This window comes from Mesorhizobium sp. M8A.F.Ca.ET.208.01.1.1, from assembly GCF_004791315.1.
In the GTDB taxonomy this organism is placed as follows: Bacteria; Pseudomonadota; Alphaproteobacteria; order Rhizobiales; family Rhizobiaceae; genus Mesorhizobium.
On sequence record NZ_SRUT01000004.1, the window covers coordinates 356,120 to 467,495 of the forward strand.

A 111,376-nucleotide genomic window follows, 5' to 3' on the forward strand; every position below is an offset into this window, starting at 1 on the left:
CGTCACAGGGGTTGGCCAACATCAGAGGACGCGCTCGATAGCCGCCGCGATCTCTCTGCCTCGCCGTTCGCCACCTTGATAAGAAGGATGTTGGGCGCCAACATAGTCGATCCCAGCTAACCGGCAGGCCTTTTGAGCCGCGCCGCCGAGCGCAACCGGCGTGCGCCCGCCCAACTCATGCCTCAAGACCCTGTCAACTGAGGTGCGATAGACCTCCGAAGCAATTGAAGAACCCATAGTTGCCGGAGGGAGGAAAACACATGCTTGCGTAACGTAGATGTCTTGCCGTGTCATTCCTACGATTTCCAAGGCTCGATCGAGCCACCGGTTAGTTGGGATATCCGGCAAATAACCAAGTTTCCTGACAAAGGTCATGCGTTCAGGGCTGAGCAACTCAAGTTCCTGCCAACCAAACCAGTTGTTCAGGAGGATGACGGGTCCGCTGAGCGATCGCGAAACACGCTGGTTCGGAACGACGTAATTGCCGTCCCAACCGGCTTGACTCAGCGTTTTCATGTGGCTGGATGCCGCTGTGGAACAATCTTCGACAGCGAGCTCTCGCCTTGCCCGAATGGCGCGACGGTACTGCTCTTCCGTCAAAGCCATCTGACTAGAGGTCCAGCACCAGCCGTTCCGGATCCTCCAGGCTTTCCTTGACGCGCACCAGGAAGGTCACCGCTTCCTTGCCGTCGACGATGCGGTGATCGTAGCTGAGCGCCAGATACATCATTGGCCGGATTACGATCTGGCCGCCGACCACGACCGGCCGGTCCTGGATCTTGTGCATGCCGAGAATGCCCGACTGCGGCGCGTTGAGGATCGGCGTCGACATCAGCGAGCCATAGACGCCGCCATTGGAGATGGTGAAGGTGCCGCCCTGCATGTCGGCGACCGACAGCTTGCCGTCGCGCGCGGCGATGCCCAGCCGGCCGATATCCTTCTCGATCTCGGCGATCGACATCTGGTCGGCATCGCGCACGACCGGAACCACGAGACCCTTTTCGGTGCCTACCGCGACGCCGATATGGGCATAGTTCTTGAAGATGATGTCGGTGCCGTCGATCTCGGCATTGACCGAGGGGATTTCCTTCAGGGCGTGCGTGACGGCCTTAGTGAAAAAGCCCATGAAGCCGAGCTTCACTCCGTGCTTCTTCTCGAACACGTCCTTGTATTTGGTCCTGAGCGCCATCACCGCCGACATGTCGACCTCGTTGAAGGTGGTCAGCATGGCGGCGGTCGACTGCGCTTCCTTCAGCCGGCGCGCGATGGTCTGGCGCAGCTTGGTCATGCGCACCCGCTCCTCGCGCGAAGCATCGTCGCCGGACGACGGCGCGCGCACGGCAACCGGTGCCGGCGCCGCCTTTGGCGTTTCGGCCGGCTGCGACGGCGCGCCCTTGGAGATGGCGTCGAGCACGTCGCCCTTCAGCACCTGGCCACGCTTGCCCGAGCCGGAAAGCTGGTCGACAGACAGATTGTTCTCGGCGATCAGTTTTGCCGCGGCCGGCGCCGGCGGCATGGTGCGTGGCTCGACCGAGCCGGCATCGCCGGCAACCTTGGCGGTCTCGGCCGCGGCCTGCTTGGTGGTCTGCGCCGCGTCGGGGCTGGACGCCTGCGCCACCGCTTGCGGCTTGGTCGCGGGAGCAGCCGCCCCACCGCCCGAAATCGACCCGAGCAGAGCGCCGACGCCGACCGTCTCACCTTCTTTTACAGTGATTTCGCCGAGCGTGCCGGCGGCGGCGGCAGGCACTTCCACCGTCACCTTGTCGGTCTCGAGCTCGACCAGCGGCTCGTCGGCGGCAATGGCATCGCCGACCTTCTTGAACCATTTGCCGACGGTCGCTTCGGTGACGGATTCGCCCAGGGTGGGGACGCGGATTTCGGTAGCCATTGTGCCTGTCCGTTCTTTCGGTTCTGTTCTATTCGCCCAGTTCTGCCTATTCGCCGAGCGCGTCTTCGAGCAAGGCGGCGAGCTGGGCAAGGTGCTTCGACATCAGGCCGGTCGCCGGCGACGCGGCCGCGGGACGGCCGGTGTAGCGCACCCGCTGATGCTTGGCGTCGATATGCGCCAGCACCCATTCCAGATACGGATCGATGAACGACCAGGCGCCCATGTTCTTGGGTTCCTCCTGGCACCACACCATCTCGGCGTTGCGGAAGCGTGACAGCTCGGTGATCAGCGCCTTGGCCGGGAACGGGTAGAGCTGTTCGACGCGCAGCAGGTAGATGTCGTTGATGCCGCGCTTCTCGCGCTCCTCGTAGAGGTCGTAATAGACCTTGCCCGAGCACAGCACGACGCGGCGGATCTTGGAATCCTTGGTCAGCTTGATCGCCTGGTTGGGCAGCAGCTGGGCATCGTCCCACAGCAGTCGGTGGAACGAGCTTTCGCCCGAGATTTCCGGCAGCGTCGACACCGCCCGCTTGTGGCGCAGCAGCGACTTCGGCGTCATCAGGATCAGCGGCTTGCGGAAGTCGCGCTTCAGCTGCCGGCGCAAGATGTGGAAGTAGTTGGCCGGCGTCGTGCAGTTGGCGACCTGCATGTTGTCTTCGGCGCAAAGCTGCAGGAAGCGTTCCAGCCGGGCCGAGGAATGCTCCGGGCCCTGGCCTTCATAGCCATGCGGCAGCAGGCAGACGAGGCCCGACATTCTGAGCCACTTGCGCTCACCCGACGAGATGAACTGGTCGAACACCACCTGGGCGCCGTTGGCGAAGTCGCCGAACTGCGCCTCCCACAAGGTCAGCGCCTTCGGCTCGGCCAGGCTGTAGCCGTATTCGAAGCCTAGCACCGCCTCTTCCGACAGCATCGAGTTGATGACTTCGTAGCCGGCCTGCGCCGCCGACAGATTGTTGAGCGGGATGTAGCGGGTCTCGTCGCGCTGGTCGTAAAGCACGGAATGGCGCTGCGAGAAGGTGCCGCGCTCGGAATCCTGGCCCGAAAGCCGGATCGGGTTGCCGTCGAGCAGGATCGCGCCAAAGGCCAGCGCCTCCGCCGTCGACCAGTCGATGCCTTCGCCGGACTCGATCGCCTGACGCCGGTTCTCGAGGAAGCGGATGATCGTCTTGTGCGCCTCGAAACCCTTCGGCACCTCGGTCAGCTTCTTGCCGATTTCCTTCAGCGTCTTGACCGGCACGGCGGTCTTGCCGCGCCGCTGTTCGTCCTGGTTGTCGGCCGTGCGCAGGCCCGACCAGGCGCCGTCGAGCCAGTCGGCCTTGTTGGGCTTGTAGGCCTGGCCGACTTCCCATTCGGCTTCCAGATGCGCGCGCCAGTCGGCCTTGAGCTGGTCGAGTTCGGCCTGGGTGATGTGGCCTTCGGCGATCAGCCGGTCGCCATAGATCTGCACCGTCGTCTTGTGGGTGCGGATGTTGCGGTACATGAGCGGCTGCGTGAAGGCCGGCTCGTCGCCCTCATTGTGGCCGAAGCGGCGGTAGCAGAACATGTCCACGACCACCGGCTTGTGGAACTTCATGCGAAACTCGATCGCCACCTTGGTGGCGTGCACCACGGCTTCCGGGTCGTCGCCATTGACGTGGAAGATCGGCGCCTCGATCATCTTGGCGACGTCGGACGGATAAGGCGACGAGCGCGAGAAACGCGGATTGGTGGTGAAGCCGATCTGGTTGTTGATGATGAAGTGCAGCGTGCCGGCGACGCGGTGGCCGCGCAGGCCCGACAGGCCGAGGATTTCGGCGATCACGCCCTGGCCGGCGAAAGCGGCGTCGCCGTGCAGAAGCAGCGGCAGCACCTTGGCGCGTTCCTCCAGCGGCACGATCTCCTCGCGGCCACGGCCGAACAGATAATCCTGCTTGGCGCGCGCCTTGCCCATCACCACCGGGTCGACGATTTCCAGATGCGAGGGGTTGGCGGTCAGCGACAGGTGCACCTTGTTGCCGTCGAACTCACGGTCGGACGAGGCGCCGAGATGGTACTTCACGTCGCCCGAGCCTTCGACCTCGTCGGGGGCGGCCGAGCCGCCCTTGAACTCGTGGAAGATGGCGCGGTGCGGCTTGGCCATGACCTGGGAAAGCACGTTCAGCCGGCCGCGATGGGCCATGCCGAGCACGATCTCCTTCATGCCGAGCTGGCCGCCGCGCTTGACGATCTGCTCGAGCGCCGGGATCAGCGATTCGCCGCCGTCCAGGCCGAAGCGCTTGGTGCCCTTGTACTTGACGTCGATGAACTGCTCGAAGCCTTCCGCCTCGACCAGCTTCTGCAGGATCGCCTTCTTGCCGGTGGCGGTGAAGGAAATCTCCTTGTCGGCGCCTTCGATCCGCGCCTGGATCCAGGCCTTCTCCTCGGGATCGGAAATATGCATGAACTCGACGCCGAGCGTCGAGCAATAGGTGCGGGTGAGTATCTCCAGCATCTGCCGGATGCTGCCGAATTCGAGCCCAAGCACATTGTCGAGGAAGATCGGCCGGTCGTAGTCGGCTTCGGTGAAGCCGTAATTCTCCGGCGACAGCTCGTTATAGTCTTCGAGCTTGGCAATGCCGAGCGGGTCGAGATTGGCGTGCAGATGGCCGCGCATGCGGAAGGCGCGGATCATCATGATGGCACGCACCGAATCGCGCGTCGCCTGGTGCACGTCGGCGTCGGACAGCACGACCCCGTTGGTGACCGCCTTGTCCTTGACCTTCTTTTCCAGGTGCTTCTCGACAATGCCCCAATTGCCGTCGAGCGCGGACACCAGTTCGCCATTGGCCTGCAGCGGCCAGGAGGGTTTTGCCCAGGAAGCGCCCTTGGCGTTCCTGCGCACATCACCGGCATCGTCCTTCAGACCCGCGAAGAACTCCTGCCACTCGGGATTGACCGAAGCGGGATCGTCCTCATAGGCGGCGTAGAGCGCGTCGATATAATCGGCATTGCCGCCATAGAGGAAAGAGGTGAGCGAAAACCGGTCGTTGGCCTGATCTTGTCGTGCCATTTTTGTCCGCGGAGCCTGGCTCCGTCTCCTTTTGAAGGGAATGGTGAGCAGTCAGCTGCTACTCACCGTTAGTCCCTATTCACTACTGCCTACTCACTTAACCCTTGATCGCCTCGACCAAGGTCGTGCCCAGCCGCGCCGGCGAGGGCGAAACCTTGATGCCTGCCGATTCCATCGCCGCGATCTTGTCTTCGGCGCCGCCCTTGCCGCCGGAGATGACCGCGCCCGCATGACCCATGGTGCGGCCGGCCGGCGCGGTGCGCCCGGCGATGAAGCCCGCCATCGGTTTCCGGCGGCCGCGCTTGGCCTCGTCCTTGAGGAACTGCGCGGCGTCTTCCTCGGCCGAGCCGCCGATCTCGCCGATCATGATGATCGACTTGGTCTCGTCGTCGGCAAGGAACATCTCGAGCATGTCGATGAACTCGGTGCCCTTGACGGGATCGCCGCCGATGCCGACGGCGGTGGTCTGGCCGAGGCCGACATTGGTGGTCTGGAACACAGCCTCATAGGTAAGCGTTCCCGAGCGCGAAACAACGCCGACCGAGCCCTTGCGGAAGATGTTGCCGGGCATGATGCCGATCTTGCATTCGTCGGGGGTGAGCACGCCCGGGCAGTTCGGCCCGATCAGCCGCGACTTGGAGCGGTCGAGCCGCGCCTTGACCTTGACCATGTCCATCACCGGAATGCCTTCGGTGATGCAGACGATGAGCGGGATTTCAGCCTCGATCGCCTCGATGATGGCTTCGCCCGCGCCAGCCGGCGGCACGTAGATGACGGAGGCGTTGGCGCCCGTCCTTTCCTTGCCTTCGGCGACAGTGGCGAAGATCGGCAGGCTCTCGCCCTTCGAGCCGTTCCAGGTCTCGCCGCCCTTCTTGGGATGGATGCCGCCGACCATCTTTGTCCCGTGATAGGCCAGCGCCTGTTCGGTATGGAACGTGCCGGTCTTGCCGGTCAGGCCCTGCACCAGCACCTTGGTGTTCTTGTCGACGAGAATGGACATCGGAGCCCTTTTCTAAAAACCGTTGATCGAGGAAGGCGAGACGCGCCGGTAGACGCCGCTCACCATGTCTTGCCAGCCATCGCTGCCGGCGGGTTTGAATTGCAATCGCATGCGGTAGGTGTCGTTATCGTCGAAAATATACGTCACGCGCGCAAAACCGCGCGGCGACGACCGTTCCAGATTGAGTTCACTGCCGTTCCATATGCCGGTGGCAGGCGACACCGGCACGAAGCCCATCGAATCGAACTGGTGCATGGTGACGACGCCATTTTGCTGGTCGAAACCAAACACGGTGTGCGAACCAAACGAAATCGTGCCGTCGCGGCGCTGGCGATAACGCTGCACCACGAACTGGCCGCCGAACTGTGCCTCAGCCAGCACTTCGCTGGTCGCCGCACCGCCATCGGCCCATTGTGTATCCGCCACCTCTTCCTCGCCGCGCCACGCACCGACCAGCGCCTGCAGGCGCTGGTGATCGGCCGAGAGCGAAGAGAAGGACGCCGCGTTCATCAGTCAGAGCCGCTTCAGATCGGTGACGGTAAGGTCGCTCTTGGCGTTGCCGGTGTTGAGCGTCGTCGCCGGCTCGAACATCAGCACCACGGGCTCGGCGGTGAGCGAACGCGGCCGGTGCTCGACGCCGCGCGGCACGACGATGAAGTCGCCCTCGCCGAGCTCGACCGGACCGTCGCGGAAATCGATGGCGATGCGCCCGCGAAGCACTAGGAACGCCTCGTCCTCATTGTCATGCGCGTGCCAGTCGAAGGTCGCGCCGAACTTGGCGACCTTCGCCTGGCTGTCATTGACGTCGCCGGCGATATGCGGATCGAAGACCTTGCTGATCTTTTGATCCGCCGCCTCGACCAGGTTTATCTTGCGCGGAGGCACCGGCTCAGCCCTGCACCGCCGCAACGATCTTCTTGGCCGCGTCGTCGAGATCGTCGGCGGACACGACGTTCAGGCCGCTGTCGTTGATGATCTTCTTGCCGAGCTCGGCATTGGTGCCTTCAAGGCGCACCACCAGCGGCACCTTCAGGCCGACTTCCTTGACCGCGGCGATCACGCCTTCGGCGATGATGTCGCACTTCATGATGCCGCCGAAGATGTTGATCAGGATGCCCTTCACCGCCGGGTCCTTGGTGATGATCTTGAACGCCGCCGTCACCTTCTCCTTCGACGCGCCGCCGCCGACGTCGAGGAAGTTGGCGGGCTCGGCGCCATAGAGCTTGATGATGTCCATGGTCGCCATGGCAAGGCCGGCGCCGTTGACCATGCAGCCGATATTGCCGTCGAGCGCGACATAGGCGAGGTCGTATTTCGACGCCTCGATCTCCTTCTCGTCCTCTTCGGTGGTGTCGCGCAGTTCCATCAGGTCGGGGTGGCGAAACAGCGCGTTGTTGTCGAACGAAACCTTGGCGTCGAGCACGCGCAGCCGGCCGTTCTTCATGACGATCAGCGGGTTGACCTCGAGCAGGCTCATATCCTTCTCGACAAAGGCCTTGTAGAGGATCGGGAACAGCGTGCCGCCATCCTTGGCCGCGTCGCCGTCGAGCTTCAGCGCGCCATTGAGCGCCTTGACATCATCCGCCGTCACGCCCTTTTCCGGATCGATGGCGACGGTGATGATCTTTTCCGGCGTGTCGTGGGCAACACCCTCGATGTCCATGCCGCCCTCGGTCGAGACGACGAAAGCGATGCGGCCGACCGAACGGTCGACCAGGATCGACAGATAAAGCTCGCGCTCGATATCGGCGCCGTCCTCGATATAGAGACGGTTGACCTGCTTGCCGGCCGGGCCGGTCTGCTTGGTCACCAGCGTGTGGCCGAGCATCTCATTGGCGTTGGCGACCACCTCGGCGACCGACTTCGCCAGCCGCACGCCGCCCTTGGCGTCGGGGCCGAGCTCCTTGAATTTGCCCTTGCCACGGCCGCCGGCATGGATCTGACTCTTCACCACATAAAGCGGGCCGGGCAGCGCTTGCGCGGCGGCTTCCGCCTCGCTTGCCTTGAACACCGGCACGCCTTCGGCCACCGGCGCGCCAAAGCTCTTCAGCAGCGCCTTGCCTTGATATTCATGGATGTTCATGGGGAACTATCTCCAGGTCGTTTGCCGGGGTGATGTTGGGGAGGTCACTTCGAGGCGAGTTGCGGCGCGATCTTGACGCAGGCCTCGGTCAGGCCCTGCACGGTCGCCACCGAGGTGTCGAACATCTTCTGCTCTGCCTTGTTCAGGTCGATCTCGATGACGCGCTCGACACCGCCGGCACCGATCACCACGGGAACGCCGACATAGGTGCCCTTGACGCCATACTGGCCGGAGAGGTGCGCCGCGCACGGCAGCACGCGCTTCTTGTCCTTGAGATAGGATTCGGCCATCTGGATCGCCGAGGCCGCCGGTGCGTAATAGGCCGAGCCGGTCTTCAAGAGGCCGACGATCTCGGCGCCACCGTCGCGGGTGCGCTGCACGATCTGGTCGAGCCTTTCCTTCGAAGTCCAGCCCATCTTGATCAGGTCTGGAAGCGGAATGCCCGACACCGTCGAATAGCGGATCATCGGCACCATGGAATCGCCGTGGCCGCCGAGCACGAAGGCGGTGACGTCCTCGACCGAGACCTTGAACTCCTCGGCCAGGAAATAGCGGAAACGCGCGCTGTCCAGCACGCCGGCCATGCCGACGACATGGGTCTTGGGCAGGCCCGAAAACTTCTGCAGCGCCCACACCATGGCGTCCAGCGGATTGGTGATGCAGATGACGAAGGCCTTCGGCGCGTACTTCTTCAGCCCGGCGCCGACCTGCTCCATGACCTTCAGGTTGATGCCCAGCAGGTCGTCGCGGCTCATGCCCGGCTTGCGCGGCACGCCGGCGGTGACGATGCAGACATCAGCGCCCTCGATGCCGGCATAGTCGTTGACGCCGGTCAGCCGGGAATCGAAACCATCGACCGGCGATGACTGCGCGATATCGAGCCCCTTGCCCTGCGGAATACCCTCGGCAATATCGAACAGGACCACGTCGCCGAGATCCTTGAGGCCGATCATATGCGCGAGCGTGCCGCCGATCATGCCAGAGCCGATAAGCGCTATCTTGTTGCGTGCCATGTGAGGATGATTTCCCTTTGTCTGTGGCGACGCCAACACGGCGTCGAGGAAGAGGCCGGAATGCTGCGGGGAACCGCTGATATCGCCGCACCCAATAGCTCCGGTGAGAAATAAATTCAAACGATTATTTCAACCCCTGCATTTTCAATCGGTTAGAGCGTTTGGGATTTACGTAAACGTCAAAATTTGTAAGCCGACTTGGGAGAATTTACACAATGACGGTCGAGATCAGAAGGCTCTATCCCGGCGATGACGCCCTTGTGATGCGGGTTGCCGACGACGTGTTCGACGAGCCGGTGAGGCCCGATCGCCTGGCCAGTTATCTCGCGCAATCGGGCCATTTCATGATCGTCGCCCTCGTCGAGGGCCTGGTCGTCGGCCAATGCGCGGCGGTCATCCACCGCCATCCGGACAAGCCGACCGAACTTAATATCGACGAGGTCGGCGTCTCGCCGGCCTTCCGGCGCCAGGGCATTGCGCGCAAAATGCTCGACGCCATGTTCGCGCTCGGCAGGGAGCATGGTTGCGAGGAGGCCTGGGTCGGCACCGAACTTGACAATCTGCCGGCCCGAGCGCTTTACGAGGCGCGCAAGGAGCCGCATGCCGAGGCGGAGACATTTGTGATGTATGTGTATCGGCTGTAGATTTTGGAGCTGGCAGGATCTCTATGGAACAAGATTGAGCTCTTATGCCTGCGCCCGTGACGCGTCAGCCGGGGCAGCCTTCGCCTTCCGCCGCACGGCCCAATCGTCCAGCCAGTCGCGGCTCTGCATCTCGATCAGACGCGAGGCCGTGCGCTCGAATTCGAACACCTCGACGCTGCGCTTAGCCACATAAAGCTCGTGCGGCGGCGCATCCGCGCTCACCACCAGGCGCACATGATGGTCGTAGAGCGTATCGATCAACAGGATGAAGCGCTTGGCCTCGTTGCGCTTGCCTTCGCCCAGCACCGGGACATGGTCGATGAAGACGGTCGAAAACCGGCCGGCGATCGCCAGGTAATCGCGCGCGCCGAGCGGCTTTTCGCACAGGTCGGCAAAGGAGAAGCGCGCCGCATCGCCGGCGGCGGCCGGCACGGCCACCTTGCGGCCCTTCAGCGTCAGCGACGTCTCGGCCGTCGGCGCCCCGTGCGTCATCGCCTGCCAGGCCTCGTCGAGCGCCTCGTCGGCAGCCGCATCCGCCGGCATGACGTAGACAGGCGTGCGGGCAAGCTTTTCCAGCCGGTAGTCCTTGTCGCTGTCCAGCGACAGCACCTCAGCATGGCGTTTCAGTATGGCGATGAACGGCAGGAAGAGCTGGCGGTTCAACCCGTCACGGTAGAGGTCTTCAGGCGCCACGTTCGAGGTGGCGACGAGCACGACCCCACTGGCGAACAGTGCCGAGAACAGCCTGGACAGGATCATGGCGTCGGCGATGTCGGTGACCGAAAATTCATCGAAGCACAGCACCCAGGCCTGCTCGGCGAGCGCCTTGGCCACCGGCGGGATCGGATCGTCTTCCCTGACCGTGCCTTCCTTGCGCGCCTGCCGGTGCTTCTGGATGCGGTCCTGCACGTCGGCCATGAAGTCGTTGAAATGGACGCGGCGCTTGCGCCTGACCGGCAAGAGTTCGAAGAACATGTCCATCAGCATGGTCTTTCCGCGCCCGACGCCGCCATGGATGTAGAGGCCCTTGACCGCCTCCTGCGTCTCGCGCTTGCGGGCAAACAGCCAGCCCAGCGCGCTGGACTTTTGCGCAAGCCGCTTGGCCGAGATCTCGTCGGTCAGCCGGTCGAGCGCGGCGGCGATCTCCTCCTGCGCGGGGTCGCGTCCGATCGCGCCTGATACCACCAGATGGTCGTAGCGCTGCCGGACGGTCGCATGGGTCTGGAGGCCGTCACGCAGATGCATCGGTCACGTCGTTGTTCGGAGCGGTATGCTCAAGAGAGAAGGTATGTTGAGATTCAGGCCAGGCCGAGCCGAAAGGGCAGGAAGCCGCGATTCGCAGGCCGGCATCACCTGAATACCGGCATACCCAGCCTATCTTGTAAGCGAAATCGGTTGCCCGTTGGAAGTCTGGCCGTCGAATTTCGAGCCGCCCGACGAATAGAGACGTGCCAGCGAACCGCCATTCTCGTCATAAAGCGTCAGCTGCTTGCCGGCGACGTTCCACGATTTGATGCCGTCGATCGGCGCCGGGCAGTGCAGCGGACCGGCGCGGAAGCCGGCGCCGAACTTGGTCTGTGGCGTCGCCACCTTGCAGCTCTGGCCGGAAACGCTGACGTTCCAGACACCGGCGACGCTTGCCGCGTTGAGATCCGCGGCACCCGCAGGCGCCGCGCCATCCGGCGGCAGCGAGGCAACCTGCGTGTTTGCCGGCGCGGTCGGGAATTGAGACGGGTCGGTGGTGCCGGGGGACGCCGGCGGCGGCAGCTGATTCGAGCTCACCTGGCCGGCAGGCGCCGGCTGCAGCGGGGCGGGCTGCTGGTCGTCCATCGACGAGAAGCGTGAGGTTGAGCAGCCGCTCGCAACGAGCGCCGCCAGGGATACGGCCACCAGGCCGCCTTTCGCAAAATTCATTACAACCTCCGTCGGAATCGGCTGGGGGTGCCGTCCGCGCAATCTCACCTCCACCAAGATGGAGAAGGTGGCGAAATTTCAACCCGATATGGTTAAAATAGGGTTTGCGGCAAGATTGTTGCAAATTTATCGCAATCATCACGCCAGGGCGGCACTTGGGACGAACACATATCCGTCCGGCCCCACGATATAGCACTCGCGCAGACCATGCGGCTTGTCGACGGCGCCGGCCAGCACGATGTGGCCATGATCCAGCGCCGCCGCCTCGATCGCGTCGGGATCGGCGCCATAGAGGCGCAATTCGATGCCAGCACCGCGTGTCTCGGCGCCCGTGATGGAGCCCGTCATCGGGTTGTCGAGATAGGAATGGTCGGCATGCAGCATGAATACCGACCCCAGAAGCTCGATCGCCGCGAAATCCTCGTCGGCATAGATGACCCGGGCGCCAAGCACGTCGCGGCAGAAGGCTTCCATCGCCGGCATGTCGGTCACCAGCAAATTGACGCCGACGCCGCGCGGCAGCGAGCGGCCAAAATCCTCGGCCTTCATCCAGAGCGTCTTCGTCCGCTTCATCGCCATGGCGTCCTCCTCCTGATCCGCGATCCTAGCCGAGGCCGCTTCGTCCCCCTTGGCCTTCGGCCGGCAAACGCTTGCGCCAGCCGCGGCAAGGCTTATGTCTAGAATAGTCCCAGGAAAAGTGTGCAGCGGTTTTCCCGGGAAAACGCGTAGCGCTTCCCCCCAGGGAATTGCGTGAAAACAAAGAGTTCACCGAAACCCGCCGGAGCGCAGACCTTGGCCGCGAGACACAAAGCCGCCAACCGCTACTACAGCGGCCCGCCCAGCGATCATTTCGACGGCACCCTGTTCTTCAACCCCGACGGCCGGATGCCTGGCCCCTTCACGGACCTGCTGAAATGGCAGTTCAGCGGCCAGCGTTCGAAATGGCCGCCTGCGAGTCCGAGCCCCTTCGCACAGGCAAGGCCGGCCGCGATGGTCGAAGGTACCGAACTGACCGTGACCATGGTTGGCCATTCCACCTTGCTGATCCAGACCGCCGGGCTCAACATCCTCACCGATCCGGTGTGGTCGGCGCGCACCTCGCCGTTCTCCTTTGCCGGACCCCGGCGCGTCAATCCGCCGGGCATCGCTTTTGACGATCTGCCGGCGATCGACGTCGTGCTGGTCAGCCACAACCACTATGACCATCTCGACCTTGCCACGCTGAGGAAGCTGAAGGAGACGCACGATCCGCTGGTAGTGACGCCGCTCGGCAACGATGCCATCATCGCCGCCGCGGTGCCCGGCATGCGGCTTTCCGCGCATGACTGGGGCGACAGGGTCGACGTCTCCGACGGCACCGCCATCCACATCGAGCCCGCGCATCATTGGTCGGCGCGGGGTGCCCGCGACCGGCGCATGGCGCTGTGGGCCGGCTTCGTCATCGAAACAGCGGGCGGGAAGACCTACTTCGCCGGCGATACCGGCTTCCACGACGGCATCAACTACCGGCTGATGGCGGAAAAACATGGCGGCTTCCGCTTCGCCATCCTGCCGATCGGCGCCTACGAGCCACGCTGGTTCATGGCCCCGCAGCACCAGAATCCCGAGGAAGCGGTGCAAGGCATGAAGCTGTGCAACGCAAGCTTTGCCGCCGGCTGCCACTGGGGCACCTTCCAGCTCACCGACGAGCCGATCGACGAACCGGTCCGAAAACTGGCCGAGGCGCTCGGGGCTGAGGGTGTACCGCAAGAGCATTTTCGCGCCTTGCGGGCCGGCGAAGTCTGGGACGTGCCGGAAACGACGGCGGCCTGAACCGACCAGGCTTCGAAACGAGCGGGAACCCAAGCACGACAGCCGCGTTTTTCCTGCGGTTTCAAATCTGTCGGCTTACGAGGCATTCCCATGCTCAAATGGATCATCATTCTTCTCATCGTCGCCGCCGCGGCGAGCCTGCTCGGCATGCCGGCGCTGGCCGGCGCCGCCGCCACCGGCGCGCGCATTCTCATCGGCGTCGTGCTCGTGATCTTCCTGTTGATCTTGCTGGGGGTCTTCGCGGTGACGTAAGTCCGGCGCCGTCGCGTGAAAGCGGCTGCGCACTGGTAATTCCTGCCCGTTTCCGCCATATAGCGCCGAACGGACATGGAATTTCGGAGCAATGGCAGGCACGGCCCCTTTCGCCAAGATGAACGGCATCGGCAACGAGATCATCGTTGCCGACATGCGTGGCCGTGCGGATCGGGTGACGGCCGCGGCCGCCATCGCGCTCAATGGCGACGTCGCGACGCGGTTCGACCAGATCATGGCGATCCACGACGCCAGGACGCCAGGCACCGCCTATTTCGTCGACATCCTGAATTCCGATGGCTCCGCAGCGCAGGCCTGCGGCAACGGCATGCGCTGCGTCGTCCAGGCCCTGGCCGCCGAGACCGGCGTGAAGACCTTCACCTTCGAGACCGTGGCCGGCATCCTCAATGCCCGCGAACACGCCGACGGCTCGATCTCTGTCGACATGGGCACGCCGCGCTTCGGCTGGCGCGACATTCCGCTGGCCGAGGAGTTCCGCGACACCCGCATGATCGAGTTGCAGGTCGGCCCGATCGACGCGCCTGTGCTGCATTCGCCTTCCGCCGTTTCGATGGGCAACCCGCACGCCATCTTCTGGGTCGATGACGACGTCTGGACTTATGAACTCGACCGTTTCGGCCCGCTTCTGGAAAACCATCCGATCTTTCCCGAACGCGCCAACATAACCATCGCGCAGGTGACCTCGCCCGACAGCATGATCATCCGCACCTGGGAGCGCGGCGCCGGCCTGACCAAGGCCTGCGGCACCGCGTCCTGCGCGGCTGTCGTCGCAGCGGCCCGCACCCGGCGCACGGGCCGCAGCGTCAACCTGCTGACGCCTGGCGGCGGCACGCTGCATGTCGAATGGCGCGATGACGACCACGTCATCCTGACCGGGGCGGCCGAATGGGAATTTTCCGGCAGCTTCGATCCGTCGACCGGACAATGGGCCCGCGACACCGAAAGCGCGGCCTGATGTCCGCTCTTGCCAAAGGCGTCGACGTGGCGAAGCAGCCCGGCCGCATCGACGTGGTGACCTTCGGCTGCCGTCTCAATACCTATGAGTCCGAGGTGATGCGGCGCGAGGCCGAAAGCGCGGGCCTCGGCGCGCTCGACGGCGGCGCCGTCATCTTCAACACCTGTGCCGTCACCGGCGAAGCGGTGCGCCAGGCCAGGCAGGCGATCCGCAAGGCGCGCCGCGACAACCCGGCCGCGCGCATCATCGTCACCGGCTGCGCCGCGCAGACCGAGCCCGAAAAATTCGCCGCCATGGACGAGGTCAATCTCGTGCTTGGCAATGAGGAAAAGCTCAAGGCGAATTCCTATCGCGCGCTGCCCGATTTCGGCGTCAACGACACCGAGAAGGCGCGCGTCAACGACATCTTCTCGGTGCGCGAAACCGCCGGCCACATGGTCGACGCCATCGAGGGCCGGGCACGTGCCTTCGTGCAGGTGCAGAACGGCTGCGACCACCGCTGCACCTTCTGCATCATCCCCTATGGCCGCGGCAATTCGCGCTCGGTGCCGATGGGCGCCGTGGTCGAGCAGGTCAAGCGCTTGGCCGGCAACGGCTATGCCGAGATCGTGCTGACCGGCGTCGACATGACGTCTTTCGGCGCCGACCTGCCTGGTGTGCCGAAGCTCGGCAAGCTTGTGAAGACCATCCTGAGGCAGGTGCCCGACGTAAAGCGGCTCAGGCTGTCCTCGATCGACTCGATCGAGGCCGACGAGGACTTGCTCGACGCCATCGCCACCGAGCCGCGGCTGATGCCGCATCTGCATCTGTCGCTGCAGTCTGGCGACGACATGATCCTGAAGCGCATGAAGCGAAGGCATCTGCGCGACCAGTCGATCCGCTTTTGCGAGGATGTGCGCAAGGTGCGTCCCGGCATTGTTTTCGGCGCCGACATCATCGCCGGCTTCCCGACCGAGACCGAAGCCATGTTCGAGAATTCCGAAAAAATCGTCGAGGAATGCGGCCTGACCCATCTCCACGTCTTCCCGTTTTCACCGCGCGAAGGCACTCCCGCCGCGCGCATGCCGCAGGTTCGCCGCGAGCTGGTCAAGCAGCGCGCCGCCCGGCTGCGCGCAGCCGGCGAAGCGGCCTACCAGCGCCATCTGTCTTCGCTCGCCGGCAGCCGCCAGTCGATCCTGATCGAGCGCGACGGCCTTGGCCGCACCGAAGGGTTCACGCTTGCCGCACTCGGCACCGGCGCGCCGGGAGAGATCGTCGAAGCTGATATAACCGGCCACGATGGCGCGCGGCTGACAGCCGCTCCCCTTGCAGCCCGCGCCGCCTGAGAACGCAAAAGCATGGCTGGTTTCTTCAAGAAGATATTCTCGTTCGGCAAGAAGGAGGTCGTCGAGGAGCGCATCGACGAGACCGCCCCCCTCCCGCCGATCAAATGGGATCAGCTCGACGCGCTGAAGCCGGCGGCCGAGCAGGCCGTGCCGGAGTTTTTGAAGCGGGAGGAGGCTGTGGCGGAAGCCGCGCCGGCGGCCGCGCCTGGACCGGAGCCCGAGGAGCCCAAGCCCGAACCTGTCCCCACCATTCCGCCCCCGCCGGAGCCTACCGTTCCGTCAGAACCGGAACGGCAGCCGGAGCCTGCGCCGGAAGAGAAGCCGGCAGCCCCGCCCCAGACGCCTGAACCACTGGCGCCCGAAGAGGTGCCGCAGCCACCCGTCGTTCCGCAGCCCACGCCCGAACCGCGGCCGCGGGAGATTCCGCCCGCGCCATCGGAGCCCGAGATCGTTCCATCACGTCCGGAGAGGCAACCGGAACCCGCCCCCGTCGAAGTGCCGACGCCTCCGGTCGAAGTGCCGCCGGCGTCGCCGGTTGAGGCCCCTCAGTCGACGGCCGCCTCCGAGCAGCCGACTTCTGAGGCCGGCGCAGCCCCTCATCCGCCTGCCGGCACCTTCTCCCCGTATAGGGACGGGGAGAAGGGGGCTGACATCGGGGCCGGCGCCCCTCCTGGCGACATCAAACAAAAAAGCTCGACGCTGACGCCCCCCTCTCCCCGTCCTTCACGCGGAGAGGGTAAGGGTGAGGGGCAGCGCCAGCCTGCGGAAATTATCCCATCCCCGATAGAGACCGCTCCACCAGCGGAAATCGCCCCGCCCATTCGCCAGCCGGCACCCGTCGAAGCCCAGCCGGTCATTGCCGAGGTCGCGCCTGAACCGCAACCCATTCCACAGCCTGCCCCCGCTCCCGGCAAGGTGACGGTTGCCAAGAAGGTCGAACAGAAAGCCGAGCAGCAGAAGGCGCCGGAGCCGGCGCCGAGGCGGTCCTGGTTCCAGCGCATGCGGGACGGGCTTGCCCGGTCTTCGCGCGAGCTGACCGGCAACATTGCCGGCGTCTTCACCAAGCGCAAGCTGGACGAGGAGACGCTGCAGGACCTGGAGGACGTGCTGATCCGCGCCGATCTTGGCGTGGAAACGGCGCTGCGCGTCACCGATTCACTGGCCTCAAGCCGCTACGGCAAGGATGTTTCCGATACCGAAGTGCGCGCCGTCATGGCGGCCGAGGTGGAGAAGGTGCTCGCCCCGGTCGCAAAATCGCTCGAGCTCGATCTCTCGCACAAGCCGCATGTCATCCTGGTGGTCGGCGTCAACGGCACCGGCAAGACCACGACCATCGGCAAGCTCGCCGCCAAGCTGACCGATGGCGGCCTGTCGGTGATGCTGGCCGCCGGCGACACGTTCCGCGCCGCCGCCATCGAACAGTTGAAGATCTGGGGCGAACGCACGAAATCGCCCGTCATTGCCTCCAAGCTCGGCGCCGATGCCGCCGGCCTTGCCTACGACGCCTTCGAGAAGGCGAAGGAGGCGGGCTCCGACGTGCTGATCATCGACACTGCCGGCCGGCTGCAGAACAAGACCGAACTGATGGCCGAGCTGGAAAAGATCGTTCGCGTGCTTGGCAAGCTCGACCCGGAAGCGCCTCACACCGTGCTGCAGACGGTCGACGCCACCACCGGCCAGAACGCGCTCAACCAGGTCGAGATCTTCCGCAATGTCGCGGGCGTCAACGGCCTGGTGATGACCAAGCTGGACGGGACCGCGCGCGGCGGTATTCTGGTGGCGATCGCGGCAAAGCATAAATTGCCGGTCTATTTCATCGGCGTCGGCGAGCAAGTCGACGACCTCGAACCGTTTTCCGCAAGCGAATTCGCCAGGGCGATCGCTGGAGTGGCTTGAACAGGCACGATGCCGGAAGTGAGGCTTCCGGATTGGATCGTGCGTAAGAAGGAAACCATGAACCCACCCATTCTCGAACGCGATCCGTCCGACCCGCAGAAAGAGAAGAAGGAAGGCATCAACCCCCTGCTCAAGCTGGCGCTGGAGCTGGGGCCGCTGCTCGTCTTTTTCTTCGCCAATGCGCGCGGCGAGTGGCTGACGCAGAAATTTCCCGTGCTGGCCGAATTCGGCGGTCCGATCTTCGTCGCCACCGGCCTGTTCATGGCCGCGACCGCGATCGCGTTGATCGCCTCATGGCTGCTGACCCGCACCTTGCCGATCATGCCGATGGTGTCGGGCGTCGTCGTTTTCATCTTCGGCGCGCTGACGCTCTATCTGCAGGACGACATCTTCATCAAGATGAAGCCGACCATCGTCAACACGCTGTTCGGCGGCGTGCTGCTCGGCGGCCTGTATTTCGGCCGCTCGCTGCTCGGCTATGTCTTCGAGTCCGCCTTCAAACTCGATGCCGAAGGCTGGCGCAAGCTCACCTTCCGCTGGGGCCTGTTCTTCCTGTTCCTGGCCATCGTCAACGAAGTGGTCTGGCGCAATTTTTCCACCGACGCCTGGGTTACCTTCAAGGTCTGGGGCATCATGCCGATCACGCTTCTGTTCACCTTCAGCCAGATGCCGCTCATCCTGCGCCATTCGCTCGACGACAAAGCCGGCGGGGAAGAGAAAGCCGGCAAATAAGGCAGGGAATAAAGGGGAGAGCCATGGAATTCGTCACCACCCAGGAAGAGCTGCGGACGATCTACAAGACGCCGCGCCCGACCGATGGTTCGATCCGCAAGGAATTGAAGGCGCTCGACGGCCATTGCCGCTCCTTCATCGGCAAGAGCCCGTTCGTGCTGATCGGCTCGTCCGATGGCGAAGGCAATGCCGACGTAACCCCGAAAGGCGACAAGCCCGGCTTCACCGCCATTCTCGACGAAAAGACCATCGCCATCCCCGACCGACCCGGCAACAACCGGCTGGATACGCTGGAGAACATCCTGCGCAATCCCCCGGTCGGGCTGCTCTTCCTCATCCCGGGCATGAACGAGACGCTGCGCGTCAATGGCGAGGCCCGCATCACTGTGGATGCCACTTTGCGCGAGCGCCTTGCGGTTGACGGCAAGGAGCCGCAAAGCGTCATCGTCGTCGCCGTCAAGGCCGCCTACATGCATTGCGCCAAGGCCTTCATGCGCTCCGATCTGTGGAAGCCCGACAGCTGGTATGACCGCGCCACGCTGCCGACGCTCGGCCAGATCCTGCGCGACCAGCTGGCATTGGCCGATTCGGCCGAGGCGACCGACCGCTGGCTGGACGACGAGTACAAGCAGACGATGTGGTAGGGTTTTCGGCCACGATTCGCCCGGACCTATCCATCTTGCTCCATCTTCTTGCCATCTCAGGCAGCCTGCGGGCGGCCTCCACCAATTCGGCCCTGGTCGCGGCACTGGCGCTGAACGCGCCCGAGGGCTGTCGTATCACCGTCTATGACGGACTTCGCGGCCTGCCGATCTTCAACCCCGACGACGAGGGCGAGCGAACACCGGGCGAAGCCTCCGACCTGATCGACGCCGTCACCCGCGCCGACGGCGTCATCGTCTCCTGCCCCGAATATGCGCATGGCGTGCCGGGCGGACTGAAGAACGCGCTCGACTGGCTAGTCTCGCGCGACGCCGCCGTCGACAAGCCGGCCATGCTGGCCCACGCCTCGCCGCGTTCGCTGTTTGCCCGAGCCGCTTTGGCCGAGATCATGCGGACCATGTCGTTCGCGCTGCATGATGGTGGGTTGGAGATCGCCCTGCTCGGGAAGAAGCCAGCGGAGATGGAGGCCATTTTGGCTGAGCCGGAAAAGGTGCTGGCAATGCGCAATGCGCTGTCCGGTTTCGCAGATTTCATACGCTCGCCTTGATCCTTTAGCGGCCAACCATGCGACTTCGTCATTCTAGGGCGGAGCAAGGAGCGCAGCGACGCGGCGCAGACCCTAGAATCCATGCCGTGACATTTGCCAAAGAATGCAGCGGTTCAGAACAGGCACCCCGACGTGGCTAGTACACTGACCGTATCACAGACGGAAACTGCACCGCCGCGACGTTCGAAAGGCCCGGCATGGATCCTAGGGTCTCCGCGACGTCGCTTCGCGACTGCTTCGCCCTAGGATGACGAAGTGGAAAGGACTTCGCCTTCCTTCGATCTACCCCTTCCGCAAGGTCTCGACATCGGTCTTGCCGACATACCAGTCGCGGGCGTTGACTTCCTCAAAGACTACCCAGACGTCGTCATTGCCGAGTCCGGTGGCGTCCATGATGGCCGCCGTGACTTTCCTGGCGATGTCAGCCTTCTTGCCTGCCGGATCGGCGGCGATCACTTCCTTGACGATGCGGATGTTGACGAATGGCATGACGTCCTCCCATTGATTTGTGCCTGATACCATCGGCGGACTGCTTCGAACTCCGCTCCGGCGGAGCAAATAATGGCGGCTGCGGAAGCCGCGGCGAAGCGGGTGCCGCGGCTATCCGCAGAAGCGCCAACAAGGGCCGCCAGAGAAAAGTTGCGAGCAGCCTCAAAAAGTCTTGGCCCCATTCACCATCAGCCGCACCGAATAGAGCGAGGTGGTGCCGGCGATGTAGAGGCAGTTCAGCTTGGTGCCGCCGAACACGCAATTGGCGGTCACCTCCGGCACCTTGACCTTGCCGATCAGCGTGCCGTCCGGATCGTAGCAGTGGATGCCGTCGGCAGCGCTGGTCCAGATGCGTCCGTCGGCGTCGAGCCGGAACCCGTCGAACAGGCCTGATGTGCAGTCGGCGAAGACCTTGCCGCCGGAAACCTTCTTGCCGTGCTTGCCGACGTTGAACACCCGCATATGCGCCGGGTTCTCAGCGCCATGCGTGCGGCCGGTGTCGACGACATAGAGCAGGCTTTCGTCGAGCGAGAAGGCAAGCCCGTTCGGCCTGACCATGTCGGTGATCACGGCCTCGACCTCGCCCGTGTCGGGATCCACCCGGTAGACGTTGCAGGCGCCGATCTCGCTCTCGGCCTTGTCGCCCTCATAGTCGGTGTCGATGCCGTAGCTGGGGTCGGTGAACCAGACCGAGCCGTCGGATTTCACCACCGCGTCGTTGGGCGAGTTCAGCCGCTTGCCCTTCCATTTGGCGGCGATGGTGGTGACCGAGCCATCATGCTCGGTGCGGCTGACGCGGCGGCCCGAATGCTCGCAGGTGACGAGCCGGCCCTGCCGGTCGACGGTGTTGCCGTTGGAATTGCCCGAGGGCTGGCGGAACACGCTGACGCTGCCGTCGGTTTCGTCATAACGCAGCATGCGGTTGTTCGGAATGTCCGACCACACGACATAGCGGCCGGCAGCGAACCAGGCCGGCCCTTCGGCCCAGTGGCAGCCGGTGAACAGTTTCTCCACTTGCGCGCTGCCATTGAACAGGCGCGCGAAACGCGGATCGAGAATTTCGTAATAGTCTGCGGCCGCCATGCATTTCCTCCCGGCATCACGTGACGCCGGATCAAGCCAGCCCGCGATCGATCTGGCAAGACGGGGTATCAGCAATTTGTAAGACAAAACGGCGGGACGTTCCTTAGGATGCCATTAACCGGCTATGCGCGCAGTGCAATGGTGCATTGCAACATCTTCTTTTTGCAATGCACCATTACTATGTCATGCTCCGTATCGATCAAGGGAGGAAGAACCCGCCGCGAGTATGCGGCACAGAAGGAACCTTGCTATGATCTTGAATGACCTGATGACCCGCGCTCGCAGCAGCATCGCCAAGCGCAAGCACTACAACCGCCTCGTCGCCGAAATCGACAGCTTCTCCAGCCGCGACCTCGCCGACATGCGCGCCGACCGCTCGGAAATGCTCTACCAGATCCACAAGCAGATCTACGGCTGAGCCCCACCGCGTTTCGTCATCCTCGGGCTTGACCCGAGGATCCATGCCGCGACTTCAAACGAAGCATGCAGCGGCTCGGAATAGCGGTTCTATCAGCGGCGAAGAGTCCCTTATCCTGATCCGCCTTGCCTTTCACTAATATCACGGCATGGATCCCTTGGGCTGCAAAGCAGCTCCTAGGGTCTGCGCCGCGTCGCTTCGCTCCTTGCTTCGCCCTAGGATGACGAAGGCGAGCTGGAGTTGTCAGTTCGGTACGGCCAGCGCTTTTTCAATCTGTGGCAGCAAGAGATCCCTCGCCGACTCCGCCGTCAGCGGGCCGACATGCTTGTAGGCTATCTTGCCATCCTTGCCGATGACGAAGGTTTCCGGCACGCCATAGACGCCCCAGTCGATCGCCGTGCGGCCGGCTTCGTCGACGCCGATCGCCTGGAACGGATTGCCGAGGTCGCCGAGGAAGCGGCGGGCGTTTTCCGGCCGGTCCTTGTAATTCAGCGCCGCCATCGTGAACCGCTTGTCCTGCGCCAGCGCCAACAGAACCGGGTGCTCTTCCCGGCACGGCGCGCACCACGACGCAAAGACGTTGACCAGAGTGACCTTGCCGGCGAAGGCTTTCGAATCGAGCCCCGGCAGGTTTGACCCCTCCAGCGCCGGCAGACTGGTCTGCGGCGCCGGCAGGCCGATGAGCGCCGATGGCACTTCCGAGACATCGCGTCCCGACAGAAGCTGCGACAGGAACAGGCCGGCCAGGCCGAGGAAAACCAGCAGCGGCAAGAACACGAACAGGCGGCGACGCGTCGGCGTTTCGATTTCGCTGCTCACGGCTTTCCCGCCCCGGTCTTGTCGGAGCGCCGCCGCACCCCGGCCGCCTCGAGTTCGGCGAGTTCGCGCTTGCGTGCCCGCTGGTCAAGCAGGATCCAGCCGATCAGCCCGGCCAGCACGATCGCGGTGATGGCATAGGCGGCGGTGACGTAGAGTGCGTGCGGGCTCATGCCGGCCGCCTCCCTGGCATGCCGCTCGCCAACCCGGTCCGTTCGCTGCGCTCGCTCATGCCTTCCCTTAACCTCGCGCCACGGGCCGCGCAATCTGCCGCCGCGCCGCAGCCTCTGCCGCTCGCGGCCGCCTCAATCCGTGCCATGGCGCAGCGCCAGCGCCGCGGCCACGGGGCCCAGCACCGCAAGAAACAACGTCAGCGCGGCAAGAATGAGGAAAGGCTGCAGGAACGGATCGGGATTCGCCGTCGCCCCGTAGCTTGCCGAAACACCGAAGATCAACACCGGAATGGTCAGCGGCAGCACCAGCACCGAGATCAACAGCCCGCCGCGCGGCAGCGCCACCGCCACCGCGGCGCCGACGGCGCCGATGAAGGTGATGGCCGGCGTGCCGACCAGAAGCGTCAGTGCCGTGGCGCCGATGGCGACCGGTTCCATGTTCATGAACAGGCCGAGCAGGGGCGCGGCGACCACCAGCGGCAAGACGCTTCCCGCCCAATGCGCGACGCATTTCACCAGCACCGTCAGCGCCAGCATGTGCCGGTCGTGGCCGAGCACCAGCAGATCGAGCGCGCCGTCCTCGCGGTCGGCCTGGAACAGCCGGTCGAGGCCGAGCAGGCAGGCAAGCAAGGCGCCGATCCACAGGATCGCAGGGCCGATGCGGGCCAAGAGCTTGAGGTCCGGCCCGACGCCGAAGGGGATGGTGGCGATGACGGCAAGGAAGAAGATGACGCCGGTCAGCGCGCCACCGCCGGCACGGATATTGAGGCGGATGTCGCGGGCTAAGAGCGACCACATTACGATGTGGTCCCCGGTTGAAGAAGGCGTTCCGTCACGCCCCCCTCTGTCCTGCCGGACATCTCCCCCACGAGGGGGGAGATCAGCCGTCGGTTCGGCTTTCGCCAATCACTAGCGTCGCCAAGATGAGCGAGGCGCCGAAGCCACCAATCTCCCCCCTCGTGGGGGAGATGGCCGGCAGGCCAGAGGGGGGCGCCGTAGAGCACGGAAATCAATGGCCTACCCTCATTTGCAGCTCGCGCGCCCCTTCCAATCCCAGCGGCAGATGCGTCGCCGCGACAATCATCCCGCCTTCCGCGCAATGCCCGCTCATCAACCGCGCGAACCTTCCCTCCGAAGCCTTGTCCAGGCCCGCCGTCGGCTCGTCCAGCAGCCACAGCGGCCTATGGCTGACCAAAAGCTTGGCGATCGCCGCGCGGCGCCTTTGCCCGGTCGAGAGATAGCCGAACGGCAAATGACCGATGCCGCCCAGCCCGACCGTTTCCAGCGCCTCCTCGACACCGAGCCGGCCTTCGCCATGGAACTCCCGCCAGAAGCGCAAATTCTCCGCCACGCTCAGCGCCGTCTTCATTGCATTCTGATGGCCGAGATAGTGGCAGGCCGACGCGATCGACGGGAATTCGTCGCCGCCGCCTTCGAGCAGCAGGCGGCCTGCGGCTTTCGGCAGCAGCCCGGCGACCACCCTGAGCAAGGTCGATTTGCCCGAGCCGTTCGGCCCGGTGACGACCAGCGCCTGCCCCGTCTCCAGGGCAAACCCGATGCCGGAAAACACCGCCTCGCCGCCGCGCTCGCCGCCCAGATTTTCGGCGATCAGCCGCATCCCTTGCCTGTCCCTCGAACGAAGCGGCACGGCCGCTGCCGCATCGCACAAATTTGCTTTGCAACTGTCTAGAACTATTCCAGAAAATTCTCTATATGCGGGTCATCCGTGCCAGCGGTCGGCACGGGAACAGAATTAGCGCCGAACCAGCGCACGCGCCGCCTTGAACGGCTCGGGTTGCTTGGGAGCGGACAGCGGAAATGGCCGTACCCGCACCTTTGCGCGTGATTGCATGCCATCGGCGTCCGTTCCCTTTCAGGCTGAACAGACAAGGATCGCACGTGTCAAAATCCCTCGACAGTTTCAATTGCCGCCGCACGCTGAAAGCGGGCGACGCCGAGTATGTCTATTTCGACCTCGTCGAGGCCGAGAAGAACGGCCTCACCGGCATTGCCCAGCTGCCCTATTCGATGAAGGTGCTGCTGGAAAACCTGCTGCGCAACGAGGACGGCCGCTCCGTCACCAAGCAGTCTATCCAGGCGGTGGCCGGCTGGCTGACCGACAAGGGCACCGCCGGCGTCGAGATCGCCTATCGCCCGGCCCGCGTCCTGATGCAGGATTTCACCGGCGTCCCGGCCGTGGTCGATCTCGCCGCCATGCGTGACGCCATGGCTTCGCTCGGCGGCGATCCGCAGAAGATCAATCCGCTGGTCCCGGTCGACCTCGTCATCGACCATTCTGTCATCGTTGACGAGTTCGGCACGCCGATGGCCTTCGCCCGCAATGTCGAGCTCGAATATGAGCGCAACGAAGAGCGCTACAAGTTCCTGAAATGGGGCCAGCAGGCGTTCCGCAACTTCCGCGTCGTGCCGCCCGGCACCGGCATCTGTCACCAGGTCAACCTCGAATATCTCGGCCAGGTCGTGTGGACCAGCACCGAGGACGGCGAAACCACAGCCTATCCCGACACCTGCGTCGGCACCGATTCGCACACCACCATGATCAACGGCCTTGGCGTGCTCGGCTGGGGCGTCGGCGGCATCGAGGCCGAGGCGGCCATGCTCGGCCAGCCGGTTTCCATGCTGTTGCCCGAAGTCATCGGCTTCCGCCTCACCGGCAAGCTCAAGGAGGGCGTCACCGCCACCGACCTCGTGCTCACCGTCACCCAGATGCTGCGCAAGAAGGGCGTCGTCGGCAAGTTCGTCGAGTTCTTCGGGCCGGGCCTTTCCAACATGACGCTGGCCGACCGCGCCACCATCGGCAACATGGCGCCCGAATACGGCGCCACCTGCGGTTTCTTCCCGGTCGATTCGGAAACCATCCGCTACCTCACAATGTCGGGCCGCAGCGAGGACCGCATCGCTTTGGTCGAGGCCTATTCCAAGGCGCAAGGCATGTGGCGCGAGGCCGGTTCCGCCGATCCGGTGTTCACCGACCTGCTCGAACTGGAACTCGACAGCGTCGTGCCGTCCATGGCCGGCCCCAAGCGTCCGGAAGGCCGTGTCGCGCTCGAAGGCATTCCGGCCGGCTTCGCCAAGGCGATGGACACCGAGTACAAGAAGGCTGCGGAAATCTCCAAGCGCTACGCGGTTGAAGGCACCGACCATGACCTCGGCCATGGCGACGTCGTCATCGCCGCCATCACGTCGTGCACCAACACCTCGAATCCGAGCGTGCTGATCGGCGCCGGCTTGCTTGCCCGCAACGCCAACCGCCTCGGTTTGAAGCAGAAGCCGTGGGTAAAAACCTCGCTGGCCCCCGGCAGTCAGGTGGTGGCCGAATATCTGGAAAAGTCGGGCCTGCAGAAGGAGCTCGACCAGATCGGCTTCAACCTGGTGGGCTTCGGCTGCACCACCTGTATCGGCAATTCCGGCCCACTGCCGGCGCCGATCTCCAAGACCATCAACGACAAAGGCCTGATCGCCGCCGCCGTGCTCTCCGGCAACCGCAACTTCGAAGGCCGCGTCTCTCCCGACGTGCAGGCGAACTACCTCGCCTCGCCACCGCTGGTCGTGGCCCACGCGCTCGCCGGCACCGTCACCAAGGACCTGACATCAGAGCCGCTCGGCGACGACAAGAATGGCAATCCGGTTTATCTCAAGGATATCTGGCCAAGCTCGGCCGAGATCCAGGAGTTCATCGAGAAGAACGTCACCCGCGAGCTGTTCGCCCGCAAATATGCCGACGTCTTCAAGGGCGACGAGTACTGGCAGAACGTCAAGGCGCCGGAAGGCCAGACCTATGCCTGGGACAACAATTCGACCTATGTGCAGAACCCGCCCTACTTCGCCGGCATGACATCAGGTTTTGGCAAGATCAGCGACATCAAGGGAGCCCGCGTGCTCGGCCTGTTCGGCGACAAGATCACCACCGATCACATCTCGCCCGCCGGGTCGATCAAGGCCGCCTCGCCGGCCGGCAAATACCTCACCGACCATGGCGTCGGCGTCGCCGACTTCAACCAGTACGGCACGCGGCGCGGCAACCATGAGGTGATGATGCGCGGCACCTTCGCCAACATCCGCATCCGCAACCACATGCTGGGCGAGAATGGCCGCGAGGGCGGTTACACCATCCACTATCCCACGAAGGAAGAGGAATCGATCTACGACGCGGCGATGGAATACAAGAAGGAAGGCGTGCCGCTGGTCATCTTCGCCGGCGTCGAATACGGCAACGGCTCGTCGCGCGACTGGGCGGCCAAGGGCACGAACCTGCTTGGTGTCCGCGCCGTCATCGCCCAGTCCTTCGAGCGCATCCACCGCTCGAACCTGGTCGGCATGGGCGTCATCCCCTTCGTCTTCGAGGAAGGCACCTCCTGGGCCTCGCTCAACCTCAAGGGCGACGAGCTGGTCGAGATCGATGGCTTGAGCGCCATCAAGCCGCGCCAGACGATGACCGCCAAGATCACCTATGGCGACGGCACGGTGAAGAACGTGCCGATCATCTGCCGCATCGATACGCTGGATGAGCTCGACTACTTCAAGAACGGCGGCATCCTGCAATACGTGCTGCGCGATCTGGCAGCGTAGAAAGTAGGGGAGTAGGGAACTAGCTGGGGATGGGTAACCTACTCCCCTACTCCCCTACTCCCCTACTCCCCTACTCCCCTACTCCCCTACTCCCCTACTCCCCTACTCCCCTACTCCCCTACTCCCCTACTCCCCTACTCCCCCGTCCTGCGGCGATGAAGGCAAGGTTCGTCAAAGCATTGACCGGCTCGGACCAAAGTCCACGGCCGGTTCGCTCGCAATAGAGATCGACGGGGGTGAGGAGAACCTGCCACATGGGATGATGCCGCCGCCGAATCGAACCACGCCCTGAAATGCAGTGGCTTCCCCTATTGCGGCCTTACCCCACGGTTGCAGCGGTAAAATTTCACCGCAACGTGACTTCCCGTTGACTTCCCGTTCTGCCACATATTTCGGCAAAGCAGAACAAAGCCGGCATCACCGGCGGGAATTGGAATGGTCATGGCCTCGCGACGATCATTGTGGCTGGCAGCCTTCGCGCTGGCCTTCCCGGCTTTTGCCGGCGCTGGCCATGCCGGCGAGACCGAGAGGGCCCAGGCAGACAAGCCCCAGCTGGAGAAGCCGCTCGGCGTGGTTGAGCTTTTCACCAGCCAGGGCTGCAGTTCCTGTCCGCCGGCCGATGCCTTCTTCGCCGAACTTGCTGTCCAGGAAGACCTCGTCGCGCTCTCCTATCACGTCGACTATTGGGACTATCTCGGCTGGCGGGACACGCTGAGCCACAAAGAGAATACCGAGCGCCAGAACGACTATATGCGCGCCTTCGGCAGCCGCTCCGTGTACACGCCGCAAGCGGTCATCAATGGCCGTGTCCACGTCAACGGCGCCAACCGCGGCGAAGTCGACGGCGCGCTTGCACGCATGGCGCGGGGTGGCGAAGGCATGCGCGTCGCCATCAAGGTCAGCCGGACCAGCGACCGCGTGATCATAGACGCCGGCGATGCCGGGGCGGGCCCCAGCGACGCCCATGTCGTCATCGTCTATTTCGAGCCTCCGCAGACGGTCAAGATCGCCGAGGGTGAGAACTCCGGCCGCAAGATGACCTACTGGAACGCGGTGACCGGGATCCAGACCGCCGGCATGTGGCACGGCAAGGCGCAGCGCTACGAATTGCCGCTGAGCGAGATCACCAAGAAGGGCGGCTGCGCCGTGCTTCTGCAGTCGGTCGGCAAGGATGGCCTGCCAGGTCCCATCCTGGGTGCGGCTTTCATCCACAAGCCCGGATCCGAGACCTCTCTCGATCGAAAACTGTAACGTCACGCGGTTCGGCGCGGTTCCAGACGGAAACCGCTGCACATCGTCAGTGCCCGGTCAGGCGATCGGCAAAGGCCGCAAGGCGTGAGGTCCGGCCCAGGCCGTTTGCTTCACGCCGGTCGGCGATGCGATAGAGCTGGTACATGGTGTGCACACCGAGCCAGCGCAGCGGTTCCGGCTCCCATTTCTTGACCGTACGGTTGACCCAGGGCAGCCGGGTCAACTCGGTGTCGTGGCCGAGCACCAGGTCGCACAAGGTGCGGCCCGACAGGTTGGAGCTCGACACACCGAGCCCGACATAGCCGCCGGCCCAGCCGATGCCGCTTTCCCTATCGAAACCCGAAGTCGTGCACCAGTCGCGCGGCACGCCGAGCGTGCCGCACCAGGCATGGTCGAGACGCGCGCCCTTGGTCTGCGGCAACAGCCTGGTCAGCACCTCCTGCAGCTGGTCTATGGTCGCCTGCTGGGTCCGGCCCCGCACATCGGTGCGTGAACCGAAGCGGTAGGGCACGCCGCGGCCACCCATGGCGATGCGGCCTTCGCGCGTGCGCTGCGCGTAGCAATAGGTGTGGGCGGCATCGCCCAGCACCTCGTAGCCGTTCCAGCCGATCGCGTCCCAGAGCTTCTGCGGCAGCTTCTCCGTCACCACGATGGCGCTGTTGAGCGGCAGCCAGAGACGCTCATAGCCGGGAATGCCCGCCGTGAAGCCTTCGGTGGCGCGGACGATCTTCTGCGCCCGCACGATGCCCCTGGCGGTGGTGACCTTGCCCTTCTCGATCGCCAGCACCTGTGTCTGCTCGTAGATCGGCACGCCGAGCCGCACGACCGCCGCCGCCAGACCCTGGACCAGCTTGGCCGGCTGCACGCGCGCGACGTTGCGCACGACGAAAGCACCCAGCACCTTGTCGATGGCGATGCGCTGGCGCGCCTCCCGCGCGTCGAGGAAGGCCAGCCGCTCCGGCGGCATCTCCCAGCTCAGCAGCTCCTCGTATTCGGCCCTGGCGCGCTGCAATTGCGCGGCGTTGGTGGCGACGGTGATGTTGTCGACACGGCGGATATCGGCGTCGATGCCCTCGGCTTCCGTCACCGCGATCACCTCGTCGACCGTGCCGAACATGGCCCGCTGCATGTCGATCACCGCGCCGCGCGACGAGGTTTTTGCGTATTTCTCGCGCGACCAGCTGAAGCCGCCCGACAGCCAGCCGCCATTGCGGCCCGAAGCGCCGAAGCCGGCGAACTCCTTCTCGACGATGGCGATGCGCAGCGCGGGCTGCGCCTTCTTCAGATAGTAGGCGGTCCACAGGCCGGTGTAGCCGGCGCCGACGATACAGACATCGGCCTCGATGTCGCCGGGCAGGGACGGGCGATAGGCCGGCACGCCGCCGATATCGGCATACCAGAACGACACGTCGCCATTGTGCTTGGCTTGCATTTTTTGAAATCCGTTCCGAAATCAGGTGAGCGTAAGGTCGGCCTTGTCGTCATCGGCGAGCAGCTTCACGTCGGCGCCGGCGAACAGCACATCGACCTCGTCGCCGATGGCAAAACTGTCTGCTTCCAGCGTCGAGCGCACGATCGCTTTCGACCCGTCGGCCAGATCGACCTCGTATTTGGAGCCCGAACCGAGGTAGATCGCTTCGCCGATGCGCCCCGTGAGCCGGTTGCGGCCGTCACCGGCAACGCCGCGACGGGCGCGCGCCAGTTTTTCCATTGCAGAACTCGCTTTTGATTTCATTCACCCGGATGCGAGCGGTTTCCGGGCCTGTATTGATCGAGTTCGAACGCGCCGGCGGTCGGCGGGGCGATGATCCACAGCACCTCCGCCGGCGTGTCGCCGACATTGACCGTGCGATGCGGCACCGAGGTCGCGTATTCGACGCTGTCGCCTTCGTGCATGACGTGGCGCTCATCGGCGAGTGTCAGTTCAACGGTGCCCTTGAGCACCATGAACATTTCGTGCTCGCCGCTATGGGCATAGGTCTCGTCGCCGGTCGAGCCGCCCACCTCGAAATGGCCGGCATAGGCCTCGAATTGGTGGATCGGCCGCCGCGACAGGAGCATCTTGCGGCCGTACCTGCCGACCGGGACGACCGGCCGTTCCTCACGCCGCAGCACCTTGTGCAAGGGGCGGGCATTGTCCTCGAACAGATCGTTGATGCCAAGGTCTAGAGCGCCGGCGATCTTGAGCAGCGTGCCGGTGTTGGCGCCGCACAGATTGCGCTCGAGCTGGCTGATGAAGCTCGCCGTCGTGCCGGTCATGTCGGCGAGCTGCCGCAGCGAGACGCGCCGTGCCGTGCGCAACGCCTTGATGCGAGGGCCGACGCCGCCGGCCTCCGGCGCGGCCGCTACACCATCCAACTGTTTTGCCGTGGAATCCGATGCGCGTGGCATTGCTGTCTCCGTTCCACTTAACACCCTATTAAGTGAGACGGCAGATGGCAAGCAGGGTCGGCGGAATTGAGTCGCGATGTGAGGGCTGGCCGCTTCGAGCCTGCGCCGGCTTCCCACGCTCGCCACGGTCCGGAGTGAAAAAAGGTCCAAAAACGAAAAAACCGACGTCAGCTTGCTTCTGACGCCGGTCATTTAGGTTTTGGGATCGTCGCACCTGGTTTTTCCGAGGAAAAGACCGAGGTTGGTTCGATCCGACGCAGACCCGTGGGCGGGGGGCTTGGGGTTTACGAGCCGGTGCCGGACCGAACCGTCTCAGGCAACGCCGGTAAATTCGTCGGACATTGGGGCATGAGCGCGGATAAAAAAAGGCAGAAATGTGGCGAAGCATCACCAATTCCAACATGCGTTTCACAAACGTGACTGGACGCAACGGAAACGGCGCACCGCCGCCTCCGCTTCGCCGGCTCTTGCAATTGCGGTGCGAAGGGGCCAACTTTGGTTGGCAAAGATTCATTTCGAGGGATCGAGGCATGACTGATGACGGCGGCGGGATGGGGGATGGAGACGCATCCGCAATATTGATCCCGCTACACGAGGCGCGACGAGAACGCCTCGACCAGCCGGTCCGCTTCGATCGGCGTGAACTGGATCTGATCCTGAGGCTCTACGGACGCATGGTCGCCGCCAATGAATGGCGCGACTACGCCATCGATCATCTCACCGACCGCGCCGTCTTTTCCGTCTTTCGCCGCGCCAGCGAAGTGCCGCTGTTCCAGATCGTCAAGGATCCGAAACTGGCACGCAAACAGGGCGCCTTCGCCGTCATCGCGGCGGGCGGCCGTATCCTCAAACGCGGCCAGGAGCTTGGCCGCGTGCTTGGCGTCTTCGATCCGAAGCTGAAGGTGGTCGAGGCGTGAAGGGGAACTGAGGAATTGAAGAAATGAGGAATTGGAGAAAGAGCGCTAAGCGCCTGACATTTCTCCAGTTCTTCAATTCCTCAATTCTTCAATTCCCATTCTTCTCATTTCCCTCCGAGCCTGAACCTCCGCTCCGGCAGCGAATCCGGATCGGGCGCGACCAATGCCCCGCCGTTCAGCGATAGCTGCATGAACACCGTGTCCAGCCAGCGCCCATGCTTATAGCCGGAGCCTTCGAGGCGGCCGGAATGGCGAAAGCCGAGCTTCTCGTGCAACCTGACCGAGGCGCTGTCGGCGCGGCCGTCGCCGATCACCGCGACGATCTGGCGAAAGCCCGCCCCCTCGACCGCGGCGACCAGGCTTTGCATCAGCTTGAGACCGACGCCCTGGCCCTTGGCGTCAGGCGCGACATAGACCGAATCCTCGACGATGAAGCGATAGGCCGGGCGCGGCCGGAAGGGGCCGGCATAGGCATAGCCGAGAACGGCGCCGTCCTTCTCCGCCACCAGATAGGGAAAGCCGCCGGCCGCGAGCGTGGCGAATCGCGTCCCCATCTCGGCACGGCTGGGCGGCTCCAGTTCATAGCTCGCCGTGCCGTTGGCGACGGCGTCGGCATAGATTTCGGTGATGGTGTCGAGGTCGGCCGGGGTCGCCGGCCTGATCACGATGTTGCTCATTCTTTATGCAAACCTCTTTTGTGCCTCCAACAACAGCAGAGGCCCGCACAAAAGAAAAGGGCGGCCATTGGGCCGCCCTTGCGAAAGTTGATGGTCCAATACCCTTAGCGGCGGTCGCCCATGAACTGGAGCAGGAACATGAACAGGTTGATGAAGTCGAGGTAGAGCGACAGCGCGCCCATGATCGCCTTGCGGCCGGCGACATCGGAAGCGTCGCCTTCGAAATACATCTCCTTGATCTTCTGCGTGTCGTAGGCGGTGAGGCCGGCGAACACCAGCACGCCGATCGCCGATACGGCGAAGGTGAGCGCCGACGACTGCAGGAAGATGTTGATCACCGAGGCGATGATGATGCCGAACACGCCCATGATCAGGAACGAGCCCATCGCCGACAGGTCGCGCTTGGTGGTGTAGCCGAACAGCGACAGCGCCCCGAAAGCGGCGGCGGTGGCGAAGAAGGTCTGCGAGATGCTTGCCGTGGTGTATACCAGGAAGATCGAAGACAGCGACAGGCCGACCAGGCCGGCATAGACCCAGAAGGTCGTCTGCGCGGCGGCGACGCTCATCGACCGGATCCTGAACGACAGGAAGAACACGGCGGCCAGCGGGGCCAGCATGACAACCCAGCGCAGCGGCGAACCGAAGATCGCGTAGCCGAACGAGGTCAGCATCTCGCCGCTCGGCAGCGTCGCGACGGCCGAGGCCGGGTCGGTGGTGGTGGCCAGCATGATCGTGCCGATGGCGGCGAGGCCGGTGATGAGCAGACCGAGCCCCATCAGATTGTAGACCTTGATCATATACGCGCGCAGACCCTGGTCGATGTCGGCACGGACGCCGGGCACCGCCGACGTCTGATAATTGCGAATGGGATCAGCCATTGGAAATCCTCTGTTGCTTCTGCCCCGTCCGGTGTCGGGCCTCTTGCGGACCCAGGCGCCGCTGGCGGGGCTCCAGCATGCCTGCGCGGAATATGATGGTTCTTGGCGTCAAGAACAAGTCCGTAACCTGTTGTAACGGTTCGTGACAGGCTAAAATGCCGCTTCGCCGGCCGTTTCGGACGGTATTCTTACCAAGATTTAACCCGGGGCAGGCGCGCCGGACCGGCGAATCAGAGGTTGCGCAGCACGGGCGCCGCCTTGTGGCCGAGCACCCGCCAGGTGCCGGCAAGGCCGATGCCGACCGTGATCACCAGCGAAAAGGCGATCGTGGCGACCGCGACCTCCGGCATGAAATGCGACGGCAAGGCCATGATGCGCGCGACGATGTACCAGGCGGCTGCACCGCCGGCGGCGAGCGCGAAGATGGCGGTGGCGAGCCCGATCAGCATGTATTCCAGCGAGAAGGCCGATATCAGCGTCGTGCGCGTCGCGCCGAGCGTTTTCAGCACCACTGCGTCGTGGATGCGCGCCCGGTTGCCGGCGGCAAGCGCGCCGGCAAGCACCAGAACCGAGGCGATCAGCGCCACGCCGGCCGCCGCCCGGATCGCCGTGCCGAGCTGGCCGACCAGCCGGTTGACGATGTCGAGCGCGTCCTTGACCCGCACCGTCGTCACGGCCGGAAAAGCGCGGGTGACGGCGTTGAGGACGCGCGCGTCATCGGCCGTCGACGCGCTCTTTTCTGTGAGCGTCGCTATCCAGCCATGTGGGGCGCCCGCGAATGTGTTGGGCGAAAACACCATGACGAAGTTGATGCCCATCGTCTCCCATTCGACCTGGCGGAAATTGGCGATCCGGGCCGTGACGTTGCGGCCAAGCACATTGACGGTGACGGTGTCGCCGAGCTTCAGCCCGATTTCCTTGCCTTCCTTGTCGGAAAACGAAACCAGCGGCTCGCCGGCATAATTGTCCGGCCACCATTTGCCCTCGGTCAGCGTCGTGTTTTCCGGCTGCCTGGCGTCATAGGTCAAGCCGCGATCGCCCTTCAGCACCCAGGCGCCCTCGGCCGGCACCTTGACCTTGTCGACATCGACGCCGTTGAGCGCCATCACCCGGCCACGCAGCATCGGCACCCTGGCCAGCGCTCCCCGCGGCGCCTCCTTTGCGATCAGCGCGGAGAAGGCATCGACCTCGCTGCCCTGGATGTCGACGAAGAAGAAGTTGGGCGCCCGCGCCGGCAGGTTGCCGGAGATCTGGCGCCTGAGATTCCCGTCGATCAGCGCCAGCGTCACCAGGAGTGTCAGCCCAAGCCCCAGCGACAGCACCACGGACGGCGTCAGCGCACCGGGCCGGTGGATGTTGCCGATGGCGAGCCTGAGCGCGACAAAGCGCACGCGCGGACTTTTCCTGGCCGCCCATTGCACCAGCGCGCCGACGAGACGCAGCACCAGGAAAGCAAAAATCGTGGCGCCGACGAAGATCGAGGCGATGCGCTGGTCGCCCGAAAACAGGATCGCCAGCGCCGCCAGGAAAAGCGCGATGCCGAGCGCGCAGACGACATAGACGGCGCGCGGCAGGCCACGGCCTTCCAGCCCCATCTCCCGGAACAGCGCGGTCGCCGGCACATCACGGGCGCGGCCGAGCGGCAGCAGCGCGAAAGCGAGCGTCACCAGCAGGCCGAACAGAGCCGCCATGGCGAGCGCGCCGGGATAGAAGCCGCCTTGCGCCGGCACCGGAATGACGGACTGCAGGGCCGCACTTGCGGCAAAGGGCATCAGCGCGCCCAGCACCAGGCCGGCGCCGATGCCGATCAGGGCGATGATCAGGATCTGCACGAGGTAGACGGCAAAGACGAAGCCGCCGGATGCCCCCAGGCTCTTGAAAGTGGCGATGACGCCGCGCTTGCCGTCGAGATAGGCACGCACCGCGTTGGCGACGCCGACGCCGCCGACCACCAGCGCGGTGAGCCCGACCAGCGTCAGGAACTGCGAGAAGCGTTCGATGTTGGAAGACAACGCCGGGGCGGCATTGCCGCGCGTGCGGATCGACCAGCCGGCCTCCGGAAAATCCCTGGCCGCCTGGTCCTGGATGGCCTTGAGCCGCGCCTCGTCGGCATCGGCGGGCAGCCGGACCTTGTAGGCATTCTCGACCAGGCTGCCCGGCTGGATCAGCCCTGTGGCGGTCAGGCCCTCTGTCGAGATCATCAGCCTTGGCGCGAAGCCGAAGCCGTCGGAGACCGCGTCGGGCTCGGTCACCAGCCTGGCGCGCAGTTCGAAGATGGCGGTGCCGAGCTTCAGCCGGTCGCCGATCTTGAGATGCAGCCGTTCGAACAGAAGGTCGGGTGCCGCAGCGCCGAAAACGCCGAACTGCCCGCCGAACAGTTCCTGCTTCGTCAGCGCCGGTTCGGTTTCCAGCGCGCCATAGAGCGGATAGGCATCGTCGACCGCCTTGGCCTCGACCAGCGCCTGGTCGGATCCGTCGGCCAGCCGCGCCATCGAGCGCATGCCGGCGGTGTGCGAAACGACGCCCAGCCCGTCGAGAAAGCCAAGTTCGGCCTGGCTGGCGTCGCGCTGGTTGATCTGGAAGCGAAGGTCGCCGCCAAGCAGCGTCTGGCCCTGATCGGCGACACCGGCGGTGATGGAGCGGGCCACCGAATTGACGCCGCCGATGGCCGCGACGCCGAGTGCTATGCAGGCGAGGAAGATGAGAAACCCGGACAGGCCGCCGCGCATCTCGCGCAGCGAGAAACGGATGGCGAGCTTCAATGTCCGCGCCAGCGGCATCAGGCAATGACCTTGATCGGCGCCGGCGCTTCGATCCTGCCGGAGCGCATCGACACCTGGCGCGAACAGCGCGCCGCGAGCGCCGGATCATGGGTGACCAGCACCAGCGTCATGCCGCGCTCGGCCGCCTTGGCAAACAGCAGGTCGGCGACCTGCCGCCCCGTCGCCTGGTCGAGATTGCCGGTCGGCTCGTCGGCGATCAGGATGCGCGGCGACGGCGCCAGCGCCCGCGCGATCGCCACGCGCTGCTGCTCGCCACCGGAGAGCTCGCCGGGGTAGTGGGTGACGCGGTCGCTGAGGCCCACGGCCGCCAGTTCCCGCTCCGCCACCGAAAACGGATCCGCGTGGCCGGCCAATTCCAGCGGCACCGCGACATTTTCGAGCGCCGTCATGTTGGGGATAAGGTGGAAGGACTGAAACACGATGCCAATGTTTCGGCCACGAAACGAAGCGATTTGATCCTCGGTCTTGCCGTTGAGCAGTTCGCGGGCGATTCGTACCGTACCCGAATCGACCCGCTCCAGCCCTGCCAGAACCATCAGCAATGTGGACTTGCCGGACCCCGACGGGCCGACGATACCAGTCGCCTCGCCGCGCGCCACCTCGAGGCTGACGCCCTTCAGCACATGGACGGACGAAGCGCCTTCGCCGAGTGTCAGGGATACATCTTTCAGCGCGATGACGGCTTCTGTCAAAATGAAAGCGTCCTATATGGGGAGGGAGGCTCTGCCTGTCGCAAGCCATCGCCGGAAGAATTCTCTGTCATATGGGGCTTGCCGCATGTCTTTCAAACGCCGCTTTGCCGCAGGCCTGATCGTTTTCCTCGCCATTTGCGGCGCCATTTCGTCGGCGCGCGCCGAGCCATTCAAGATCGTCGGCTTCGGTGACAGCCTGATGGCGGGGTTCGGTCTTGGCCCGGGCCAGGGTTTTACAGACAAATTGCAGGCCGCCCTTCGCGCCAGGGGCCACGACGTCACCGTCGCCGATGCCGGCGTCTCCGGCGACACCTCCAGCGGCGGCCTGGCGCGGCTCGACTGGTCGGTGCCCGACGGCACGCAACTGGTGATCCTCGAACTCGGTGCCAACGACATGCTGCGCGGCGTTTCGCCCGACATCACCCGGAAGAACCTTGACGCCATGCTGGGCAAGCTCAAGGAGCGCAAGATCGCCGTGCTCCTGGCCGGCATGCGCGCCGCGCCCAATCTCGGCGCCGACTACCAGAACGCCTTCGACGCCATCTTTCCGGACCTGGCCGGCAAATACGCTGTGCCGCTCTACCCGTTCTTCCTCGAGGGCGTCGCCGGCCAGCCCACCCTGCAGCTCGAGGATGGGCTGCATCCGAACGCCGGGGGTGTCGACCTGATGGTCGAGCGCATCCTGCCGACGGTCGAGAAGGCCATCGCCGCGGCCCCGGGAGGGTCGTGAGGCCGCCAGGAATCGCTTTCCGTTAGGGAAGTTTTTAGCAATGACTGTGACCAATAAACCTCTTGCTCGATCAGGCTATCGATGATTCGCTACAGGTGACAGTTCGATTCGAGGAAGGGAGGCTCTTCATGCCGCGTCTTTTCACCGCCCTCGAAATTCCGCGTGATGCTGCCCTTTCGCTGTCCCTGCTCCGGGGCGGCCTGCCCGGGGCCCGCTGGATCGACGTTGAAAACTACCATCTGACGCTGCGCTTCATCGGCGATGTCGAGGGTCATGTCGCCGACGAGATCGCCAACGCGCTGGACCGGGTGCACCGCCCGTCCTTCTCGCTGACGCTGTCGGGTGTCGGCGCTTTCGGCCAGAAGAAGCCGCACGCCGTGTGGGCCGGCGTCGCCCCATCACCGGATCTGAGCGCCCTGCAGGGCGAGATCGACCGCATCTGCCAGCGGCTCGGCTTGGCCGCCGATCCGCGCAAGTTCACTCCGCACATCACCCTGGCGAGGCTGCGCAATTCGAGCCCGCTCGACGTCGCCCAATATCTGTCGGCGCGCGGCAATTTCTCGACGCTGCCCTTCCGCATCGGCCGCTTCGTGCTGATGTCGTCGCGCGATTCGGTCGGCGGCGGCCCCTATATCGTCGAGGAAGCCTGGCCGCTGTCAGGCGTCGATACCCGCGCCGCCAGCCGTGTCGCCAGCGCCTCGGACGCCTCGCGGATCATGCGGTAGACCGAAGCAAACGCTTCCTGGTCCTCATAATAGGGATCCGGCACATCGCGCGGCTCTCCCTCGGCGAATTCCAGAAACAGGTGGACGCGGTCGCGCACCGCCGCCGGCGCCAGCGCCTTCAGATCGGCGACGTTGGACCGGTCCATGCCGAGGATCAGGTCGAAGCGGTGAAAATCCGCCGGTGTGATCCTGCGCGCCCGCTGCCGCGAGATGTCGATACCCTGGCGCACCGCGACCGCGATCGATCGCGGATCCGGGGCGGAGCCGACCTCCCAGCCGCTGGTGGCGGCCGAGTCGAGCACCATATCCCCGCCGTATCCGCGCTCCGCCAGCACGGCGCGAAGGACGCCTTCGGCCAGAGGCGACCGGCAGATGTTGCCGAGGCAGACGAAAAGAATGGAATTTATGGGCTTTGCGATCATGGATCCGGCGCTATGGTGGCGACTTCAGCGCATGCGCAATAGCACGGGAAGCGGACATGACGAGAGAGAAACTGGGTAGGGAAGCCGCCGAAGCAGCGCTGACTGGACTTGACGGCTGGGCGCTGGCACAGGACGGCGCCTCGATCGGCCGCACCTTTACCTTCAATAATTTCTCCGAGGCCTTCGCCTTCATGACCCGCGTCGCGCTCGCCGCCGAGAAGATGGACCATCATCCCGACTGGTCGAATGTCTACAAGACGGTCGACGTGACCTTGAACACGCATGACGCCGGCGGCGTGACGGCGCTCGATATCGAGCTGGCCAAGAAGATGAACCGCTATTTCGGCGGCTGAACACCGGCTGTCCATGCTCTGGGCCGGGCGCGGACCCGCCAAATCGGCGCCCGCATCTTGCAGCCGGGTTCGGCTTTCACCACATTTTGATCCGCGAGCATGCGCCAGTCCGCGCATGGGACCCGCAAGGAGAGATTGATGGCGCAACAACCCGGTTTTGACTTTTTCGGCTTTGGCGACAGGCTGGGCGGCGAGGGCGAAGTGCGCGAAAAGTTCTGGCGCACGGCCAAGAAGGCCGCGCGGCAGATACCGTTCATGGAAGACGTCGTCGCCGCCTATTACTGCGCCATGGACAAGAACACGCCGCTGCGCGCCAAGGGCATATTGGTGGCCGCGCTCGGCTATTTCGTCCTGCCGGTCGACCTCATCCCCGACTTCATCTTCGGTCTCGGCTTCACCGATGACATCGCCGTGCTGACCGCCGCGATCACCGCCGTCAGCGCCCATATCACGCCCGCGCACCGGCAGGCCGCCAAGGACGCCATCGCCGACAAGGGCTGAAGTCCCGCCGCGTCGGCCCGGCTTCTGGATCGGGCGTTCAGCGGCGCGTCAAAAGTCAAACTCTTGCCGTTTTCGTGGCCTCCAAGTCACCAAAGGGACGCCGTGCCGGCCGCTGACAAGGCGGCGGCGCGGAAATGGCGGCGGTTTCCTGGGGTGAGGGTCCTTTTCTCTTGGGAACTTCACCGTTTGGTAACCCAGATTAAATCAAAATGAACCGACGGCAGGACGCCATGCGTCCCGCCTCCGCACCATTTGGAATACGGGAAAAACGATGCGCGGATTGATTGCACTAGTTTCGAGCCTGGTCCTGGCCGCCTCGGCAGCGCCGGCGCTGGCGCAGCAGGCGACCAAGATCGGCCAGCACAATGCCTGGGGCACCTACAGTTACCAGGCGTCGGGCGGCAAGGTCTGCTACGTGCTGACCGTGCCGACCGACAAGCAGCCGCCGACGCTCGACCATGGCGACATGTTCTTCTTCGTCAGCCAGCGGCCCGGCCAGCAGGTATCCTATGAGCCGCAGTTCATCGCCGGCTACAATTTCCAGGAAGGCTCCAAGGCCACCGTCACCATCGACAAGAAGACCTTCTCGATGTTCACGCGCGGAAAATCGGCCTGGGTCGAGAACGCCGCCGAGGAGCCGGTGCTGATCGCGGCGATGAAGACCGGCACCGACATGAAGGTGTCGGCGAAATCGGGCCGCGGCAATCCCACGAACTATGTCTTCTCGCTGAAGGGTATTTCGGCGGCGCTGTCCTCGATCGCCAAGTGCAAATAGGCTATCTTCGTTTTTGAACCAAGGCCGGGCCGCAACGCCCGGCTTTTTGCTTTTTCAGCCCAGGCCTGATTCCGATGCGGCCTCCGCCCGCCGCCGCCGGATTGCCTCGGCGATGAAGACCCGCGACAGCGCGTGATAGAGCGGCTCGTGCGAAATCAGGCGCGCCGTGCCGTAGCCCAGCATCGAGGCCAGCATCAGGCCGATGACATTGTCGTGATTGCCGGTCATTTCGAGGATGATGACGAAGGCCGTCATCGGCGCCTGCACGACCCCGGCGAAATAGCCGGCCATGCCGAGCAGCGCCGCGACGCCGGCGCTGCCGCCGAACACCAGGCCGAGCGAACTGCCGATGCCGGCGCCGACCGCCAGCGAGGGCGCGAAGATACCGCCAGGAATTCCTGAAATCATCGATAGCAGGCCGGCTGCGAATTTCTCGGCAAAGAAGAACCAGGGCAGGGGCGTGCCTTCGACGGCGCTGCGCGCCTGCACGTAGCCGGTGCCGAAGGTCAGCCCGCCCGAGACGATGCCGATCACCGCCACGGCCAGCCCGCAGACGGCCGCCACCAGCAGCGCGCGCCACAGCGGCTGCAGCGCGTTCCAGCGCCGGATGCGCCGCGTCGCCTTCAGCGCCAGCAACGAGAACAGGGCGCCAAAGCCGCCGCCGATGACGCCGCAGACGATCACCAGCGGCCAGTCGGCGGCAAACGAGATCGTGTCCTTGGACACGCCGAAATAGGTGTAGTTGCCGAGCACGCCAAGCGAGGCGAGGCCGGCCAGGATGACCGCCGTCAGCACCAGCCCGTTGGTGCGCGCCTCATAGGTGCGGCCCATCTCCTCGATGGCGAAGACGATGCCGGCGAGCGGCGTGTTGAACGCTGCGGCGATGCCGGCGGCCGATCCGGCCAGGATCAGGCCGCGCGCCTGCGCCATGCCGCCCCAGCGTGCCGCCTGCAGCATCAGCGAGGCGCCGACCTGCACGGTCGGCCCCTCGCGGCCGATGGAAGCGCCGCAGAACAGGCCGACCAGCGTGAGGGCTATCTTGCCCACCACCAGCCGCAGCGACAGGATATGGCTGCGGTCGTCATCGTCGCGCAGGTGCCGGGCGGCGATCGCTTGCGGAATGCCGCTGCCTTGCGAGCCCGGAAAGAAGGCGTGCGCGAGCCATGCGCATAAGACAAAGCCGAGCGGCGTGATCGCCAGCGGCAGATACGAACGCCAGCCACCATCATTGCCGATCACCACATGGAACAGCGCCTGTGCCTTGTCGGCCAGCACGGCAAACAACACGCTGATCAGGCCGATCGAGATCGCACCCGCCCAGAACACCAGGCGCGGCTGCCAGACACGCCGCGATGCCCACATGGCGCGCGAACGCCGCAGCATGGGATGTCTTCGCGATTGGCCGGCCATGTCTGTCCTCGTGGGGAAACCCCAGCCGTAACACAGGCACGATGCCAATCAAGCAATAGTCTGATGATCGGACCGGGACCAAAGGGCCGCGATGTTGGGCGTCCGCTCGCGGGCATGGTTCACAAAGCGCATAAGCCCCCGTTCCATCGAAGTGAGAACTGCCCGTCCCGCCGGCCTCCAAGCCGGCGGGCAAGCGCTCGCGAGATCGTCACATGGCCATTTTTTCACATTCGGCCTGGGCCTTCTTGGTCGACGTATCGATCATGTAGGCCTTGCCCTTGGCGTCGGTCATCATCATCATGCAATGCTTGATGGGCTTGGCCATTTTCATCATGTCGGCGCTCATCTTCGCGTCCGGCATCATGGTGCCCATGTGCCCGTCCGGCATGATCGCCGTCACCTGGCCACCTTTCATCATGGTCATGGTGCCCATCGTATCTTCAGCAAACGCCTGCGAGGCGCAAAGAGCGGCGACGCCGGCAATGACGGCGAGTTTGATCGATTTCATTCTGCATACTCCCATTGTGCGGGGGCACAGTTGCCCCATTTCAGGGTTCGCCGATGGCTCGCCAGCCGTTACGCCAACACGAATATGTGATCGATCGCGCGCCGGCAAACAGCACCAGCCAGGCGCGGCTTGTCCACCGCGACCCGGCGGCGGGACAGGCCGCCCGATCGCCCGCGGCATGACTCTGCCGCCAAGCTGTGCTATGCGCCGCGCTTGACATCGGGCCGATGGATGAAATCGGCCGTAAACCGCTTATATCAGTGGAACCATGACCCTTTCACTCGACCTTACCGCCGAAGGCGCCCGCGACGCCTTGCGCGCTCGCCCCGTGCAGACAGAAAAGCCCTCGCTGATTGGCCTGACACGAGCCGAACTCGGCGAGGCTCTCGTCGCTTCAGGCATCGTGCCGGAGCGTCAGGCAAAAATGCGCGCCCAGCAGCTCTGGCACTGGATGTATGTGCGCGGCGTTTCAGACTTTGCCGGCATGTTCAACATCTCCAAGGACCTGCGCGCCGAGCTCGACAGGCATTTCACCGTCGCCCGGCCAGAAATCGTCGAGGAGCAGATTTCCGCCGACGGCACCAGAAAGTGGCTGCTCCGCTTCCCGCCGCGCGGCGCCGGGCGACCGGTCGAGATCGAAACCGTCTATATCCCCGAGGAAGGCCGAGGCACGCTCTGCATCTCCTCGCAGGTCGGCTGTACCTTGACCTGCTCGTTCTGCCACACCGGCACGCAGAAGCTGGTGCGCAACCTGACGGCGGAAGAAATCCTGGCGCAGTTGCTCACCGCGCGCGACCGGCTCGGCGACTTCCCCGACCGCGACACGCCCGACGGCGCCATCGTGCCGGCCGAAGGGCGCAAAGTCTCCAACATCGTCATGATGGGCATGGGCGAGCCGCTCTACAATTTCGAGGCGGTGAAGAAGGCGCTGCTGATCGCCTCCGACGGCGACGGCCTGTCCCTGTCGAAGCGCCGCATCACGCTGTCGACCTCCGGCGTCGTGCCCGAGATTTTCCGCACCGGCGAGGAGATCGGCGTCATGCTGGCGATCTCGCTGCATGCCACCAATGACGATCTGCGCGACTTGCTGGTGCCGATCAACAAGAAGTATCCGCTGAAGGAGCTGATCGCCGCCTGCCGCGCCTATCCCGGCCTGTCGAACGCCAGGCGCATCACTTTCGAATATGTGATGCTGAAGGACGTCAACGATTCCATCGAGGACGCCAAGGGCCTGATCAAGCTGCTCAAGGGCATTCCGGCCAAGATCAACCTGATCCCCTTCAACCCGTGGCCGGGCACCAACTACCAGTGCTCGGACTGGGAGACGATCGAGAAATTCGCCGACTACATCAACAATGCCGGCTATGCCTCGCCGATCCGCACGCCGCGCGGCCGCGACATCCTGGCCGCCTGCGGCCAGCTGAAGTCGGAATCGGAGCGCATGCGCAAGGTCGACCGGCTGGCGCTGGAGGCCATGATGATCGCGGGGCACGGCGAGGTGTGAGCCGTCTCGTCGCCGGCCTCACGCGCCTCGCCATAATAGCAGTCGGCTACGTCGCCGCCGTGCTGACCTCTATCCTGGTGCCCGTGCTGCTGATCGTTCTTCTGGCCGGGATCGAGGACGGCAACTGGTCGATCATTTTCACATTCGACTGGCTGGCCTCCTTCCCGCTCGCCGTGCTGACCGTGGCGATCTGCGCGCTGCTGATCGTCGGTCCCGCGATCTTCCTCGCCGAACGGCTGGCGCTGCGAGGATGGTTCTACTTCGCCGTCACGGGTGCGGTCACGTCGATCGCCTTCGGTGTTTTTGTCCCTGGCTCGGCAGGAGGCTTCGTTTTCAACCCGGGCTTCCTCGGTTTTCTGGCCGCGGCCGGTGTTGCCGCCGGCTGGGTCTACTGGCTTCTGGCTGGACACAAGTCCGGGCATCTCACGGGACGCGACCCCCCATGACCCGTCTCGTCGCCTATATCGTGCGCTTCGCCGTCATCCTGTTCGGCTACGCCGTCGCCGCGCTGGCGGCGAGCGCCTTCCTCAACGTCCTGTTCCTGGCCTCGCTCGGCTACGCGCCGGCGCAAGCCCATCCGGCGGCGACGGCATCGCTCTATTTTTCCATTCCTTTCGTCGCCCTGTTCGTTGCTTATTTTGGCTTCATGCCGGCCGCCGTCGTCATCCTGATTGCCGAAATCCTGGGCCGGCGCGACTGGCTGTTCTACGCGCTGGCGGGCGCGCTGGTGGCGGGGGTTTTCCTCGGCCTCGTCGACAATGTCCGCGAATCGGCTTTCGCGGTCACCGAGACCAGCGCCATCTTGGCCGTCATTGGCGGCGGCATGGTCGGCGGCATCTTCTACTGGCTCAGCGCCGGGCGCTGGGCGGGAAGCTGGTGGGAGGTCGAGAAAGCCCCTACTTCGCCTGGGCAGTCAGGATCTTGAGCGCGAAGGCCGAGAACACGCCGGCGAAGAGATAGTCGACCACCCGCGTCACGCGCGGGCTGGCCTTCATCGCCGCCGAGAATTTTTCCGCCGCCAGCACCATCGGCACCGTCACCGGGATCGACAGGACGATGAACATGGCGCCGAGGAAGAACAGCTTCCCGGGCGCGTTCGGATCGTGCGCGGAGACGAATTGCGGCAGGAAGGTCATGAAGAACAGAATGACCTTCGGGTTGAGCAGGTTGACGCCGATCCCCGCCGCCCAACTGCGCAGCAGCGAAATCCGCGGGCCTGTCTTCTTCTCCGGCGAGAAGGCCGAGCCCTTGGCGATCGCCTGCCAGGCCAGGAAGACGAGATAGCCGGCGCCAAAGATCTTCAGCACGAAGAAAGCCATCGGCGAGGCGACGATCAGCGCCGAGACGCCGACCACCACCAGCGTGGTGTGGATCAGCGTGCCGCACAACGCGCCGGCCATCGAGGCAAAGCCGGTGGCGCGGCCCTGGCTCAGCGTGCGCGAGACGAACAGCGTCATGTCGGGGCCCGGCGTGATCGCCAGGATCACGGTGGCGATCGCGAACTGGATCAGCGTGGTCGTATCGGGAATGAAGGACATGCAAGGCCTCGGGAAGGTCCCGAGCCTATACAAGATACGCCGCGCCGACGCCAGATGCGCAGGCGGGAGTATCCTCCCGCGGCGGGGTTTTCTAAGCCGCCGACAGATCGATCTCGGCCAGCGAATGGGCGGCCGCTCCGGTCAGCAAAATCTGGTCGATCGGCTTGGGGCGGCCGAGGAAGTAGCCTTGCGCCTCGTTGCAGCCTTCCACTTGCAGGATGGTGAGCTGGACATGCGTCTCGACACCTTCGGCAAGCACCGGAATGTCAAGGCTGCGCCCCAGTGTCAGCACCGCGCGGATGATCGCCTTGGCCTGCGGGCTGCGCTCGACATCGGCCATGAAGGAACGGTCGAGCTTGATCTTGTCGAACGGAAACGAGCGCAGCGTGTCGAGCGACGAATAGCCGGTGCCGAAATCGTCGATCGCGATCGTCACGCCCAGCGCCTTGATCTGGCGCAGCACGTGCAGCGTGCGGACCTTGTCGGCGACGATCGTCGATTCGGTCAGCTCCAGTTCGAGGCGCCTCGGCGACAGGCCGGTTTCGACCAGGATCTGGTGGACGAGCTTGGCGAGATCGGCATGGGCGAGCTGCACCGGCGACAGGTTGACCGCGATCTTGTGACCCTTGTCCCAGGACGCTGCCTGGCGGCACGCGGTGCGCAGCACCCATTCGCCGATCGCCAGGATCGAGCCGTTCTCCTCGGCGATCGGAATGAATTCGGCGGGCGGGATCATGCCATGCACCGGATGGGTCCAGCGCAGCAGCGCCTCGTAGCCGCAGGTGGCGCGGGTCGAAACCGAAGTCTGCACTTGGTAGTGGAGCGTGAGTTCGCCACGTTCGATGGCCTGGCGAAGGTCGGTGGCCAGGGCGCGCCGTGCCCGCGCCGTCTCGTCCATGGCCGATTCGTAGAAACAGACGGCCCGCGCCACGTCGTTCTTGGCCCGGTACATGGCCAGATCCGCATTGCTGACCAGCCTCTCCCGGTCGGCCCCGTCACGCGGATAGACGGCGACGCCGATGCTGGCGCCGGTAACGGTCTCGAAATCGTCGAGCAGCAGCGGCTCGAACAGGGACTTCTCCAGGCGTGAAACCAGGCCGAGCAGCTCGTTCTGGTCCTTGAATTGCTTGATGGCGGCGAATTCGTCGCCGCCGAGCCTGGCGACGAACTCGCCGTCGCCGGTCAGTTTCGCCAGCCTGCGGGCGATGATCTTGAGTGCCTGGTCGCCGGCCGCATGGCCCCTGAGATCGTTGATCTCCTTGAAGCGGTCGAGATCGATGACGATGACGGCCGTCATCGCGCCTCCCTCGCGTGCCCGCTCGATCTCATGGTCGAGGCGGTCGTTGAAGGAGACCCGGTTGGCGAGACCTGTCAGCGCATCGTTGAGGGCAAGGTGCTGCAGTCGCTCGAAGCTCTCGAGCCGGCCGCGTTCGTCGATCAGGTAGCTGGCAAAGCCTGTGGCCGCGACGATCAGGCCGACCACGGCGACGGCGACGGCCATCGCTTCGAGGATATCGGGATTGGTGCCCGTGGTGATGAAGGAGAGCGGCGTCACCGCCACCGCGGCCATGGCCGTGAAATGCAGGCCGACGATCGCCAGCACCAGCAATCCAATGCCGAGATAGTGCGACCAGCGATATGGCCGGCGCTCCGCCTGGCCGATCGCCACGGCGGAGAACGCCATCGCGATCAGCAGCGAAGCGACCACATAGCGGGCGTCCCATTCGACGATGCCGGCCACGTGATAGGCGATCATTCCGGTATAATGCATGGCACAGATTGCCAGCCCAACAAGGCATCCGCCCCATTCCGGCGCCAGGCCGCGGCTTTTGTCGAGGGCAAGACCGAAACCCGCCCCGGTTCCAACCATGGCGATGACCAGGGATATCATGGTGAGCGCCGGATCGAAGGTGATCGGCGCGCCGGGCTGATAGGCCAGCATGGCGATGAAATGCGTACACCAGATCGAAGAGCCGGCCGCGACCGCGGTCAGGAACAGCCAGCCCCGCATCTGCATGCCGACGGTCTTCCTGGCGCGATCCAGGAGACCGATCGTCACCCAGCAGCCGGTGACGCACATCAGCGCGGCCAGCAGGACAAGCCACAGATTATGCTCCGTGACGATGCAGGATATAACGCGCATCGAGGATGACCCAAGCCCGAGGATACCCGCGACGAACGGGCAAAAGCCGCTTCGGCGCCAACATGCGGCCAGGCGGCTCTGTCTTGGTTGTTTAGCGGCTGGGGGTGAAAACTTGATTAAATACGGCATATAAATGCAGCCACTGATTGTAGCAGGTTGTTTCCCCAACCCGTTCGGCTGCCCCGCCATTGGCTGGATCAGAAGGCTGGCGCCGCCTGCGCTTGCTCGCTTTGCGGTTCCTGCTAAAAGGCGCTCCGACAATCCGTGACGCCATTGCCTCAAGCGTCCGCTTTTCGACGGAGCAGAAATGTCCAAGACCAAAGACGTCAAGAAGGTCGTGCTCGCCTATTCCGGCGGCCTCGACACATCCATCATCCTGAAATGGCTGCAGACCGAACTCGGCGCCGAAGTCGTCACCTTCACCGCCGATCTCGGCCAGGGCGGCGAATTGGAGCCGGCGCGCAAGAAGGCCGAGATGATGGGCATCAAGGACATCCGCATCGTCGACGTGCGCGAGGAATTCGTCGCCGACTTCGTCTTCCCGATGTTCCGCGCCAACACCGTCTACGAAGGCACCTATCTCTTGGGAACCTCGATCGCGCGGCCGCTGATCTCCAAGCACCTGGTCGACATCGCCAGGGAGACCGGCGCCGACGCCATCGCGCATGGCGCCACCGGCAAGGGCAACGACCAGGTCCGCTTCGAGCTTTCGGCCTATGCGCTCAACCCCGACATCAAGGTGATCGCGCCATGGCGCGACTGGTCGTTCAAGTCGCGCACCGACCTGATCAACTTCGCCGAACAGCATCAGATTCCCGTGGCCAAGGACAAGCGCGGCGACGCGCCGTTCTCGGTCGACGCCAATCTTCTGCACTCCTCTTCCGAGGGCAAGGTGCTGGAAGATCCATGGAGCGAGCCGCCGGAATTCGTCCACCAGCGCACCGTGTCGCCGATGGACGCCCCGGATGCCGTCACCGAGATCGAAATCGAGTTCCTCAAGGGCGATCCGGTCGCGCTCAACGGCAAGAAGCTGTCGCCGGCCACCATGCTGGCCGCCCTCAACGATCTCGGCCGCGACAATGGCATCGGCCGACTCGACCTGGTCGAGAACCGTTTCGTCGGCATGAAATCGCGGGGCGTGTATGAAACGCCCGGCGGCGCCATCCTGATCGTGGCCCATCGCGCCATCGAATCGATTACGCTCGACCGGGGTGCGGCGCACCTCAAGGACGAGTTCATGCCGCGCTACGCGGAACTCATCTACAACGGCTTCTGGTTCTCGCCCGAGCGTCTGATGCTGCAGGCGATGATCGACAAGAGCCAGGAAGACGTCGAAGGCACGGTGCGGCTGAAGCTCTACAAGGGCAACGTCATGGTCACCGGCCGCAAGTCGAAGAAGACGCTCTATTCCGACGCGCTGGTCACCTTCGAGGACGACCGTGGCGCCTACGACCAGAAGGACGCCGCCGGCTTCATCCGCCTCAACGCGCTGAGGCTGCGGACTTTGGCCGCGCGCAACCGCAACAGCTAGACGGAATGCGCTGTCCCGGCCGATGCCTGGTGCCGCTGGTCCTTCTGGCGGCCCCAGCCATGGCCGGGGATTTCGACCCTGGCCCGCTCGACCTTGCCGCGCTGATCGAGTGCCGGGTCGACGTGCCCAGCTACAACGGCTTTGCCCTCTGGCTGGCAGGCGAGCCCAGCGTGGCGGACACGCTCGGCTGGAAAGAAGTTCCGTCAGGCAATCCGTTCCTGCGCCAATACAGCTTGCCCGCCCCGGTCCACGTCTTCGGGCGCGAGACCGGAGCGATCGTCTTTACCGCGACGGGCCCGATGGCGGTGCTTGACGGCATCGCCGCACCGGACCTCGCCCGCCAGCTCGACGTCCCGGCGACGGTCTCGACGCCTGGCAAATTCCTCGGCGAGAAGGTCGTGGCCGAAAACACCGAGGAAGCCGGCGGCGTGAGCCTTGTCACGCGCATCACGCTCAACGTCTCGACGGTCGAGTCCCATCCCGGCAAGGCGCTGGCCGGCTGCTCCTATGCGCTCGACGTGAAATGAAAAACCCAGCGCGGAGGCCGGGTTCTTCGTTCAATACCGCATGTTCGATCAGTTGGCGTCGATCGCGTCGGCGATGCGGGCGATGGCTTGCTGATAGACGTTTGCCGAATTCCAGCCGGCAATCGCGCCCATATTGGCGCTCGCGCTCGCGCCGGCCCGCCAGCCATGACCCTTGAGGTAGTTGGCGGTGGAAGCCAGCGCGGTGGCCTTGTCGCGCAGGTTTCCGTTGCCGACCGCATATTTCAAGACATTTCCGGGCAGGAACTGCGTGTGGCCGACCTCGCCATGCATGGCGCCGACCGACGAGGAGGTCAACGCGCCGCGGTCAACCAGCTTCAGGGCCGCGATGGCATGCGGGTGGAAATAGTCCGGACGGCGGCAATCATAGGCAAGCGTCAAAATCGCTGAGACCGTGTTCTGGTTGCCCATCGAGGCACCGAAGCCGGTTTCCATGCCCCAGATGGCGAGCAACACGCCCGGCGACACGCCGTAATTGGCTTCGATCTGGTTGAACAGCGCCGCGTTCGACTTCTTCAGCGAACGGCCCTTGGAAATGATCGCCGACCCGCCACGGCGTTTCATGAAATCGTCCACCGAGCCGCTGAAAGCCTTGTGGATGGCGCGGTCCGCGGAGATCGTCCTCGTTGCGTAGGTCGCGCCCGCCAGAGCGGCCAGGCCCCTCGACCCGACACCCTCGGACTTGGCCTCGGCGGCGAAATCCTGCTTCCAGGCGTCGAAGCCGGCGCCGGTCTTGCCGCAACTGGCCGCCGCCTGCGCGCCCGTTGCCAGCCCAAGCACCGCCACCATTGCGGCCGCTAAAATCCTACCCTTGGCAAGAAATGCCATGTTGTTCTCCTGATTGCCTGATTCACGTCCCGATTGCGAATTTGCCAGCGAAACGCGCATTTGTCACCGTCTGTGGCGCGATGCTGGCGAATGCCGGGGAATTTGCCTACGATCAAGTGATTATTATGGCGAGGCCAGGCATGAGAGACGTTGATGCCGGCCGTGGACAGCATCGGCGGGGCGGCCGGACCGGCGAAGCGAAATAGTCTCGATGGAGTGCGGAACGCCGGCCGGTGGTTCGCGTTTGGGCACGGGCCGCCATGCATCCTATGCCTTCCTGATGAATTGAGATCGACATGAAACTTTTCGACTGCCCGCATTGCGGCCACCGTCTCTATTTCGAGAACGCCCAATGCCTGAACTGCCGCAGTCTCGTGCTCTACGATCCCGAGGGCGCGCACTTTGTCTTGTCCGGCGTCGATGGCGCCATCCAGTGCACCAACGCCGACGAATGCGCCTGCAACTGGATGGCCGAGCCGGGGCAGGTCTTCTGCCGTGCCTGCGTGCTGAACCAGCTGATCCCCGACCTCTCCGTCGACGGCAACCGCCGCCGCTGGATCCGTGTCGAGGCGGCGAAGAAGCGCGCCATCTATTCGCTGCTCGCCTTCGGCCTGCCGGTCGCGCCCAAGCAGAGCCCGACGGACGAAATCGGGCTGGCCTTCGACTTCCTCGCCGATCCGATCGGTGGCGGCCCGGGCGGCGAACGGATTCTCACCGGTCACGACAACGGCCTGATCACGCTGAACGTCGCGGAGGCCGATTCAGCCGAGCGTGAAAGACGTCGCATCGAGATGGGCGAGAACTACCGCACCTTGCTCGGCCATTTCCGCCACGAGCTCGGCCATTATTACTGGGACCGGCTGATCCGCGACGATCCGCAAAGGCTGGAGGCCTTCCGCGCTCTGTTCGGCGACGAACGCGCCGACTACGAACAGGCGCTGAAGGTTTACTACGCCAACGGCGCCGCGCCCGACTGGCAGCAAAACCACATCTCGGCCTACGCCACCTCGCACCCATGGGAGGACTGGGCCGAGACCTGGGCCCACCACCTGCATATCACCGACACGCTGGAGATGGTCCATGCCCTGAACTTCCCGCTCGGCCGGCTGGAAACGGTGGAGGCGAACGAACTGCCACGGGGCGACACCGGCGGTGAACTGCAGGCAGCGCCTTCGGAGCCTGCAAACACGCCCGAGCCTTTCGACAGGATCCTTGTCCGCTGGCTGGTGCTGTCGGAAGCCTCCAATTCGATCAACCGCTGCATGGGCCTGCCCGATCTCTACCCCTTCGTCATTTCGGACGTGACGGCGCAAAAACTCGCCTTTGTTCACGACCTTGTGACCGATTTGCCGAAAGGCGCGGGAACAAATCGTGAGTTGGCTCGCGCACTTTAGCCGGAACGCATGCGCCGCTGCCCCGTTTTCACAGCCGAGGGGTCACGAAAACGGAGAGTACCCATGAAATCCTTATTGTTTCCCGCAATAGCCGGGATGCTGACCGCAATGTCTGGCGCCGCATTGGCCGATACCGCTGTCTCGGCGGTCACCGATCTCAATGTGCGCGCCGGTCCGGGTCCGCAATATCCGGTGATCGGCGTGCTCGCCGCGGGCCAGTCGGCGACGCTCAACGGCTGCATCGAAAACAGCAAATGGTGCACCATCGCCGAAGCCGGCGGCCAGGGCTGGGTTTATTCCGACTACGTCACCGCCGATTTCGGCGGCAGCCGTGTGGTGCTAACGCAGCGCCGCTCCGCTGTCGCCGTCGTCTCGCCGCCGGAGGACATCGGCAACTACTCCACCGACTATACCGGCGCGATCATTTCCAGTGATCCTGTCGTAGGCGAGTTCCCCGCGCCGCCGGCCGCGGTGCGGACCTATGTCGACACCCACCGGCTGGACCCCGTCTATCTCGACGGCGAGGTGGTCACCGGCGCGACCCTGCCAGACACGGTCGAGCTGCGCGAAATTCCTGACTACAACTACCGTTATGTCTATGTGAACGGCCAGCGCGCGCTGATCGATCCGCAGACACGGCGCATCATGTACGTGGTGCGTTGATAGACGCCGGCGGTCGCCGTCGCGGCCGCTGGCGACACCTGGGTTGGCGATCGGGGCAAGCCGGCCAGCGCCGGGTGTCGCGGCCGCCAGTTTGCGCCTGTCCCTGCTGATATCGATTCCGATTCCCGAGGCCATCGGCTAGATCAAGCAGCTATGGATTGGGATCGAGGACAAGCGTGACAATCGACGACACTGCCTTCGAGCGGTATCGCAACAGCCCGAACGCCAGGACGACCTTGCCGCGCCTGTTGCTGGGAACGCTGATCGTCGTCCTGTTCTGGGGCGCCACCACCGCGGCGGTGCTGTTCGGCGGCAGCCATGTTTACTTCGCCTGGCAGGCGGCGGCTTCGCCATACGGCATGGAGGGCTTCCTTGCCTCGCCGATCGGCATCCTCAGCGCGCTCACCTCTTTCGGCGGGATCTGGATCGGCCTGTGGATCGCCATGCGCTGGGTGCATGGCGAGCCGCTGTCGGCCCTCCTCGGCACTGGCCGCCGCGTATCGCGACCGGACTTCCTCAAGGGGCTGATCGCGGTGCTGATCACCTCGGCTTTGTCCGAAATCCTGCTCTATCTGCTGGAGCCGGGGATCGCTCGCGGCACGATCAGCCTGTCGTCCTGGCTGTTGTTCGCGATCCCGATCGTCGCGCTCGTCTTGCTGCAGACCTCGTCGGAAGAGGTGCTGTTTCGTGGCTACCTGCTGCGCGGCCTGGCCAACCGGTTCCGCAACCCTTTCATCTGGGGGCTGCTGCCCGGCCTGCTGTTCACCTCGCTGCACTGGAGCGGCGGCTCCTCGGCCGCCATCAACGCCTGCGTCCTGGTCTCGATCGCCGCTTTCGCGCTGCTTCTGACGCTCGTGGTCTATGCCACCGGCAATCTCGGCGCGGCACTTGGCGCTCATCTCGGCAACAACCTGACCGGCTTCCTGCTGATCTCGCATCAGGAGAGCTACAATTCCTTCGCCTTGTTCACCGCCAAGCCGCTCGAAGGGCCGGGCTGGATGATGTCGGATGCCATTCTCATTGCCCTCATCGGCATCGCCTGCAGCCTGCTGACGATTGTCTTGCTGCTGCATCCGCGCTCGCCGCTGAGGGTTACGGCCGAGGTTACGGACGGCGCGGGTGCGGCCTGATCGCGGCCCGGGAACGGCGTGACGCGGGCCTTGCCTTGACTCTCGCGCCGATTTCCTGTCTACAGCCCCCGAATTCCGCGACGAGTATCCCTCCGAGCAAGCCGACCAGGACGCCGAAGCCTCTTTGAGGCCAAGTGCTGTAAACAGATCCTGGAGGCCAACACCCGGCAGCGCTGTGCGCCCCCGGGTGCTTTTTGGTTTTGGGCTTTTGCTTGGACTGGCTTTTGCTTGGAGACTGGGCGCGAACGCATTACCTCTCGGGTCGAATGAACCGGGATCGAAGGAAGCAAGATGTTTGAATCGCTGCAGGAGCGCCTTGGCTCCATCCTGAACGGCCTGACTGGCCGCGGCGCGCTGTCGGAGGCTGATGTCTCGGCGGCGTTGCGCGAGGTGCGCCGTGCGCTGCTCGAGGCCGACGTGGCGCTGGAAGTGGTCCGCTCCTTCACCGACAAGGTGCGCGAGAAGGCCGTCGGCGCGGCGGTGCTCAAGTCGATCAAGCCGGGACAGATGGTCGTCAAGATCGTCCATGACGAGCTGGTCGACATGCTCGGCGCCGAGGGCGTCGCCGTCGATCTCAACGCGCCGGCGCCGGTCGTCGTCATGATGGTCGGCCTGCAGGGCTCCGGCAAGACGACGACTTCGGCCAAGATCGCCAAGCGCCTGACCGAGCGGCAGAACAAGAAGGTCCTGATGGCCTCGCTCGACACGCGGCGCCCCGCCGCGCAGGAGCAGCTGCGCCAGCTCGGCGAGCAGGTCAAGGTCGCGACGCTGCCTGTGATATCAGGCCAGAACCCGGTCGATATCGCAAAGCGCGCCGTGCAGGCGGCCAAGCTCGGCGGCCATGACGTCGTCATCCTCGACACCGCCGGCCGCACCCATATCGACGAGCCGCTGATGGTCGAGATGGCCGACATCAAGAAGGTGTCGAGCCCGCACGAAATCCTGCTGGTCGCCGACTCCCTGACCGGCCAGGACGCCGTCAACCTGGCGAAAAGCTTCGACGAGCGCGTCGGCATCACCGGCCTGGTGCTGACCCGTATGGACGGCGACGGCCGTGGCGGCGCCGCGCTTTCGATGCGCGCCGTCACCGGCAAGCCGATCAAGCTGATCGGCACCGGCGAGAAGATGGACGGGCTGGAGGAATTCCACCCCAAGCGCATCGCCGACCGCATCCTGGGCATGGGCGACATCGTCTCGCTCGTCGAGAAGGCGGCGGAAAACATCGACGCCGAGCAGGCGGCGGCGATGGCCAAGAAAATGCAGTCGGGCAAGTTCGACCTGAACGATCTAGCCCAGCAGCTTCAGCAGATGTCGAAAATGGGCGGCATGGGCGGCATCATGGGCATGATGCCCGGCATGGGCAAGATGAAGGACCAGATGGCCGCGGCCGGCCTCGACGACAAGATGTTCGGCCGCCAGCTCGCCATCATCTCCTCGATGACCAAGGCCGAGCGCGCCAATCCCGACATGCTGAAACACTCGCGCAAGAAGCGCATCGCCGCCGGCTCCGGCACCGATGCCGCCGAGATCAACAAGCTGCTCAAGATGCATCGCGGCATGGCCGACATGATGAAGGCGATGGGCGGCAAGGGCAAAGGCGGCGGCTTGATGCGCGGCATGATGGGCGGTCTTGCCTCCAAGATGGGCCTCGGCGGCATGATGCCTGGTGGCATGGGCGGCATGATGGGCGGCGGCATGCCCGATCTGTCGAAGATGGACCCCAAGCAGCTCGAAGCCTTGCAGAAGCAGGCGCAGGCCGCCGGCCTCGGCGGCATGAAGGGCTTGCCCGCCCCGGGCGGCGCTGGCCTGCCGGGCTTGCCCGGCGGCATGAAACTTCCGGGGCTGCCCGGCCTTGGCGGCGGTGGCGGTCTGCCGGGTCTGGGCAAGAAGAAGTGAGGACAAGGATGAACGAAGAAAAGGACATGGCCGACGCCCGCATCATCCTGGCCGGCTACCGCGCCTCGATCGACAACATCGATGCAGCCCTCATCCATATGCTGGCCGAGCGCTTCCGCTGCACCAAGGCGGTCGGCGTGCTCAAGGCCGAGCATGGCCTGCCGCCAGCCGACCCGGCGCGCGAGCAGCAGCAGATCGCGCGTCTCCGCCAGCTGGCGCATGACGCGCATCTCGACCCCGATTTCGCGGAGAAATTCCTCAACTTCGTCGTCCGCGAAGTGATCCGCCACCACGAACAGATCGCCGCTTCGAGCAGCGGCGGGTCAAAAAACTCGCTGCCAACGGCGTGACGAAAACCGGCTGATGACCAGCCTCGATTAATCAACGAAATCAGAGCTTTTAGGAGAAAAGAAAATGGCACTGAAGATCCGACTGGCCCGTGCGGGCTCGAAGAAGCGTCCTTACTACCACGTCGTCGTCGCCGACGCCCGTTCGCCCCGCGACGGCCGGTTCATCGAGTCGCTCGGCTCGTGGAACCCGCTGCTGCCGAAGGACGGCGAGCGCATCAAGGTCGACGCCGACCGCGTCAAGCATTGGCTGTCGCACGGCGCCCAGCCGACCGACCGCGTGCTGCGCTTCCTCGACGAAGCCGGCCTTGCCAAGCGCGAAGCCCGCTCCAACCCGAAGAAGGCCGAGCCCGGCAAGAAGGCGCAGGAACGCGCCGCGCTGCTGAAGAAGGCCCAGGAAGACGCCGCTGCCGCCGTCGCCGCGGCCACTGCCGCACCGGCCGAAGCGGAAGCCGCCACGGCGGAATAATCGCTTCCTATTCCTTGTGGAAACAGAACGGCGGGCCTGTGCCCGCCGTTTTGCTGTGTTCAATCTTGGTCGCCGATCAATAGCCGCTCGGGCAACGATCGACATAGGTACGACCGTAGCGGTCGCGGTACCGGCATTGGCCGCTTTCGCTGGCATGGCCGATCAGCGCCCCGGCCACCGCGCCGACAGCGCCGCCGACGACTGCGCCCTGCACCGGGTCACCAGCCACCGCTGCGCCGACCGCGGCGCCGCCAAGACCACCGACGGCCGCGCCTTTCTCCGTTTGCGAACAGGCGCCGAGCGCCGTCGTCAGCACCAGAATGGTCAGGATTTTCTTCATTTGTCGTTCCTCTCACATGCGGGTCGCCGTCTCGCCGCCAAGGGCTTAACTCTCAGGCGGCTAATTTGATCCCGAGAGAATCAAGATCGCCATGGCAGCCAGCAGCGGGTGGCGCGGAACTGCTATCGGCTGAGCGGGATCAGAGCGCGCACCCTGGGATCGCGCAGATAGAGGCCGCCCCACAGGATGATGCCGAGATAAACGCCGAACAGCGTGTGCGAAAACAGCGGATTGCCGATACGCGCATTGGTGGCGATGGCGCCGCCCATATAGGCGGTGAGCAGGATGGCGCCGAGCACGGAGGTGCGCGGCAGTGCGTAGAGCGCGGTCGAGACCAGGCCGATAGCACCCAGCATGCGCGCGACGTTGGCGTCGGCCGGCCAGCCGAGCGGCACCATCGTCTGGGTGACGATATCGAGCGGCGGCAGCTTGATGGCGCCGTCGAAGATCATGAACAGGACGATGAGGCCGCTGAGCACGCGGCCGGTCCACAAGGCGCCGGATGAGACGGGCGCGATTTCGGAAATGCTCATTGGTTTCCCTCCGGTTGGTCAGCCCCTTTTCAGCGGGGTCGAACCAAGGACGTGCCGTGAGGCGTCGGTCCGACAAGTGTCCGGATTCTTTGACGCTGCGGCCTTACGAAAAATAGAACTTTTCGGCCGGCAGCATCTTTGGCGGCGTTTCGCCCAGGGCCTCGAACACAGAGATTTCACAGACCCGGCACAGGCCGTCGAGCGCGAGGTCGTTGGCTTCGGTGCCGAACGGATCCTCGAGTTCTTCCGAAAGCGCGTCGAGGCCGAAGAAGGTGTAGGCGATCAGCGCGGTGAACAATGGCGTCGCCCAGCCGGTGGTCGAGATCAGGCCGATCGGCAACAGCAGGCACACGATGTAGGCCGTGCGGTGCACCAGCAGCGTGTAGGCGAAGGGCAAGGGCGTGCCGGCGATCCGCTCGCAGCCGGCCTGGATGGCGGTGATTGATGCCAGCCTCTCATCCAGGATGCGGAAACCAATCGTGTCGAACTCGCCAATTTGGCGCTGCGCGTTGGCACGGCGGCCCATGCGCCTGACCATCTCGTCCGCCGGATTGGCGAAACGCGCCGCCGTCTCGGCTTCTGCCTCGATGAAGGCACGGACGTCCTTGACGCTGTCGATCCTGCGCAACTGGCCGCGCAGGAAATGACAGAAGGCCAACGCCTCCATCAGCAGGGCGCGTTGCTCGGTCCGATCGGGGATGAGGCTGGTCGTGGCGCGGGCCAGATTGCGGATTTCGAAGACCAGCGCGCCCCACAGCTTGCGCGCCTCCCACCAGCGGTCATAGGCGGCGTTGTTGCGAAACGACAGATAGATCGACAAAGTCACGCCGACCAGGCCGAAGGGTGTGATGTTGAAGACGCCGAGATCGAGCTGGAACCAGCGCGCCAGGACAAGGATGACCGCCGAATAGATCGCGAAGCCGAAAATCTGCGGCAGGATGCGTGGCACCACCGAGCCGCGCATGATGAAGAACAACTGCAGGAAGGTGGGGCGCGGGCGAACGATCATTCGGAGCCTTTCACGGGCCGGCGTCGGCCCTCAGATCCTCTATTGTGCGATGCGCCAGATGCGCAAGCGCAGCCGCCAACGACATCGCCATGTCGTCCACACGGTGTGCGGACTACCGGTGTGTGCTGGTTGCGGATATTGAGAAGCCCGCGGCCGTCCCGATACAGGCGAGAAAAATGACCGGCGAGACCGATCTGAGGACTCTGTTGGCGTCGATGACGCCGGAATTGCTTGATGGCACCTATGTCTTTGCCACGCTGAAGCCCGGCATTCCGCGGCCCGAAGGCCTGGAGCCGGTGATGGTGTTTCGCGAGCGCGAAGGCACGACCCTGATCGTGACCGAGGAAGCCGCGCAGACCATGGGGCTGGCGGCCTCGTTCCGCTGCCGGATGATCACGCTGAACATCCACTCCTCGCTGGAAGCGGTCGGCTTCCTTGCCGCCATCACCGCGCGCCTCGCCGCCGCCGGCATGGGCGTCAATCCGGTCTCGGCTTTTTATCACGACCATCTGTTCGTGCCGGCCGAGCGGGCGGAAGAGGCGATGGCATTGTTGCTCAGGCTGGCGGAGGACAGCGCGACCTGAAATCAGCGCCTGCGGACATAAAGAATGTCCGGCAGCCCTTCCTCGTTGGTCGTGCCGTCGCCGAACGCCTCCGCCTGGAACCCATGGCGCTCATAGAACCGCCGGGCGCCGGTATTGGCCTGGAAGCAATGGAGTTTGACTTGAGGCAGCGCGGCGGTCGCGTCCATCAGCAGCCGGCTGCCGATGCCTTGCCCGGTCGATGCCGGGTCGAGATAGAGCTGTTCCACCCAATCGCCGATGACGGCGATGAAGCCGACAATGTCGGCGCCGTCCTCAGCGACCGTGACCTGCTGGTTGGGCAACACGATATCGCGGATGAAGGCGAGGTCCTCGGCCGGGGTGTGAATGACCGGCATCCAATCGAAGGAGTTGAGCGCCGCCCGAAATATTCTGGCGATGGCGGCTGCATCGGAAGCGACGGCCGGGCGCAGAGCAATTTTGGCGCTATTAATCATACCAAGCCCCGCGACGAAAGCGGATTTCGCGGCCGGCGCCGCCCCTCATCCGCCTGGGCACCTTCTCCCCGTATAGTGACGGGGAGAAGGGAGCTAACGGCCGAAGGCCGAGCCCGCGACCGCGGGCAGCGGTCGTCCGGCGCCCCCGCGGAGGGCCAGCCGCGGCAGCGGCGGTGCGGCCCGTGAGCGAAAAATTATGCCGCCTTCTTCTTCGGCTGGATCAGGCCGCGCTCGACCAGCAGCTCGGCGATCTGCACCGCGTTCAGGGCCGCGCCTTTGCGCAGATTGTCGGAGACGATCCACATCGACAGGCCGTTGTCGATGGTCGAATCCTCGCGGATGCGCGAGATGAAGGTGGCGTCCTCGCCGGCCGATTCCAGCGGCGTGATGTAGCCGCCGTCCTCGCGCTTGTCCAAGACCTGGCAGCCCGGCGCCTCGCGCAGGATGTCGCGCGCCTCGTCGGCGGTGATCGGCTTTTCGAACTCGATGTTGACCGCTTCCGAATGGCCGATGAACACCGGCACGCGCACGCAGGTCGCCGTCAGCTTGATCTTGGGGTCGAGCATCTTCTTGGTCTCGGCGACCATCTTCCATTCTTCCTTGGTGGAACCGTCGTCGAGGAAGACGTCGATATGCGGAATGACGTTGAAGGCGATGCGCTTGGTGAACTTCTTGACGTCGACCTGGTCGGCGACGAACACCGCGCGTGTCTGCGTGAACAGTTCGTCCATGCCTTCCTTGCCGGCGCCCGACACCGACTGGTAGGTGGCGACGACGACGCGCTTGATGGTGGCGGCGTCATGCAGCGGCTTCAGCGCCACGACTAGCTGCGCCGTCGAGCAGTTCGGGTTGGCGATGATGTTCTTGCGCGTGAACAGCGAGATCGCGTCCGGATTCACTTCCGGCACGATCAGCGGCACGTCCTGGTCGTAGCGGAAGGCCGACGAATTATCGATGACGACGCAGCCCTGCTTGCCGATCTTCGGCGACCATTCCTTGGAGACGTTGCCGCCGGCCGACATGATACAGATGTCCGTGTCGGAAAAATCATACTGGTCGAGCGGCCTGACCTTCAGCGTGCGGTCACCGAACGACACTTCCGTGCCCATGCTTCGCCGCGAGGCCAGCGCCACGACTTCGCTGACCGGAAAGCCGCGCTCTTCCAGTATGTTGAGCATTTCCCGGCCCACATTGCCCGTGGCGCCGACGACTGCAACCTTGAAACTCATAGAAATCTCCTGTCCCTCTCCGCTTGGTTTTTGGAGAAAACCCGCCGGCCAAGTGCGGGTTCCGTCCCCCGGGCCGGACCCGGGAGAGGGTGGTTAGGCCAAGGGAATCACACCGTTTTGGTGGTGGTTTTTTTGGCCATGGTTTTGCTGGAACGAGCGGACGCGCCGACACGCCCGGCCCAATGGTTCACATTGAGGCTGGGGGCATCGAATGCAAGATGAGCCATCAAAAGGCCGCGCATCGAAAAACGATCCCGTTCGAAGCGGGCTTTTACGCGGTTTCGATAAAGAGTCAATTGGCGCGCCCTTCCTTCTCCCCGTCACTATACGGGGAGAAGGTGCCCGAAGGGAGGATGAGGGGCGGCGCTGACGTTGGCAGATAGCTCGTCCGGAGTGAGCCTCCTCGCCTTACCTATCAGCATTCGCGCCGCCCCTCACCTGCCTGCCGGCACCCTCTCCCCGTATAGTGACGGGGAGAGGGGCGCTCCCGCCAGCGGTTTCGCCAATCGCCGTGCTACGCAGCACCCTGTACAAGAAGGGCGGCAGGAAGTACGAACGGCCAAGATTGTTCGGCTGGCGCGGCGCCAGCCCCGTCATGTGCTCCATGATGAGCGCAGAACCCTGAATTCCGAAAGAACGAGATGTCCAACTTCGATGGTATTGTTCCCGCGCTGGCCCAAGCGCTGGAAAAACGCGGCTATTCCGACCTGACGCCGGTGCAGAAGGCGGTACTGGAACTCGGCCAGGCCGACGCGCTGGTGTCGGCCCAGACCGGCTCGGGCAAGACCGTGGCCTTCGGCCTTGCCATGGCGCCGACGCTGCTCGACGGCGCGGAACGGTTCGGCCCGGCCGCGGCGCCGCTGGCATTGGCGGTGGCGCCGACGCGCGAGCTGGCGCTGCAGGTGACGCGCGAGCTCGAATGGCTCTACGAGCCGACCGGCGCCACGGTGGCGTCCTGCGTCGGCGGCATGGACATGCGCACCGAACGGCGCGCGCTGGAGCGCGGCGCCCATATCGTCGTCGGTACGCCCGGCAGGCTGCGCGACCACATCACCCGCAATTCGCTCGACATGTCGACGCTCAAGGCCGTGGTTCTCGACGAGGCCGACGAGATGCTCGATCTTGGCTTTCGCGAAGACCTCGAATTCATCCTCGACGCCGCGCCGGCCGACCGTCGCACGCTGATGTTCTCGGCCACCGTGCCGCGCTCCATCGCCACGCTCGCCCAGGGCTATCAGCGCGATGCCGTACGCATCTCGGCCGCCGGCGAGGAAAAGCAGCATCTCGACATCGAGTACCGGGCGCTGAATGTCGCCCAGGCCGACCGCGAGAACGCCATCATCAACGTTCTGCGCTTCTACGAGGCCAAGAACGCGCTGGTGTTCTGCAACACCCGCGCCGCCGTCAACCATCTGACCGCGCGCTTCAACAACCGCAATTTTTCGGTCGTGGCGCTTTCGGGCGAGCTCAGCCAGAACGAACGCAGCCACGCGCTGCAGGCGATGCGCGACGGCCGCGCCAAAGTCTGCATCGCCACTGATGTCGCGGCGCGCGGCATCGACCTGCCCAACCTCGAGCTGGTGATTCACGCCGACCTGCCGACCAATCCGGAAACGCTCCTGCACCGCAGCGGCCGCACCGGGCGTGCCGGGCGCAAGGGCGTCAGCGCACTGATTGTGCCGGGCAGCGCCCGCAGGCGCACCGAGCGGCTGCTGCAAAGCGCCAAGCTGACGGCGACATGGGCGAGCCCGCCCTCGGCCGACGACGTGATGCGGCGCGACGACGAGCGCATCCTTGCCGATCCGGCTTTCGACGAACCGGTGAAGGATGACGAGCGTGCATTCATCGACGCGCTGCTCGCCAGGCACGGCGCCGAACAGGTCGCGGCCGCCTTCGTGCGCCAGTGCCGCTCCAGCCGCTCGGCGCCCGAGGACCTCATGGACGTCGCGCCGTTCACACCTTCGCGCGAAAGACTGGCGGGCGAGAAGTTCGCGCACCGCGACGAGGCGCCCAGCCGCCGGGACGATTTCGGCGCCAGCGTCTGGTTCTCGCTCTCGGTGGGGCGCCGGCAGAATGCCGAGCCGCGCTGGCTGATCCCGATGCTGTGCCGTGCGGGCAGCATCTCGAAGCGCGAGATCGGCGCCATCAAGATGCAGCCGGAAGAGACGTTCGTGCAGATCGCCGCCGACTGGGCGGACCGGTTCGTGGCGGCAATCGGCCCCGACCGCAAATTGCAGGGCACCATCCTGGTGAAGCGGCTGGACGGCACGCCGGACCTGTCGCGGGCCGGCTATCAGCCGCCGAGCCCGGACAAGAAGCCGCATCGCGGCAAGGCGCCGTTCGATCCGAACGCGCCGAAGCGCAAATTCGACAAGCGTGCTCCGGCCTCGGTCGACCAGCGCCCGGCCGCCGCGCATGAGGCAAAGCCGTGGGCGAAAAAACCCAACAAGCCGAAATTCGAAAATACCGGCGCGCCGAAGCACAAGAAGACGAAGAAGCGACCGTCGTAAGACCGACGCGATGGCGGGGCCGCTGATTTCGCGTCAGGGTGCGGCAGTCTCGGAATGCTGGCGGGCCGCGCTCTCCTTCAGGCCGGCCTTGATGGCGGCCCAGCTTGCCGATGCCGGCGTCGGCCGGTGGTTTTGGGCGATGCGCCCCGCCAGTGCGGATCGCCAGGCATGGTCTTCCGCCATTTTGCGGATCGCAGCGTACCAGCCGGCCTGGTCGTCGGGGTCGATCGCCGGCATCATTCCGCCGGTCGCCTCGATCAGTGACGGCGCGGTCGAGACGATGACCGGAACGCCGAAATCGAGACATTCCGAAGCGCCGTAGCCCCAGCCCTCTATATGCGAGGGAAAGACGCCGAAAGCGGCGCTGCGATAATAGCCGATGAGCTCCTCGTCGCTGACCAGCCCGGTGAACGTGACCGACTGGAGCAGCTCGGGATGCGCCGCGAGATAGGCGCGCAGCGGCTCGATCATCCAGCCCCAGCGCCCGGCGCAGACAAGCCGCGGCAGTTTTACGCCTTCTTCCAGCGCCTGCTGCCAGATCCGCGCCAGCAATATGTGGTTCTTGCGCACCTCGATGGTCGAACAATAGATGACGAACGGTTCGCCGGTCTCGATGCGCGAGGTCGCGCCCATGCGCGAAGCGGTTTCGTGCAGGATCGAAGGCATCGGAAAGCGGTACACCACAGGCGCGGAGACGCCGGCCTTGCGCATGTGATCGGTCAGCGTCGCGCCAACCTCGTCGGAAGCGCAGAACGCCGGCGCGCCGCTGCGCACCAGCTGTTCGAGATAAGAGCCGAAACGGGTTTCGCCGATGCCCGAACCGACCAGGTCCGGGCGCAGCGCCGGGATGAGATCATGGCAAAGCAAGGCAAGCTTGCCGGCGGCGCTTGAAACCGCGGAGCGGTCTTGCTGGGTCAGGACATGATGGCTGATCAGCACCAAGCCCGGCTCCAGCTCGGTGCTCCGGCCCGGCGCATCGGGCTCCACGCGCAGCCGGATCCGTGCCCGCTGGTACAGGCGATAGGCGCGGATCAGCAGCTGCGTCGCCTGGTAGGCAGCCCCTTTGCGGCCGCTTGTCACCGTCTTGGCAAGATGGCGGTCCGTCTCGCGCTTGTTCCATGGCTGTTGCCTCACCGCAGCCAAAGCCTGCGACAGGGCCGTGCGACTTCCCGGCCACCGTTTGGCGCGGTGCGGTGAAATCCGGCCCGTCGCGACGTGATCCAGTTCATAGGGGGCAAGCGGCCGAAACTTGCCCTCGTTCGGCCTGAACGCCACCACCTCCACGCAAGGATCGGGATCCGCCAGCGCCGCGTTGACGAGAAAGCTCTCCACGCGCGGAATGCCCGCCAGGCCCTTGCCGGCCGGCCACAACATCAGCCCGGTGGCGTCGATGGCCAATGTGGGGGAGGCCGATGTCGAAGGCGTCGCGGTCTTACCGTCCTCGATCACAGCGCCGGCATCGGAACGTTCGACTGTCATTGTCTGCTTTGGCGAAACGGTTGCACTCGATGTCTTATGCTTCATTTGCCGGGGAAGCGGTAGCCTGGGAACACGGCTTGCCCCCAGGCTCAGCCCTGTGCCACACCTTCACTGGGACGCGGCGACAAGCGGGTGGGTCATGCGCGGCGAAGTGCTTCACTACGACGAGGTCCAGGGCTTCGGTTTCATCACCGGAGCCGATGGCAACCGCTACACTTTCACCCGGGAGAACCTTCGCCGGCAAACCACGATGCCCACCGGCACGCTGGTCGAATTCCAGGCCAGCGGCGGCCAGGCGCGTGACGTTTTTTCGATCTCCGCCCGGGCGGCCAGCCCGGCCGCCGACGCCGGCGCAAGTCCCGCACCGGCTCAAACTGGTCCCGCGCCTGCGGCTGCCGCATCGCACGCGCAGCATTTCGGCCGGATGTCCGAGCCAACCGAACCCAGTGATCTCTGGAGCTATTTCTGGCGTGGTCTGACGCAGAACTACTTCAACTTCGCCGGCCGCGCCCGCCGCAAGGAATATTGGGGCTACTGCCTGTTCTGGATGGTCTGCCTGCTGATCATCTTCGCATCGGCATCTTCACCGATATCGAGATGGGCAATTTCGACACCGACGTCTCGGCGGCGGTCACCGTTGGCTTGTGCGGCACCTTCCTGCTGGCGACATTCCTGCCCGGCCTCGGCATGACCGTACGCCGGCTGCACGACATCGGCCTGTCGGGCTGGCTCTATCTGCTGATCCTCATTCCGAGCATCGGCAGCCTGATCATCCTGGTCTTCGCGCTGATCCCGACGCAGGAGCGGGAAAACCAGTGGGGTCCGGTGCCGGCTGGTGTCAGAGTCTAGCCCAGCACGCATATTGCGAAGGATTAAGTCATTCCCAGGATCCCACCGTGGGGCCAGAGGTCATCATGGCTGAAGATTTCTCTTGCATTTTAATCTGTGCACAGATAGTCTGTGCACGGATCGAAGGATCGATCACGCAAGACGGATGGAGCAAGACGATGTGGACCAATGAATACACCGCGACTTCCCCGCTTCCGGCGCAAGCCATCTGGAACGCGCTCAAGGCATTGCATGAAGGCCGCCTGACCTATGAGGGCTCCGACACCTTCGTGCTGCACGGGCCGTTCGCCAAGGGCACCCGCGTCTCGGTGACACCGGTCGGTCAGGACACATTCGAATCGGTCATCGTCGATCTCGTCGACAACGTGACCTATGCCGACGAAACCTCGTTCGGCGACACGACGCTGCTGTTCCGGCACACGCTGGTGCCGGTCGAAGGCGGCACGCAGGTGACGCACCGGCTCGATATCTCGGGCCCTTCGGCCGCCGAGGTCGGCCCGGAACTCGGGCCGCAGATCAGCGGCGATTTCGACGTCTCGATGGCCAAGCTGTTCGAGCAAGCGGAGGCGTTGGCGAAGAATGGCTGACGGTCAGGATTTGAACACCCGCTTCAGCGGACCTTCGGAGAGCCCCGGCTTGTTGCTCTGGCGAACCACCATGCGCTGGCAGCGCGTCATGACGGCGGCGCTGGCGCCGCTCGACCTGACGCATGTCCAGTTCGTGCTGCTCGCATCGGCGATGTGGCTCGGCCGCGATGGCGAGCCGCCCAACCAGGTGCAGCTCGCCGCCCAGGCCGGCACTGAGGTGAAGATGACCTCGGATGTCGTCGCCCGGCTGGAAGCCAAGGGATTGATCGCACGCGAGGCTGATCCCCGGGATTCCCGGGCCAAGGTGATCCGCGTCACATCAGCCGGGGCGGCGGCGGCGCAGCGCGCCATTGTCGCCGTCGAGGCCGCCGACGCGGCCTTCTTCGAACCGGTGGACGAGGCGAGGCTCGTCGGCCTGCTGCGTCAGCTTGCCGGCGAGATCCGCTGAGGCCGAACGAGCGTTACGCCAGGAATTTGGCGATGATCGCGTCACCCATGGCAACAGTGCCAACCTCGGTCATGCCGGGGGAGAAGATATCCTTGGTGCGCAGGCCCTGGTCGAGCACGGCGGCGATTGAAGCTTCGAGCTTGTCGGCTTCATCGACCATGCCGAAGGAATAGCGCAGGCACATGGCGAAGGAGGCGATCATGGCGATCGGGTTGGCGATGCCCTTGCCGGCAATGTCGGGCGCCGAGCCGTGCACCGGCTCGTAGAGCGCCTTGCGCTTCTTGGTCTTCACGTCGGGCGCGCCGAGCGAGGCCGACGGCAGCATGCCGATCGAGCCGGTCAGCATGGCGGCGATGTCGGACAGCATGTCGCCGAACAGATTGTCGGTGACGATGACGTCGAACTGCTTTGGCCAGCGCACCAGCTGCATGCCGCCGGCGTCCGCCAGCATATGGTCGAGCTTGACGTCGGAATAGCGCGCCTTGTGGGTCTGGGTGACGACTTCGTTCCACAGCACGCCAGACTTCATGACGTTGCGCTTTTCCATTGAGGTGACGTGGTTCTTGCGGGTCCGCGCCAGCTCGAAGGCGACGCCCGAAATGCGCTCGATCTCGAACGTGTCGTAGACCTGCGTGTCGATGCCGCGCTTCTGGCCGTTGCCGAGATCGATGATCTGCTTGGGCTCGCCGAAATAGACGCCGCCGGTCAGCTCGCGCACGATGAGGATGTCGAGGCCTTCGACCACTTCCTGCTTCAACGAGGAAGATGCCGCCAGCGCCGGATAGCAGATTGCGGGCCTGAGATTGGCGAACAGCTCCATGTCCTTGCGCAGGCGCAAGAGTCCGGCCTCGGGGCGCACCTCGTAAGGCACCGCATCCCACTTCGGCCCGCCGACGGCGCCGAACAGCACCGCGTCCGCCGCCATCGCCTTTTCCATGTCGGCATCGGAGATCGCCGCGCCATGCGCATCGTAGGCACAGCCGCCGACAAGGCCCTCTTCGGTGACGAAGCCGCTGCCGAGCTTTTCGTTCATCGCCGCGATCAGCTTCTTGACCTCGGCCATGGCCTCGGGGCCGATGCCGTCGCCGGGGAGCAGGAAAAGATGCTTCGTTGCCATGGAGAAAACCGTCCCAGAAAGATTTGAACCGCGGCCTTGCTAAACGCCAAGTGGTTGCAGCGCAAGCCGTATCGGGGAGGGAGAACGCCGCGATGCGAACAAGGGCATCGTCGGCGATCCTTCGCGCCCCCCTCTGTCCTGCCGGACATCTCCCCCACGAGGGGGGACATTGGCTATCATATCGGCCTTCGCAAATGTCAGGCGTTTACAGATAGCGCCGTTAGCAAAGCTGCCGATCTCCCCCCTCGTGGGAGATGCCCGGCAGGGCAGAGGGGGGCGCTGCCCCGCCGGGATGCCCAAGTTACTGCCCCATGGAAGATGCCATCACCGGTGCGAGAGAATGTTGACCAGCCGGCCAAGGGGATCGCGCACATAGAAGCGCCGCACGCCCCAGGGTTCGTCGGCAGGCCCATATTCGATGGCGAAACCGGCGGCCTGCATCGCTTCGAGCGCCGCATCGACATCGTCGACTTCGATCGACAGGTCCGGCACCGGCGTGCCGGACCCGCCTTGCGCCATGAAGCTGACCTGCACCTGCATCGTCTCCCCGGAGCCGTAGGTTGCGATCCAGCCCTGGTCCATGAGCAGATCGAGGCCGAGCACATCGTGGTAGAAACGGCTGGCCGCCGCCGCGTCCCGTGTCTCGATATTGGCCACGATGCGCCGGACCTTCATCGCCTTGGTCTCTCAGGCGGTACGCCGCAGCGCCGTCACCTCGATCTCGATCTTCATTTCCGGTTTGTTCAGCTGGCACACGATCATCGTCGCCGCCGGCCTGATGTCGCCGAACGTCTCGCCGAGTATCGGGAAGACGACATCCACGAAGGCCTGATCGGTGATGTAGTAATGCGCCCGCACCACATCCGCCATTTCGAAGCCGCCATCCCCGAGCGCCTTGCCGATCGTCGCCAGGCAGTTGCGCGTCTGCGCCTCGACCGTCTCCGGCATCGTCATGGTCGCATAATCATAGCCGGTCGTCCCGGACACGAAGCACCAGTCGCCCTGCACCACGGCACGCGAATAGCCGGCGGTCTTTTCGAAGGGTGAGCCGGTGGAGATGAGTTTGCGCATGAGGAGCCTCGCCATGATTGCAACCATTCTGTGGCGAAAACGCCGACCCTGCCATGGGCCAATACGAATGGATCGGCAGTGCAGAATCTGTGGCGTCGACGTGCCCGCCCTGTCCGCCTCCGCGCCCTGTTGGCCTCCGCGAGGACGGGAATCCGTGAAGTATGCCGCCATTGCAATTTCTGCTTGCATTCCGGAACAAAAACAGAACTAATATGAAACAGCCGCGAGACCCGTCGCGGCAGCTCCGGGGGGAGGATCAGAGCCATGTCAGGCGGCACCGACGCGCTTGCGCGCGCATTCGTTGGTTCTTTGCGCGTCTGGCTGTCGTTGGCTGGGATGGGAGCCATTATCGGTCTCGCCACGCCGGCGTTCGCGGCCGGCGCCGACCATGCAACCTGTTTCAGCCGTGGCAAGGTCGACCCCGACCAGCGGATCGCTGCCTGTACCCGAGCGATCGCGCTAACGCCGGGCGACGCCGGCCTCTATGTCAATCGCGCCAAGGCTTTCAGCAGGAAAGGCGAGCACGACCGCGCCATCGTCGACTGCGACGAAGCGATCGAGATCGACCCCGCCAACGCAAGGGGTTACGGCGTGCGCGGCATTGCCTGGCAGGACAAGGGCGACCACACCCGCGCCATTGCTTCGTTCGACGAGGCGATCCGGCTGGACCCGGCAAATTCCGCTTTCCGCTTTAACCGCGCCAAGAGCTGGGGCTTGAAGGGCGACTATGCCCGGACTCTCGCCGATCTGGATGAAGCGATCCGCCTCGACCCGGCCGACGCCCAGGCTTACCGGGTACGCGGCATGACGATGGCCCGGATCGGCAAGGCAAAAGAAGCATTTGCCGATCTCGACAAAGCCATCTCCTTGAAGCCGACCGATCCAGGGTCTTACTTTATCCGGGCATTGGTCTGGAAGACGATCGATCCCGACAAGGCCATCGCCGATCTGGACAAGGCCATCGCGCTCGATCCGGCCAACCCTAAATACGCCGAGGAAAGGCTGAGCCTCCAAGCCACCCGACGGCCCCCCGACCCCGCGCCCAGTCCGGCTTATGAAGCAGCCGAAGAGCCTGCCGCGCCGCGCGTATACGAGCCGCTTCAACTCTACCCCAGGAAAGAGGACCATTCCGAGCGCGTTGCCTGGGAACTGAAGCGGGGATTGGAGCAGCAGGTGCAGGGCTACGTCGCCGGCGCAATCGAAAGTTTCAGCTCTGCCATTCAGCTCGATCCCTACAATGCCGAGGCCTTTTACGATCGGTCGCTCGCCGAGGCATCGCAGGGCAACTACGCCGCTGCCGCCAATGATTGCCGACGCGCCGTTGAGCTGGACCCCGGGCGCGCGGGCTCGTGCAACGAGCATGCGCCCGGCGCACCGGACCAGTCGGCAGCCGGGAATGTGAGGGACCCGGCCGCCGCAAAAGTCCTGGTCGAACGCGCTGAGGCGCGGCTGGCGGATTATAGCGTCGGTGGCGCGCTTCTCGATCTTTCCAAGGCGATCAGCCTCGACCCTAACAATGCCGAGGCCTATCTCGTACGCGGCCGCGCTAGGGCGCTGAGTGGCGACAAGGCCGGCGCCGCGGCGGATTGCCGGCGCGCCGTCGAACTCGATCCGCGGCGGGCTGGAATCTGCGACAAGCAGGTCACGGGCGACAGCGTCGAATTGGCGCCACCGACGGACGCACCAGCGGCGGAGCCCGAGAAGCCGCCATCGGCCATTCCGGAGATGACGGCCGCGCAAGGCAAGGCGCTGACAGAGAGGGCGCTGGCCGCAAAGGATCCGCGCGCCCTGGAGGCCGTCCTTGGTGGCGACGCCTTTCTCGACATGGGCAAGTATGACCAGGCGATCGGCGCCTACGACAAGGCGATCGAGCTCGATCCCGAAAACCGCTTTGCCCATTTCGGCCGCGGCCGGGCCTGGGCCGCCAAACGCGATTACGGCAAGGCGATCGCGGACTACGACAAGGCCATACGGACCAGTCCCGACTTTGGCGCGGCGCTTTCGCACCGGGGTCTGGCCAAGGCCACCTCGGGTGATGCCGATGGTGCGCTTGCCGACTGCGGCCGCGCCGCCGACCTCGACCCGAAGGCGCGCGACGCCTTCTACTGCAAGGGCGTGGCCTGGCACGCCAAGGGCGACGCCGGGCGTGCGATCGCCGCCTATTCCGTCGCGATCGGGATCGATGCGAAGGATGACGCCAGCTATTATGCGCGCGGCATGGCGCGGGCCGACCGGAAGGACTATGCCGGCGCCGTCGTCGACTTCGACGAGGCACTGCAGCTCGACCCCGGCAATCCCGACTATGCCATCGCCCGCAAGGCGGCGGCCAACGCCGGCCGGGAGCCAGCGGCGAAAGCCAAGGCCGCGGCAACCAAGCCCGCCGGCCAGGCGCGAACCAAGATCGTCGAGGACGCTATCGAGCAGGGAACGATCTGGCGCGCCCAAAATCAGTTCGACCGGGCGATCGAGCAGTACGACATAGCGGTCGCCGCCGACCCATCCAATGCCGGCGCCCACACCTTGCGCGGCTTCACCTATGCTTTGAAAGGCGACCCCGACCGGGCCATGGCCGACTACGACAAGGCGACAAAGCTCGATCCAAAGTCGACCGACGCCTATTTCTACCGTTCCGCCATCTGGCTGCAGAGAGGCAAGATCGACCGCGCCATCGCCGATCTGAGCACCATCATTTCGTTGCAGCCGGCCAATGCCGACGCTTATGTGCTGCGCAGCCGGGCCCGCGCCGTGAAACACGATTGCGATGGCATCATCGCCGATTCGACGGAGGTGATCCGACTGCGGCCAACGGATGCCGAAGCATGGTTCAATCGCGGATTCTGCTGGAACAGGGAGCAGCGATACGACCGCGCCATCGCCGACCTGGATGAGGCTTTACGCCTTGATCCAAACCACGCCAATGCCAGCAAGGAGCGCGACGATGCGGCCATGGCGAGAGCGGCAAACAAGCAGGCGCCAACGACAGGGGGCGCGGCGGCAACGACGCGCGACATCAAGAAGAGTGGCATAGCCCTCTACAACAAGGGTCGATACGACCTTGCGATCGCCAAATTCGATCAGGCGTTGGCGCTCGATTCCAACGATGCCGAGGCTTTCTTATATCGCGGTCTCGCCTGGGGGCAGAAGGGCAATTACGATCGCGCCATAACGGACTACGGCAGCGCGATTGCGCTCGAGCCAAAGAACGGCAGCTATTATTCCGCCCGTGGCTTTGCCTGGACCGCCAAGAACGACCACAAACGTGCCATCGACGATTTCAGCAAGGCGATCGAGTTCGATCCCACCTACCCCCTGCATTTCCACGCTCGGGGGATCAGCCGGATGACCATAGGCGATTACGACGGCGCCATAGCAGACTATGACGAAGCCATCGGCCTTAGTCCGGGCGTCGCCAAAATGCGTGTCGATCGCGGTATCGTCTGGATGGCCAAGGGCGATGCGAAGCGCGCCCTGACGGATTTCGACATGGCGATCCAGATCGATCGGAACAGTCCGGGCGGCTACTTCGGCAGAGGTCTGGTGCAGGCGCGCGCGGGCGATCATGACGGCGCGATCGCCAATTTCACTCACGCCATCAAGCTCTACCCCAACTATGCCGATGCCTACACTTTCCGGCGCCGTTCCTGGGAGGCAAAAGGCAATCACAAGCGTGCCGAGGCAGACCGCAAGAGGCGCTGAGCCTGGGAGCAAATTAAAGCTTGTCCGATCGGGATTGCAAGCAGTTCCGGCTGGCCCATGGCCGGCTCCGAGCGGTACACGCCGCTATGGATTTTGACGTTGAAGACCTCGTGCGCCGGCTACCGTGAGGTGCTCTGCGGCACCGGTTCAGGGGTCTGCATTGCCCGCCATGCGTCAGCCGGGTTGGTCCTTGGCCGATTCAGCCGTTTCTCCGGTGAAGACAACCCTTGTGCCTTTGTGCACCTCAAGGGCGAGATCTTCGGCATCCCAATTGGTCAACCTGATGCAACCATGCGAAAAGGTCTTCCCGATCTTGCCTGGTTCGGGCGTGCCGTGAATCCCGTAACTTTCAATGGACAGATCGATCCAGACCGATCCGACAGGATTGTTAGGTCCGGCAGCGATGGTGAAGGGCCTTTTGGTTCTTACCCCCTTGAAGGCGAAGTGGGGATCATAATGATAGGTGGGATTGTGGACCACGCGCGTGACTTGTGCCTCGCCGCTCGGCGCCGGCTTCTCTTCGCTTCCAATCGAGGCGGGGTAGACCGCAACCACTTTGCCGGAATTGTCGAGAACGCGAACTTCGCGCGCAGCCTTGTCGACTTCGACGCTGGCAACGGCTGAGGACGGATCGCCTCGGGCGATAGCCGGCACCAGCAACTTTGCGCCCGTCGTCCTGAAGCTGATGCCCGGGTTGAGCCTTCGCAGCAATTGTTCGCTGATGTGGAAGCGCTCTGCGATCCGTTCCAGCGAACTGCGATAGCCGAGGCTGCGCAGGTGAGCCATTCTCTCCATGCTGGCCGGAATGCGCTTGGTGAACGGTCCACGCACGTCCTTGCGCGTCAGCTCGTAGTTCACAAGAACCGCGCCTTGTGAGGTTGCGACCAGCTTGTCCCAGGTCTCCCGGTTGAGCTTGCCATCGGCGGGCAGAGCGTTGGCCGCCTGAAATGCCCGCACCGCCTTGGTGAAGTTCTCCGCCTGGTGGCCGTCAATGAGGCCCGGCGAGAACCGCGCGCGATCCAAAAGGATCTGTGCCTTCAGCACGGTCGCGTCGACGCCCTTCGTTGCGGCGTCGCCGAATTGAGCATTGTTGACGGTGGCTGCGTCCAGCTTTGCCGCCTCTGTGGCGCCAGCCGCGAAGGCGAACAAAACAAGCGCCAGAAGAACGAGTCTGACCATCAATGTTACTCCAGGCACTGCCGCGCGAAGCTGCTTCTATGACGCCGCGCGGCCGATCTGGTTCCATTTGTCCCAGCGAATATCGCCGTTGAGTCTGGTTGGGCAGAAGGCCATCCTTGATCTCCGTGCCGGCGACCGGCGGCGCTCAAAGGAAAGAACGGCGTATAAACCGCGGTCCCGCGCGTCGGCATCCGCGGTGGCCGCATGTGGTGCGAATTTGACCTGCTTGATCGGCTTGGCGTCTGATTCGCCTGCTGCGTAGAAACAAAGGGACAGAGACTGGAGTGCGCCGTGTTTTCGCCGGAAATGCCCCGGTTAGTTCGCCGACCCCAGCGCCTTGTCCAGCGCTTTCTTCACATCGGCCGGCCATGTCGCCACCGGCGGCCAGGCGTTCGGTTGGCCATTGTCGCCGCGACGGGCGAAGTAGAGCTGGTGCTTGGCCGGGTCAACCGCCATGAAGCCGTCATTGCCGCCGCAATCATGCGGTACGCAGCCGCTGGCGTAGAAGGCGCCGGACGCGGTCTTTTCCGTGCCGCCGCCGACCAGCAGGCTGGTCGCCATGTCGGGCATGTCCTTGCCGAGCAGTTTCTGGGCTTCCTTGTAGACGGCCTCATTGTGGAAGGCGTCGATGATGTTGTCGTATTTCGACGGGTCGATATCCTTCCAGTCCGTGCCGGGCTCCGGCATGTAGGCCAGATTGCCCGAAATGGTCAGTCCGCTCGCTGGCGACCATTGCAAAGCCGGCTTTTCATCGCCGGGCAAAAGATACGGCACGAAATAGATGGCGTTGTCGGACACCGCCGAGGGCGGCGCGCCGCACTCGTCCTGCTCGACCGTGATGCTCTGGATGGTGCCACCCTCCGGCTTCCAGACGATCACCTTGGCCGGGCCGCACTGGTTGCCGCCATCGCCGACATCGACCAGCGCCACATTGACGTCGCCGATCTTGACGATCTTGTCGAAAAAGACGTCATAGTTGCTGGCCAGCTGTTTGCCGTCATAGGACAGCACCTTCTCGCCGTCCTGCTCCGGCTGCGTGATGGTGAGTTGGCCGCCTTCGAACGGGATCGGCGCCTGCTTGTCGTCCTCGGAAGCGTCGGCAGCGTTCGTTCCCGTGTCCTGGTCGGTGGCTGGCTTTTCGGCCGCCGGCGCCTGCTCCGCGGCGGGCGTCTGGGTCTGGGTTTGCGCAAACGCGGTGGGTGCCAACAACAAGGCCACCCCGCAGGCGCCGGCCAGAAGCTGGTGTCTCATGACTGTCCCTCCCTCAGTCGCGTCCCGGCCCGAAAGGCCGGGCCTATCGGCCGCTCAGGCCCAGGGGCGCAGTTCGGCGTTCTTCTTCTCGAACGAGGCGATGGCGCCGGCCTTTTCCATGGTCAGGCCGATGTCGTCGAGCCCGTTGAGCATGCAATGCCGCTTGAAGTCGTCGAGATCGAAGGTCACGACGCCGCCGTCCGGGCCACGGATTTCCTTGGCTTCGAGATCGACCGACAGAGTTGCGTTGGAGCCGCGCGAGGCGTCGTCCATGAGCTTCTCCAGGTCCTCGGGGCTGACGGTGATCGGCAGCACGCCGTTCTTGAAGCAGTTGTTGTAGAAGATGTCGGCGAACGAGGTCGAGATGACGCAGCGTATCCCGAAATCGAGCAGCGCCCATGGCGCGTGCTCCCTGCTCGAGCCGCAGCCGAAATTGTCGCCGGCGACCAGGATCTGCGCCTTGCGGTAGGCCGGCTTGTTGAGCACGAAGTCCGGATTTTCCGAACCGTCGTCCTTGTAGCGCATCTCGGCAAACAGGCCGGTGCCAAGCCCCGTGCGCTTGATCGTCTTGAGATAATCCTTCGGGATGATCATGTCGGTGTCGACATTGACGATCGGCATGGGGGCGGCGACGCCGGTGAGCTTGGTGAATTTTTCCATGGCTTTGGCCCGTGTTTTCGTTGCGGGGGATTTTCTGGAGCCCGGTTTACACAAAGCCGCGGGCAAATAAAAGGCAGCTGTTCGTGCGCGCCGGCGCCAGGGTGCCGACGAAACGGCTTCGAATTCACCGCCCGATGGTGCACTCTGGCTGTGATGGCAGAAAATTCCCACGTCCTCTACGCCCGCGAGGCATCGCTCGATACCGCGCAGTTCCGCCGCGTGCTGGCCGAATCCGGCCTCGGCGAAGTCAGGCCCGTCGATGACGAGGCCAGACTGAAGGCGATGCTGGAGGGCGCCGACCTGATCGTGACCGCCCGTCTCGACATGGAAGGCAAGCCGCTGATTGGCGTTGCCCGCTGCCTGACCGACTTTTCCTGGGTCTGCTACATCTCCGACCTCGCCGTCTCGGCCAAGGCGCAGGGACTTGGCATCGGCAAGGGGCTGATGGACGAGGTGGCCCGGCAGCTCGGACCGTCGGTCGCCATCAGCCTGATTTCGATGCCCGATGCCGTCGGCTTCTACGAACGCATCGGCATGAAGCGCATGCCGGACGCCTTCTGGATCTCCCGCAAGCGCTGATTCTTTATCTGCCGCGATCTATCCGGTCGCCAACGGCGTGCGATCTTGCCGCTTGACATGCAACCAAATGGTTGCATATTAGAGCAATGAGCATGGATGCAGTCTTTCGCGCCCTGGCGGACCCGACACGCCGGCAATTGCTGGACAGCCTCCATGCCAGGAATGGGCAGACGCTGAATGCGCTGTGCGCCGAGATGGCCATGACCCGCCAGGCGGTGACCAAGCACCTGGCGATCCTGGAGGAAGCAAACCTCGTCACCACCATCCGCCGGGGTCGAGAGAAGGAGCACTACCTCAATCCGGTTCCGATCAACGAGATCGCCGACCGCTGGATTGGCAAATTCGAGCGGGGGCGGCTGACCGCCCTCAGCGACCTGAAGAAACGCCTCGAAAGGGAAGACTGATGAGCAACAGCTTCGTTTATGTGACCTATATTCGCACCACGGCCGAAAAGCTCTGGGAAGCGTTGACCGACCCGGAGTTCAACCGGCAGTTCTTCCTCTGCTCCTATCAGGAGAGCGAATGGAAGGTGGGCTCCAGCTGGAAGCTGATCTTCCCCGACGGGCGGGTCGCCGACAGCGGCGAGATCCTCGAGATCGATCCGCCGCGGCGCCTGGTCATCAAATGGCGCAATGAATGGATGCCCGAGCTCAGGGAAGACGGCTACACGCGCTGCACCTTCACCATCGAGCCGGACGGCGAGCTGATGAAGCTTGCCGTAACCCATGAAGCGGACGGGCCGCACAGGCTGATCGGCAACGTCGCCAAGGGCTGGCCGCTGGTGCTGGCCAGCCTGAAGAGCCTGCTTGAGACCGGCAAGGGCTTCGAGCGTCCGCCATCAAAGGGCTAAAGGCTCGTTTCGTCAACGAAACAAATTTGATGTGGAGGCATCCATGATCCACGCTCCCAGGGTACGGAGCATGACCAATGGCGACACCGTCATGGCATCGGCCGAGATCGAAGCGCCTCCGGAACGCATCTTCGAGGCACTGGTCGGCGAGGAAATCGGGCAATGGTGGGGGTCGGCCGACACCGAACGGATGGTCGACTGGTCGGCCGACCTGCGAGTCGGCGGCCATTGGACCGCTATTGTCCGAACGGCCGACGGCACGGACCTGCCGGCCAGCGGCGAATTCCTCGAGATCGAGGTGCCGCGCCGGATCGTGCAGACGCGGGCCTATGCATGGGACCATCCCACGCTTGGCCGGCGGCAAACCACGGTAGCCTGGCTGCTGCAGCCGACTGCCAGGGGCACGCGCCTTACCATCTGCCATGGCGGTTTTGCCGGGCTGCACGAAGCGGCGGCGGAACATGCAGAGGGCTGGGCGCGGGTGCTTGCCTGGCTGCAGGCACATGTCGAGGCTGGAAGACTGGCCGCGGCCTGAGCGGCGGGCCGTTGCTTTGCGCAGCCTCTCTCCGCCTTGACCCACACCTCATCCGGCCCACATCCCATGCATGGGAAAACAGGCATGTTTCATAGGCACGGCCGGTTGGGGCGTTCCGACACGATACAGCCAAGACTTCCCGCAACCCGGATCGCATCTCGAACGCTATTCCAGGCACTTTCCGATCGTCGAGATCGACACATCCTTCTACAAGCCGCACCGCCGCGAGACCTATGAGCGCTGGGCACGCGCCGTGCCGGAGCACTTCCGCTTCGCCGTCAAGCTGCCGAAGGCCATCACCCATGAGCACCGCCTCGCCGGCTGCGACGACCTCCTTGAGAGCTTTCTCCTGCAGGCCGAAGGTCTCGGCGCAAAGCTGAGCGTGCTTCTGGTGCAGCTGCCTCCGAGCCTATCCTTCGAGCCGGATGTCGCGAGCGGTTTCTTCGACATGGTCGGCAAGCGAACCCAAGCAAGGCTGGTTTGCGAACCGCGCCATCCCAGCTGGTTCGAAGCCGACGCTGAAGCGCTTCTGGCCGATCGCCGGATCGCGCATGTCGCCGCCGACCCCGCTCCGGTGCCATCTGCTGCGGCGCCGGCAGGCTGGCCCGGCCTCGCCTATTTCCGCTGGCACGGCGCGCCGCGCGCCTATTACTCCGACTACGATGCCGATAGCCTCGCCAGATTTGGCCGGCAAATGGAGGCGGCGGCGGCCTCCGGTGCCGAGGTCTGGGGCATCTTCGACAACACGGCCGCCGGCCATGCGCTGGGCAACGCGCTTGCCGTCGAATCGATGATCGCCCAGACGCTTCTTCCTTCTCCCCTTGTGGGAGAAGGTGTCGCCGAAGGCGACGGATGAGGGGTGTTCCAGCTTGGCAAGGACGGAGATCTGTCACGCACCCCTCAACCGTCTCGGCGCTGCGCGCCGATCCACCTTCTCCCACAACAAGGGGAGAAGGGAGAGGCAGGCCCAGGCCAGGCGCCTCAAATCACATTCAATTCCCGGAACGCCCGGCCCTCGGCCACCCGTTCGTAGCCAAACGCCGAGCAATCGATCGTCCGGTAGCCGCCATGCGCGATCAGTTCCGCCAGTGCCTTGCCGACCGCCGGCGCTTGCTGCAGGCCGTGGCCGGAAAATCCGTTGGCGAAGAGGAAATTCGTCACCTCGGGGTGCGGGCCGATCACCGCGTTCTGGTCGAGCGTGTTATAGTCATAATGCCCGGCCCAGGCACGCGTCGGCTTGATCGCCTCGAAGGCCGGGATGCGGGTTGCCAGCACCGGCCAGATCACCTCTTCGAACAGCGGCCAGTCGACGTCGAAATCGCCGGGATCGGCCGGGCCGTCGCCCTCTTCCGGTTCGGCGCCGCCGGTCAGGTAGACCGAGCCTTCCGGCCTGACATAGATGCCCGAGGGATCGACCAGCAGCGGCATGTCGGCATATTTCTCGCGCGCCTCGAAGACGAAGACGTTGCGCTTGCGCGGCTCGACCGGCAGCGCCAGCCCGGCAAGGGCGGCGACCTTGCCGGCGTTCGGCCCGGCGGCGTTGATGACGGTGCCGGCCTCGATCCGGTCGCCATTATCGAGGCTGACGCCGGTGACGCGGTCGCCCTGCCGCTCGATACCGGTGACCGAAGCGCTGATGAAGTCGATCTTCTTCTGCCGCAGCGCCTTGCGGAACAGCGTCAGCATCGCATGCGCGTCGAACCAGCCTTCGCCGGTGCGGCCATAGGCGCCGGCGGTGATGCCTTCCGCCGACAGCCAAGGGAAGCGGCGCGTCAGCTGGTCGGCGTCCTCGAGCAGTATGTCGGCGCCTTCGGCGACCTGCGCCTCGTGGTTGGCCCTGAGGATCGGCAGCCCGGCCTCGCCGGCAAGGATGAGATAGCCGCCCTCGCGAAAACCGATATCGGCGTCAGTGCCGAATTCTTCCTTCAGCCGCCGGAACAGTTTCAGCGTGAATTGCGACAGGCGGATGTTTTCCGAAATCGAGAATTGCTGGCGGATCGAGGCCATGGATAGCGTCGTCGCCGCATGGGCGAATTGCGGGTCGCGCTCGATCAGCGCGATCGAGCCGGAAAACCCTTCCTCGCGCAGATAGTAGGCGACCGAGGAGCCGACGATGGCTCCGCCGATGATGACGATGTCGTAGCGCACTTTTTTCTCCGATCCGCCGTCCACACTCTACGCGACCGGCAAAGTGATCTCGAAGCGCGTGCCGCGCTCGGAGTCAACCAACCTGATCGTACCATCATGCGCTTTCAGGAGGGCCAGCACGATGCCGAGGCCCATGCCGGTGCCGCCGGTAGAGCGCCGCGTGGTGAAGAACGGCTCGAAGATGCGCGCCTGGTTGCTTGGCGAAATGCCGGCGCCGTCGTCGCTGACCAACACCGTCGCCTTGCCGCCGGCGCTTGCGGCAGTGATCGAAACCAGCGTCGCGCCGTGCCTGGCCGAGTTGTCGATGAGATTGCCAAGCACGATTGCTCCGTTCTCGGCCGAGATGCGCAAGGCCAGATCGCCGCCGGCCTCGACGCCAACCGCCAGCCTGGTGTCGACGGGAAGCAGCGCCAGCGCCGACCTGACCGAGGTGCTTTCGCCGCTGGGCGCGAGGTTTTCGGCCCGCGCCAGGTCGAGCAGCCGCCGGACCAGCAGGTTGAGCCGCCCGGCATCGGTGACGATATTGTTGGAGAAGCGCCGCCGCTCGTCATCGTCCATCGCCGAGCCGGAATCGCGCAGCAGTTCGGCCGCGCCCTGGATCGCCGTCAGCGGCGATTTGAGTTCATGCGAGACGTGGGTGGCGAAGGTCTGGATGCTATCCGATCGCGCCTGCAGTTTCTCCGCCATGTCGAGAAACGCGGCGGACAGTTCGGCCATTTCGCGCGTGCCGTGATGATCGAGCGGCCGGATCGCGTCGCGCTCGCCGGCGGCGATGCGCTGGGTGCGGTCGATCAGCGCGTAGATCGGCCGGCTGACAGTGCGCAGGAAGACGAGGCCGATGAGCAGCGTGCCGCCGAGGATGGCGATCGCCGCCGCCGTCACCTTGCCTCGTTCGCCATAGAGATGTTTTATGATGTTGTTGGGCGTCCGCGAGACATAGACCACGCCGGCGACCTTGCCGTTGACGGCAACCGGCAGGGCGACGAAGACGCGCACCTTGGTGCCGCGGCTGACCGAATAGAGCGGCGGCGCCGGCTGGTTGGGGATGCGCAGCCGGAGCGCGCTGGCATAGCGCCCGGCAAGTGCGGCACGCACCTCCTCGACCCCGGCAAGCGACTGCCCGATTTCGTCGCGCCCGGCAATGACGACACCTGCGGGATCGAGCAGCCGGAAACCGGCCAGCGTGGTCTTCTGCGTCGCATCGAGAATGCCGGTCAGGCGCGCGCCGATCGCGGCGAAAGCGGGATCGGCCGTGGCGGGCATCCCGGCAGGCCGGGTCGCAAGCACGTAATCCGAGGCGAGATCGAGCTGCGGCTCGATCGGCCGATAGGGCGATTCGGGATTGGCGCTTCGGCTCGCGCCGCCATTGGCCCCAGGCATCGGCGCGCCGAGCTTTTCCGGCAAAATGCCGGCGTCGCGCACCTCCTGCGCATAGATGGCGGCGATGGCGGCACCCTGCGCGATCAGCTCCGCCTCGGTCTGGCGGATCAGCTGGTTCTCATAGAGGCGGAAGAAGAACAGGCCGACCAGCGGCAGCGCCATCACCAAGATCAGGATGGCAACGACGACCGTGGCGAGACGAGGCCGCCATTTGCGGCCGATCCACTTGCTGCCAATCCATTTGCTTGACGTCGTCAGCCGCATCGGCCGAGCCGGAAGCCGACGCCATGCACCGTCTCGATGACCTCCGGGCAACCCACCGCCGCCAACTTGGCGCGGATGTTGCGGATATGGCTGTCGACGGTGCGGTCGGCGACATGGATCTTGCCCGCATAGGCACTGGCCATCACCGCCTCACGGTCGAGCACATGGGTGGGCCGCGCCAGAAACCCTTTCAGGATCGAGAACTCGATCCCCGTCAGGGCCAGCGGCTTGCCGTCGAAGGCGGCCGCGTGGCTGGCCGGCGCCAAGGTGAGCTTGCCCTGCGCGAACTGCCTGTCGTCGGCGGGTTCGGGCGCGACGGGGCGGGCGCGCCGCAGGATGACGTTGACGCGGGCGACCAGCTCGCGCGGGCTGAACGGTTTGGTGACGTAATCGTCGCCACCCATTTCGAGCCCAAGGATCCGGTCGATCTCCTCATCTCGCGCGGACAGGAACAGCACCGGCACGTCTGATGTGTGGCGCAGCAGCCGGCAGACCTCCAGCCCGTCCATCTCAGGCATGCCGATGTCGAGCACGACAAGGTCGGGCGTGCGCCGTTCGATCGCCTGCAGGGCGGCGGCGCCGTCGGCCACGGCAGCCGTTTTCATGCCGGCCTTTTCCAGCGCGAAGCAGATCACTTCGCGGATATGCGGGTCGTCGTCGGCGACGAGGATGTGATGCGGCATGGCTCAGCGATCCGGCACGGGTTCTGCGACACCAGGAACAATGATCGGCTGCCTGCTGTCGAGATAGCGAAGCAGGCGCCAGTCGCGAAAGCTCCAGCTCCGCCAGTTTTCCTGCATGCTGCGATACCAGCCTTCATCGACACCGCGCAACCTTGCCAGTTCGCCGACGGCGCCGGCATCGGCCGTCTTGCCCTGACGATCGTAGAAGCGGTCGAGCGCCGGAAACGCGCCCGGGCCGAGCGAGCGCAGATACCAGGCGTCGAGGGGAATGCCCTGGCCGGTCATGTCAAGGGAATGGGCGACATTGTAATTGGCGATCAGCGCGGCGAAGTTGATGAAACAGCAGGCATAAAGCGCCAGGGATAACGTCAGAAGATTGGCGGAGAGCAGCCATTCGTTGGATTTTTCGAGCGCGATGCGGGCGATGATCAGCGCAAGCCCGGCCGCCACCAGCCCCATCCAGGCGAAAGCGGCGACGCGCCAGTAGGTCAGCGCATAGATGCCGACATAGAGGTCGAGCCGCAGGATCGACGAGGCGACCAGCATGATGTTCTGCGCTACCCAGGCATAGACCAGGCGGCGGATAAGCGGATCGTTCGATGCCTCGCTGCCGGGCCTCAGCGCCGCAAGGACAAAACCGGCGGCAAGCAGCGCGGTGACAACAAGCGGATAGGCGCCGCGATGCGCGTAAGCGGCGTAGCTCAAGCCATCGGGAAGCGCGACCCCGCCCCACAGATAGGTGGCGTCGAGCCCGCTCTGCATCGCGAACAGGATGTTGAAGACAACGAGCGCTCGAAGGATAGCCGCCTTGCCGAAGACGATGTCCTCGACAACATGCCTGTCCGGGCCAGCCGCCGGCTGGGCATCGGCAGGGGGATGATCTGGCCGGAAAATACGCCGCCGGAATCGCGGCAGGCGCGGCCGCAGAAAGGCCCAGACGCCGGCAAGCACGAACAGCCAGAAGGCAATCCGCGTCAGCTGGATCAGGTCGAGCAGCTTGATGAGATCGATCAGCGACAGCCAGTATTCGATGACCGGGTTGGCGGCCCCGAACAGGGCGACGAAGACGGCGCCCAGCGTCAGCGGCATCACCCAGACCGCGATCGCCGCCAGCCTTATGCGATGCCCGCCGAACCGCCGCGCCACCCTTCGCCATTGGAGAAAATCGCCGAGGAACCGCACCGGCGCCGCCAGCCCGAACAGCACGACCTGGCCGGTAATGCGCGCCATGCGGTGCCGCAGCCGGCCACTCAGCGAAAGCGCGAACGCCACCAGGGCCGCGAGCGCGATCGAGACGGACAAGGGGCTGACAGTCTCGGCCAGCGGCAGCAGCGCGACAAGCAAGGCGGCTGACTTGAGCCACACCTTGCCATCGTTGAACGCGGCGGGATGCACGGCCACCACCGCCGCGGCAATCAGGATGGCGAACAGGAGAACCGTGATGCCGGCGGGCTGGCCGTAGAACAGGAAATCGGCGATCGCGACCAACAGCAGGGCAACGCCGAAGCGGCTGCAATAGCTTGGCGCCGAGGTGAGCAACACTGTCATGACCTGATCGTCCCCATGGCTTCCAGTCGGGCCGTCGGAGGGCGTCTGCGGACGAAAGGGATGAGGGTTGCCGTCGCACGTGGTGGATCGGCCAGCCACCAGCCTTCGCTGCGCAGCCTGTGGGGCAGGGACCAACGGGGTTTTGCTCGCTTTTGCATGCCGCCTTGTGGCGGGCCGGCATGAAGTTGGCGGGGCAGATACGAGGAGGTTTTCGGCAGGCGTGTGCAGTTTTCGTGCAGGGCTGGTGCGCTGCCCGCCATTCTTTGCGGACGCGTTGGCGTACCCCAGCCAGGCTCCTTTCCTCTCCCTCCGGAGGGGGGAGAGGTGGCTCGGCGAAGCCGAGACGGAGTGGGGGAACCACCTGGCAACCGCCGCAAACGGACATAGGAAAGGGCACCGGGCGCAAGCATCGCATCGCCTTGCGCCCAAAGGTCGACCCCCACTCCGTCGAGCTTCGCTCGACACCTCTCCCCCGATCGACGGGGGAGAGGAAGGCCGCTTGCCTCCACCCGCCGCAACCGGCATAGAACAGGCATGACCGAAACCTACCGTCCGCGCAGCTCAGTGCTCTATATCCCGGCCTCCAACGACAAGGCGCTGGCCAAGATCGCGCAGCTTGCCTGTGACGCCGTCATCATCGATCTGGAGGACGCCGTCGCCCCCGCCGACAAGATCGCCGCGCGCGAAAAACTGGCCGGCATTTTCGCCAATCGCCCTGGTGCCGACCACAATGGCCGGCGCTGCGAGATGGTGGTGCGTGTCAATGCGTTATCCAGCGAATGGGGCGCCGACGACCTTGCCGCCGTGGCCAAGGCGGAACCGGACGGCATCCTGCTGCCCAAGGTCGACACGCCGCGCGACGTGCTCGAGGTCGGCGATGTGCTGGACGATAATTTTGCTCCCGACAGCGTGAAACTATGGGCGATGATCGAGACGCCCAAGGCCATGCTCAACATCGGCGCCATCGCCGAGCTCGGCCGCGACCCCGCCTCGCGGCTGGATTGTTTCATTGCCGGAACGAATGATCTGATCAAGGATACCGGCGTCCAGGCGACGCCCGACCGCGCCTATCTCCTGCCATGGCTGATGCAGATGCTGCTGGCGGCACGCGCCGGCGGCCTCGACATGCTCGATGGGGTGTTCAACGATTTTCGCGACCTGGACGCGTTCGCCCGCGAATGCACGCAGGCCGCCGCCATGGGCTTTGACGGCAAGACGCTGATCCATCCATCGCAGATCGAGGCCGCCAACCGCGCCTTTGCCCCGTCGGCGCAGGCTCTGGCCGAGGCGCGCGCGGTGAAGGATGCCTTCGCGCTGGCGCAAAACAGCGGCAAGGGCGTCATCGCGCTGAATGGCAGGATGGTCGAGCGGCTGCACCTGGCGCAGGCCGAAAAACTGCTGGCGAAGGCGGCCGCCATCGGGGCATGATATTCGCCGACTTGGGATACACGACAGGAATTGGACGATGAAACTCTACCGCTTTCTCACCGCCCCGGACGACGCCAGCTTCTGCCACAAGGTGACGGCGGCGCTGAACAAGGGCTGGCACCTGTTCGGCTCGCCGACCTATGCCTATGACAAGAAAGCCAAGACCATGCGCTGCGGCCAGGCCGTGGTGAAGGATGTCGACGGCCAGGAATACGGGCCGGATACCAAGCTCAGCGACTGGTAGGGGAAAGCGCCGCGGCCCTCTCTCTTCGTCATCCTAGGGCGAAGCAAGGAGCGAAGCGACGGGGCGCAGACCCTAGGATGACGAAGGCACAGCCTATTCAGCAGCCTCTTCGATTTTCTCCATATCATCGTCCGACAGGCCGAAATGGTGGCCGATCTCGTGGATCAGCACGTGGGTGACGATGTCGCCTAGCGATTCCTCGTTCTCGGCCCAGTAGTCGAGCATGGCGCGGCGATAGAGCGTGATGCGGTTGGGGCCTTCCCCGGTTTGCGGGTTCCAGCGTTCGGCGATGCCGCGCCCCTCGAACAGGCCGAGCAGGTCGAACGGCGTCTCCAACGACAAATCGTCCATGATCTCGTCGGTCGGGAATTCGGCGATCTGGATGACGATCTCGCCGGTCAGCTTGCGAAAATCCTCCGGCAGATGGGCGTAGGCCTCCAGGGCCAGGAACTCCAATTCTTCCATCGAGGGCGCAAGTTCGCCATGCCAGGTGCGGGTCTTGTAGATGCGGGCCATGCTTTGTCCTTTAATCCCGGCATATAGGTGTTCGCACCGGTCGAGGCAAATGACGCCTATACGCCGGCGTCGCGCCGGGAGAGGAATAAATTCCTTATGACTCTGCTTGACTCTTCCAGCGCCCTCTGGAATCAATAGGAACATAACAGGAACAATTGTGAGTGGAAGCTGACCGTCATGGCGATGACCGCCGTGGCGCGGGAGACTGTTTTTGCCCTGCGCCGCCAGATCGCGAAGATCGAGGGAACGCTGCCCGAGCGCCTGCAGGCGCCGGCGGCGGCGCCCCTTGATGCCGGCACCGGCACTGGCAACGATCTGACGATTGTCCGGCGCGGGCTTGCCGCGGCCTTGCCGGATGCCTTTCTGCCCATCGGTGTCGAGCGGCTCGATGCCGCGCTCGGCGGCGGCCTGCCGAAAGCCGCCCTGACCGAAATCCATGGCCTGGAAACCCGCGATGCGGGAGCCGTGGCCGGCTTCGCCCTGTCGCTCGTCAGCCTGATCCTCAACCAGGCGCAGGGGCTGCCAATCTTATGGATCGGGACATCGGAAATTTTCCACGAGGCCGGCTTTCCCTATGCCAGGGGGCTGCATGCCGCCTTCGGCATCGAGCCCGGGCAATTGCTGTTTTCCGAGGCGCCCAGGCTTGTCGATGCGCTGTGGATCGCCGAGGAGGCGGCACGCATGACGGCGCTTGCCACCGTCATTCTGGAAATCCGCGGCAATCCGCAGCGGTTGGACCTGACCGCGACACGCCGCCTGCATGCGCGGGCGCAAGGTGCCGGCCGGCCGGTGTTCCTGCTGCGGCAGGCGGCCGAGCCGGAACCGACGGCGGCGCCTATCCGCCTCATCGCCGCGTCGGCGCCGGCCGTGCCGCGCGCCACGGTCGCCGGGCCGCTCGCCGGTTCGATCGGCCACCCCGCCTTCACCATCAGCATCGGCAAGAGCCGCACGGCCCTGCCTGGACAATTCATACTGGAGTGGAACCCCGATGAACGCGTATTCGACGAAAGAAGGGGCGAGGAAAGACGGGAGCGGGCAGAGAATCCTGTCCCTGTGGTTTCCCTATCTGGCGGCCGAAAGGATCCTGCGGCAGCGTCTGGGGAAATCCTGGCGTTCCCGACCCTCGGATCATCCGTCGCCATCTCACCCACCGCTCGTGATCAGCCACCGCCAGGGCAACGCGCAGCGCATCTCAGCCCTCGACGAGCGGGCTGAGGCGCTGCACCTGAAGCGCGACATGGGGATTGCCGATGCGCGCGCCATGCATCCGTCGATCGACATCGTCGAAGCCGATCCGGAGGCCGACCGGCGCCTGCTCGAGGGCCTTGCCGACTGGTGCGACCGCTATACGCCGCTGGTGGCGCTGGACAGCATCGACGGCCTGTTCCTCGACGTCACCGGCTGCACCCATCTGTTCGGCGGCGAACGCGCCATGCTCGACGAAATCCTGTCGCGCTTCTTGCATCAGGGTTTCGACGTCCGCGCCGGGCTTGCCGGCACGCCCGGGGCGGCCTGGGCGGCGGCACGCTTTTGCGGCGACCGCATCGTTCTATCGGGCGAGGAGGAAGCCTTGCTTGCTCCCTTGCCGCTGGCCGCCCTTCGCATAGCGCCGGAAACCCGTGCCAGCCTGGAAAGCGTCGGGCTGCGCACGGCGGGCGCCGTCATGGCCGCGCCGCGCGCGCCGCTTGCCCGCCGCTTCGGCGCCTTGCTGCTCCAGCGCCTCGACCAGGCGCTTGGCCGTCTCGACGAAGCGATCTCGCCGCGCCTTCCCGTCGCGCCGCTTTCGGTCGAACGCCATCTCGCCGAACCCGTCACGCTGACGGAGGAGATAGAGCGGCTGGTGGGCATGCTGGCGACGACCTTGAAGACCGACCTCGAACGCCGCGGCGAAGGCGCCCGGACGCTGGCGCTGCTGCTCTTTCGCGTCGACGGCGCCGTCAGCCGCATCGCGCTCGGCACCTCGCGGCCGATGCGCGAACCCTTGCTGATCCGGAAATTGTTCCATGAAAGGCTGGCAGCACTCGAGCAGCATATCGATGCCGGCTATGGCTTCGACCTGGTGCGCCTCTCGGTGCTGGCTGTCGCCGCTTTCGACACGCAGCAGACCGATCTGACCGGTGAAGCGGCCGACGACGGTGCCGACATCGCCCTGTTCGCCGACCGTATCCGCGCCCGCCTCGGCGAGAGCGCGGTTCTCCAGCCTGTGCCTGTGGAAAGCCATCTGCCCGAACGCGCCGTCGCCATCGTCCCCTTCAGCGAGGCGCCGCGCCGGACCACGCCGCCGAAGAAGCCGGACAGGATGCAGGCGCCGATGACCATCTTCCCGCCGGAACGCCCAATCCGGCTGTTCCGCGCGCCCGAGCCCATCGATGTGCCGGCCACCGAAATGCCGGAGGGACCGCCGCTGCATTTTCGTTGGCGCCGCGCGCTCTACCGCGTCACCCGTGCCGAGGGTCCGGAGCGCATCGCCGCCGAATGGTGGCGCGAGGCGCCGGGCGATCCGGCGGCATCGACACGAGACTATTTCCGCATCGAGGATGCCGATGGCCGCCGCTACTGGCTCTACCGGCAAGGCCTTTACGGCAGCGCCTCGCAGATCCCGCCGCGCTGGTTCATGCACGGGGTCTTCGCATGAACGCGCTGACCGTCATTCCCTATGCCGAGTTCGGCATCCAGTCGAATTTCTCCTTCCTGCGCGGCGCTTCCAAGCCGGAGGAACTGGTGGTCGCGGCCAAGCTCATGGGTTTCTCCGCGATCGGGCTCGCCGACCGCAACAGCGTGGCCGGCGTGGTGCGCGCCTGGCAGCAGGCCAAGGTCGAAAAGCTTGCCTATCATCCTGGCTGCCGGCTGGTTTTTGGCGACGGCACGCCGGACATTCTCGCCTATCCCAGGGACCGCACGGGCTGGGGGCATCTGTGCCGCATGCTCACCCAGGCCAATCTGCGCGACGAGACCGAAAAGGGCGCCACCTTGCTCCAGCGCGGCGACTTGCTCGAATGGGGGGACCGGATGTCGCTGGCGGTCTTGCCCGATCTGGCGCAGGACGCGCAGGACAGTCTGGCCTTGCTGCGGGAACTCGAGGGCCGGTTCGGCAGCGCCCTGCGGCTCGGCGTCTCGCCCTGTTATGCCGGCCATGACCGCTTCAGGATCGAGCAGTCGGCGGCGTTTGCCGAAAGCACCGGCATTCCGCTGATGGCGACCAACGACGTGCTCTACCACACGGCCGAACGCCGCCCCTTACAGGATGTGCTGACCGCGATCCGCCTCAATGTTCCGGTCGCCGAGGTAGGGCTGGAGCTGACCGCCAATGCCGAACGCCATCTGAAGCCGCCGCTGGAGATGGCGCGCCTGTTCCGCAGGCATCCGCGGGCGCTGGCCGAGACGCTGCGTTTCGGCGAAGAGCTGACCTTCTCGCTCGGCGACCTTCAGTACAATTATCCCGATGAGCCGACGGAATCGGGCCTCGGCCCGCAGGCGGAGCTGGAGCGCCTGGCCCGGGAGGGAGCGGCCCGGCGCTTTCCCGCTGGTGTCCCCTCCAGCGTCATAAAACGCATTCAGGAAGAACTCGCCCTGATCGAGCGGTTGAATTACGCCCGCTATTTCCTGACCGTCCATGACATCATCAAATTCGCCCGCGGCGAAGGCATTCTCTGCCAGGGCCGTGGTTCCGCCGCCAATTCGATCATCTGCTTCTGCATCGGCATCACCGAGGTGGGACCGGACAAGATCGACACGCTCTTCGAGCGTTTCATCTCGGAGGAACGCAACGAGCCACCGGATATCGATGTCGATTTCGAGCATGAGCGGCGCGAAGAGGTGATGCAGTACATCTATACGAAATACAGCTCCAAGCGCACGGCGCTCGCCGCCGCCGTCATCAGCTATCGCGGCCGTTCGGCGCTGCGCGAAGTGTCGAAGGCGATGGGCCTGTCGGAGGATGTCCGGGCGTCGCTTTCCGGCTCGATCTGGGGCTGGTCGACCTCGGAGCTCGGCGAGAAGGAAGCCAGGGCCGGCGGCCTCGACCGCAGCGATCCCATATCGCGGCATGTGATGGAACGCGCCAACGAGATCATGGGCTTCCCCCGCCATCTCTCCCAGCATGTCGGCGGCTTCGTCATCACCAGGGACCGGCTCGACGAAATCGTCCCCATCGTCAAGACGGCGATGGACGAGCGCAAGATGGTCGAATGGGACAAGGACGATCTCGACGCGGTGAAGATCCTCAAGGTGGATATACTGGCGCTCGGCATGCTGACCTGCCTCCAGCGCGCTTTCACCTTGCTCGAAACCCAATACGGCGTCAGAGACGACTATGGCAGGCCATTGACCTTGGATACGATCGCCAAGGAGGATCCCCGCGTCTACGACATGATCTGCCGCGCCGATACGCTCGGCGTCTTCCAGATCGAATCGCGCGCCCAGATGTCGATGCTGCCACGGCTGAAGCCGCGCGAATTCTACGATCTTGTCATCGAGGTGGCGATCGTGCGGCCAGGCCCGATCCAGGGCGATATGGTGCATCCCTATCTGCGCCGCCGCCAAGGCAAGGAAAAAGCCGAATATCCCAAGCCGGAGCTGGAAAAAATACTCGGCAAGACGCTGGGCGTGCCGCTGTTCCAGGAGCAGGCGATGAAGATCGCCATCGTCGCCGGCGGCTTCAGGCCGGGCGAGGCCGATGAACTGCGCCGCGCCATGGCCACCTTCAAGCGCACCGGCACCATCGGCAATTACCGCCAGCGCATGATCGACGGCATGACAGGCCGAGGCTACGAAAAGGACTTCGCCGAGCGCTGCTTCAAGCAGATCGAGGGTTTTGGCGAATATGGCTTTCCCGAGAGCCACGCCGCCTCCTTCGCGCTGCTCGTCTATGCCTCCTGCTGGTTCAAGACCTTCTATCCCGACGTGTTCTGCGCCGCGATCCTGAACTCGCAGCCGATGGGCTTCTACCAGCCGGCGCAGCTGGTGCGCGACGCCCGCGACCATGGCGTCGACATCCGCGAGGTCGACGCCAATTTCTCCGTCTGGGACTGCACTTTGGAAAAGGCGCCTTTCGACCCGGCCCGCATCCTGCCGCGTCATGCCGGGATGCGCGGCGTCATCGAGACAAGCCATGCGCTGCGGCTCGGCTTCAGGCAAATCAAGGGACTTTCCAAGGAACGCATGGAGGCTTTCGTCGCCCGGCGCGGCGCCGGCTACTCGACCGTCCGGGATGTCTGGCTGCGCTCCGGCCTCAATGTCGACGAGATCGAGAAGCTGGCGCAGGCCGACGCCTTTCGGTCCATCGGCCTCGACCGCCGCGCGGCACTGTGGGAGGTCCGCGCGCTCGACGGCAAGAGCGCCGCCGAGAAACTGCCGCTGTTCGACCAGCCGGCACTCAGCCTACGCGAGCTGGAGCCCGAGACGAGACTGCCGAAAATGCCGCTCGGCGAGCATGTCATCCACGATTACCGCTCGCTCGGCCTGTCGCTGAAGGCGCATCCGGTCGCCTTCCTGCGCGAGCGGCTCGACCGCGCCGGCGTCACCCCCAATGCCAGCCTGCCTTCCGTGCGCGACGGCAGGCGGGTCTCCGTTGCCGGCCTGGTGCTGGTGCGCCAGCGCCCCGGCAAGGGCAACGCGATCTTTCTCACGCTGGAAGACGACAAGGCCGTCGCCAATGTCATCTTCTGGGAAAGGACCTTCACCCGCTTCCGGCCCATCGTCATGGGCGCCCGGTTTGTGAAGGTCACCGGGAAGCTGCAGTCGGAATCAGGTGTCGTCCATATCGTCGCCGAGAAGATCGAGGATCTGACGCCCTGGCTGACCGTGCTGCTGGAAAAGGTCGGTGCGGCCGCACCGCCAGCAGCCGGTCCTCCGCGCCGCTCCAGCCAACCCGCAATAGGGAAAGACGGACAGGATCTTGCGATGCTGTCGGAAGAGGCGGAAAGGGTCATGCCCAAAGGGCGCAATTTTCAGTAGGCACCGAGACCGGATCCACGCGCCTTCGTCATCCACGGGCGAAGCAGGAGCGAAGCGCCGTCGCGAAGACCCGGGGATCCATGCCGCTACATCGGCCAAGGAATGCGACGGTCCGGAATGGTGCCTGTCCTGGAGAAAGGCTGCTGGTCTTGGCCCGCTTTCACACGTCACATACGTCGCGGCATGGATCCCAGGGTCTCCGCGACGCCGCTTCGCGGCTGCTCCGCCCTGGGATGACGAAGCGATGATGCTCCGCGCCCCGCGCTCAGCCCGCCCCACCCAGCTTCGGCGGCGACAGCACATCCTCGGCCGAGATGGTCCGCGCCTCCGAAGGCAGCATGATCGGGATGCCGTCGCGCACGGGATAAGCGAGCTTGGCGACCCGCGAGACCAGCTCGCCACGCTCGGGGTCCCAGGCCAGCGGCCCCTTGGTCAGCGGGCAGGCCAGCAGTTCCAGCAGCTTCGGGTCGACGCTGGTTTTCTTTCCGTCACGCCCATCCGCCGCCATCAGGTCCTCTTCCGGTTTCACGCCGACAATATGTTGAGATTCAGGTCAGGCCGGCTGAATATCGGCACATCCTACTGCAGGCTCGAGCCAAAATCCTCATTCTCGCGCGCCAGCGTCATCTCGGTGATGGCGATCAGCGTCTCGGCACGCGTCTTCAGGTCCGCGGCTTCCAGCAACGCCTGCTTCTCGGCCGGTCCATAGGGCGCCATCATCGACAGCGCGTTGACCAGCATGGCGTTTTCGGCCCGGCTGACGCTTTCCCAGTCGGCTTCCAGATCGTTGGCCTGCAGATAGGCGCGAAAGGCCCGCAGCAACGCAGGCCGGTCGATTTCATCAGCCGCCTGCTCCTCGTCGAGATCGGCCAGGAAGGGTGCCGGTTTGCACTGGCGGAACGGCGTCTTGACCGTCAGCTCGTGGGCGATGCGGAACCGGCACACGCCCTGCAGCGAAATCAGGTAGCGGCCGTCGCCGGTCTCTGAAAAGGCGATGATGCGACCTATGCAGCCGACATTGCAAAGCTCCGGCTCGCCATCCTCGCGCAATGCGCCATTGAGACCGGGCTGGATGATGCCGATGAGACGCGAGCCGGCGACCGCCTCGTCCACCATCTGCAGGTAGCGCGGCTCGAAGATGTTGAGCGGCATGCGGCCGCCCGGCAAAAGGAGCGCGCCCTCGAGCGGAAAGATCGGGATCGTCAACGGCAAATCCTTGGCGAGCCGGTAATGCGCGTTTCCCGCTTGCACCTCATTCCTCCGATCGCTTCGATTGCGAAGCGTCAACCCTGCCCTGTCCTATCTGGCGCTCAGGCCCGACGCCGCAAGCCTGTGCGACAAAACAACCGATAACCGGCTCAGGAAAACAGCAACGCCGACAATTTGCGGCGCGCGGCAAGCGTCGCCTCGTCGGTCATGCCCCAAGCCTCGAACAGTTGCAGCAACTGCGTCCTGGCGCCGTCCTCGTTCCAGGCGCGGTCGGCCTTGATGATGGCCAGCAGATTGTCGGCGGCCGCGGTGCGATCGCCCCTGGCGTTCTGGATCATGGCCAGATCGAAACGCGCCTGATGGTCCTTGGGATTTTCTGCAAGCCGGCGTTCGAATTCGGCCGGGTTGCCGAGTTCGGCCGCCTGCGCGGCAAGCGCCATCTTGGCGCGCAGGGCGGCGAGCGCCGGCGCGTCCTTCTTGGCCTCGGGCGCCGTTGCCAGCAACGCCTCGGCGCCTGCGGTGTCGCCGGCTTCGAACAGCAGCTCGCCCAGCCCGCCAATCGCCTCGACCGTCTCCGGCGCCTGCGCCAGGATGGCGTCATAAATGTCGGCGGCGGCCTGCATGTCGCCGGCGTCGCGCGCTTCCACGGCCGCCGCCAGCGCCTCTGCCACCGGCGGCGCGCCATTGCCCTGGCCGCCGACCTTGGTGATGAATTCGTTGATCTGGCTCTCGGGAATGGCGCCCATGAAGCCGTCGACCGGTTGGCCGTCCTTGAAGGCGATGACCGCCGGAATCGACTGGATGCCGAGCTGGCCGGCGATCGAGGGATGGTCGTCTATGTTCATCTTGACCAGCTTGACCTTGCCGCCAGCGGCCTTGACCGCCTTTTCCAGCTGCGGCGTGAGCTGCTTGCAAGGGCCGCACCACGGCGCCCAGAAATCGACCAGCACCGGCTGGCGGCGCGATTCCTGGATGACGTCGGCGGCGAAGGCGGCGGTCGTCGTGTCCTTGATGACATCGCCGGCGCGGGCGCCCGCGGGCGCATCGCCAAGCGCTGCCTTCGCCGGCGCCGTGGCCGTTCCGCCATACTGCACCGTGGTGGCATACTGGCCGCCATTGTTTCCGAATGATCCGCCAAACGGATTGTTGTCGCTCATCTCGTCACCCTTTCGGTCGCGCTGCCGGCCCGCGGCTCGGCGCCATGTCTCAATTGGAAATCGGCTTCGCCATCCATGTGGCGATCATGCCGAGACTTTCAAGATAGCAGCATCGTGCCCGGTTGCCTCGACGAATCTGATGAGATCGGCCGCCGCGATCGACGTCGTCGCTTCGTTGGTCAGCGGATGCGCGTTGATGACGGCATGCGCCATCAAATCCTTGTCGAGCACCAGCTTGACCCTGTTTTCCCTGTCATTGATGACGCCGAAGACGGTGACGGCGCCCGGCGTGACGCCCAAAAGCTCCATCAGCATTTCCGGCTTGCCGAAGGAAACCCGGCTGGCGGCGCCGATCGACTGATGGATCTGCTTGAGATCGACGACCGCGTCCTCGCCGACGGTGACCAGGAAGAAATTGTCCTTCTTGTCCTTCAGGAACAGGTTCTTGGTGTGTCCGCCGGCGATTTCGCCGCGCAGCGCCTGCGAATCGGCCACCGTATAGAGCGGCGGGTGGCGTTTCGTCGAAACGGCGATGCCCAGTTCGGCGAGAAAGGCGAAAAGCTCGGCTTCGGTCTTCGGCATTGGATTTCTTCTTCGGCTGGTTTGCGGCCATGCCGTTTATCGCATCGGCCACGGAATCGGAATCATTTTTGCGCAAGCCTGGTGCGCGCCGCCGCGAAAGCCGGTTATTCCCATGCACGCGGCGATGGTGCGTGCCGCGACGAGGCGGCAATGGTCGGGCCGCCGCCCAACACGGCCCCCAGATCCGGCGAGAAGCCTTGTCACGGGCGGCTTGCCTGCATCATGGCGCCGGGCAGAAAAAAGCCTGTTATTTCCCTGTTGCAATCGCCGCGCTCTTCAGCCATATAGGCCCGGCTTGCGGCCAAGACGCCGTGTGAGCGGGTGTAGCTCAGGGGTAGAGCACAACCTTGCCAAGGTTGGGGTCGAGCGTTCGAATCGCTTCACCCGCTCCAATTTCCTTCAGGGGATCAAGCATCGAAAAGCCGCGGTTCGCCGCGGCTTTTTCGTTTTCTGTGGCGGTTGAAGCGCAGCCACCTCAAGCCTGCGAAGGGCGGTGGCGCCGGCAAATCGGATGGGCCTGGGCTTCCGCCGGCATGAGCCGACGCAGCGGCAGCGCGTCCATGTCGCGGAGGCCCATCCAGCATCAGGAGCCTGCCGTCCCGGGAGGCCGGGTCATGGTCGAGCTGATCAACGTGGCGGCCAGACGAGCTCACGCGGCAATGGATCGCGTTGGTATTGGCTATCGCTGCCGTGAGCGTCGCTCTCTTCAAAAATGACCGACCGGTGACAGGCCGTCAAACTATTCATCGGTGGCGGCGCAAGTCGCGGCCTCGTCGCCCCAGTCGGTTCATGGCCTGCAGATGTCGGTAGGAACGGTCGGTCAGCTCTTGCATATCCATATCATTGGGCCAGCCATGCCGAAATACGAGCTGATTTACTCTGACTGCGCCTTGTTCACGCCACGCCGCGCTTTCTGCTCCTCGAGCAGCGTATAAGCCACAAAATATTTGTAGATATTTCCGACATACTGAACCGTTTCGCGCCCAACCACCTTCGCGGCGCCGTTCTCCACATTGCCGAACCATAGATCGGGGTTGAGGCCCATCGTCTTCGCGGCACTGCGAAATTTGCGCAAGTTGCCGGGCCCGGCATTGTAGGCGGCAAGCGTCAACAGCGCCCTGTTGACTGGGTCGAGTTCGGCATCGTTCACATAGGTTGCCGACAAATAACGCATGTATTTTGCGCCCGCTTCTATATTGCGATCCGAGCTTTCCGCTATGCCGCTGATGCCTATCGCCTTATCGGCAGCAGTCGACGGCAACATTTGCATGATGCCGACGGCGCCCCGAGAGCTGCGTTCGCTCTGGTCGAAACGCGATTCCTGGTATCCCTGCGCGGCCAGCAGCAACGCATTGAGTTTGTAGGCAGCGCTATATTTCTCGAAGGCGTCGCGCAGAGCCTGGAATTTATCGACCTCGGACTGCTCGTAGGCGGAACGCACCATCTTGTCATCCTGGTAGTAGCGCTTCTTCAAAATGTTGCCGAAGGTCGTCCCGACCTTGTATTGCTTGACGAAAGCGTTGAGCCTTTTCATCAGTTCCGGGCTGTTCTTACGGACCGCCCAGGCGATTTCCCCGTCCTGCGCTATCGCAATGTCATCGTGCAGTTCGATGTTATCGAAGACCCTGGACCAGATCCGCGCCTTGTGGCCGTCGACCACGCACCAGGGCAGCAGGCCGGCATTGACCATCTCCAGAAGATCCTCATCCTCGAGATTTTCGTCGATCGGCGCGATGCCGATCTCGGCTTGGCCCGCCGCGCGCCGGTCGCTGTTGAGCTTTTGCAGATGCTCGAAATAGCTGCTGCTCGCGCGAACGCGGATTTCCTTGCCGCCGAGATCGTCGATGGCGGCGATTTTCGGCGCGGCCGGGCCGGTGACCAGGATTTCTTTCACGCCGCTCGCCAGGGGATCCGTGAAGTCGACGATCTGCTGCCGTGATGGGGTAATCGTCAGATTTGCCGCGACAATGTCTCCGCGCCCTTCGATGAGCGCGGGAAGCAGCCGGTCCCGGGCCACCGGCACGAAGGCCACACGAATTTTTTCGATTTCCTTTTTCTTGTTCTTGTTGATCTGCCGCTCAAGCGCCTGGCCAAACTCGACCGCCGTGCCAAGTTGCTCACCACGGTCGATGAAGTAGATCGTCTTGCTGTAAGGGACCAGGATTCGGATAAGACGTCTCTTTTCCATTCCGCCGTAGTCGCCGGTCCAGGCGTCAAATCCGGGGCGCAAAGCGGCCTCTTTGGACTGTGAGAGATTGGGGAAAAGCAGCGAGGCCAGGGCAAGCACGATGAGGGCCGGCACGATGCGCGCTACGGCCCTCCGGAAGATCAAAGCCGCGCCACGGCTGTTTCGCCTTGTCACCAGAAGGAAGAACTGAAAAGTATCGAGTATCAAGTCGGCCATTATCATCCCGGTTCACCCCTCTGCTTCGCCGAGCCATCAGATCATGGATCGAACGTCATCCTGAGCCAACTGTTGCTGGAGTATGGTATTCGAGTTTTCTTGTGCACGACAAAAGCCCGCATCTTGGCCAAGTCAAGCCAGGTGGCGGAAACTCGGCCAGGAGCATGTGTTCTCCATTGAGGCATGCTCATTGGAAGCGATCGGCCATTTGCCACGGAACAAAGAAACGCCAGCCCGCCAACCGGCGCGATCCACGCGCAATGAAGTTGACATTGCCCCCAGCCTCCACGACCCTTGCACCGGCGTACCCACCGATGCCACCCGCTCCTTCATTGCGATCCGCATGGCGGTGCCTGGTCGCCAGCTTGCGGTTCGCTGCCCTAAATAGCAGTTTTGGCGTTGCAGCGCCACGCCCACGGGCGGCCCGCAAGACCGTCGCGGCGATGGAACTGCTTTCGGACAAGATCATGCTGCAGCAAGAACTGGATCACGACGACGTTTCGACAGTCACACTGACCTGAAGGCATGAAAGCCGCCGCATGTAGGGGGAATTGCGGCGAAAACAACCAGTTGATGCATGTCGCCCGGAAGTGTCCTCGTTCCGGAACCACGACATGGACAAATCAGAACCTTGAGGCAAGATGGCGATGGAGCAGGCCGAGCGCGCCGGTTTTGCGCAGGTCGAGGAACGATGTTCTGGGTCACTCCCCGTTCGTTGCTATTCCCGTGAACGACGTCGACCGTACGGCCGGACCGCTTGGATTGCGACTGGCGCCGCGCCAACCGGCGCGAGCGACCGTTCAGCGACGTTGGCGCCGAGGAGGTAAATCAGTTAAAACTAATTCAGACGGAACTATTGTCTGCGATTTCAGGAGACGACATGTCCGAGGAGCATGTTGAGCGTCGGCTGGCGGCGATCCTGGCGGCTGATGTGGTCGGCTATAGCCGTCTTATGGAGGCCGACGAGGAGCACACGCTCAATCTCCTTCGGCAGCATCGACGGGAGTTCTTCGATCCGACCGTCACCAAGCACGGTGGGCGCATCTTTAAAGTGATGGGTGACGGCTTCCTGGTGGAGTTCGGCAGCGTAATCAATGCGGCGCGCTGCGCGGTCGAGATCCAACGCGGCATGTCCGAGCGGAATGCCGGCATCCCCGAGGCCCGGCATTTCAAATTCCGCATTGGCATCAACCTTGGCGACATCATCGTCGACGGTGATGATTTCCATGGCGACGGCGTCAATCTTGCGGTGCGGCTGCAGGGGCTCGCAATACCCGGCGGCATCGCCTGCTCGGAAGTGGTGCGCCATGAGGTCGGCAACAAGCTGGGCGTCGACTTCGCCGATCAGGGCGCCAGGACCGTCAAGAACATTGCTCAGCCGGTGCACGTCTATTTCGCCAATTGGGACCAGGGCGTTTCGCAAGTCGAGACGCATATTGCGGCCGAGAGCGTCCAGCCACTGGTGCGGTCGGACAAGCCGTCGGTGGCGATCCTGCCCTTCGCCAATCTGAGCAATGATCCCGACCAGCAGTATTTCAGCGACGGCATCACGGAAGATATCATAACCGACCTCTCGAACGTCTCCGGCCTGTTCGTGCTCAGCCGCAATACGGTGTTCGCCTTCAAGGGCAGGACCGACAAGATGGAACGCATCGTCAGGGAACTTGGCGTCGGCTACATTGTCGAGGGCAGCGTCCGCAAGGCGGGAAACCGGGTCAGGATCAATGCCGAGCTGATCGAGGGCGCCACGGACGGACACGTCTGGGCTGCCCGCTTCGACCGCGACCTCACCGACATCTTCGCCGTGCAGGACGAAATCGCCAAGGCGGTCGTGGCGCAGCTCAGGGTCAGGCTCCTGCCCGAGGAGAAGAAGGCTATCGAGCTGGCACCGACGGACAGTGTCGAAGCCTATACGCATTATCTTCGAGGCCGCGATTACAGCCACATCGCGACCAGAGCGAACCACCTGATGGCCAGACAGAGCTATATCAGGGCCATCGAGCTTGATCCGGGATATGCCCGCGCCTATGCAGGCTTGGCGGTCTGTGACGTACGCCTTCAGTCGATCTACGGCTCCTCGATCCAGGTAGACGACATTCTCGCCACCGCCGACAAGACCCTGGCTCTGGACCCGAATCTGGCCGAGGCGCATTCAGCAAGGGGCTTTGCCCTGTCCCTTGCCGACCGGCGTTCCGAGGCCGCGGCGGCGTTCGAACAGGCTCTGACGCTCGACCCCAACTGCCACGAGGCCAACCGCTACTATGCCGAGTTCTGCGTGACCGGCGGCCAGTTCGAGCTCGCCGCGACGTACTTCCTGCGCGCGATGGAGATCAAACCGACCGACTACGGCGCACCGGTCATGCTGGTGAACGTCTTCCGCACTCTCGGCCAACAGAACGACGCGGAGCTTTATGCGCGGATCGCATTGGAGAGAGCGGAAGAGGAACTCCGCCTGCATCCGGAGAACGCCAATTGTGCCTGCCTGGGAGCGATCGTGCTGGCCTTCCTTGGTGAACGCGAGAAGGCCGCGAAGTGGCTTGGCCGGTCTCTGGAAATCGACCCTGGCGATATCAACGTCCAATACAACGCCGCTTGTACCTATGCGTTGCTGGGAGAATTCGAACGCTCGATCGACCTTTTGGAAGTGTGGCTACCGCAGGCTGGCGCCGAGATGAGACTCTGGTTCAAGAACGATTCCGATTTCGCCTCTGTTCGCAGTCATCCCCGCTACCAGAAGTTGCTCCAGCTCCTGCAGTAGCGATACGCATTGTTCTTGGGGCAATTTTGTTGCCGACAATCAAGAACCGTCCTTCAGGAAGAATTAACCCGACAAACCAACGCCCTCGCCATCTCACGGATATTATGTTATGTTACTAATATAACCGAGAGGTGGGGAATGGGTACCCGGTTCAGGCTGTTTGTTCAGCCTCCGTTCGAAGACCCTACGTCAAGCCCCGAGATCATTACGGTTTCTTCCCCGCGAGGCAGCGTCGGAGCTGGCCCGTCCGACGATCGTATGTATGTCGTCGAGCCGGTCGACAAGACGCGGCCCTATGGCGTCAACCACGGCCCGTTGGGTACGCCCGTTATCTCCCTGCCGCCCTGGACGCGAGCGATCCTCGATCCGGCCGTTCCCGATGAGGAAGGCAATTTCGATCATTATCAGCCCTCGACGCCCGGCTTCGAAGCAGCCCACGCGTTCGGGTGCGCGCGCTTCACCCTAGACGTTTGGGAGCGTTACATCGGCCAGCCGCTCACCTGGCATTTCCACGATCACTACGATCGCCTGGAAATCTCGATCCTGCCGGGTTGGGACAACGCCCAATACGGCTATGGCTTCCTTGAGCTCGGCAGCCAATTCGTGAAGGACGGACGCACGCTCCCGTTCAGCCTCGACTTCGATATTATCGCGCACGAGGTTGGCCATGCATTCGTCTACAGCGTCCTTGGCATACCGAACCCGGGCGCTGAGTTCCCCGAATATCTGGGCTTTCAGGAGGCCTTTTCGGACTGCGTTTCGTTGATCGCGGCCATGCATTTTCCCTCCGTGATCGATAATGTCCTGACGGTGACGCGTGGGAACCTCTACATCGCCAACCAACTCTCTCGATTCTCGGAATTCTCGCCGCACCGCCAGATACGCGAGGCCAACAACAAGCGGACGATGGCCGACTTTGCCGACGGCTGGACCGACGAGCACGCACTGTCACAACCTCTCACGGGCGCCGTCTTCGACATTCTGGTCGATGTCTTTCACGAGAGCTTGGTGGCTCGAGGACTGATCTCGCCGGAGGCCGAAAATCTTGCCGACCTCGCCGAGATCGATCCAGCCGCCGAGCTGCCGATCCAGGAAGTCTTTGACCGCGATTTCGCTCGCAACCCGGAAGGTTTCGTCGAAGCGCTGCTCGACGCGCGGGATATCGTGGGTACCTATCTCGCCGAGACGCTTTGGGCTCTCGCCCCGGATTTCCTGGACTACCGTGACGTGGCGAGAACGATGCTCGCGGTCGACGACAGCATGACCGGAGGAGAACTATCGAGGATCATCTTCCGGGATTTCGACCGAAGAGGGATTTTTCGCTACCGTGCCGGGCCTCGCCTGACGAAGCCAAACCGAAAGAGCCATGTTCATGAGGGCCGAATCGCCCGTCCACTAGACCAGGCGCGCCTGCCGGACATGAGCTATTTCGAGAAATATTGGATGTCCAGAAGTGGCGCCGACCTTTGACCGACATGCAGATGATGGGGTGATCCATGACGACTGAAACCATTCTAAGTACCTCAACCATACATTTGTTCGGTAGAGTTCTTGAAGATTTGAAGCTCAAGAAGAGGATCGATGGGGGACGGCCTCCAAGGCTTGGCAACAATAGATTCCTGCAGAACCAGATCGACGCTTCCGGTAGCCTGCTAGCAAGGATCTATGCGTTCACCTTTGAAGCGCAGTTCTACGAGCTGGCCCGACCGACCATACTTCTTGTCCATGGGCCTGGCACTGTCGTTGATTATCCGGCCCCGGGGGACACCGATCTCAAGGTCATGAGCCGCGGTCCAAGCGACCCTGCCTATACCGGACTGTCATCACAGATAGGCTCGTTCGCGCGCGGAATGCAGGTCTGGGTCTACGACAAGAGTGACCTGACAATGCGGCTGGAACTCGACACCGGAACGCTCGAGGATGTCCTGCTGAGTGCGGAGCTGGACCCGCGTTCGTTTGGTCGATCGGGTGGAGCAATGGGCAGATCCGGCGGTGCGATGGGGCGATCCGGCGGCGCCATGGGCAGGTCTGGCGGTGCGATGGGACGGTCCGGTGGCGCCATGAACCGCGGCGGGCGCGGCGATATGGACTAGCGTTTTCGATCGTTAATTGAGAAGGCCGAAGGGAGATGGGCCATGGCGAGAGTAGATATAGTACGTGTCGATACACCTGAAGGGAATGCTGTAAGAGGCGGAGATCCGGTTACGGTCAGTGTGACGGTAGCCCCAGACCGTGGTTGGTTTAACGACACGGAATACCTGGTAATTGACTTTATCGATGCTGGCACTTTAAAGAGCGAGCCATATCTAGTGGTATTCGACAACGACGTAACCATCGAAGATACGACGACAATTACCTTTAAAGTTAAAGCACAAGACGGGGCTTCACCCGGGGAATACTATGTTCGCATCAAGAATGAAACTTTCGAGGAAACCATCGTAAGCGGCTCTGAGGATGGAACCATCACTGTGTCCCTGAAGTTGGTCACTTCCAAGCAAAAAAGCTGTGACTAGCCGTAAAGTCACAAGTCACATCGGTATCAACGGCTCTGCCCTCATGCCGGCGAAATCTTGCCGGGGTTCATGATGTCCGCGGGCCAAGCATCTACTTGATCATGCGGCTTCCGCGGCGGCCTCCCCCAAGTCTTTCAGCTCGCTCCTTGTTACGGACGAACCCCGGCTCCCGGAAGGCCGTTCGACTTTGGGCGTTCTTGAGAGCCCCAACCATGAGCGCCAGAAATCAGCCCTTCGCCCCCTCCGCCTTGCGGACCGACGCCTGGTGCACCAGCGAGGTCCAGCTGTTGGTCGAGGCGAGGTGGCAATAGAGCAGGCCGAGCGCGCCTGACTTTCTGAGGTCGAGGAAAGCCTCGTCGCTCAATTTGTTGAAGGCCGCTTCGTCGATCACCTGGAAATCGGTGAGGTTGAGCACTTCGCCGCCTTCCAGCGTCACCTTGCTCTGGCGCGGCGAAAACAGGCCGTGCGCGTCGATCTTGTCGACCATCTCGCGGGTGGCCCTGAAGTCGATCTGGAACTGGTTGCAGAAGGCGAGCGCCTGCTTGGTGGCCTCGGTCGGTTCGTTGCCGCTGAAGAACGGCAGCACCTTGTCGTCACGGAACGGTGCCACGAGCTGGTCGACGACACGCTCGCTCGCCCGGTCGACGCACAGCGTCAGCCGGCCGGCCGACGTCGGGTCCTCGGCCAGGATGAAGGGATAGCGGCGGACATAGGCCGGGATGTAATGCGGCGCGTTCCACATGCCGTCGGCATCGACGAACAGATTTTCGTCCTGGCGCACGCCGGTGATGATGACAGGCGCCTTGCCGGCGCCGATGAAGACGATCGGGTAGGAGCGCATCGCCGCCGGCATCTCCGACGCCACCACCGGAATGGCGTGCGCCGAGCGCGCGAAGGAAAAATCGCTGCGCGCGGTCAGCCCCAACGAGCCGTGCCGGATCGGGTTGAGCGCCTCTGGCCTCGTATAGAACAACGGCATGGCGTCACCCCCATTTGCCGGCGCCGTCCCTGTTTTCGCACCACTCTCAGCCATCGTCCGTCCTTTTCTCCCGCAAGCCGGTCAAGCCGGCCAATCAGCGTCCGGCGTCGCTGCCGAAGCCCTGTCTTGTCGCGCCAGGCGCGTATCGAAACAAAGTACTACAGCGTCGCCGGCACGCGCAAAAGGACATGGGCTGCTGTATTTTGCGGTTTGCGGCGATGAATTGTCTTGGGCGCCGAGCGCTCCGCGCGATGGCGCACAATCCCAGGAAAGTGTTCGACGTTCTTTCGTCCTGGACTCCGGAAATAATGAGTTCTGGACAGCTCGCGGCGAAGCGGCGACAGTGCTGCAAACGGCTTTGAGGCGAGCGCAATGGCGGCGGCGGCGGATTTCGAACAAGCGATCGGGCAGGCGTTCATCGTCGAGACCGGAGGCGGGCGCATCTCGCTCGAACTGAGCGCCGTCAACCGCATCGCGGCCAGCCCGCGCCCGGGCGGCGGTTTTTCCCTGCTGTTCCGGGGACCGCGCGAGATCGCGCTGCCGCAGGCGACCTACAGCCTTGCCGGCACCAGCGGGGTCCACGACATCTTCATCGTGCCGGTTGCGGCCGACGCGGCCGGCCGGACCTACGAAGCGGTGTTCAATTAACGCCGGTTTTGAGCTGCAGGGCCGAAAGCGACAATCTTAGCCGTCGGCGCCGCCCCTCACTGTCCTGCCGGACATCTCTCCCCGTAAACGGGGCGAGAGCGGCTGGCCGCAACGCCGGCGCATTTTCTGCAACGCTTGTGATTGGCGAAAGCGGCGATGACAGCGTCCCTCGCCCCGTTTACGGGGAGAGGATGCCGGCAGGCAGGTGAGGGGCAGCGCCAACCAACGATCATGGATCCGCCGGCGAACAGGCCATCAGATCATAGACGCCCTTGTCCTCGACGACGACAAAGCCGAGATCGAAATAGAGCCGCCTTGCTGGGTTGTTCTTCTCGACATGGATCGATATTAGTTTGCCGGCTAAGCATGCCTCGTCTATCAGGTCGCGCAACAGGGCGCCACCATAGCCCTTGCGGCGATGGGCGAGCAAAAAAGCTATGTCGATGATGCGGTGTTGGCTTGGCCAGCGCTCTACATAGAGCCGGCCGATGTCTTGCCCGGCATGGCTCACCACCAGCCAGTCGGCCTGCGGATAATGCTTGCGATAATGCGCGTGCTGCGCCTGGAACTGCATGTCGAGGAACGCTGCTTTCTGCGCCTCGCTCCAGTCCGTCACGGCGAGCTCTTCCATGCGGGTCGAGGCATAGAGCCGCGACAGGAAGGCAATGTCCGCCTCCGCGGCGGCACGGAAAGCGAGTCCGGCCTGCCGCGACCGGGACCACGCCGGAGCGGGATAGACCAAAGCCACGCCGCTTGCGGTCAACGTCAAACCGGCGGCGTCAGGTCGCGCACCACCGCGATCTGCTTGAGGTTGCCGGTGGCCAGAGCCGTCCAGCTCCACTCCCATTCGGAACTGTCCATGGCCATCTGGTTGATCGTCCACAGACCATTGGTCCCATCGTTCGTGATCATCATGCTGAACAAGGCAAGGCGACCATCGGCATTGTAGTCGAGCGACAGCCGTGTGTTGGCGCCGGAGGCGCTGAAATCACGCCATCCAGACCAGTTTTGGGTGGCCGCGTCGTATTGGGCGTTGAAGGAGTGGACATGCTGCTGGTCGGAGGCGACCAGCATGATGTCACCGTCCCCCTGGATGCCGGCGCAGAGCGTGTATCTGGGAACCCTGCTGTAACCGGGCGTCGCCCAGTTCGTCCAGGTGTCGGAGCCCGCCGGCAGTTGCTTGGTATGCAGGACCTGGCCCGGCTGCGTCATGGCAAAAAGATTGGTGGCGCCCAGCGGGCCGACGATCGGCGCCATTTCCGTGAAAGGATAGCCGGCGTCGATCTGCACCCATGGCGTCCAGTCGGCCACCGTCAGCGCTTGGGCCTTGGCCTGCTGGCAGCGATAGAGATGAAGGGCTGAGTTGATGCCGAAGAGCGCAATGCGGCCGTCCGCCTGGCGCAGCGCCGTGACCGCCACGAGCTGGCCGGTCAGTTGTATCCAGGCGCTCCAGGGCTGTGCGGGCGGCCTGAGCTCGTCGACGGTGACGACGATCGGCGTCGTGGTGCCGGGCGGCGTGATGGTTTTCTGAACCTGAACGATCACGTCCGGGTTCTGGTAGATCCACCAGATGCGGCCCTGATTGTCGGTGAGGAAGATTTCGACGCGGCCGTCAGCGTCGCGCGCCATCGAGAGTTTCTGGTAGCTTGTTGCGCCGGGCGGGGCGCCAATGCCAACCGGCGGATTCCATTTTTCGACCGGGCCGACCTGGTTGGCGTCCTCCGTGATGAAAGACAGGTTGGTGGTGCCGGTCGGTTGGGCCACCACGGCGACGCGCCCGTCCTTGGTGAGACCCGCGGTCATGATCACCCAGGCGCCGGCGGCGATGGGAGACCATGCGGCAGGCCACGCCCCGTTGGGCGCGACTTGAGCCTTCTGGATCAGCCGTCCCGCCGCGGAATCGATGCCGACGACCATCAGCCGCGACAGTTCGAAGAACGACACGCCTGGCACGTGCCCGGTTGGCGCCGCATGGGAGGGTAAGTGAGCGTCTTCGTTAGCCATGGTAACGGCCCCGCCTTGTTGGCTCGAAAATCAGGTTCTCGGTGGGAACACGCCCTGCAGGGCGATGCAGAAATTGCAGGTGAGATAAGGCTGCAGATTGTTGTGCGGCTGGTCACCGCCGGCAGGCGCGAGCATGTTGTCGTTCATTGGCGTCAGCGCGGGTATCGGCGTCCCTGGAACATAGGCGAAAGCGCCACCCGACTTGCCGAGAATTCTCGACGGGCTGGGCACCTGGACGTCGGCGACGTCCTGGGTTCCGACCATAACGTTGTGCGCATGGATCGGCATTTCGCTTTGGAGCAGCGTCACCGTCTCCGAGCCGCTACTCTCTCCGAGATCGTGCAGTGACAAGCCAGGTCCCTGACCGGGGTGCATTGGCGCGCTGCCCTGGAGATTGGGCAGCGCGAAGTTCGACTTGCCGTCGCCGCCATAAGTCGTGCCGAGCAACGAGAACAACGCCGTGTTCTGCGACAGCGGCAAAATCTGCCCGTCGCACAGCGCCCAGCCCTTGGGCGCGAAATTGAACGGGAAAATGCGGATTTCCGCAACGAACGGATCGGCCATGACGGTCCTCTCAGGTCTGCGACGGGAAAATGCCGAACAGCGAGATGATGAAGTTGATGCATAGATACGGCTGGAAATTGCTATGCGGCTGGCTGCCGCCGACGGGTGACACCATGGTCGCGGCCATCGGCCCATCGGGCGCCTGGCCATCGATGTACATGAAGATCGTCCCCGTCGTCTGGTCGAGGACATTCCCGCCCGGATTGGTCCCGGTGCCGGTTTGGCCCGATGCCAGCATGGGATGCGAATGAGCCGGGATCTGCTGGATCGACAGCGTGATTTCCTCCGCGCCGCCAGTCTCGGCCAGGGTGAAGCCGTTGCCCTGATGGAGCGGTAGTCGCCCACGCAGGTCGGGCAGCGCAAAAGTGCTTTCGCCGTCGCCGCCATAGGTGGTGCCGATCAGTTGGAACAGCGTCTCGTTTTCCGAGATAGGCAGCAGTTGCCCTTCGCAGAACATCCACCCGGCCGGCGCGAAATTGCCGGCAAACATGCGAACTTCGCCAACATAGGGTTGTGCCATGATCGCGTTTCCTCAGGTCTGCGACGGGAAAATGCCCTGCAGGGCGATGCAGAAGTTCAATGTCAGGAAAGGCTGCATGTTGAGGTGCGCCTGCGAACCGCCAACATTGGCGATGCTGGCAGGGTGCAACGAGGTCAGGTTGGTAGCCTGCGCATAGCCATTGTTGAAAGCCCCCAGGAAATTCCCGGAGTTCAGGGGCACCGTGCCGTTGGCGTTCGTCGCTCTCGCCTGGTGAACATGGGTCGGCAATTCCGCAATCGACAGCGTGTGGGACTGCTCGCCGCCCCGCCCGCCGAGATCATGCCCGTTGCCGGCATGGATCGGGACCCTGCCCCGGAAATCCGGCAAGGCGAAATTTACCCGGCCGTCGCCGCCAAAGGTGGTGCCGAGCAGTGAAAACAGAGCCTGGTTCTGATTTATGGGAAGCAGTTGGCCGTCGCAGAACGCCCACCCCTTGGGCGGGAAACCGAAGGACATGATGCGGATTTCGGACAGAAACGGCTCTGACATGCGATACCCTCCCACTGCCGCTTCGGACTATACACATCACGAATTATAAGTCTACTGGTAATACTTATTCCGGATAAATTTTCATAAATATCCACCGGATCGCTTACTGGAAACTTCAAGTATATTGTTAACTATATACTTTACAAGCCTCGATTGAGGCGTATGTAAGAATCGCCTGGCGAGTTCGTCGCCCGTTCAGACTATGGCGTCGAATAGAAGCCCGCCGTACCACCGGTGCCGATCGTGACACTGACGGTGCCGCTGTTGATGGCTTGCACATAGCTCATGACAGCCGCGGCATCGGTTGCCGCGCCCGCGTAAGCCGCGGCGCCGCCATGCAAGCCAACATGGACATCGAACCGCGTGCGGAGACGGATGTCTGTGCCACCATTGGCACCCGAACCTGTGAAATTGTTGGCCAGGCCGCCAGCACCGCCGAGGGTCAGCGAGACCGTCTGGGCGTCTCCAGCAACCGTGCCGGCGTTCAGTTCGAAACCGTGGTTGCCGAATGTGCCTGGATTGCTGGCGGTGTTGCCTTGTACCACGGCCGTCAGCTTGTGGTTGCCGCCATCGACCGCATCACCCGTCTGCAGCAGAATGCCATCATTGTTGTACTGATAGAGCAGGTTGTTGGTGATCGTCACGCTGGAATCGGCGCCGCCCAACGTGACGAAGCCGATATCGCTGCCCTGGGCCGATCCGCTGTTCGCCACGCCGGCGACGCCGATCGTGTTCGAATCGATCGTGCCGTTGAACGAGCTGGCGCCGGAGCCGGTGCTGATGCCCAGAGCCGTGCCGAGCGCATCGCGCATCGTATTGTGGGCGATGTTGAAGGTCAGGTTCGCCACGTCGCCGGCGCCGCCCGAACTGATCGTGATGCCGCCGCCGCCCGAGACGATGTTCTGGTTGTTGTTCGACAGCGTGTTGCCGAGCGCTCCAGTGGCGCCGCCGAACACCAGATCCGACTGGACGTTGCCGTGCAGATCAAGCTGGAACAGGTCGCCGCGCGCGGAGGTGAATGTCGAGCTCTGGACGGTCGCGTTGAAGACGCCGTTCGTCGCCTGGAACACCAGCGCGTCGCCTGACGAGTTTCCTGCGGCGGCGTCGGTCGCGAAGGTCGAACCGGTGATGGTGATCCGGTTGAGAGTCTCGCCATTGTTGTTAAAGACGTGGAATGCGTCCAGCGCCGCGCCGGTGAAGGTGGAATTCGAAACCGTAGCGGTGCCCTTGAGGCCGGTGAAATAGGCATTGCCTTCGCCGACTCCGGCAACGCTGGTGCCATTGCTGCCGTTGATGATCGTATGGTCCAGCGTGAAGCCGGTGACGTTGTTGCCCAGAATGCCGTAATTCTGGAAGTCGTTCATCTGCAGGCCGTTGAGCTGCACATCCGTCGTGCCGTTCAGGTAGATGCCGACGCCTTGCGCGGTGCTGCCATCTGCGCCTGTCTTGCTGGAGATGACGCCGCCGCCCGAGGCGCCGACCGTTGCACCATTGCCGGTCACATGCAGGCCACCCAGGGCACCCGTGGTGTCGAGGATAATGCCGGTGGCACTGCCGCCGCTGGAACTGATGCGCTGGAACGTCAGGTCGCTCGCACCGATCGTCGTGTTGGCGACGTTGAGTGCTGTGGCCGTGCCCGAGCTGATCACGCTGCCAGTGCCGGTCGCACTCACGGTGCCGCCGCCCGTCGCGCTGAAGCCGGCGACGTTCGAGCCGGTCAGCGTCAGCGTGCTGGTGAAATTGATCGTCGATCCGCCGTTGCTGGAAAGCGCTATGCCGGCGCTGGAGCCGGTTGCCGACACCGTGCCGCTGAAGGTGGCCGTGCCGCCGGTGCGGCCTGCGATGCTGATGACGTTGCCGACGGCGCTCGTCTTGGCGATCGACCCGCCATAGGTGATGGCCGCGGTGCCGCCGCTGACATCGAACGCGGTGCCCGAGGCGCCGCTCAGCGCACCGGTGCCCAGGTTCACCGTGCCCGTGACGTTGGTCAGGGCGACATTGTTGACGCCGCCGCCCGAAGTGGTCGAGGTGAAATTGATGCCGGCCGCGATGCCGTTGAGGTTGATCGCTTGGGCGGCACTCGCGCTGATCGAGCCGGTGGTGACATTGACCGTCCCGCCATTGGTCGCGGTGAAGGCCGTGTTGGAGCCGCCCGTTGTGACCACGAGGTTGGCGAAGCTAACGGTCGAGGCCTGGCCGCCATTGTTGATCGAGACGGCGGCGCCGGTGGCATTATTGTGGGTGACGGCGCCGGTGAAGCTGACTGTGTTGGCTGCCGTCGCGCCGGAGATGACGACGCCGCTGGCGCCGATGTTCGACGTCACCGCGCCGGCAAAGCCGAAGCTGCCGCCGGTGCGGTTGGTGATGCTGACCGCGGTGCCGATAACGCTGGTGACCGAGCTCGTGCTGTCGAAGCCGAACGCCGCATTGCCGCCGATCACGGACAGGCCGCTGCCGCCCGTGGTATCGACATTGGTGGCGGTGACCGTTCCGGAGGCCGCGCCGAATTTGATGCCGGTCGCGGCCGAGGCCGCGATGAGGGAGACATTGGTCAGCGTCGTCGTGCCGGTTGCACCGGCGCCGAAGTCGATGTCGGCGGCCGTGACGTTCCTGATCGTCATGTTGCTGATCGTGGCATTCGCCGTCGCGCCGCTGATGCCGATCGCGGCATTCACGCCCGCGCCGTCGTCGCCGTTGATGGTAAAGCCGTCGATGATGTTGCCGCTGGCCGAAAGCGTGATGACGCTGCTGCCATCGGCGCTTGTCAGCGTGGTGGTGCCGCCCGGCGTCTGATCGGCGATGGAGATGGTGTTGCTGGCCAGCTGGATTGTCGACGGCACCGTCAGCGCCAGGTTGATGTTGCCATTGTCGAAGCCGCGCACCTGCTGGCCGGTCAGCAGGTTCAGCGTGTCGTTGCCATTGGTGCCCTGTGCGGTGATGGTGCCGCCATCGTTGACGAGGACGATGATGTCCGTTGCGGCCGCGTTGAATTCGGCGTCGGCCAGCGTCGCCAGATTATTCTGGTCGCGGCCGCTGCCGTCGCCGGTCGACGCCGCGCCGACGAAATAAACCTTGCCGACACCGAAGCCGAGGCCAGGCGTGGCCTGGAAGTTCACATCCTTGAAATTGTAGGTGCCCGCGGCCGGCGCGACGGAAGCGTCGATGCCGACACTGGCACTGATGGTCGACAACTGGTCGGCGGTATCGCCGTCGCCAAAGGTGAAGGCGACGTTCGTCGTGCCGTTCAGGAACACGCCGGTGTTGACGCCCGCGATGCTCGAACTGTTGCCGGCGAGGTTCGCATCGCCGAGCCGCACCGTCTGGCCGCCGGTGGCGCCTCGCAGGTCGACGCCGATCGAGGTGCCGGCGGCGGCGGCATTGGTGACGTCGAAATCGTTGGCCGTGATCGCCGCGTTGATCGTCGAACCGTTGAGGTCGAAAGCCACGGCCGCGTTATCGTTCAGGCCGATGTCGAGACCGTTGAAGGAAAGCGCCGCACCCTGCGTGCCGGTGACGTCGACGCCGCGAGAGGTGATGCCCTGCAGATTGACCGTGCCGAGCGCTATGGCGCCGCCGCCCGAGGAGGCGACATTGGCCAGCGAAATGCCGGTCGTGGCGCTGGTGGTGGATACCGAGGAGAAGTTGAGCCCCGCCGCGCCGATCGTGATGCCGCTGAGGTTCAGTGCGGTGCCGCCGCTGGTGGTGGCGATCGTGTTGCCGCTTCCGCCGGCGGTAACAGTGCCGGCGCCCGTGGCGCTGAACCCCGTGCCCGCCGCCGTGGTGATCGCCAGCCCACCGCCGCCGAAATTGATCGCCACAGGGGCGCTGTTGCCGCTGATCGCGACGCCCGCGCCGGTCGAGCTCATAGCGATGGTATAGCTTGCGCCGTTGATGTTGAAGGTGCCGCCGGTGTTGTTGACTATCGTAACGCCGGAACCCGCACCGGTGAAATTGTTGGATGCCCCCGAGGCGGTCACTGTGCCCCCGGTATTGTTGTTCAGGTAGATACCGTTGCCATTGGACGTCAGGTTGCCGCTCAGCGAGACGAGCCCGGC

At 64.2% G+C, this 111,376-nt stretch carries 109 protein-coding genes, 1 tRNA gene and 1 pseudogene (1 of these 111 only partly in view); 51 read left to right on the forward strand and 60 right to left on the reverse strand.

Going from position 1 to position 111,376, the window contains the following annotated elements:
- Positions 1–21: 21 nt before the first annotated feature.
- The 8 genes from EN851_RS21300 to mdh all read right to left on the reverse strand — a co-directional run bounded on the left by EN851_RS21300 (position 22) and on the right by mdh (position 9,015).
- Positions 22–516: a hypothetical protein gene (locus tag EN851_RS21300; RefSeq protein WP_135929992.1), complete on the reverse strand. Its 495-nt coding sequence runs from the start codon at positions 514–516 to the stop codon at positions 22–24.
- Between the two features lie 94 nt (positions 517–610).
- Positions 611–1,888, reverse strand: coding sequence for a 2-oxoglutarate dehydrogenase complex dihydrolipoyllysine-residue succinyltransferase (gene odhB, locus EN851_RS21305; RefSeq protein WP_135922249.1), 1,278 nt, complete (start codon positions 1,886–1,888; stop codon positions 611–613).
- Positions 1,889–1,934: 46 nt separating this feature from the next.
- Complete coding sequence (locus EN851_RS21310) at positions 1,935–4,919, reverse strand: 2-oxoglutarate dehydrogenase E1 component (RefSeq protein WP_127276281.1); 2,985 nt, start codon at positions 4,917–4,919, stop codon at positions 1,935–1,937.
- A 97-nt stretch (positions 4,920–5,016) separates the two neighbouring features.
- Positions 5,017–5,919, reverse strand: coding sequence for a succinate--CoA ligase subunit alpha (gene sucD, locus EN851_RS21315; RefSeq protein WP_127276279.1), 903 nt, complete (start codon positions 5,917–5,919; stop codon positions 5,017–5,019).
- A 12-nt stretch (positions 5,920–5,931) separates the two neighbouring features.
- Positions 5,932–6,429, reverse strand: a complete 498-nt coding sequence (locus tag EN851_RS21320; RefSeq protein WP_127276277.1) for a DUF1579 family protein — start codon at positions 6,427–6,429, stop codon at positions 5,932–5,934.
- 3 nt (positions 6,430–6,432) lie between these two features.
- On the reverse strand, positions 6,433–6,804 hold the full coding sequence (locus tag EN851_RS21325; protein WP_064981484.1) for a cupin domain-containing protein: 372 nt from the start codon (positions 6,802–6,804) through the stop codon (positions 6,433–6,435).
- A 4-nt stretch (positions 6,805–6,808) separates the two neighbouring features.
- The gene (gene sucC / locus EN851_RS21330; protein ID WP_127872821.1) at positions 6,809–8,002 is read right to left on the reverse strand and encodes an ADP-forming succinate--CoA ligase subunit beta; all 1,194 of its coding nucleotides are present in this window, start codon (positions 8,000–8,002) and stop codon (positions 6,809–6,811) included.
- 44 nt (positions 8,003–8,046) lie between these two features.
- The gene (gene mdh / locus EN851_RS21335; protein WP_127872820.1) at positions 8,047–9,015 is read right to left on the reverse strand and encodes a malate dehydrogenase; all 969 of its coding nucleotides are present in this window, start codon (positions 9,013–9,015) and stop codon (positions 8,047–8,049) included.
- A gap of 215 nt (positions 9,016–9,230) precedes the next feature.
- On the opposite strand from mdh, the gene EN851_RS21340 reads away from it, so the two are divergent.
- Positions 9,231–9,659 (forward strand): GNAT family N-acetyltransferase, encoded by a 429-nt coding sequence (locus EN851_RS21340; protein WP_127872819.1) that lies wholly within the window; start codon positions 9,231–9,233, stop codon positions 9,657–9,659.
- 42 nt (positions 9,660–9,701) lie between these two features.
- Here the strand turns inward: EN851_RS21340 and zapE are convergent, their stop codons facing one another.
- The 3 genes from zapE to EN851_RS21355 form a co-directional block, all read right to left on the reverse strand.
- Positions 9,702–10,904 carry a cell division protein ZapE gene (gene zapE / locus EN851_RS21345; protein ID WP_127276265.1) on the reverse strand — a complete coding sequence of 401 codons (1,203 nt, stop codon included), beginning with the start codon at positions 10,902–10,904 and terminating at the stop codon, positions 9,702–9,704.
- Between the two features lie 129 nt (positions 10,905–11,033).
- Positions 11,034–11,573, reverse strand: a complete 540-nt coding sequence (locus EN851_RS21350; RefSeq protein WP_127872818.1) for a protease inhibitor Inh/omp19 family protein — start codon at positions 11,571–11,573, stop codon at positions 11,034–11,036.
- A gap of 138 nt (positions 11,574–11,711) precedes the next feature.
- Entirely contained in the window at positions 11,712–12,152 is a 441-nt protein-coding gene (locus tag EN851_RS21355) for a hypothetical protein (protein WP_127872817.1), read from the reverse strand.
- A gap of 213 nt (positions 12,153–12,365) precedes the next feature.
- Here EN851_RS21355 and EN851_RS21360 point away from each other — a divergent pair, with 213 nt between their 5' ends.
- From EN851_RS21360 to EN851_RS21395, 8 genes are all read left to right on the forward strand, one after another.
- Complete coding sequence (locus EN851_RS21360) at positions 12,366–13,385, forward strand: MBL fold metallo-hydrolase (RefSeq protein WP_127872816.1); 1,020 nt, start codon at positions 12,366–12,368, stop codon at positions 13,383–13,385.
- Between the two features lie 90 nt (positions 13,386–13,475).
- Positions 13,476–13,637: a DUF1328 family protein gene (locus tag EN851_RS21365; protein ID WP_127281226.1), complete on the forward strand. Its 162-nt coding sequence runs from the start codon at positions 13,476–13,478 to the stop codon at positions 13,635–13,637.
- Positions 13,638–13,728: 91 nt separating this feature from the next.
- A complete protein-coding gene (gene dapF / locus EN851_RS21370) occupies positions 13,729–14,613 on the forward strand; it encodes a diaminopimelate epimerase (RefSeq protein ID WP_135863427.1) in 885 nt (294 codons plus the stop codon).
- A complete protein-coding gene (gene mtaB / locus EN851_RS21375; RefSeq protein ID WP_135929993.1) occupies positions 14,613–15,938 on the forward strand; it encodes a tRNA (N(6)-L-threonylcarbamoyladenosine(37)-C(2))-methylthiotransferase MtaB in 1,326 nt (441 codons plus the stop codon). Before dapF ends, mtaB begins: the two co-directional genes overlap by 1 nt.
- Positions 15,939–15,950: 12 nt before the next feature.
- Complete coding sequence (ftsY, locus tag EN851_RS21380) at positions 15,951–17,834, forward strand: signal recognition particle-docking protein FtsY (protein ID WP_135929994.1); 1,884 nt, start codon at positions 15,951–15,953, stop codon at positions 17,832–17,834.
- A 57-nt stretch (positions 17,835–17,891) separates the two neighbouring features.
- Complete coding sequence (locus EN851_RS21385; RefSeq protein ID WP_127872812.1) at positions 17,892–18,566, forward strand: septation protein A; 675 nt, start codon at positions 17,892–17,894, stop codon at positions 18,564–18,566.
- A 23-nt stretch (positions 18,567–18,589) separates the two neighbouring features.
- Positions 18,590–19,210 carry a pyridoxamine 5'-phosphate oxidase family protein gene (locus EN851_RS21390; RefSeq protein WP_135929995.1) on the forward strand — a complete coding sequence of 207 codons (621 nt, stop codon included), beginning with the start codon at positions 18,590–18,592 and terminating at the stop codon, positions 19,208–19,210.
- A gap of 35 nt (positions 19,211–19,245) precedes the next feature.
- On the forward strand, positions 19,246–19,776 hold the full coding sequence (locus tag EN851_RS21395) for an NADPH-dependent FMN reductase (RefSeq protein ID WP_135883789.1): 531 nt from the start codon (positions 19,246–19,248) through the stop codon (positions 19,774–19,776).
- 282 nt (positions 19,777–20,058) lie between these two features.
- Here the strand turns inward: EN851_RS21395 and EN851_RS21400 are convergent, their stop codons facing one another.
- The gene (locus EN851_RS21400) at positions 20,059–20,265 is read right to left on the reverse strand and encodes a 4-oxalocrotonate tautomerase family protein (RefSeq protein ID WP_127280266.1); all 207 of its coding nucleotides are present in this window, start codon (positions 20,263–20,265) and stop codon (positions 20,059–20,061) included.
- Between the two features lie 162 nt (positions 20,266–20,427).
- Positions 20,428–21,348 (reverse strand): SMP-30/gluconolactonase/LRE family protein, encoded by a 921-nt coding sequence (locus tag EN851_RS21405; RefSeq protein WP_135929996.1) that lies wholly within the window; start codon positions 21,346–21,348, stop codon positions 20,428–20,430.
- A gap of 250 nt (positions 21,349–21,598) precedes the next feature.
- Between EN851_RS21405 and EN851_RS21410 the strand changes: the two genes are divergently transcribed.
- The gene (locus EN851_RS21410) at positions 21,599–21,766 is read left to right on the forward strand and encodes a hypothetical protein (protein WP_127280268.1); all 168 of its coding nucleotides are present in this window, start codon (positions 21,599–21,601) and stop codon (positions 21,764–21,766) included.
- Between the two features lie 243 nt (positions 21,767–22,009).
- On the opposite strand, the gene EN851_RS21415 is transcribed toward EN851_RS21410, so the two are convergent.
- From EN851_RS21415 to ccmA, 4 genes are all read right to left on the reverse strand, one after another.
- Positions 22,010–22,585 carry a DsbE family thiol:disulfide interchange protein gene (locus tag EN851_RS21415; RefSeq protein ID WP_127872808.1) on the reverse strand — a complete coding sequence of 192 codons (576 nt, stop codon included), beginning with the start codon at positions 22,583–22,585 and terminating at the stop codon, positions 22,010–22,012.
- Positions 22,582–22,755, reverse strand: coding sequence for a heme exporter protein CcmD (ccmD, locus tag EN851_RS21420; RefSeq protein WP_127280270.1), 174 nt, complete (start codon positions 22,753–22,755; stop codon positions 22,582–22,584). The genes EN851_RS21415 and ccmD overlap by 4 nt, the downstream gene beginning before the upstream one ends.
- A gap of 132 nt (positions 22,756–22,887) precedes the next feature.
- Entirely contained in the window at positions 22,888–23,553 is a 666-nt protein-coding gene (gene ccmB / locus EN851_RS21425; RefSeq protein WP_127872807.1) for a heme exporter protein CcmB, read from the reverse strand.
- A 211-nt stretch (positions 23,554–23,764) separates the two neighbouring features.
- On the reverse strand, positions 23,765–24,373 hold the full coding sequence (ccmA, locus tag EN851_RS21435; protein ID WP_135930052.1) for a heme ABC exporter ATP-binding protein CcmA: 609 nt from the start codon (positions 24,371–24,373) through the stop codon (positions 23,765–23,767).
- A gap of 281 nt (positions 24,374–24,654) precedes the next feature.
- On the opposite strand from ccmA, the gene acnA reads away from it, so the two are divergent.
- A complete protein-coding gene (acnA, locus tag EN851_RS21440) occupies positions 24,655–27,345 on the forward strand; it encodes an aconitate hydratase AcnA (protein WP_135929997.1) in 2,691 nt (896 codons plus the stop codon).
- Positions 27,346–27,780: 435 nt separating this feature from the next.
- The gene (locus tag EN851_RS21450; RefSeq protein WP_127279203.1) at positions 27,781–28,596 is read left to right on the forward strand and encodes a thioredoxin family protein; all 816 of its coding nucleotides are present in this window, start codon (positions 27,781–27,783) and stop codon (positions 28,594–28,596) included.
- Positions 28,597–28,642: 46 nt separating this feature from the next.
- Here the strand turns inward: EN851_RS21450 and EN851_RS21455 are convergent, their stop codons facing one another.
- Genes EN851_RS21455 through EN851_RS21465 form a run of 3 tightly spaced genes read right to left on the reverse strand, consistent with a single transcriptional unit; the run spans position 28,643 to position 30,987 of the window.
- Positions 28,643–30,028 carry an FAD-binding oxidoreductase gene (locus EN851_RS21455; RefSeq protein WP_135916563.1) on the reverse strand — a complete coding sequence of 462 codons (1,386 nt, stop codon included), beginning with the start codon at positions 30,026–30,028 and terminating at the stop codon, positions 28,643–28,645.
- A gap of 21 nt (positions 30,029–30,049) precedes the next feature.
- Positions 30,050–30,307: a TOBE domain-containing protein gene (locus EN851_RS21460; protein ID WP_245520784.1), complete on the reverse strand. Its 258-nt coding sequence runs from the start codon at positions 30,305–30,307 to the stop codon at positions 30,050–30,052.
- Between the two features lie 20 nt (positions 30,308–30,327).
- Complete coding sequence (locus EN851_RS21465; RefSeq protein WP_135929999.1) at positions 30,328–30,987, reverse strand: XRE family transcriptional regulator; 660 nt, start codon at positions 30,985–30,987, stop codon at positions 30,328–30,330.
- A gap of 530 nt (positions 30,988–31,517) precedes the next feature.
- Here EN851_RS21465 and EN851_RS21470 point away from each other — a divergent pair.
- The gene (locus EN851_RS21470) at positions 31,518–31,904 is read left to right on the forward strand and encodes a DUF2794 domain-containing protein (RefSeq protein WP_127279199.1); all 387 of its coding nucleotides are present in this window, start codon (positions 31,518–31,520) and stop codon (positions 31,902–31,904) included.
- 104 nt (positions 31,905–32,008) lie between these two features.
- Here the strand turns inward: EN851_RS21470 and EN851_RS21475 are convergent, their stop codons facing one another.
- The 4 genes from EN851_RS21475 to EN851_RS21490 form a co-directional block, all read right to left on the reverse strand.
- The gene (locus tag EN851_RS21475) at positions 32,009–32,581 is read right to left on the reverse strand and encodes a GNAT family N-acetyltransferase (RefSeq protein ID WP_135883783.1); all 573 of its coding nucleotides are present in this window, start codon (positions 32,579–32,581) and stop codon (positions 32,009–32,011) included.
- Between the two features lie 104 nt (positions 32,582–32,685).
- The gene (locus EN851_RS21480; protein WP_127872799.1) at positions 32,686–33,459 is read right to left on the reverse strand and encodes a Bax inhibitor-1/YccA family protein; all 774 of its coding nucleotides are present in this window, start codon (positions 33,457–33,459) and stop codon (positions 32,686–32,688) included.
- A 230-nt stretch (positions 33,460–33,689) separates the two neighbouring features.
- Positions 33,690–36,239 carry an ABC transporter permease gene (locus EN851_RS21485; RefSeq protein ID WP_135930000.1) on the reverse strand — a complete coding sequence of 850 codons (2,550 nt, stop codon included), beginning with the start codon at positions 36,237–36,239 and terminating at the stop codon, positions 33,690–33,692.
- The gene (locus EN851_RS21490) at positions 36,239–36,934 is read right to left on the reverse strand and encodes an ABC transporter ATP-binding protein (protein ID WP_135930001.1); all 696 of its coding nucleotides are present in this window, start codon (positions 36,932–36,934) and stop codon (positions 36,239–36,241) included. The genes EN851_RS21485 and EN851_RS21490 overlap by 1 nt, the downstream gene beginning before the upstream one ends.
- 85 nt (positions 36,935–37,019) lie before the next feature.
- Here EN851_RS21490 and EN851_RS21495 point away from each other — a divergent pair, with 85 nt between their 5' ends.
- Together EN851_RS21495 and thpR are read left to right on the forward strand one after the other, a co-directional pair.
- Positions 37,020–37,664, forward strand: a complete 645-nt coding sequence (locus EN851_RS21495; protein WP_135930002.1) for an arylesterase — start codon at positions 37,020–37,022, stop codon at positions 37,662–37,664.
- Between the two features lie 128 nt (positions 37,665–37,792).
- Complete coding sequence (gene thpR, locus EN851_RS21500; protein WP_135883779.1) at positions 37,793–38,389, forward strand: RNA 2',3'-cyclic phosphodiesterase; 597 nt, start codon at positions 37,793–37,795, stop codon at positions 38,387–38,389.
- Here the strand turns inward: thpR and EN851_RS21505 are convergent.
- Positions 38,293–38,811, reverse strand: a complete 519-nt coding sequence (locus EN851_RS21505; protein WP_135930003.1) for a low molecular weight protein-tyrosine-phosphatase — start codon at positions 38,809–38,811, stop codon at positions 38,293–38,295. The genes thpR and EN851_RS21505 overlap by 97 nt on opposite strands.
- 56 nt (positions 38,812–38,867) lie before the next feature.
- Between EN851_RS21505 and EN851_RS21510 the strand changes: the two genes are divergently transcribed.
- From EN851_RS21510 to EN851_RS21520, 3 genes are all read left to right on the forward strand, one after another.
- The gene (locus EN851_RS21510) at positions 38,868–39,164 is read left to right on the forward strand and encodes a 4a-hydroxytetrahydrobiopterin dehydratase (RefSeq protein WP_127278703.1); all 297 of its coding nucleotides are present in this window, start codon (positions 38,868–38,870) and stop codon (positions 39,162–39,164) included.
- 138 nt (positions 39,165–39,302) lie between these two features.
- Positions 39,303–39,665 (forward strand): YkvA family protein, encoded by a 363-nt coding sequence (locus tag EN851_RS21515; protein WP_127278702.1) that lies wholly within the window; start codon positions 39,303–39,305, stop codon positions 39,663–39,665.
- Between the two features lie 271 nt (positions 39,666–39,936).
- The gene (locus EN851_RS21520) at positions 39,937–40,440 is read left to right on the forward strand and encodes an invasion associated locus B family protein (RefSeq protein WP_127278701.1); all 504 of its coding nucleotides are present in this window, start codon (positions 39,937–39,939) and stop codon (positions 40,438–40,440) included.
- 54 nt (positions 40,441–40,494) lie between these two features.
- Here the strand turns inward: EN851_RS21520 and EN851_RS21525 are convergent, their stop codons facing one another.
- On the reverse strand, positions 40,495–41,850 hold the full coding sequence (locus EN851_RS21525) for a chloride channel protein (protein WP_135930004.1): 1,356 nt from the start codon (positions 41,848–41,850) through the stop codon (positions 40,495–40,497).
- 208 nt (positions 41,851–42,058) lie between these two features.
- On the reverse strand, positions 42,059–42,358 hold the full coding sequence (locus tag EN851_RS21530) for a hypothetical protein (protein ID WP_135863461.1): 300 nt from the start codon (positions 42,356–42,358) through the stop codon (positions 42,059–42,061).
- Between the two features lie 268 nt (positions 42,359–42,626).
- Here EN851_RS21530 and rlmN point away from each other — a divergent pair, with 268 nt between their 5' ends.
- From rlmN to EN851_RS21545, 3 genes are read left to right on the forward strand one after another with little or no spacing between them, the layout of a single operon-like run.
- The gene (gene rlmN / locus EN851_RS21535; protein WP_135930005.1) at positions 42,627–43,862 is read left to right on the forward strand and encodes a 23S rRNA (adenine(2503)-C(2))-methyltransferase RlmN; all 1,236 of its coding nucleotides are present in this window, start codon (positions 42,627–42,629) and stop codon (positions 43,860–43,862) included.
- Positions 43,859–44,308 carry a hypothetical protein gene (locus EN851_RS21540; RefSeq protein ID WP_135863465.1) on the forward strand — a complete coding sequence of 150 codons (450 nt, stop codon included), beginning with the start codon at positions 43,859–43,861 and terminating at the stop codon, positions 44,306–44,308. The genes rlmN and EN851_RS21540 overlap by 4 nt, the downstream gene beginning before the upstream one ends.
- The gene (locus tag EN851_RS21545) at positions 44,305–44,787 is read left to right on the forward strand and encodes a hypothetical protein (RefSeq protein WP_135930006.1); all 483 of its coding nucleotides are present in this window, start codon (positions 44,305–44,307) and stop codon (positions 44,785–44,787) included. The genes EN851_RS21540 and EN851_RS21545 overlap by 4 nt, the downstream gene beginning before the upstream one ends.
- Here the strand turns inward: EN851_RS21545 and EN851_RS21550 are convergent.
- Both EN851_RS21550 and EN851_RS21555 read right to left on the reverse strand, forming a co-directional pair.
- Positions 44,759–45,400, reverse strand: a complete 642-nt coding sequence (locus EN851_RS21550; RefSeq protein ID WP_127280596.1) for a LysE family translocator — start codon at positions 45,398–45,400, stop codon at positions 44,759–44,761. The two genes, EN851_RS21545 and EN851_RS21550, sit on opposite strands and share 29 nt — an antisense overlap.
- 91 nt (positions 45,401–45,491) lie before the next feature.
- Entirely contained in the window at positions 45,492–47,543 is a 2,052-nt protein-coding gene (locus tag EN851_RS21555) for a bifunctional diguanylate cyclase/phosphodiesterase (protein WP_245520785.1), read from the reverse strand.
- 307 nt (positions 47,544–47,850) lie between these two features.
- On the opposite strand from EN851_RS21555, the gene EN851_RS21560 reads away from it, so the two are divergent.
- Together EN851_RS21560 and EN851_RS21565 are read left to right on the forward strand one after the other, a co-directional pair.
- Entirely contained in the window at positions 47,851–49,074 is a 1,224-nt protein-coding gene (locus tag EN851_RS21560; protein WP_127872787.1) for an argininosuccinate synthase, read from the forward strand.
- 5 nt (positions 49,075–49,079) lie between these two features.
- Positions 49,080–49,601, forward strand: coding sequence for a hypothetical protein (locus tag EN851_RS21565; protein WP_135916555.1), 522 nt, complete (start codon positions 49,080–49,082; stop codon positions 49,599–49,601).
- A gap of 48 nt (positions 49,602–49,649) precedes the next feature.
- On the opposite strand, the gene EN851_RS21570 is transcribed toward EN851_RS21565, so the two are convergent.
- The gene (locus EN851_RS21570; RefSeq protein ID WP_127872785.1) at positions 49,650–50,447 is read right to left on the reverse strand and encodes a lytic transglycosylase domain-containing protein; all 798 of its coding nucleotides are present in this window, start codon (positions 50,445–50,447) and stop codon (positions 49,650–49,652) included.
- Positions 50,448–50,743: 296 nt separating this feature from the next.
- Between EN851_RS21570 and EN851_RS21575 the strand changes: the two genes are divergently transcribed.
- From EN851_RS21575 to rpsP, 6 genes are all read left to right on the forward strand, one after another.
- A complete protein-coding gene (locus EN851_RS21575; RefSeq protein ID WP_135916554.1) occupies positions 50,744–51,841 on the forward strand; it encodes a putative zinc-binding metallopeptidase in 1,098 nt (365 codons plus the stop codon).
- A 63-nt stretch (positions 51,842–51,904) separates the two neighbouring features.
- A complete protein-coding gene (locus EN851_RS21580) occupies positions 51,905–52,504 on the forward strand; it encodes a DUF1236 domain-containing protein (protein WP_127280417.1) in 600 nt (199 codons plus the stop codon).
- A gap of 176 nt (positions 52,505–52,680) precedes the next feature.
- Entirely contained in the window at positions 52,681–53,634 is a 954-nt protein-coding gene (locus EN851_RS21585) for a type II CAAX endopeptidase family protein (RefSeq protein ID WP_135930008.1), read from the forward strand.
- Positions 53,635–53,925: 291 nt separating this feature from the next.
- Positions 53,926–55,530, forward strand: a complete 1,605-nt coding sequence (gene ffh / locus EN851_RS21590; RefSeq protein ID WP_135883771.1) for a signal recognition particle protein — start codon at positions 53,926–53,928, stop codon at positions 55,528–55,530.
- 8 nt (positions 55,531–55,538) lie between these two features.
- Complete coding sequence (locus tag EN851_RS21595; protein ID WP_127279013.1) at positions 55,539–55,880, forward strand: chorismate mutase; 342 nt, start codon at positions 55,539–55,541, stop codon at positions 55,878–55,880.
- Between the two features lie 64 nt (positions 55,881–55,944).
- On the forward strand, positions 55,945–56,346 hold the full coding sequence (rpsP, locus tag EN851_RS21600; RefSeq protein WP_127279014.1) for a 30S ribosomal protein S16: 402 nt from the start codon (positions 55,945–55,947) through the stop codon (positions 56,344–56,346).
- 76 nt (positions 56,347–56,422) lie between these two features.
- On the opposite strand, the gene EN851_RS21605 is transcribed toward rpsP, so the two are convergent.
- From EN851_RS21605 to EN851_RS21615, 3 genes are all read right to left on the reverse strand, one after another.
- On the reverse strand, positions 56,423–56,686 hold the full coding sequence (locus EN851_RS21605; protein WP_127279015.1) for a YMGG-like glycine zipper-containing protein: 264 nt from the start codon (positions 56,684–56,686) through the stop codon (positions 56,423–56,425).
- A 122-nt stretch (positions 56,687–56,808) separates the two neighbouring features.
- Positions 56,809–57,219 (reverse strand): DoxX family protein, encoded by a 411-nt coding sequence (locus EN851_RS21610; protein WP_135930009.1) that lies wholly within the window; start codon positions 57,217–57,219, stop codon positions 56,809–56,811.
- A 103-nt stretch (positions 57,220–57,322) separates the two neighbouring features.
- On the reverse strand, positions 57,323–58,228 hold the full coding sequence (locus EN851_RS21615) for a bestrophin family ion channel (protein ID WP_135930010.1): 906 nt from the start codon (positions 58,226–58,228) through the stop codon (positions 57,323–57,325).
- A 176-nt stretch (positions 58,229–58,404) separates the two neighbouring features.
- Between EN851_RS21615 and EN851_RS21620 the strand changes: the two genes are divergently transcribed.
- A complete protein-coding gene (locus tag EN851_RS21620) occupies positions 58,405–58,812 on the forward strand; it encodes an ACT domain-containing protein (protein WP_135930011.1) in 408 nt (135 codons plus the stop codon).
- A gap of 2 nt (positions 58,813–58,814) precedes the next feature.
- Here the strand turns inward: EN851_RS21620 and EN851_RS21625 are convergent, their stop codons facing one another.
- The 3 genes from EN851_RS21625 to EN851_RS21635 form a co-directional block, all read right to left on the reverse strand.
- Positions 58,815–59,267 (reverse strand): GNAT family N-acetyltransferase, encoded by a 453-nt coding sequence (locus EN851_RS21625; RefSeq protein WP_135930012.1) that lies wholly within the window; start codon positions 59,265–59,267, stop codon positions 58,815–58,817.
- 194 nt (positions 59,268–59,461) lie between these two features.
- On the reverse strand, positions 59,462–60,496 hold the full coding sequence (locus tag EN851_RS21630; RefSeq protein ID WP_127279020.1) for an aspartate-semialdehyde dehydrogenase: 1,035 nt from the start codon (positions 60,494–60,496) through the stop codon (positions 59,462–59,464).
- Between the two features lie 107 nt (positions 60,497–60,603).
- Positions 60,604–60,792 (reverse strand): hypothetical protein, encoded by a 189-nt coding sequence (locus EN851_RS21635; RefSeq protein ID WP_135863479.1) that lies wholly within the window; start codon positions 60,790–60,792, stop codon positions 60,604–60,606.
- Positions 60,793–61,137: 345 nt separating this feature from the next.
- Here EN851_RS21635 and EN851_RS21645 point away from each other — a divergent pair, with 345 nt between their 5' ends.
- Positions 61,138–63,006 carry a DEAD/DEAH box helicase gene (locus EN851_RS21645; protein WP_127872776.1) on the forward strand — a complete coding sequence of 623 codons (1,869 nt, stop codon included), beginning with the start codon at positions 61,138–61,140 and terminating at the stop codon, positions 63,004–63,006.
- A 33-nt stretch (positions 63,007–63,039) separates the two neighbouring features.
- Here EN851_RS21645 and EN851_RS21650 read toward each other — a convergent pair whose 3' ends face one another.
- On the reverse strand, positions 63,040–64,485 hold the full coding sequence (locus EN851_RS21650) for a glycosyltransferase (protein WP_135930013.1): 1,446 nt from the start codon (positions 64,483–64,485) through the stop codon (positions 63,040–63,042).
- Positions 64,486–64,624: 139 nt separating this feature from the next.
- Here EN851_RS21650 and EN851_RS21655 point away from each other — a divergent pair.
- The 3 genes and pseudogenes from EN851_RS21655 to EN851_RS21665 all read left to right on the forward strand — a co-directional run bounded on the left by EN851_RS21655 (position 64,625) and on the right by EN851_RS21665 (position 66,369).
- Positions 64,625–65,334 (forward strand): annotated as a pseudogene (locus tag EN851_RS21655) (DUF805 domain-containing protein).
- 158 nt (positions 65,335–65,492) lie between these two features.
- Positions 65,493–65,921 (forward strand): polyketide cyclase, encoded by a 429-nt coding sequence (locus EN851_RS21660; RefSeq protein WP_135883758.1) that lies wholly within the window; start codon positions 65,493–65,495, stop codon positions 65,919–65,921.
- Complete coding sequence (locus EN851_RS21665) at positions 65,914–66,369, forward strand: MarR family winged helix-turn-helix transcriptional regulator (RefSeq protein WP_135863487.1); 456 nt, start codon at positions 65,914–65,916, stop codon at positions 66,367–66,369. Before EN851_RS21660 ends, EN851_RS21665 begins: the two co-directional genes overlap by 8 nt.
- Before the next feature lie 13 nt (positions 66,370–66,382).
- Here EN851_RS21665 and leuB read toward each other — a convergent pair whose 3' ends face one another.
- The 3 genes from leuB to EN851_RS21680 all read right to left on the reverse strand — a co-directional run bounded on the left by leuB (position 66,383) and on the right by EN851_RS21680 (position 68,557).
- Positions 66,383–67,486: a 3-isopropylmalate dehydrogenase gene (leuB, locus tag EN851_RS21670; protein WP_135930014.1), complete on the reverse strand. Its 1,104-nt coding sequence runs from the start codon at positions 67,484–67,486 to the stop codon at positions 66,383–66,385.
- A 324-nt stretch (positions 67,487–67,810) separates the two neighbouring features.
- Positions 67,811–68,161, reverse strand: coding sequence for a VOC family protein (locus tag EN851_RS21675; RefSeq protein WP_127276575.1), 351 nt, complete (start codon positions 68,159–68,161; stop codon positions 67,811–67,813).
- A gap of 12 nt (positions 68,162–68,173) precedes the next feature.
- Complete coding sequence (locus EN851_RS21680; RefSeq protein WP_127276581.1) at positions 68,174–68,557, reverse strand: RidA family protein; 384 nt, start codon at positions 68,555–68,557, stop codon at positions 68,174–68,176.
- A 264-nt stretch (positions 68,558–68,821) separates the two neighbouring features.
- On the opposite strand from EN851_RS21680, the gene EN851_RS21685 reads away from it, so the two are divergent.
- Positions 68,822–72,253, forward strand: coding sequence for a tetratricopeptide repeat protein (locus EN851_RS21685; RefSeq protein WP_135930015.1), 3,432 nt, complete (start codon positions 68,822–68,824; stop codon positions 72,251–72,253).
- Between the two features lie 174 nt (positions 72,254–72,427).
- On the opposite strand, the gene EN851_RS21690 is transcribed toward EN851_RS21685, so the two are convergent.
- From EN851_RS21690 to leuD, 3 genes are all read right to left on the reverse strand, one after another.
- The gene (locus EN851_RS21690; RefSeq protein ID WP_135930016.1) at positions 72,428–73,432 is read right to left on the reverse strand and encodes a L,D-transpeptidase; all 1,005 of its coding nucleotides are present in this window, start codon (positions 73,430–73,432) and stop codon (positions 72,428–72,430) included.
- A 315-nt stretch (positions 73,433–73,747) separates the two neighbouring features.
- Positions 73,748–74,683, reverse strand: coding sequence for a hypothetical protein (locus tag EN851_RS21695; RefSeq protein WP_135930017.1), 936 nt, complete (start codon positions 74,681–74,683; stop codon positions 73,748–73,750).
- A gap of 54 nt (positions 74,684–74,737) precedes the next feature.
- Positions 74,738–75,343: a 3-isopropylmalate dehydratase small subunit gene (leuD, locus tag EN851_RS21700; RefSeq protein ID WP_127276567.1), complete on the reverse strand. Its 606-nt coding sequence runs from the start codon at positions 75,341–75,343 to the stop codon at positions 74,738–74,740.
- A gap of 153 nt (positions 75,344–75,496) precedes the next feature.
- Here leuD and EN851_RS21705 point away from each other — a divergent pair, with 153 nt between their 5' ends.
- The 5 genes from EN851_RS21705 to EN851_RS21725 all read left to right on the forward strand — a co-directional run bounded on the left by EN851_RS21705 (position 75,497) and on the right by EN851_RS21725 (position 78,163).
- Positions 75,497–75,922, forward strand: coding sequence for a GNAT family N-acetyltransferase (locus tag EN851_RS21705; RefSeq protein ID WP_127276565.1), 426 nt, complete (start codon positions 75,497–75,499; stop codon positions 75,920–75,922).
- 86 nt (positions 75,923–76,008) lie between these two features.
- Complete coding sequence (locus tag EN851_RS21710) at positions 76,009–76,326, forward strand: metalloregulator ArsR/SmtB family transcription factor (RefSeq protein ID WP_135930018.1); 318 nt, start codon at positions 76,009–76,011, stop codon at positions 76,324–76,326.
- Complete coding sequence (locus tag EN851_RS21715; protein WP_135930019.1) at positions 76,326–76,772, forward strand: SRPBCC family protein; 447 nt, start codon at positions 76,326–76,328, stop codon at positions 76,770–76,772. The genes EN851_RS21710 and EN851_RS21715 overlap by 1 nt, the downstream gene beginning before the upstream one ends.
- A 43-nt stretch (positions 76,773–76,815) precedes the next feature.
- Positions 76,816–77,307 (forward strand): SRPBCC domain-containing protein, encoded by a 492-nt coding sequence (locus EN851_RS21720; RefSeq protein WP_135930020.1) that lies wholly within the window; start codon positions 76,816–76,818, stop codon positions 77,305–77,307.
- 70 nt (positions 77,308–77,377) lie between these two features.
- Positions 77,378–78,163 carry a DUF72 domain-containing protein gene (locus EN851_RS21725; protein ID WP_135930021.1) on the forward strand — a complete coding sequence of 262 codons (786 nt, stop codon included), beginning with the start codon at positions 77,378–77,380 and terminating at the stop codon, positions 78,161–78,163.
- A 125-nt stretch (positions 78,164–78,288) separates the two neighbouring features.
- On the opposite strand, the gene EN851_RS21730 is transcribed toward EN851_RS21725, so the two are convergent.
- The 4 genes from EN851_RS21730 to EN851_RS21745 are packed head-to-tail and all read right to left on the reverse strand — an operon-like array spanning position 78,289 to position 83,330.
- Entirely contained in the window at positions 78,289–79,455 is a 1,167-nt protein-coding gene (locus EN851_RS21730; RefSeq protein ID WP_135930022.1) for an FAD-binding oxidoreductase, read from the reverse strand.
- 27 nt (positions 79,456–79,482) lie between these two features.
- On the reverse strand, positions 79,483–81,099 hold the full coding sequence (locus EN851_RS21735) for an ATP-binding protein (protein WP_135930023.1): 1,617 nt from the start codon (positions 81,097–81,099) through the stop codon (positions 79,483–79,485).
- Positions 81,090–81,782 (reverse strand): response regulator transcription factor, encoded by a 693-nt coding sequence (locus tag EN851_RS21740; RefSeq protein ID WP_135930024.1) that lies wholly within the window; start codon positions 81,780–81,782, stop codon positions 81,090–81,092. The genes EN851_RS21735 and EN851_RS21740 overlap by 10 nt, the downstream gene beginning before the upstream one ends.
- A gap of 3 nt (positions 81,783–81,785) precedes the next feature.
- A complete protein-coding gene (locus tag EN851_RS21745) occupies positions 81,786–83,330 on the reverse strand; it encodes a DUF4173 domain-containing protein (RefSeq protein WP_135930025.1) in 1,545 nt (514 codons plus the stop codon).
- 534 nt (positions 83,331–83,864) lie between these two features.
- On the opposite strand from EN851_RS21745, the gene EN851_RS21760 reads away from it, so the two are divergent.
- Positions 83,865–84,758: a CoA ester lyase gene (locus tag EN851_RS21760; protein WP_135930027.1), complete on the forward strand. Its 894-nt coding sequence runs from the start codon at positions 83,865–83,867 to the stop codon at positions 84,756–84,758.
- A 37-nt stretch (positions 84,759–84,795) separates the two neighbouring features.
- Entirely contained in the window at positions 84,796–85,002 is a 207-nt protein-coding gene (locus tag EN851_RS21765) for a DUF1737 domain-containing protein (RefSeq protein ID WP_027145959.1), read from the forward strand.
- A gap of 93 nt (positions 85,003–85,095) precedes the next feature.
- Here the strand turns inward: EN851_RS21765 and EN851_RS21770 are convergent, their stop codons facing one another.
- Positions 85,096–85,518 carry a metallopeptidase family protein gene (locus EN851_RS21770; RefSeq protein WP_127280999.1) on the reverse strand — a complete coding sequence of 141 codons (423 nt, stop codon included), beginning with the start codon at positions 85,516–85,518 and terminating at the stop codon, positions 85,096–85,098.
- A 177-nt stretch (positions 85,519–85,695) separates the two neighbouring features.
- Between EN851_RS21770 and EN851_RS37275 the strand changes: the two genes are divergently transcribed.
- Genes EN851_RS37275 through EN851_RS21785 form a run of 3 tightly spaced genes read left to right on the forward strand, consistent with a single transcriptional unit; the run spans position 85,696 to position 91,473 of the window.
- The gene (locus EN851_RS37275; RefSeq protein WP_135930028.1) at positions 85,696–86,733 is read left to right on the forward strand and encodes a hypothetical protein; all 1,038 of its coding nucleotides are present in this window, start codon (positions 85,696–85,698) and stop codon (positions 86,731–86,733) included.
- Entirely contained in the window at positions 86,675–88,153 is a 1,479-nt protein-coding gene (locus tag EN851_RS21780) for a DUF6504 family protein (RefSeq protein ID WP_135930029.1), read from the forward strand. Before EN851_RS37275 ends, EN851_RS21780 begins: the two co-directional genes overlap by 59 nt.
- Complete coding sequence (locus EN851_RS21785) at positions 88,150–91,473, forward strand: error-prone DNA polymerase (protein WP_135930030.1); 3,324 nt, start codon at positions 88,150–88,152, stop codon at positions 91,471–91,473. Before EN851_RS21780 ends, EN851_RS21785 begins: the two co-directional genes overlap by 4 nt.
- A 265-nt stretch (positions 91,474–91,738) precedes the next feature.
- Here the strand turns inward: EN851_RS21785 and EN851_RS21790 are convergent, their stop codons facing one another.
- The 4 genes from EN851_RS21790 to EN851_RS21805 all read right to left on the reverse strand — a co-directional run bounded on the left by EN851_RS21790 (position 91,739) and on the right by EN851_RS21805 (position 94,421).
- Positions 91,739–91,981 carry a Trm112 family protein gene (locus EN851_RS21790; RefSeq protein WP_127281057.1) on the reverse strand — a complete coding sequence of 81 codons (243 nt, stop codon included), beginning with the start codon at positions 91,979–91,981 and terminating at the stop codon, positions 91,739–91,741.
- Positions 91,982–92,052: 71 nt separating this feature from the next.
- On the reverse strand, positions 92,053–92,724 hold the full coding sequence (locus EN851_RS21795; protein ID WP_127281055.1) for an LON peptidase substrate-binding domain-containing protein: 672 nt from the start codon (positions 92,722–92,724) through the stop codon (positions 92,053–92,055).
- 107 nt (positions 92,725–92,831) lie between these two features.
- Positions 92,832–93,839, reverse strand: coding sequence for a thioredoxin (trxA, locus tag EN851_RS21800; RefSeq protein ID WP_135930031.1), 1,008 nt, complete (start codon positions 93,837–93,839; stop codon positions 92,832–92,834).
- An 84-nt stretch (positions 93,840–93,923) separates the two neighbouring features.
- A complete protein-coding gene (locus tag EN851_RS21805) occupies positions 93,924–94,421 on the reverse strand; it encodes a prolyl-tRNA synthetase associated domain-containing protein (RefSeq protein WP_127281199.1) in 498 nt (165 codons plus the stop codon).
- A 317-nt stretch (positions 94,422–94,738) separates the two neighbouring features.
- On the opposite strand from EN851_RS21805, the gene EN851_RS21810 reads away from it, so the two are divergent.
- A tRNA-Gly gene (locus EN851_RS21810) sits at positions 94,739–94,813 on the forward strand.
- Positions 94,814–95,295: 482 nt separating this feature from the next.
- Here the strand turns inward: EN851_RS21810 and EN851_RS21815 are convergent.
- A complete protein-coding gene (locus EN851_RS21815) occupies positions 95,296–96,723 on the reverse strand; it encodes a lytic transglycosylase F (protein WP_245520786.1) in 1,428 nt (475 codons plus the stop codon).
- A gap of 982 nt (positions 96,724–97,705) precedes the next feature.
- Between EN851_RS21815 and EN851_RS21825 the strand changes: the two genes are divergently transcribed.
- The 4 genes from EN851_RS21825 (at position 97,706) to EN851_RS21840 (ending at position 102,096) form a co-directional block, all read left to right on the forward strand.
- Positions 97,706–99,583 (forward strand): adenylate/guanylate cyclase domain-containing protein, encoded by a 1,878-nt coding sequence (locus EN851_RS21825; RefSeq protein WP_135930034.1) that lies wholly within the window; start codon positions 97,706–97,708, stop codon positions 99,581–99,583.
- Between the two features lie 138 nt (positions 99,584–99,721).
- Positions 99,722–101,053 carry a hypothetical protein gene (locus EN851_RS21830; protein WP_135930053.1) on the forward strand — a complete coding sequence of 444 codons (1,332 nt, stop codon included), beginning with the start codon at positions 99,722–99,724 and terminating at the stop codon, positions 101,051–101,053.
- Positions 101,054–101,079: 26 nt separating this feature from the next.
- Entirely contained in the window at positions 101,080–101,676 is a 597-nt protein-coding gene (locus EN851_RS21835) for a hypothetical protein (protein WP_135930035.1), read from the forward strand.
- A gap of 42 nt (positions 101,677–101,718) precedes the next feature.
- The gene (locus EN851_RS21840; RefSeq protein ID WP_127276717.1) at positions 101,719–102,096 is read left to right on the forward strand and encodes a hypothetical protein; all 378 of its coding nucleotides are present in this window, start codon (positions 101,719–101,721) and stop codon (positions 102,094–102,096) included.
- Positions 102,097–102,322: 226 nt separating this feature from the next.
- Here EN851_RS21840 and EN851_RS21845 read toward each other — a convergent pair whose 3' ends face one another.
- Positions 102,323–103,075 carry a SapC family protein gene (locus EN851_RS21845; RefSeq protein ID WP_245520787.1) on the reverse strand — a complete coding sequence of 251 codons (753 nt, stop codon included), beginning with the start codon at positions 103,073–103,075 and terminating at the stop codon, positions 102,323–102,325.
- A gap of 372 nt (positions 103,076–103,447) precedes the next feature.
- On the opposite strand from EN851_RS21845, the gene EN851_RS21850 reads away from it, so the two are divergent.
- Positions 103,448–103,723: a hypothetical protein gene (locus EN851_RS21850; RefSeq protein WP_135867717.1), complete on the forward strand. Its 276-nt coding sequence runs from the start codon at positions 103,448–103,450 to the stop codon at positions 103,721–103,723.
- Positions 103,724–103,952: 229 nt separating this feature from the next.
- On the opposite strand, the gene EN851_RS21855 is transcribed toward EN851_RS21850, so the two are convergent.
- The 6 genes from EN851_RS21855 to EN851_RS21880 form a co-directional block, all read right to left on the reverse strand.
- The gene (locus tag EN851_RS21855; protein WP_245520788.1) at positions 103,953–104,486 is read right to left on the reverse strand and encodes a GNAT family N-acetyltransferase; all 534 of its coding nucleotides are present in this window, start codon (positions 104,484–104,486) and stop codon (positions 103,953–103,955) included.
- 2 nt (positions 104,487–104,488) lie between these two features.
- The gene (locus EN851_RS21860; protein WP_189343799.1) at positions 104,489–105,727 is read right to left on the reverse strand and encodes a hypothetical protein; all 1,239 of its coding nucleotides are present in this window, start codon (positions 105,725–105,727) and stop codon (positions 104,489–104,491) included.
- A gap of 30 nt (positions 105,728–105,757) precedes the next feature.
- Positions 105,758–106,291, reverse strand: coding sequence for a tail fiber protein (locus tag EN851_RS21865; RefSeq protein WP_127276707.1), 534 nt, complete (start codon positions 106,289–106,291; stop codon positions 105,758–105,760).
- Positions 106,292–106,301: 10 nt separating this feature from the next.
- Complete coding sequence (locus EN851_RS21870) at positions 106,302–106,811, reverse strand: tail fiber protein (RefSeq protein WP_127276705.1); 510 nt, start codon at positions 106,809–106,811, stop codon at positions 106,302–106,304.
- A gap of 12 nt (positions 106,812–106,823) precedes the next feature.
- Positions 106,824–107,321: a tail fiber protein gene (locus EN851_RS21875; protein ID WP_127276703.1), complete on the reverse strand. Its 498-nt coding sequence runs from the start codon at positions 107,319–107,321 to the stop codon at positions 106,824–106,826.
- A gap of 200 nt (positions 107,322–107,521) precedes the next feature.
- Positions 107,522–111,376: the 3' end of a hypothetical protein gene (locus EN851_RS21880; RefSeq protein WP_189521908.1), read on the reverse strand. The gene runs 8,466 nt beyond the window's last position; the window shows 3,855 of its 12,321 coding nt (coding positions 8,467–12,321); its start codon lies beyond the right edge, outside the window; it ends in the stop codon at positions 107,522–107,524.

What these genes read in the sequence shown, in the direction of transcription:
- EN851_RS21525 (WP_135930004.1), bottom strand. Translation starts at nt 41,850, where the DNA reads ATGGCCGGCCAATCGCGAAGACATCCCATGCTGCGGCGTTCGCGCGCC.
- rpsP (WP_127279014.1), top strand. Translation starts at nt 55,945, where the DNA reads ATGGCACTGAAGATCCGACTGGCCCGTGCGGGCTCGAAGAAGCGTCCT.
- EN851_RS21840 (WP_127276717.1), top strand. Translation starts at nt 101,719, where the DNA reads ATGGCGAGAGTAGATATAGTACGTGTCGATACACCTGAAGGGAATGCT.
- EN851_RS21390 (WP_135929995.1), top strand. Translation starts at nt 18,590, where the DNA reads ATGGAATTCGTCACCACCCAGGAAGAGCTGCGGACGATCTACAAGACG.
- EN851_RS21515 (WP_127278702.1), top strand. Translation starts at nt 39,303, where the DNA reads ATGGCGCAACAACCCGGTTTTGACTTTTTCGGCTTTGGCGACAGGCTG.
- EN851_RS21860 (WP_189343799.1), bottom strand. Translation starts at nt 105,727, where the DNA reads ATGGCTAACGAAGACGCTCACTTACCCTCCCATGCGGCGCCAACCGGG.
- EN851_RS21385 (WP_127872812.1), top strand. Translation starts at nt 17,892, where the DNA reads ATGAACCCACCCATTCTCGAACGCGATCCGTCCGACCCGCAGAAAGAG.
- EN851_RS21450 (WP_127279203.1), top strand. Translation starts at nt 27,781, where the DNA reads ATGGTCATGGCCTCGCGACGATCATTGTGGCTGGCAGCCTTCGCGCTG.
- mdh (WP_127872820.1), bottom strand. Translation starts at nt 9,015, where the DNA reads ATGGCACGCAACAAGATAGCGCTTATCGGCTCTGGCATGATCGGCGGC.
- EN851_RS21870 (WP_127276705.1), bottom strand. Translation starts at nt 106,811, where the DNA reads ATGGCACAACCCTATGTTGGCGAAGTTCGCATGTTTGCCGGCAATTTC.
- ftsY (WP_135929994.1), top strand. Translation starts at nt 15,951, where the DNA reads ATGGCTGGTTTCTTCAAGAAGATATTCTCGTTCGGCAAGAAGGAGGTC.
- ccmD (WP_127280270.1), bottom strand. Translation starts at nt 22,755, where the DNA reads ATGAGCCCGCACGCACTCTACGTCACCGCCGCCTATGCCATCACCGCG.
- ccmA (WP_135930052.1), bottom strand. Translation starts at nt 24,373, where the DNA reads ATGCGGCTGATCGCCGAAAATCTGGGCGGCGAGCGCGGCGGCGAGGCG.
- EN851_RS21530 (WP_135863461.1), bottom strand. Translation starts at nt 42,358, where the DNA reads ATGAAATCGATCAAACTCGCCGTCATTGCCGGCGTCGCCGCTCTTTGC.
- EN851_RS21460 (WP_245520784.1), bottom strand. Translation starts at nt 30,307, where the DNA reads ATGGAAAAACTGGCGCGCGCCCGTCGCGGCGTTGCCGGTGACGGCCGC.
- EN851_RS21480 (WP_127872799.1), bottom strand. Translation starts at nt 33,459, where the DNA reads ATGGCTGATCCCATTCGCAATTATCAGACGTCGGCGGTGCCCGGCGTC.
- leuD (WP_127276567.1), bottom strand. Translation starts at nt 75,343, where the DNA reads ATGGAAAAATTCACCAAGCTCACCGGCGTCGCCGCCCCCATGCCGATC.
- EN851_RS21685 (WP_135930015.1), top strand. Translation starts at nt 68,822, where the DNA reads ATGTCAGGCGGCACCGACGCGCTTGCGCGCGCATTCGTTGGTTCTTTG.
- EN851_RS21665 (WP_135863487.1), top strand. Translation starts at nt 65,914, where the DNA reads ATGGCTGACGGTCAGGATTTGAACACCCGCTTCAGCGGACCTTCGGAG.
- ffh (WP_135883771.1), top strand. Translation starts at nt 53,926, where the DNA reads ATGTTTGAATCGCTGCAGGAGCGCCTTGGCTCCATCCTGAACGGCCTG.
- EN851_RS21605 (WP_127279015.1), bottom strand. Translation starts at nt 56,686, where the DNA reads ATGAAGAAAATCCTGACCATTCTGGTGCTGACGACGGCGCTCGGCGCC.
- leuB (WP_135930014.1), bottom strand. Translation starts at nt 67,486, where the DNA reads ATGGCAACGAAGCATCTTTTCCTGCTCCCCGGCGACGGCATCGGCCCC.
- EN851_RS21475 (WP_135883783.1), bottom strand. Translation starts at nt 32,581, where the DNA reads ATGAGCAACATCGTGATCAGGCCGGCGACCCCGGCCGACCTCGACACC.
- EN851_RS21850 (WP_135867717.1), top strand. Translation starts at nt 103,448, where the DNA reads ATGGCGGCGGCGGCGGATTTCGAACAAGCGATCGGGCAGGCGTTCATC.
- zapE (WP_127276265.1), bottom strand. Translation starts at nt 10,904, where the DNA reads ATGCATCTGCGTGACGGCCTCCAGACCCATGCGACCGTCCGGCAGCGC.
- EN851_RS21580 (WP_127280417.1), top strand. Translation starts at nt 51,905, where the DNA reads ATGAAATCCTTATTGTTTCCCGCAATAGCCGGGATGCTGACCGCAATG.
- sucD (WP_127276279.1), bottom strand. Translation starts at nt 5,919, where the DNA reads ATGTCCATTCTCGTCGACAAGAACACCAAGGTGCTGGTGCAGGGCCTG.
- EN851_RS21745 (WP_135930025.1), bottom strand. Translation starts at nt 83,330, where the DNA reads ATGACAGTGTTGCTCACCTCGGCGCCAAGCTATTGCAGCCGCTTCGGC.
- EN851_RS21300 (WP_135929992.1), bottom strand. Translation starts at nt 516, where the DNA reads ATGAAAACGCTGAGTCAAGCCGGTTGGGACGGCAATTACGTCGTTCCG.
- EN851_RS21680 (WP_127276581.1), bottom strand. Translation starts at nt 68,557, where the DNA reads ATGCGCAAACTCATCTCCACCGGCTCACCCTTCGAAAAGACCGCCGGC.
- EN851_RS21650 (WP_135930013.1), bottom strand. Translation starts at nt 64,485, where the DNA reads ATGACAGTCGAACGTTCCGATGCCGGCGCTGTGATCGAGGACGGTAAG.
- EN851_RS21350 (WP_127872818.1), bottom strand. Translation starts at nt 11,573, where the DNA reads ATGAATTTTGCGAAAGGCGGCCTGGTGGCCGTATCCCTGGCGGCGCTC.
- EN851_RS21470 (WP_127279199.1), top strand. Translation starts at nt 31,518, where the DNA reads ATGACTGATGACGGCGGCGGGATGGGGGATGGAGACGCATCCGCAATA.
- EN851_RS21465 (WP_135929999.1), bottom strand. Translation starts at nt 30,987, where the DNA reads ATGCCACGCGCATCGGATTCCACGGCAAAACAGTTGGATGGTGTAGCG.
- ccmB (WP_127872807.1), bottom strand. Translation starts at nt 23,553, where the DNA reads ATGTGGTCGCTCTTAGCCCGCGACATCCGCCTCAATATCCGTGCCGGC.
- EN851_RS21615 (WP_135930010.1), bottom strand. Translation starts at nt 58,228, where the DNA reads ATGATCGTTCGCCCGCGCCCCACCTTCCTGCAGTTGTTCTTCATCATG.
- EN851_RS21405 (WP_135929996.1), bottom strand. Translation starts at nt 21,348, where the DNA reads ATGGCGGCCGCAGACTATTACGAAATTCTCGATCCGCGTTTCGCGCGC.
- EN851_RS21690 (WP_135930016.1), bottom strand. Translation starts at nt 73,432, where the DNA reads ATGGTCAGACTCGTTCTTCTGGCGCTTGTTTTGTTCGCCTTCGCGGCT.
- EN851_RS21555 (WP_245520785.1), bottom strand. Translation starts at nt 47,543, where the DNA reads ATGCGCGTTATATCCTGCATCGTCACGGAGCATAATCTGTGGCTTGTC.
- EN851_RS21695 (WP_135930017.1), bottom strand. Translation starts at nt 74,683, where the DNA reads ATGAGACACCAGCTTCTGGCCGGCGCCTGCGGGGTGGCCTTGTTGTTG.
- EN851_RS21400 (WP_127280266.1), bottom strand. Translation starts at nt 20,265, where the DNA reads ATGCCATTCGTCAACATCCGCATCGTCAAGGAAGTGATCGCCGCCGAT.
- EN851_RS37275 (WP_135930028.1), top strand. Translation starts at nt 85,696, where the DNA reads ATGGCGATGACCGCCGTGGCGCGGGAGACTGTTTTTGCCCTGCGCCGC.
- EN851_RS21355 (WP_127872817.1), bottom strand. Translation starts at nt 12,152, where the DNA reads ATGGCGATGAAGCGGACGAAGACGCTCTGGATGAAGGCCGAGGATTTT.
- EN851_RS21825 (WP_135930034.1), top strand. Translation starts at nt 97,706, where the DNA reads ATGTCCGAGGAGCATGTTGAGCGTCGGCTGGCGGCGATCCTGGCGGCT.
- EN851_RS21455 (WP_135916563.1), bottom strand. Translation starts at nt 30,028, where the DNA reads ATGCAAGCCAAGCACAATGGCGACGTGTCGTTCTGGTATGCCGATATC.
- EN851_RS21735 (WP_135930023.1), bottom strand. Translation starts at nt 81,099, where the DNA reads ATGCGGCTGACGACGTCAAGCAAATGGATTGGCAGCAAGTGGATCGGC.
- EN851_RS21770 (WP_127280999.1), bottom strand. Translation starts at nt 85,518, where the DNA reads ATGGCCCGCATCTACAAGACCCGCACCTGGCATGGCGAACTTGCGCCC.
- dapF (WP_135863427.1), top strand. Translation starts at nt 13,729, where the DNA reads ATGGCAGGCACGGCCCCTTTCGCCAAGATGAACGGCATCGGCAACGAG.
- EN851_RS21575 (WP_135916554.1), top strand. Translation starts at nt 50,744, where the DNA reads ATGAAACTTTTCGACTGCCCGCATTGCGGCCACCGTCTCTATTTCGAG.
- EN851_RS21760 (WP_135930027.1), top strand. Translation starts at nt 83,865, where the DNA reads ATGACCGAAACCTACCGTCCGCGCAGCTCAGTGCTCTATATCCCGGCC.
- EN851_RS21630 (WP_127279020.1), bottom strand. Translation starts at nt 60,496, where the DNA reads ATGAGTTTCAAGGTTGCAGTCGTCGGCGCCACGGGCAATGTGGGCCGG.
- EN851_RS21830 (WP_135930053.1), top strand. Translation starts at nt 99,722, where the DNA reads ATGGGTACCCGGTTCAGGCTGTTTGTTCAGCCTCCGTTCGAAGACCCT.
- EN851_RS21550 (WP_127280596.1), bottom strand. Translation starts at nt 45,400, where the DNA reads ATGTCCTTCATTCCCGATACGACCACGCTGATCCAGTTCGCGATCGCC.
- EN851_RS21845 (WP_245520787.1), bottom strand. Translation starts at nt 103,075, where the DNA reads ATGCCGTTGTTCTATACGAGGCCAGAGGCGCTCAACCCGATCCGGCAC.
- EN851_RS21715 (WP_135930019.1), top strand. Translation starts at nt 76,326, where the DNA reads ATGAGCAACAGCTTCGTTTATGTGACCTATATTCGCACCACGGCCGAA.
- EN851_RS21610 (WP_135930009.1), bottom strand. Translation starts at nt 57,219, where the DNA reads ATGAGCATTTCCGAAATCGCGCCCGTCTCATCCGGCGCCTTGTGGACC.
- EN851_RS21675 (WP_127276575.1), bottom strand. Translation starts at nt 68,161, where the DNA reads ATGAAGGTCCGGCGCATCGTGGCCAATATCGAGACACGGGACGCGGCG.
- thpR (WP_135883779.1), top strand. Translation starts at nt 37,793, where the DNA reads ATGCCGCGTCTTTTCACCGCCCTCGAAATTCCGCGTGATGCTGCCCTT.
- EN851_RS21320 (WP_127276277.1), bottom strand. Translation starts at nt 6,429, where the DNA reads ATGAACGCGGCGTCCTTCTCTTCGCTCTCGGCCGATCACCAGCGCCTG.
- EN851_RS21865 (WP_127276707.1), bottom strand. Translation starts at nt 106,291, where the DNA reads ATGGCCGATCCGTTCGTTGCGGAAATCCGCATTTTCCCGTTCAATTTC.
- EN851_RS21785 (WP_135930030.1), top strand. Translation starts at nt 88,150, where the DNA reads ATGAACGCGCTGACCGTCATTCCCTATGCCGAGTTCGGCATCCAGTCG.
- rlmN (WP_135930005.1), top strand. Translation starts at nt 42,627, where the DNA reads ATGACCCTTTCACTCGACCTTACCGCCGAAGGCGCCCGCGACGCCTTG.
- mtaB (WP_135929993.1), top strand. Translation starts at nt 14,613, where the DNA reads ATGTCCGCTCTTGCCAAAGGCGTCGACGTGGCGAAGCAGCCCGGCCGC.
- EN851_RS21495 (WP_135930002.1), top strand. Translation starts at nt 37,020, where the DNA reads ATGTCTTTCAAACGCCGCTTTGCCGCAGGCCTGATCGTTTTCCTCGCC.
- EN851_RS21560 (WP_127872787.1), top strand. Translation starts at nt 47,851, where the DNA reads ATGTCCAAGACCAAAGACGTCAAGAAGGTCGTGCTCGCCTATTCCGGC.
- EN851_RS21365 (WP_127281226.1), top strand. Translation starts at nt 13,476, where the DNA reads ATGCTCAAATGGATCATCATTCTTCTCATCGTCGCCGCCGCGGCGAGC.
- EN851_RS21710 (WP_135930018.1), top strand. Translation starts at nt 76,009, where the DNA reads ATGAGCATGGATGCAGTCTTTCGCGCCCTGGCGGACCCGACACGCCGG.
- EN851_RS21720 (WP_135930020.1), top strand. Translation starts at nt 76,816, where the DNA reads ATGATCCACGCTCCCAGGGTACGGAGCATGACCAATGGCGACACCGTC.
- EN851_RS21660 (WP_135883758.1), top strand. Translation starts at nt 65,493, where the DNA reads ATGTGGACCAATGAATACACCGCGACTTCCCCGCTTCCGGCGCAAGCC.
- EN851_RS21520 (WP_127278701.1), top strand. Translation starts at nt 39,937, where the DNA reads ATGCGCGGATTGATTGCACTAGTTTCGAGCCTGGTCCTGGCCGCCTCG.
- EN851_RS21410 (WP_127280268.1), top strand. Translation starts at nt 21,599, where the DNA reads ATGATCTTGAATGACCTGATGACCCGCGCTCGCAGCAGCATCGCCAAG.
- EN851_RS21570 (WP_127872785.1), bottom strand. Translation starts at nt 50,447, where the DNA reads ATGGCATTTCTTGCCAAGGGTAGGATTTTAGCGGCCGCAATGGTGGCG.
- sucC (WP_127872821.1), bottom strand. Translation starts at nt 8,002, where the DNA reads ATGAACATCCATGAATATCAAGGCAAGGCGCTGCTGAAGAGCTTTGGC.
- EN851_RS21790 (WP_127281057.1), bottom strand. Translation starts at nt 91,981, where the DNA reads ATGGCGGCGGATGGGCGTGACGGAAAGAAAACCAGCGTCGACCCGAAG.
- EN851_RS21645 (WP_127872776.1), top strand. Translation starts at nt 61,138, where the DNA reads ATGTCCAACTTCGATGGTATTGTTCCCGCGCTGGCCCAAGCGCTGGAA.
- EN851_RS21875 (WP_127276703.1), bottom strand. Translation starts at nt 107,321, where the DNA reads ATGTCAGAGCCGTTTCTGTCCGAAATCCGCATCATGTCCTTCGGTTTC.
- EN851_RS21505 (WP_135930003.1), bottom strand. Translation starts at nt 38,811, where the DNA reads ATGATCGCAAAGCCCATAAATTCCATTCTTTTCGTCTGCCTCGGCAAC.
- EN851_RS21705 (WP_127276565.1), top strand. Translation starts at nt 75,497, where the DNA reads ATGGCAGAAAATTCCCACGTCCTCTACGCCCGCGAGGCATCGCTCGAT.
- trxA (WP_135930031.1), bottom strand. Translation starts at nt 93,839, where the DNA reads ATGAGCGACAACAATCCGTTTGGCGGATCATTCGGAAACAATGGCGGC.
- EN851_RS21545 (WP_135930006.1), top strand. Translation starts at nt 44,305, where the DNA reads ATGACCCGTCTCGTCGCCTATATCGTGCGCTTCGCCGTCATCCTGTTC.
- EN851_RS21595 (WP_127279013.1), top strand. Translation starts at nt 55,539, where the DNA reads ATGAACGAAGAAAAGGACATGGCCGACGCCCGCATCATCCTGGCCGGC.
- EN851_RS21565 (WP_135916555.1), top strand. Translation starts at nt 49,080, where the DNA reads ATGCGCTGTCCCGGCCGATGCCTGGTGCCGCTGGTCCTTCTGGCGGCC.
- EN851_RS21740 (WP_135930024.1), bottom strand. Translation starts at nt 81,782, where the DNA reads ATGCCGCATCACATCCTCGTCGCCGACGACGACCCGCATATCCGCGAA.
- EN851_RS21835 (WP_135930035.1), top strand. Translation starts at nt 101,080, where the DNA reads ATGACGACTGAAACCATTCTAAGTACCTCAACCATACATTTGTTCGGT.
- EN851_RS21340 (WP_127872819.1), top strand. Translation starts at nt 9,231, where the DNA reads ATGACGGTCGAGATCAGAAGGCTCTATCCCGGCGATGACGCCCTTGTG.
- EN851_RS21765 (WP_027145959.1), top strand. Translation starts at nt 84,796, where the DNA reads ATGAAACTCTACCGCTTTCTCACCGCCCCGGACGACGCCAGCTTCTGC.
- EN851_RS21805 (WP_127281199.1), bottom strand. Translation starts at nt 94,421, where the DNA reads ATGCCGAAGACCGAAGCCGAGCTTTTCGCCTTTCTCGCCGAACTGGGC.
- EN851_RS21620 (WP_135930011.1), top strand. Translation starts at nt 58,405, where the DNA reads ATGACCGGCGAGACCGATCTGAGGACTCTGTTGGCGTCGATGACGCCG.
- EN851_RS21310 (WP_127276281.1), bottom strand. Translation starts at nt 4,919, where the DNA reads ATGGCACGACAAGATCAGGCCAACGACCGGTTTTCGCTCACCTCTTTC.
- EN851_RS21725 (WP_135930021.1), top strand. Translation starts at nt 77,378, where the DNA reads ATGGGAAAACAGGCATGTTTCATAGGCACGGCCGGTTGGGGCGTTCCG.
- EN851_RS21625 (WP_135930012.1), bottom strand. Translation starts at nt 59,267, where the DNA reads ATGATTAATAGCGCCAAAATTGCTCTGCGCCCGGCCGTCGCTTCCGAT.
- EN851_RS21510 (WP_127278703.1), top strand. Translation starts at nt 38,868, where the DNA reads ATGACGAGAGAGAAACTGGGTAGGGAAGCCGCCGAAGCAGCGCTGACT.
- EN851_RS21485 (WP_135930000.1), bottom strand. Translation starts at nt 36,239, where the DNA reads ATGCCGCTGGCGCGGACATTGAAGCTCGCCATCCGTTTCTCGCTGCGC.
- odhB (WP_135922249.1), bottom strand. Translation starts at nt 1,888, where the DNA reads ATGGCTACCGAAATCCGCGTCCCCACCCTGGGCGAATCCGTCACCGAA.